The organism is Pseudomonas qingdaonensis, from assembly GCF_018398475.1.
In the GTDB taxonomy this organism is placed as follows: Bacteria; Pseudomonadota; Gammaproteobacteria; order Pseudomonadales; family Pseudomonadaceae; genus Aquipseudomonas; species Aquipseudomonas palmensis.
On record NZ_CP074676.1, the window covers coordinates 4,903,143 to 5,014,763 of the forward strand.

A 111,621-nucleotide genomic window follows, 5' to 3' on the forward strand; every position below is an offset into this window, starting at 1 on the left:
CGGCCAACCTGCCCACGCCGTTCCTGGCCGAGGCCATGCACTACGCGGCCAACCGCCAGAGCTTCAACAGCGCCATCGACACCCACCAGTACGTGCAGAAGCGCCTGGTGGACATCGCCATGGGCATGGAGCGCAACCGCTGGATGGTGTACGCCGCGCTCGACCAGCTGCTGGGCAACGACCCCCAGGCGCTGATGAGCTGCTCGATCGCCAAGCTCGGCGCCGCACAGGACTTCATCCACAGCGCCATCAGCCTGCTCAAGCTGTACGGCAGCCTGGGCTACCACGAAGGCGACATCGCCACCCTGGTCAAGGACGCGCTGGGCTTTGCCAGCGTGGGCGGCACCGAAGAGATGCACCAGAAGAACATCTTCAACCAGCTGCTGCGCCTGACCCAGGCCGGCTGACCCCGCAGCGCCCGCCCCTGCCACCTGCGCGCCCGGCCCCACCCGGCGCGCGGGCATGGCAGCGCGAGCGTGGGCGCCCTTGACCACTCCCCTTCCTGGTAGAGAACAGACCCGATGCCGATCGAATCGACTTTACTGCACGCAAGCCCTGTCGCCGCCCTGGCCCCGGTGCCCTTCGCCCAACCGTTCGATGACCACCTGGAACAGGCCGGCCTCGACGAGTTGCGCCAGCACCAATTGCTGCGCCTGCGCCAGACCCTGCTGCATGCCTATACCCATGTGGCCTGGTACCGCGAGCAGTTCCATGCACTGGACGTGCACCCCTACGACCTCAAGCACCTCGACGACCTGGCGCACTTCCCGCTGACCAGCAAGGCACAGTTGCGCGACCACTACCCCTTCGGCCTGTTTGCCGTGCCGATGGACCAGGTGCTGCGCCTGCATGCCTCCAGCGGCACCACCGGTCAGCCCACCGTGGTCGGCTACACGCGCAACGATATCGACGTGTGGGCCTCGCTGGTGGCGCGCTCGATCCGCGCTGCGGGCGGGCGGCGCGGCGACCGCATCCATATCGCCTATGGCTACGGCCTGTTCACCGGCGGCCTGGGCGCACACTACGGCGCCGAGAAACTGGGCTGCACGGTGATCCCGATGTCGGGCGGGCAGACCGCACGCCAGGTGCAGCTGCTCAAGGACTTCCAGCCGGACATCATCATGGTGACGCCGTCCTACATGCTCAACATCGCCGAAGAGATCGAACGCCAGGGCATCGACCCGCAGTCGCTGTCGCTGCGCGCCGGGATCTTCGGCGCCGAGCCGTGGGGCGGACAGATGCGCGGCGAGCTGGAACAGCGCCTGGGCATCAAGGCCCTGGACATCTACGGCCTGTCGGAAGTGATGGGCCCGGGGGTGGCCATGGAGCACCTCGACACCCAGGACGGCCCGACACTCTGGGAAGACCACTTCTACCCCGAGATCATCGACCCGGTCACCGGCGCGGTGCTGCCCGACGGGCAGTTCGGCGAACTGGTGCTGACCACCCTGAGCAAGGAAGCGCTGCCGATGGTGCGCTACCGCACCCGCGACCTCACCCGCCTGTTGCCCGGCAACGGTCGCGCCATGCGCCGCATCGACCGCATCACCGGGCGCAGCGACGACATGCTGATCATCCGCGGGGTCAACGTGTTCCCCAGCCAGATCGAGGAGCAACTGCTCAAGCTGCTGATGTTCAGCCCGGTGTACCAGCTGCATGTCAGCCGCCAGGGCAACCTCGACGTGCTGGCCGTACACGTCGAGCTGCGCCCGGAACACAGCGGCCTGAGCGCCCAGCAGCAACAGGCCGCCTGCCAGCAACTGAGCCACCAGATCAAGGTGCACGTGGGCATCAGCACCCACATCCAGCTGCACCCGTGCCACACCCTCAAGCGTTCCGAAGGCAAGGCCGGCAACGTCATCGACCTGCGCCGCCAGCCCTAGCGGCGCACCCTCTCTCAAGGATCACGAGGCTCCCCTACTCATGGACATGACCATTGGCGATTTTCTGCTGCGCCGCCTTCAGGAATTCGGCATCCGCCACCTGTTCGGCGTGCCCGGCGACTACAACCTGACCCTGCTCGAACAGGTCGAGGCGCTGCCCACGCTCGACTTCATCGGCAACTGCAACGAACTCAACGCGGCCTACGCGGCCGACGGCTACGCCCGCACCCAGGGCTTCGGTGCGGTGCTGACCACCTACGGGGTGGGCGACCTCAGTGCACTCAACGGCATCGCCGGCGCCTATGCCGAGCGGGTGCCGGTGATCATGGTGTCGGGCATGCCGCCGCTGCACGCGATCATCGACCGGGCCCTGATGCACCACACCCTGGGCGACGGCAACTACGACAACATCATGGTGACCCTGCGCCAGTTCACCGTGGCCCAGGCGCGCATCACCGTGGAAAACGCCGCCATGGAAATCGACCGCGTATTGCAGACCTGCTACCGCGAACGCCGCCCGGTGTACCTGCAACTGCCCAGCGACCTGGCCACCCTGCCGATCGAGGTGCCCGACACGCCGCTGCAACTGAGCGAGCCGCGCAGCGAGCCGGGGCAACTGCAGGCGGTGGTACGGGCGCTGGTGGCACGCCTGGATGCCGCCAGCTCGCCGGTGCTGCTGGTGGACATGGACGTGGCGCGCTTTGGCCTGGTGCCCCAGGTGCTCGAGCTGATCGAGCGCTTCGACCTGCCCTTCGCCTGCCTGCCGCCGGCCAAGGCCATGCTGCCCGAGTCGCACCCGCTGTTCCTCGGCACCTACGCCGGTGCCGGCTCCGCGCCCGGCGTGCGTGCGGCACTGGAGCAATCCGACTGCGTGATCAGCCTTGGCGCACGCTTCACCGACACCAGCACCGCGCTGTTCTCCCACAGCTTCATGGACGGCGCGCTGATCCAGCTGCACGCCTACGCGGCCTCGATCGCCAGGCAGCACTACACCGCCGTGAGCCTGGGCCAGGTGCTCCAGGCGCTGGGCCAACAGGCGCTGGCACGCGAGCGCCGCGCCCAGCGCATCCCGCCGTTCAGTGCCAGCCCGGCGTTCGCCGCGCTGTCGGGCAAGCCGCTGAGCCAGCTGCGCTTCTGGCAGCGCATCAGCCACCTGATCGAAGCCGACGACCTGGTCATCGCCGAAAGCGGTACCTCGTCGGCGGGCATCAGCGGCCTGCGCCTGCCGACCGGGGCAACCTGCATCACCCAGCCGATCTGGGGCTCGATCGGCTACACCCTGCCCGCGCTGCTGGGCAGCCTGCTGGCCGCACCGACACGCCGCCAACTGCTGTTCATCGGCGACGGCTCGTTGCAGATGACCGTGCAGGAGCTGTCGACGATTCTGGCGCACAACCTCAAGCCGGTGATCTTCCTGATCAACAACGATGGCTACACCATCGAACGGCTGATCCTGGGCGAGCATGCCAGCTACAACGACGTAAACCCCTGGCGCTATGCGCAACTGGCCAGCGTGCTGGACACCCGCGAGCGCTCGCGCAGCTTCACCGTGCACACCGAGGACCAGCTCGAAGATGCGCTGGCCCAGGCCGCACAGGCCGACACGCTGGTGTTCATCGAAGTGGTGATGGAACGCATGGACGCGCCCGAATCGCTCAAGCGCTTTGCCCGACTGTTCGCCGAGTTCGACTACGGGCTGCAACCGGCCAGCCTGCCGGCGATTGCCGGCTGAAGGCCGCGCCCGGGCGAGTCGCTCGCCCGGGCGCGGCAGGGTGCATCAGGCGATGGAACGAACCACGCCGCCATCCACGCGCAGGGCTGCGCCGGTGGTGGCGCTGGCCTGGCGCGAGGCCAGGTAGACCACCATGTTGGCGACCTCCTCGACCGTGGCCAGGCGCTTGATGACCGAGCTGGGGCGGTGCTCGGCAATGAACCGGGCCTCCAGCGTCTCGCTGTCCACCCCCTGCTCCCTGGCCATCTGGCTGAAGTAGCCGCCCACGCCTTCGGAGCGGGTCGGGCCCGGCAGCACCGCATTGACGGTCACGCCGGTACCGGCCAGGGTCTCGGCCAGCCCGCGGGAAATCGCCAGCAGAGCGGTCTTGGTGGTGCCGTAATGCACCATCTCGGTCGGGATCTGCAGCGCCGATTCACTCGACAGGAACAGCACCCGGCCCCACTCGCGCGTGGCCATGCCCTTGGCGTAATGGCGCGACAGGCGCACCGCGCTCATCACGTTGACCTCGAAGAAGCGCTGCCAGTCCTCGTCGCTGATCTCGAAGAAGCCCTTGGGCTCGAAGATGCCCAGGTTGTTGACCAGGATGTCGGTTTCCGGCTCCTTGGCAAACAGGATGTCCGCCCCCTCGGCCGTGCCCAGGTCGGCCGCGATGCCCTTGACCTTGGCCCCCGGCAACTTGCGCTGGATCTGTTCGACGGCGCGCGTGACACGGGCCTTGGTGCGCCCGTTGACTACCACCTCGGCACCGGCCTCGGCCAGCCCGTGGGCAATGGCAAAGCCGATTCCGGCGGTGGAGCCGCTGACGATCGCACGCTTGCCGTGCAAGGAAATATTCATACCTGCGTCCTTTTCTGGATGACATGTGAACCCCGGCGCGGCGCCGGCCGTGCCGGGGCACGGCCGGCGCAGGCCTCATGGGTGCTTTGACCGCTGCCCTCGATCGAGTTCAGCGCTGGCCTGGGCCGGTGGGGCAAATGACTGCCAGCCCCCACCCAGGGATTTGTACAGGCCGACCATGGCCAGCGACACCGCCGCCGAGCTTTCGACCCACTGCTCCTGGTTGGCCAGCAAAGCGCTCTGCACGGTCAGCACGTTGAGGAAGTCGACCGCGCCCTCCACGTACTGGTTGCGCGCGGTGTCCAGCGCCACCCGGCTCTGGCGCACCGCTTCGTCGAGCAGGTCGCGGCGCAGCTGGCTGGCGTTGTACAGGCGCAGTACATCGTCGATCTCGTGCCAGGCGCGCAGCACCACCTGCTGGTACTGCACAGCCGCTTCCTGCTGCTGCGCCTCGCGCAGCTTGAGCACGCCGGTCAGGCGCCCGCCTTCGAAGATCGGCAGGCTCAACTGCGGGCCGATGGCAAACCGGCGCGAACTCCAGTTGCCGAAGTCCGACAGTTGCAGCGACTGGAACCCCGCGCTGCCCGACAGGCGGATGCTCGGATAGAAGTTGGCCTTGGCCACCCCGATGCTGGCCGTGGCGGCGTGCAACTGCGCCTGCGCCTGGCGGATGTCGGGGCGCCGCTCGGCCAGTTCCGAGGGCAGGCCCATGGCGAAGCGCTGCGCGGTCTGCGGCATCGGTGCCGGTTGCAGCAGTTCGTTCTGCAGGCTGCGTGGCGGTTCGGCCAGCAGCAGGCTCAGGGCGTTGATCAGTTGCGCCTGGCGGTCCTCCAGGGTGGGCAGGCGCGCCTCGATGGACGCCACCTGCGCCTTGGCCTGGGCCACGTCGAGGTTGGTCGCCACGCCATCGTTCAGGCGCATCTGCGACAGGCGCAGGCTGTGGCGCGACACGTCGAGGTTCTCGCGGATCACCGCCAGGGTGCTCTGCACCGCACGCAGCTGGATATAGTCGTGGGCGGTCTCGGCCAGCAACGACAGCAGCACGCCCTGGCGGTCGTTTTCGGCCACCTCGACGCTGGCGTCGGCGGCCTCCACCTCACGCCGCACCCGGCCCCACAGGTCCAGTTCCCAGGCAGCGGTGAAGTCGCCCTGCCACAGGTTGAAGGCCGACTTGCCGTTCTTGCCGGACGGGTCGTTGAGGCCGTCCTCGCTGTTGCGGGCGCGGCTGTAGTTGCCGTTCAGGTCGACCGACGGGTACTGCTCGGAGGCAATGCTGCTGCGCACCGCGCGGCTCTGCATCAGCCGGGCGGTGGCCACCTGCAGGTCCAGGTTGCGTTCGACCGCGCGCTGTACCAGTGACGACAACTGCGCATCGTTGAACTGCTCCCACCAGCGCGCCTGCAGCGGTGTCGCCTCGGGCTGGCTGGGGCCGGCCTTGTCCTGCAGGGTCGGCCAGGCCGACGGCGCGGTGGAACGCGGCGCTTCGAAATCGGGGCCCAGGCTGCAGGCGCCGAGGGTCAGCGTGGCGCCCAGCAGCAAGGGCGAAGTAGCCTGTGCGAAGTTCATCGAGCGCTGACCTCGTTGCCGGCCTGGGCCCTGGCCGGGCTCTGGGTATCGATTCTGGCGATCACCGACATGCCCACGCGCAGGCGGCTGAGCAATGGCTGGTCGGCGTCGAGCACGATCTTCACCGGGATGCGCTGCACCACCTTGGTGAAGTTGCCGGTGGCGTTGTCCGGCTTGACTGCGGCAAAGGTCAGGCCGGTGGCCGGGGCCACGCTCTGCACATGGCCGCGCAGCTGTTCACCGGCAAAGGTATCCACGCTCACCAGCACTGCCTGGCCTGGCTGCACGTGGGTCAGCTGGGTTTCCTGGAAGTTGCCGACCACGTAGGCCTGCGCCAGCGGCACCACCGAGAGCAGCCGTGCGCCCGGGTTGACGTAGGCGCCCACGCGCACGGCGCGCTCGCCGACCATGCCGTCGATGGGTGCGACGATCTGCGTGTAGGACAGGTCCAGGCGGGCACGGTCCAGCGCGGCCTCGGCATGCTTGAGGCCGCCCTGGGCCGCCTCCACCTGCGCGGTGAGGATGTCCACCTGCTTGCGTGCCGCGGCCAGCGCCGCACGGGTGTTGGCCAGGCGTGCCTGGGCCTGATCGACCCGGCTGCGCGCCTGCTGGGCGTTCTGCACGGTGCCGGCGCCCTGCTCGGCCAGGCGGGTGTGACGGGTCAGTTCATGGTTGGCGAACGCCAGCGCCGCCTCGTCGGCAGCCACCGCGGCCTGGGCCTGGGCGATCAGCGAAGCCTGGCGTTCGAGGGTGGCGCGGGCGTTCTGGTACTGCGCGCGGGACATCAGCAACTGCGCATCGGCGGCAGCCAGCGCCGCCTGGAAGTCGCGGTCGTCGATCTGCGCCAGCACCTGGCCGGCCTTGACCTGCTGGTTGTCCTCGACGTGGACCGCCTTGATGAAGCCCGACACCTTGGGCGCCACCACGGTGTAGTCGGCCGTGACGTACGCATCGTTGGTGGACTGCGTGCCGCCGCTGCCGAACAGCGCGGGCAGCGCCACATAGGCCAGGCCGGCGACGACGATCACCGCCACGGCGATCAGGGTGAGTCTGGAAGTTTTACTTGAGGTCATGTCTTTCTCTCTCGACGGGACTAGGCCACTGCACGCGGCGGGTAGATCCGGGTAGGCACAAAGGGAATCAGCACGATCAGCGCCAGTGCCAGCAGCGCCATGCACAGGTAAAGGTCGGCCGAGGTCAGCACCACGGCCTGCTCATGGATGCGCCTGGCCAGCCCCGGCGCATCGCTGGCAGCCAGCGGCGAGTTGCCCAGGTTGTCCACCAGCATGTTGGAGTGGAAATGCCGGCGCACCGTGGTCAGGGCCTCCAGCACCCCGGCGGCCACCACCGAAGCCAGGCCCTTGATGGTGTTGAACCAGGCCGAAGCGAACGGGCCGTCCTGCGGGGTCATGCCGCCGGTGGCGAGCATCAGCAGCGGGATCACCGCCATCGGCTGGCCGAAGATCTGGAACAGTTGCAGCACATAGAAGTTTTCGCGCACCCACTGCGAGGTGATCTGCGTGCCGCCCAGGCACGACATGGCGAGCATGCCCAGGCCGATGGCCAGCACCCAGCGGCAGTCCACCGCGCGGATGTTGCACAGCGCCGCGGTCAGCGGCAGCGCCAGCAGTTGCGGCAGCGCCACAAGCAGCATCACCGGGCCGCTGTGCACGGGCCGATAGCCCTGGACCTGGGCCAGGTAGTTGGTGGGAATGATGATCACGGCCGACAGCACCACCAGCACCCCGCCCAGGGTGATCAGGGCGTGGGTCAGGTTGCGGTTGCGCAGCATCTGCAGCTTGAAGAACGGCAGCGGGTGCGACCATTCGTTGATCATGAACAGCACCAGCAGCACCGCCCCGCCGCCCAGCAGCCAGCAGATCAGCGGCGAGTTGAACCAGCCCATGCGGTCGCCCTGGGACAGGCCGATCACGATCGAGCAGATGGCCGGCAGCCCCAGCAACAGGCCGCGCCAGTCGAACTGCTTGAAGCGCTCCAGGCGCAACGGGTCCTGCGGCAGGCCCCAGGCCACGCAGCCCATGGCCACCAGCGAGGGCAGGATGATCTGCCAGAACGCCCACTGCCAGCCGACATACTCGGTCCACATGCCCGCCAGCGGCAGGCCCAGGCTCGGCCCGAAGGTTGCGGTCAGGGCGTAGCCGGCCAGGCCGTAGAGCTTGATGCCGGGGGGCAGAAAGCGCAGCGCCACGCTCATCAGCATCGGCGGCAGCGCGCCCCCGGCAAGGCCTTGCAGGGTGCGCAGCAGCATCAGGCTTTCGAGGTTGGGTGCAAACGGGCAGAGCAGCCCCAGTACGGCAAAGGCGCCGATGGCACACAGGGTGAAGCGGCGCAGCGAGAAGGTCACCGAGCACCAGGGCGCAAAGGCCATGGCCGACACCGAGGTGGCCGAGTACAGCGCCACCAGCCAGGCCCCTTCGTCGGCGCCGATGTGCATCCCGCCACGGATGTCGGCCAGGGCCATCTTGGTGACCATCTCGTTGAGGCCGGCGCACAGCACCGCCAGCAGCACGCCGACCAGGCCCACCACGATACGCAGGCCGAAGGCAGCCGGGGCGGCCGGTTTGGCAGGCGCCGCGGCGGGCGCCGGGGTGGCCCCCAAGGGCGCCTGGGCCGCCAGCGACGTCATGGCCGGCCCCCGCCCACAGGCGCTGAAGCACGGCAGAAAAAAGGCACACACATGGCAGGAGGACTCCGGGTAGTTAAGTACCCGGCAAGTCTATGGAGGCCAATAGATGACGAAAACTGACATATTCGCAGTTTATTGCTGCGTCAAACGCAATCCACAAAAGCCATCGATAACGCGTGCCTGCCCCGGGCTCAGGCGTAGTGCCTGGAGCAGCATTCCTTGAGGGTCTGGCGCAACCAGCGGTGGGCGGGGTCGTTGTCGAAGCGCGGGTGCCAGGCCTGCATGATGGTCACCGCCTCCAGCGCCATCGGGATGCGGAACGAGCGCAGCGGCAGGCCGAGCCGGGCCACGCTCATCAGCACGTGCTCGGGCAGCGCCAGCAGCAACTCGGAGTCGGGCAGCGAGAACATCGCCGAATGAAAGCTCGGGGTGATCAGCGCCACGCGCCGCTGCAGGCCCATGCCGGCCAGCGCCGCATCGATCGGGCCGGCGGCGCGGCCACGGCGCGACACGCTGATCTGCTCGTAGCCGGCGAAGCGCTCGGGGGTGATCTCGTCATCGAAGATCGGGTGATCGACCCGCGCCAGGCCGACGAAGGTGGTGGAGAACAGGCTCTGCACCTTGATCTCGGGGCCGAGGTTGCGCGTGGCACTGATGTACAGGTCCAGGCGCCCGTCGCGCAGTGCGGCGTCCTCGTCGCCGCCCTCGCCTTCGGGCACGAAGCGCAGCACCGTGTGCGGCGCCTGTTCGCGCATGGTTTCCAGCAGGGGCGCGGCAAAGGGCGCGATGAACACATCGTTGGCGCGCAGGTTGAAGGCCCGTTCCAGGCTCTGCAGGTCGACCTCGTCACTGGAACTGAACACCTGGTTGGCCTGCTCCACCACGCTGCGCACCTGACTGCGCAGGGCCATGGCCTTGGGCGTGGGCACCAGGCCGCGGCCGGCGCGCACCAGAATCGGGTCACCCACCGCATGGCGAATGCGCGTCAGGGTACGGCTCATGGCCGCGGGGCTCAGGTTCATCCGCCGCGCCGCGCCGACCACACTGCCTTCATCGAGCAGCGCATCCAGCGCGACCAGCAAATTCATATCTGGAAAGTGCATGGCAAGCATCCATTCATTGCTTCGTTGAGTCCGGGGCAAAGCTTAACAGTTTCCGCCGCGCTCACAGCCCCTGCATGTGGCGCAACTAGTCATTGCACGCTGCACCATTTACCGCGCCGCATGCTTTTTTCAAGAATGCTGCTCTTTGCACAGTGAGTGGACCCTGCCCCATGTACAGCGTCGTTTTGATCGCCATCGATGGCTCGCCACGCAGCCACGGCATCCTGGAAACCGTCAGCACGTTCTGCGAGCAGACCCGTCATCGCCTGCATGTGCTGCTGGCGGTCGACCGTGCCTACGCACTGCCCGAACAGGACGGCCACATCAGCCCGCAGGACGAAACCGAATACCCGGCGGCCAGCCATGAACAGCAGGTGGCCGACATGAGCATGCTGCAGGCGGTGACCCACCTGCGCGAGCGCGGCTTCCAGACCGAAGGCAACCTGGTCAATGGCGACCCGGTGTCGAGCATCGTCGCCGAGGCCAAGCGCCTGGGCAGCGACCTGATCGTGATGGGCCACCGCCACCTGTCGCGGCTGGACCGCATGTTCGACCCCTCGATCAGCAGCAAAGTCATCGACAAGGCCGGTTGCCCGGTACTGGTCGATGCGCGTCATCTCTGACGCCCCCTTGCCCTCACCCCTTGAACGAGACTACACGGATGAAACTCGATTACCTGCTGCTGGAACAGATTGACGCGGTGGCGCTGATTCGCCTCAACCGGCCGCTGTCGCTCAATGCCCTGTGCGCCGAACTGGCGGCGGAGCTGGCCGGCGTGCTTGACCGCCTGGAACAGGACCGCAGCGTGCGCGCCGTGGTGCTGACCGGCACCGACACGGTGTTCGCCGCCGGGGCCGACATCATGGCCATGCGCAACCGCAACTACATCGACGTGTACACCAGCGACTTCGTGACCGTGGACTGGGAGCGCCTGGCCAGCTTTCGCAAGCCGGTGATCGCCGCGGTGGCCGGCTACGCACTGGGCGGTGGCTGCGAGATGGCGCTGATGTGCGACTTCATCATCGCCGCCGAGAGCGCGCGCTTCGGCCAGCCGGAAATCAAGCTGGGGACCATCCCCGGTGCCGGCGGCAGCCAGCGTCTGGCGCACTTCATCGGCAAGGCCAAGGCCATGGACATGGTGCTCACCGGGCGCACCCTGGACGCCCACGAAGCCGAGCGCTGCGGCCTGGTGAGCCGGGTGGTGAGCGACGCGGCGCTGCTCAACGAAGCCTTGCGTGTCGCGGCGCGGATCGCCGGCTACTCCGGGCCGGTAGCGATGATGGCCAAGGAGGCGGTGAACGGCGCCTTCGAAACCACCTTGAGCGAAGGCGTACGCCAGGAGCGCCGGCTGTTTCATTCCACCTTCGCCATCGAAGACCAGAAGGAAGGCATGGCCGCCTTCGCCGAGAAGCGCGAGCCGCAGTTCATGCACCGCTGAACGTTCGCCATGGCAGCGGCACGCGCTCAATCGCGCGGCTTGACCACCACCGTGCAGGTGGTGCCCGCTGCCAGCAGGAAGCCTTCGGGCACCTCGTCGATGTGAATGCGCACCGGTACCCGCTGGGCCAGGCGCACCCAGTTGAAGGTGGGGTTGACGTCGGCGATCAGCTCGCGGCTTTCAGGGTTGTCGCGGTCATAGATGCCGCGCGAGATGCTCTCCACATGCCCCTTGAGCACCTCGCCGCTCATCATCTGCAGGTCGGCCTGATCGCCCACCTTCACGTGCGGCAGCTTGGTCTCCTCGAAGAAGCCGTAGACCCAGAACGAGTCCTTGTCGACCACCGCCATCTTCGGCTCACCGGTGCGCGCATAGTCGCCGCGGTGCACGTTGAGGTTGGTCACGTAGCCGTCCACCGTGGCCAGGATGCGCGTGCGCTTGAGGTCCAGCTCTGCCGCCGCCAGCTGCGCCTGGGCCTGCTGGTAGTCAGCCAGGGCCGAGTTGGCGATGTTGCTGGCGTCGTCGCGGTTCTCCCTCGAGATCACCAGGTTGTCCATGTCGGCACGCCGGTGCGCATTGACCTTGCGCATCTCCCAGGTGGCCTTGCGCGAGGCTACCAGCGCCTGCGCCTGTCTGACCGCCACCTCGTAGTGCTCGGGGTCGATCTGGATCAGCAGGTCGCCCTTCTTCACCAGCTGGTTGTCGCGCACCGGCACGTCCACCACATAGCCGGGCACGTCGGCGGCCACGTTGATGATGTCGGCGCGTACCCGCCCGTCACGGGTCCAGGGCGTGTTCATGTACTGCACCCACAATTGCCGGCCGATCGCCACGGCAGCTGCCAGTACCAGCAAGGTGGCGATCAGGCTGAAAAACTTTTTCATCGACTAGGGTCTCAACGGTAGACGGTCAGCGCCATGGCGCCAAAGAGGCAAATGAACAGGCACAGGCGCAGCAGCGCCGGGTGCCAGAAAAAACGGTAGCCGTCATGCCCGGCAATGAACCGGTCCAGCCCCCAGGCAAGCCCTGCGGCGAACAGGAACATCAAGGTCATGGTCGGCATGTACAGGCCGTGGAAGGCGATTTCACGGGGCATCGGGCAGTCCTTGCGTCGCGGGCAGGTGGGCCAGCGGCGATTGTGGGTCGAGCAGCGAGGTACGGATGAAGTGCAGGTAGCTCTGCACCCGGCGCAGGGCCGAGGTGTCGAAGTGCCGGGCGAAAGGTTCGTCGGTGGCCTGCACGCGGCTGATCGCATGGTCCACTGCCACCAGCGCACGCTCGTGGTTGCTGGCGGTGGGCTGCAGGAACAGCCGCGCCAGCGCCCGGCCCATCACGCGGATGGCCTGGCGCCAGGGCTGGGACTCGGCATAGCACGGGTGCACCGGGAGTATCGCCTGTTCCTTGCGCAGCTCGATGATCGCGTGGCCCACCTCCAGCACCACGAACATCCAGCGCAGCAGCTTGCTCTGCACCTGGGGCTGGCCCACGGCCAGGCCATAGGCCTGGTGCAGCAGGTCACGGGTGCGGCTCTCGAACGCCGAGCCCAGCCCGCGCAGGCGCCCGCTGATGGCGAACAGCACCTGGCCGCGCAGGTCCTGCTCCAGGCGACTCCACAGCCAGCGGCTGTTGGGCGGCAGGATGATCGCCCCGGCCGCCGCGCACACCAGCATGCCGATGACCATGGCGATGTAGTCGTTGACGAAGGTGTAGGGGTTGTACACGGTGAGGTTGTCGGGCACCGAGCCGGTCGAGAAGAAGATCAGCAGGCCAAGGCCATAACCGGCGTAGGCCGGGCGCGAGGCCAGGAACGCGCCCACCACGAACACCGGCGCCAGCACCATGCACAGCAGCGGGAAGCCGTCGATCCAGGGGAACACGAAGAAGGTTTCGAAGAACCCCACCAGCGCGCCGAACAGGGTGCCGCAGGCCATCTGGAACGACATGCGCTTGGGGTTGGGGGTGGCCGCCGACAGGCCCACGGTGGCCGCCGCGATCAGGGTCATCATGGCCCCGCTGGGCCACGCCGTGGCCAGCCAGAAGCTGCCCAGCACCAGCAGAATGAACGCGGCCCGCACGCCGGCGGCCAGCGACACCAGCCAGTTGGTCTGGGCCACGTAGGGTTCGTCCCATTGCTCACGGGCGTGGCTGTGCTCGGCCAGCGAGGCGTGGGTCTGGGCATAGCTGTGCAGGTCGTCGACGAAGCGGTACAGCAGTTCGTAGGCGGTGTGAAAGTCGAGCAGGTCGGCGTCGCTGGGCGCGGTGTCGAGGTAGGCGGCGCGCAGGCTGCGTACCCGCTCGGGCAGGTCGTCCTTGTAGGCGGCCAGTTGCTCGGCCAGGCGCGCGGCATCGGCGTGGGTCAGCGAGCGCCCGGCATAGCCGTCGAGCAGGTTGGCCAGGGCATCGAGGCCCGGTTCGATGGCCGTGACGATCTGCAGCGGGCCGCGCTGGCGCAGGCGCTCGAGCAGTTGGTGCAGGGCGTTGAAGCGCGTGGTGATGGCCATGAACTCGCTGTTCATGCGGCCCAGGCGGCCGTTGCGCCGGCGCATGTGCGGGTCTTCGAAGGCGGTCACGCTGCGCAGGCTTTCCAGGCCCACTGCCTCGGCGATGAAGCGCACGTTGCTGCTTTCGAAACGGTCGCGCTGGCTGTCGCCGCGCAGGCCTTCGGCGACGAAGCCGGCGAACACGCCAAAGCGCTGGTACAGGGCGTTGCGCATCGAGGCACTGGCCGACTGCGGCAGGATCGCGGCGCTGACCAGGGTCGACACCAGGATGCCCAGGGAGATCTCCAGCACCCGCCACACTGCCGCCATGAATGCCCCGTCGGGGTGCTGCAGGGCCGGCAGGCCGACCATGGCCGCGGTGTAGCCGGCCAGCACGAAGCCATAGGCGCGAAAGTTGCGGTAGCGCATCGCCCCCGCCGAGCAGATGCCCACCCAGAACGCCAGGCTGGGCAGGAACAGCTCGGTGTTCTGCGGGAAGATCGCGATCAGCGCGACCATCACCGACGAGCCGGCCAGGGTGCCGAGCAGGCGGTAGAAGCTCTTGGCGAACACGTGGCCGCTCTGCAGCTGCATCACGATGAACACGGTGATCATCGCGGTGCGCGGCTGCGGCAGCTCCAGGCGCATGGCCAGCCACAGGGTGAGAAACGCCGCGCTCAGCACCTTGAAGATGTACACCCAGGTGACGCCGTCGCTGCGCGCCCATTCGAAGAAGCCGCGACGCCATTCAAGTGATGCCAGCCAGCGAAACGGCAGGGTCATGGCGCTCATTTGTCGAACACCGCCAGGGAGCGCGGGGTGGCCGGTGCGGCCTGCTTATCCGGCGTCGGCACATCGTTGCCGGCGCCCAGCCCACCGCCCAGGGCGGTGACCAGTTCGGCATGCGCGGTCAGGCGCGCGGCCTGCACCTGCTGCTGGATCTGCTGCTGGCGAAACAGCAGGGTCTGCGCATTGAGCACGTTGAGGTAGTCGGTGAGGCCGCGCTGGAACGCGATCATGGCGATGTCGTAGGTCTTCTGCGCCGAGGCCACCGACTCGGCGGCAAAGTGCTGCTGTTCGTCCATCGAGTGGCGGCGGATCAACTGGTCGGACACCCCCTTGAGGGCCTCGACCACGGTCTGGTTGTAGCGCGCCACGGCGATGTCGTAGCCGGCCGAGGCCACGCCCAGTTGCGAGCGCAGGCGGCCACCGTCGAACACCGGCAGGCTGATGGCCGGGCCGACGTTGTAGTTGAACTTGCGCCCGGTGAGAAACTCCAGCGCACCGCCGCCGGTGGCCATGAAGCCGAGCCCGCCGACCAGGTCGACGTTGGGGAAGAAGCCGGCATGCGCCACATCGATACCGCGCGCCTGGGCCGCCACCTGCCAGCGGCTGGCAACCACGTCGGGACGCTGCCCCACCAGCTCGGCAGGCAGCGCCGACGGCAGCTTGAGCGCGGTGGCCAACGAGAGATTGGGCCGCTGCAACTGCGCACCCTCGCCCGGGCCCTTGCCGGCCAGCGCGGCCAGCTGGTTGCGCGCCAGGGCGATTTCTTCATCGAGGCTGTCGAGCTGGCGATGGGTTTCGGGCAGCGGCGTCTGCGCCTGGCTGACCTCGAAATGGGTGCCGATGCCGCCGGCCAGGCGCCGTTCGGCCAGGGCCAGGATCTGCTCCTGCTGGGCCAGCTCGGCCTTGACGATGTCGCGCTGGGCAAAGTGCAGCGACAGCTGGATGTACACCTTGACGATGTTGTTCTGCAGTTCGAGCTGCGCCTGGCGCGCCTGGGCCACGCTCATGTGGGCCATGTCCACGGCCTGCTCGCTGGCATTGCGCTCGCGGCCCCACAGGTCCAGCGCATAGCTCAGGCCCAGGGTGGCATTGTTGTCCCAGGTGTTGGCACCGGACAGCGCGCCGGGGCCATAGAACTGGTCTTCGGGCCAGTTGTGGCGCTTGAGGCTGGACTGGCCGTTGACCTGCAGTTTTTCGTCGGCCTCGATCACCCCGGCCATGGCCCTGGCTTCACGCACGCGGGCAGCGGCCATGGCCATGGTCGGGCTGCCCTGGAGCGCCAGGGCGATCCAGCGCGCCAGTTGCGGGTCGCCATAGGCTTGCCACCATTGCTGGTCGGGCCAGTGGGCATCCTGCGCGGCTGCTCGGATGGCCGCGTCGGTGGTCAGGGTATTGGCTTGCAGCGTCTTGCTTTGCGGGGCGATGCCCCAGGTTCCGATACAGCCGCTCAAGGTCAAGCTAAAGGCACAGACACTGAGCGCATTCAGCGCTCTGATGATGCGACGCGGCACAGCTGCGAGTTCCCGACTAGAAGGTGGATGACGCTAGGTGACGCAATTCTAGGGGGCCGCCGCACTGGCGATAAGCGTGCTTTACTGCGAATCTTTGTTACGAAAACCGCGATAATCCGGCTTTAGTCTGAAGACTGCTTTGGTTACTTCATGTCACAATTCTGTCGTCTTCCTTGAGAGCGCCCCATGGACACCCTGCAAAACATGCGTGCTTTCAGTTGCGTCGCGCAAGTCGGCAGTTTCACCGCCGCTGCCGTGCAACTGGATACGACCACCGCGAACGTGTCGCGGGCGGTTTCCAATCTTGAAGCGCACCTGCAAACCCGCCTGCTCAACCGCACCACCCGGCGCATCGCACTGACCGAAGCGGGCAAGCGCTACCTGATGCGCTGCGAGCAGATCCTCACCTATGTGGAGGAAGCCGAGGCCGAGGCCAGCGACGCGCATGCGCGCCCGGCCGGGCAACTGAAGGTGCACTCGATGACCGGCGTGGGCCAGCATTTCGTCATCGACGCCATCGCCCGCTACCGCGAAACGCACCCCGACGTGACCTTCGACCTGACCATGGCCAACCGCGTGCCCGACCTGCTGGACGAGGGCTACGACGTGTCCATCGTGCTCGCCAGCGAGCTGCCGGACTCGGGTTTCGTGTCGCAGCGCCTGGGCATCACCTACAGCATCGTGTGCGCCTCGCCCGAATACGTGAAGCGCCACGGCGTGGCGCACAAGCCGGCCGACCTGCTCAAGCACGCCTGCCTGCGCATGGTGAGCCCGGTGATCCCGCTGGAAAAATGGCTGTTCGACGGCCCTGAGGGCCAGGAGGTGGTGAACATCACCCAGGCGCCCTTCCAGGTGAACTCGGCCGATGCCATGAAGGCGGCGATCCGCAGCGGCATGGGCGTGGGCGTGCTGCCGATCTACTCGGCCATCGACGGCCTGCGCGACGGCAGCCTGGTACGGGTGATGCCCGAGTACCGCCTGCAGGAGCTGAACCTGTACGCGATCTACCCCTCGCGCCAGTACCTGGATGCGAAGATCAAGACCTGGGTCGAGTACCTGCGCAACTCGCTGCCGGAGATCCTCGCGGCCCACGAGGCCGACCTCAAGACCCACGAGCTGCTCATCGCCACCTGAAATCTTGCTGCACAGGGGCGGCGGAGAATGATAGCGTGCTACCCATTCTCCCCTGCCCGCAGCGAGTTCGCCGATGAAAAAGACCGTACTGGCCTTCAGCCGCATCACCGCCCCGATGGTCGAGCGTCTGCAGCAAGACTTCAACGTGATCGTGCCCAACCCCAAGCTGGGCGACATCAATGCCCAGTTCAACGAAGCGCTGCCCCAGGCCCACGGCCTGATCGGGGTGGGGCGCAAGCTGGGCGAAGCGCAATTGCACAACGCTGAGCAGTTGCAGGTGGTGTCGAGCGTGTCGGTGGGTTACGACAACTACGACCTGGCCTACTTCAACCAGCGCGGCATCGCCCTGACCAACACCCCTGACGTCCTCACCGAAAGCACCGCCGACCTCGGCTTTGCGCTGATCATGAGCGCGGCGCGGCGGGTGGCCGAGCTGGACGCCTGGACCAAGGCCGGCGAATGGAAAGCCACCGTGGGCCCGGCACACTTTGGCAGCGACGTGCATGGCAAGACGCTGGGCATCGTCGGGCTGGGCAACATTGGCGCGGCGATTGCGCGGCGTGGCCGGTTCGGCTTCAACATGCCGGTGATCTACAGCGGCAACAGCCGCAAGACCGCGCTGGAGCAGGAACTGGGCGCGCAGTACCGCAGCCTGGATCAACTGCTGGCCGAAGCCGACTTCGTGTGCCTGGTGGTGCCGCTGGGGGCCAACACCAGGCACCTGATTGGCGAGCGCGAACTGAAGCTGATGAAGCCCAGTGCGTTTCTGGTCAACGTATCGCGCGGGCCGGTGGTGGATGAGGCGGCGCTGGTGGCGGCGTTGCAGCAGGGCACGATTCGCGGTGCAGGGCTGGATGTGTACGAGAAGGAGCCGCTGAGCGAATCGCCGCTGTTCCAGCTGGCCAATGCGGTGACCTTGCCGCATGTGGGCTCGGCCACGGCCGAAACCCGCGAGGCGATGGCCAACCGTGCCATCGACAACCTGCGCGCGGCACTGCTGGGCGAGCGCCCGCGCGACCTGGTGAACCCGCAGGTGTGGAAGTAAGGCTGCCATTCGCCAGCAAGGCGGGCTCCTGCAAGGGTTACGCGGCCCTGGTAGGCGCCGGCCTTGCCGGCGAAGGCGTCACCACCCGTCCCTTCCGGAACACCAGCACATTGCCCAGCATCACCAGCACCAGCCCGCCCAGCGCCGGCGCTGTCCACTGGTACCCCTCGTAGAACGCCGACACGTTCAGCGCCACCAGCGGGAACAGCACCGTGCAGTACGCCGCACGCTCCGGCCCCATGCGCCCCACCAGCGTCAGGTACGCGGTAAAGCCGATCACCGACCCCGGGATCACCAGGTACAGCAGCGACCCCACATACCGCACATTCCATTCCATCGCGAACGGAATACCGCTGACCACGCAGTACAGCGCCAGCATTCCGGCCCCGTAGAGCATGCCCCAGGCATTGGTGGTCATCGGCCGCAAGCCGGCCTTCTGCTGCAGGCTCGAGAGCATGTTGCCCGCCGAGAAACACAGCGTACCCAGCAACGCCAGGCCCAGGCCGATCAGGGTTTCGCGGCTGGCCGCATGCCCGGCCAGCTCCGGCCAGAACAGCAGCCCCAACCCGCCCAGCCCCAGCGCCCCACCCGCCAGCACGTTGGCCGCCACCTGCTGCCCGAAGAACACCCGCGCATTGAGTGCGTTCCATAGCGTGGCGGTGGAGAACACCACCGCGATCAGGCCGCTGGGAATCCACTGGCTGGCCGTCAGAAAGCACATGAAGTTCACGCAGAACAGGCACAGCCCCTGGGCCAGGCAGATCAGGTGCCCGCGCCGGTTCATCACCTGCAAGCGCCGCCCGATCAACAGCACGGCAAACAGCACCAGCGCCGCCAGGGCAAAGCGATAGACGATGGACACCGGGATGGCCACCACCCCCAGTTGCAGTTTCAGGGCGATCCAGGTGGTGCCCCAGATCAGCACGGTCAGCAGGTACAACGACAGGTTCATGGCATGCACTCCTCACGACAGCCTGCAGTGTCCGGCGCGGGCCGCCCCGTGCGCTTGCACAAACTTGCGGTTTTTTGCTGGGCGGGGCTGTCAGGCCCGGTGGCCGCGAGTAGGATGGCCGACAGAGGTAGACCCCATGACGCCGCTGGACCAGTTGCAAGTCTTTCAAGCCATGCACGCCTCGCCCAATGCCCGCCTGGAACACAGTGCGCAGCTCGGCGACGAGCTGGTCGCAGCCCTGTGGAACAACCGCCACGACGCCCGCGACTACGAAGCGCCCAGCCACCACACGCTGTCGTGCTATATCGCCGGCGGCACCGGCACCTTTCGCCGGGATCGCCCCGCCGCCAAGGGCGGGCCCGGCAAGCTGTGCATCCTGCCGGCCGAGCACGCCTCGAACTGGGTGATCAACGGCAGCATCCGCCTGGCGCACCTGTACATCAGCCAGTCGCAGTTCGCCCTGGCCTGCACCCGCCTGCTGGACCGCGAACCGCGCGAGGTGCAACTGCACGAAGCGACCTTCATAGACGACCCGGAGCAGGCGCTGCGCTTTGGCCGGCTGATCGAGCTGAACTGGGACGAGCCCGGCGAGCGCCTGCTGACCAGCAGCCTGGCCCACGAGATTCTCGACCATGCGGTGCTCAACCAGGTGGGGCTGCGTCGGGGGCTGCGCCTGAAGGGCGGGTTGGCGACGCATCAGCGCCGGCACCTGGCCGACTACATCGAGGCGCACCTGGAGCAGGCGATCAGCCTGGGTGAGCTGGCGTTGCTGTGCAACCTGTCGCACTACCACTTTGCACGGATGTTCCGCGCAAGCTTCGGCCTGCCGCCGCACCAGTACCTGCTGGCGCGGCGCCTGGCCCGGGCACGCCAGCTGCTGCGCTGTGGCGACGGGGCGTTGGGCGAGGTGGCATTGGCGTGCGGGTTTGCCAGTGCCAGCCATTTCAGCAATCGCTTCAGGCAGGTGGTGGGGGCCACGCCGGGGGATTATCGGTTGGCCATGCGCCGCTGATCGCGGGTCAAGCCCGCTCCCACAGGGCCCCCACCGCCCTCACGGTGGGTGTTCTTCCTGTGCTCTCAGAACTCTAGCGTACTCGACAGGCTCACCTGCCGCGCATCCCCCACTGCCACGAAGTAGCGGTTCACCGCCGAGCTGTAGTAGGTCTTGTCGAACAGGTTCTTCACGTTCAGCTGAAAGCGCACCTTGTGCTCATCCAGCCGGGTTTCATAACTGGCGAACGCATCCGCCACGGTGTACGCCGGCAGGTCGAAATCGTTCTCCGCGTTGCCGGCCCGCTCGCCCACATAGCGCGCCCCGGCGCCGACCCGCAGGCGATCACCACCGAACAGGCTGCCCACGTCATACACCGCCGACAACGACCCGGTATGCCGCGCCACGTTCTGCAGGCGGTTGCCCTTGAGCTTGGGGTCCTGGGACACTTGGGCGTCGGTGAAGGCATAGCTGCCGATCAGGCTCCAGCGCTCGCTCACCTGCCCGGTGAGGTCCATCTCCAGGCCGCGCGACTTCACTTCGCCGGCGCTGCTGTACAGGGTGTCGCCGGTGGCCGTGTCGAAATTGGCCACCAGCACGTTCTGCTTGGTGATGTCGAACAACGCCACGCTGCCGGTGATCGCCCCCGGCAGGTCGAGCTTGGCGCCCAACTCCCACGACTTGCCCTCTTCGGGGGCAATCGAGGAATCCAGCACCAGGCCACCGGTCATCGGCGCGATGCTGGAGTTGGGCTTGAACGACTCGGTGTAGCTGCCATAGAACGACAGCGTGTCGTCGACCTTGTACACCAGCCCCGCACGCGGCACCCAGGCCTGGCCGCTGTTGTCGGTATTGGCCTTGAACGGCCGGCCGCGACCGGCGTACTGGTCGAACTGCTGATAGCGCGCACCGGCCACCAGAATCCAGTGCTCGTCGAGGTGGATCGAGTCCTGGAAGAACAACGAGTTGCTGCGCAGCTTGTCGGTCTGGTCGCTGTCGCTGTCGCGCACGGCGGTGCCGGGCTGGACCTGGCCGTACACCGGGTCCAGGTAATCGAAGGTGTTGCGGGCACCGCGAATCAGGTCGGCACGAAACACCTTGCGGTACTCGTCATCCACCCCCACCAGCACGTCGTGCTGCATGCCTGCCAGTTGCAGCTTGCCGTCCAGGCTGACGGTGGCGAAGCGGTCGCTGCTCAGGGCGCCACGGGTGCCGTCCAGGTTGCGCGTGAGGGTGCCCTTGGCAGGGTCAACCGCGGTGACGCGCACCTGGCTGGCATCGTAGGTTTCGCGGTTGAAGCTGTAGCCGAAGTGGAGTTTCCAGTCATCGGCAAGCTGATGGTCGACCTCCAGGCGGTACAGGTCCGAGCGCCCTTCCATGTTGTTGAAGGGCTCGTCCAGCCGACGTGTGCTGGGGATGTTCAGCGGGTGGTTGGTGCGCGGGTCGATGGCCGTGCCGCGGTCGAACGGGTACAGGAACTCGCGGTGCTCATAGGCCAGCTGCACCTGGGTGTCTTCACCGAACCAGGCCAGCGACGGCGCCACCAGCGTCTCGCGGTGGGTGCCGAAGTTGCGCCAGTAGTCTTCGTCCTCGTGGTCGAGCACCAGGCGGTAGGCGAAGTTGCTGTCGCCCAGCGCGCCGGTACTGTCGAGCCCGCCACCGCTGCCGTTCTTGCCGCTGCCATAGCTGGAACCGCGCAGGTTCACGGCGTTGTAGCGCTGCAGTTGCGGGCGCTTGCTGACCACGTTGATCACCCCGCCCGGGTCCTGGATGCCGTACAGCAGCGAGGCCGGGCCCTTGAGCACTTCGACCCGCTCGGTGCTGGCATTGAGGCTGCGCCCCTGCACCAGCGGCATGCCGTCACGCATGATCGAGCCGTCGCGGTTGTCGCCGAAGCCGCGCTTCATCACGGTGTCGGCGGTGGCGCCGAAGTTGTTGCCCTGGGTGATGCCGCTGACGTTGCTCAGCGCATCGTCGAGGTTGCGCGGCGCCTGGTCGGCGAGCACCTGGGCCGGCACCACGTTGATGGCCTGGGGGATCTCCAGGTTCGGCACCTGGCTGCGCATGATCGCGCTGGTGGCCGGCGGCTGGTAGCTGCCGACGCTGTCCTGCTGGGACGAGACCGTGGTGGGCTCGAGGTTGAGTGCACCGGCCTGGGCCAGCGGTTCAACGGTGAGGGTGCGCGCATTCACGCGGCGGTAGGTGAAGCCGCTGTTGCCCAGCAGGCGCTGCAGGGCCTGCTCGGCACTGAACGTGCCCGTCAGGGCCGGCGCGGCAAGGCCGGGCAGCTCGACGGTGTAGACCACGCTCAACCCGGTCACCCGGCTGAAGTCGTTGAGCGCCTGGGGCAAGGGTTTGCTGGGCTGGGCAAAGCGGTACACCTGCTCGACCTGCTGCGCCGCCACCGCCTGGCTCACGCCCGCCCCCAGCGGCAGCCACGCTGCCGCCCCAAGCCCGATTGAAACGCAACGCACCAACGATGATTTTGCCCTGAACTTCATGCCGTCGACCTGTGAGTGAACCTGTTTCATGCGAATGAATCGCACTTTCAATCACTACACGGTTGCCGCACGTACTTACCTCACCGGGCCGTGAAAATATTTTTCAGCGCAGCAGCGTGACCCGCCCGAGCAGGGTCTTGCGCTGGAAGCCGGCCACCGCCCCCAGGGCGTCCAGCGCCGCCAGCGGGTCGGCGGCGGGGAAGCTGCCGCTGACCTTGCGCGCCGCCAGGGCGTCGTCCAGTAGCACGATGCGCCCGGGGTAATGCCGGGCCAGGTCGTCGACCACCTGCGCCAGCGGCGCCTGGTAGTAGTTGAGCCAGCCCTGGCGCCAGGCCAGGCGGTTCTCGCTGTCCACGCCCTGCACTGCACCGGCCAGGCCCTGGGCGTACTCCACCTGCTGGCCGGCCGTGAGCACCTGCTGCGCCTGCCCCGGCGCCGGCGTGACCCCGACCTTGCCCGAGAGCACGGTAACGGTGGTGCCCTGGGGCTGGCGACGCACCTCGAACCGAGTACCCATCACCCGCACCTCGCCGCCATCGGCCTGCACGGTGAACGGCGCACCGGTATGCGTGACCTCGAAGAACACCGCGCCGCGCCGCACCTGCACGCGACGCTGCCCACCGCTGAAGTCCACGTCGATGGCGCTGTCGGCATCCAGCAGCAGGTGCGACCGGTCGGCCAGGGTCACGGCCTTGAGCTCGCCCACCGCGGCCACGTAATCGGCGCCCAGGTCATCGACCCAGTTGGCCGGGTGCCAGCCCGCCCCCATCGCCACGCCCAGCACCACGCTGGCAGCCAGTGCCAACCCGGCCACACGGGCCGGCCAACGGCGCCGAGGCCGGTCCATCGCGCGCAGGTAGGCGTCCAGTGCCGGGGCGTCTTCGGCGGCCAGGCGTGCTGCAGGCGCGGCGGTCTGCTGCCACAGCGCCTGGGCCTGGCGCCAGGCCTGCGGGTGCGCAGGGTCGGCCAGCAACCAGCGCTTGAACGCGGCGCCCTCGGCATGCGCGGGCTGCTGGTTGATCTGGCCGAGCCAGGCGAGCGCGGCCTGCTGCTGTTCGGCGGTAGGTGGGGCTGGAGCGTTCATCGCGGGGCATTCCCTGGCTTGCGGGGCACGGCAGGCTCGGCGGCGATACTCGCCTTGCAGGCCTCGAGGGCACGCATCATATGTTTTTCCACGGCGCTTTGGGACAGGCCCATGGCCCGCGCAATGTCGGCATAGGTGCGGCCATGGATACGGTTGAGCAGGAAGATCTGGCGGGTGCGCTCGGGCAGCTCGCGCAGGGCAGCCTCGATCCGACGCAGGTCGCTGCCGGCCTCCAGCGCGGCCTCGGGCTCGCTGGCATGGCTGTCTTGATGCGGCGCCAGCAGGCTGTCGTTGACCCGCTCGCGGGCGCCTTGGCTGCGCAAGTGGTCGATGGCGATATTGCCGGCGCAGCGCAGCAGGTAGGTGTCCAGCGCCTCGACCTCGACCTGCGGGCGACGCCAGAAGCGCAGGAACAGTTCCTGCACCAGGTCGGCGGCGGTGGCCCGACAGCCCACGCGGCGGCTGACCAGGCGCTCCATGCGCGCACGCTGGGCCACGAACACCTGCACGAAACGTGCGCGGCCCGGGGCGTCGTCGTGGCTGTCGAGCGGCTCGCTCATCGTTTCAGTACGGCGCCAGCAGTGCCAGCGGCGCCAGCACCAGGCTGGCCGCGGCCAGGCCCAGCAGCAGGCGCGGGGCGTAGGGAAGGACGAACACCCACGCGCACAAGCCGCCCATCACTACCGCGCTCAGCTCCACCAGGCCCATGGCCCAGCCGCTGTGACGCACCGCCAGCCCCAGTGCCACGGCGATCAGCAACCAGCCGCCCATGCGCAGGCCACGCAGGCGGCGGGGCGTGGGCTTGTGCCCCAGCAGGTCGGTGTAATGGCGCTCCATGGCCAGGCACAACGCCGCCACTGCGGCAAAGCCGAACAACGCGATGGCCAGCATCACTGCACCTCGCTTTCGATCAGCGGTGCGGCCCTGGGCGTGCGTGCCGCGCGCTTGGGCGCCAACACCTGCGGGCGCAGCATCTTGCGCGCCATCCAGGCCAGCAGCAGGCCACAGCCCAGCGCCGTGAGGTCGAACCCGGCAATCATCCAGTCGCCCTGGGCGATCGCAGGCAGCAGGCCGGTGCCGGTGGTCAGGGCGTTGAGCACCGGCAAGGCGGCGAACAGTACCGCGCCCAGCAGCAGTTGCTCGCCCCAGGCGCGGCGCCCGGGGCGCAACAGTGCGTGCAGCAGGGCCAGGCCCCAGACGGCAAAGAAGCTGTCGACCTCAAGATCGGCACGTCCTTCAAGGGCCACCGGCAACAGGCGGTTGGCCCAGAAGAACGCCGCCACGGCGAGGATCAGCCCGCTCATGCTGGCGATGTTGAGCACCTCGACCAGACGCAACTCGAAGGGCTGGGTGCCGCTCTTGGCGTGCTTGAGCTGGCGCTTGCCCAGCCACATCACCAGCCCCGTGCCGATCACGGCAGTGCCGGCCAGGCCGAACACGAAGTACAGCCAGCGCAGCGTCGGGCCGGCGAAATGGCCCATGTGCAGGCCGTACATGCCGGCGGCAATCACCAACGGTGTGCTCTGCTCGCCCGGGGCCTTGAGCGGGGTACCCTGCACGCCGTCGAACAGCCAGCCGGCGCCGCGGTTCTGGGCGATGCCCTCGTTGCTGGCACGCACCAGGCGCACCCGTGCGTTGAGGTCGCCGGGGTTCTGCACCTCGACCCAGCTGATCTCGCTGCCGGGCGCCTGCTGGCGCGCCTGGGCATACAGCTGCGCCAACGGCACCAGCGGTGCCGGGGTGCCCGCCGGCTTGACCGGCTCGTCGCGCGAAAACAGCTCGTTGTAATAGGCCTGGAGGTTGTCGCCATACATCGTGCTGATGCTGGCCGGCATCACCATGGCCATGAAGATCACCAGGCTGCTGTAGCTGATCATCAGGTGGAACGGCAGCACCAGCACGCCGATCGCGTTGTGGCCGTCGAGCCAGGAACGCTGGCCCTTGCCGGGGCGGAAGGTGAAGAACTCCTTGAAGATCTTCTTGTGGGTGATGATGCCGGTGACCAGCCCCACCAGCATCATCAGCGCGCAGAAGGTCGACAGCCAGCGGCCCCACGGGTAGGGCATCTGCAACTGGAAGTGGAAACGGTAGAAGAACTCGCCGCCGCTGCTGTCGCGCGGGTGCAGTTGATTGCCGGTGGCGGGGTCGAGGATCTTTTCGTTGAAATCGCGCCGGCCGGCGCCGGGTGCACGCCAGCCCACGCGCAGGGTCGGGTCGCGTGCTTCGGGCAACTGGATGAACCAGCTGCCGGCATCGGCGGCGTTGGTTTGCAGGTAGCGCTGCGCCAGGCTCAGGCTGGCGGTGGTGTCGAGGGTGCGGTACGGGATCTCCGGCTGGGTCCAGTGGCTGATTTCGCTCTTGAAGTACGACAGCGTGCCAGTGAGGAAGATCGCGAACAGCAGCCAGCCGAAGATCAGCCCGGCCCAGGTGTGCAGCCAGGCCATGGCCTGGCGAAAGCCTTCTTTCATGGGGTTTGCATCCAGTAGGCCAGGCCGTTGATGGCGGCCAGCGCGGCGCCGGGCAGCAGCACCCCGAGCCAGGCATGCCAGGCGCTGCGACAGGCGAAGCACCAGAGGATTGCCACCAGGTAGAACAGAAACGACAGCATCATGCCGGTGACGACCGCGTCGGCCTTGGGCATGGGCAGCAACAAGGTGATGCACACGCTGGCCATGGCCGCCAGCAGGTAACCGCCGAGCAGCGCCGCGAGGCTGCGCGAGGTCACGGCCAGGCGATAACTGAAGGGCAGCCCGGCGGCTTTGCTTTTCATGACAGCGGGTCCAGTGTGAGGAGGGGCGTAATATTAATGATTAATATTCGCAGATGCAAAGACACCGCTTCAACCGGCCCAGAAGAAGCAGATCGGTGGTATGGCCGCTTGCAGCGGGTGGCTTGAAGCCTGTGGCTTCAAATCCTACAATGCGAACAATTCTTATTCTTTTGCGCATCCCCCGGCGCCGGAGTTGTCACGGTGCCCAGTGCCCAGCCCGCCCCTGCTTCGCTCGAAGGCCTCTACAGCGCCCATCACAACTGGCTCACCGGCTGGCTGCGACAGCGCCTGGGCTGCCCGCACAGCGCCGCCGACCTGGCCCAGGACACCTTCATGCGCCTGCTGCAGGCGCGCGAAACACCAACGCTCAACGAACCTCGCGCCTTCCTCACCACGGTGGCCAAGCGCGTGCTGTTCAACCACTACCGCCGCCAGGACCTGGAACGCGCCTACTACCAGGCACTGGCCCAGCTACCCGAAGCGGTGGCGCCTTGCGAAGAACATCGCGCGATCATTCTGGAAACCCTGATCGAACTCGACCGGCTGCTCGACGGCCTGCCCGTGGTGGTCAAGCGCGCCTTCCTGATGGCCCAGGTCGACGGCCTGGGCTACGCCGACATCGCCCGGCAGCTGGGCATTTCGCTGGCCACCGTGAAGCGCCATCTGAACAAGGCGGCCATGCGCTGCTACTTCGCCCTGTGAACGCCCAGGAATTCTCGCCAAAGGTGGCAGAACAGGCGGTGCACTGGCTGATCGAACTGCAGGGCGGTGCCCTCGACAGCCGCCAGCAACTGGCCATGGAGCGCTGGCTGCAGGCCAGCGAAGAACACCGTCGCGCCTGGGAGCACATACAGCGGGTCAATCAGCGCCTGCGCGGGCTGTCTTCGCCACTGGCGCACGCCGCCCTGCAGGCGCCACGCTCGGCCAGCCGGCGGCGCGCGCTCAAGGCGCTGTTGCTGCTCGGGGTGGGCGGCGCCTGCGGGCTGGCCCTGCAGCAGCACAACCCGCTGCCGCCCCTGCTGGCCGACTACCGCAGCCCGCTGGGCCAGCGCCGCCAGATGCGCCTGGACGACGGCACGCACCTGCACCTGAACACCGCCAGCGCCGCCGACGTGCGCCTGGACCGCGAACAGCGGCTGATCCACCTGCTCGAAGGCGAACTGCTGCTCAATGTGGCCGACGACCCCCGCCCCCTGCGCGTGGTGACCGGCAACGGCCTGCTGCAGTTGTCGAGCGGGCGCTTCAACGTGCGACAGTGGGCCGACCACAGCCAGGTGGCGGTGCTGCAGGGCCGGGCGATGCTTGCCGGGCATGCGCTTGAAGCCGGGCAGCAGGCGCGTTTCGACGGGCCACGCTGGGGCGCCACCCATGCGGTGGATGCCAACACCGGCGCCTGGGTCGACGGCATGCTGGTGGCTGCGCATACGCGCCTGGGGGACTTCATCGACGATCTGGCCCGCTACCGTCGCGGCCAGCTCACGTGCGATCCGGCGGTGGCCGACCTGCTGCTGTCGGGCAGCTACCCGCTGGCCGACAGCGAACGCATCCTGGACCTGCTGGAGGTGCCGCTGCCGGTGCGCGTGCGGCGCTTCACCCGCTACTGGGTCACGGTAGAAGCCCGCGCCTGAGATTATTTTCAGAACCTTGAGCCGTTTTTTCATCTCGCGTGACAGAGAAGGCAGAACCCTTTGCCCCGACCTTCTCAAGGACCCTTTGCATGCCGCTTCGCCTAAGCCCCCTCGCCCATGCCCTGCTGCTGGGCGCCAGCCTCACCTTCGGCGCCGTTGCGCCCCTGCACGCCGCCCAGGCACGCACCTACCACATCGCCCCGATGTCGCTGGAAGACGCCCTGAACCAGTTCGGGCGTGAAAGCGGCGTGCTGATCTCGTTCGGCTCGCAGGTGACCCAGGGCGTGAAAAGCCGTGGCCTGGAAGGCGAGTATTCCACTGCACAGGGCCTGGCCGCGCTGCTTGAAGGCACCGGCCTGCAGGCCCGCGCCGAAGGCGACAACGCCTACAGCCTGCAACCGCTGGCCCCGGCCGCCGGCGCGCCGCTGGAGCTGGGCAGCTCCAGCGTGGTCGGCGACTGGCTGGGTGAAGCCACCCAGGACAACGTGTTCGAACACCCCGGCGCACGGGACGTGATCCGCCGTGAAGAGTTCGAACGCACCGGCGCCAGCAGCGCACGGGAAGTGCTCAACCGCATACCCGGGGTGAATGCGCCGGAAAACAACGGCACCGGCAGCCACGACATGGCGCTGAACTTCGGCATTCGCGGGCTCAACCCGCGCCTGGCCTCGCGCTCAACGGTGCTGATGGACGGCATTCCGGTGCCGTTTGCGCCCTATGGCCAGCCACAGCTGTCGTTCGCGCCGATCAGCCTGGGCAACATGGACGCGGTGGACGTGGTACGCGGCGGCGGCGCCGTGCGCTACGGGCCGCAGAACGTGGGCGGCATCGTCAACTTCGTGACCCGCGCGATCCCCGACGAACCCACGCTGAAGGCCGGCCTGCAGACCCAGACCAGCCCCTCCTCCAGCCACGACGGTTTCAAGAGCAGCGCCAACCTGCTGGCCGGCGGCACCGCCGACAACGGCCTGGGCGGCGCGATCCTGTATTCGGGCACCCGCGGTGGCGACTGGCGCGAGCACAGCGACACGCAGATCGACGACCTGATCCTCAAGGGCAAGCTGCAACTGGACGAGGCCAACAGCCTGCATGCCATGGCGCAGTATTACGAGGGCGAGGCGCAGATGCCCGGCGGCCTCAACGTGGCCGACTACGACGCAGACCCCTACCAGTCCACCCGCCTGCAGGACAAGTTCTGGGGCCGGCGCACGATGTTCAACGCCGGTTACGACTACAAGGAAGGCGAGCGCCAGTTCAGCGTCAACAGCTTCTTCACCAAGACCCTGCGCAGTGGCTACCTGGTGCAGAACAGGTCGATCTCGCTGTCGCCGCGCGAGTACTGGGTGCGCGGCATCGAAACCCGTTTCACCCAGGGCTTTGCGCTGGGCGACAGCCACCACGAGGTGGGCCTGGGCTACCGCTACATCAACGAGGCCGGGCACGAGCTGCGCTACATGGAGAGCGTCAGCGCCGGCCAGTTGCCGACCACCTCCAGCCCCAACGACCGCGACACCCGTGGCGGCACCGATGCCCATGCGCTGTTTCTGGATGACCGCATCGACATCGGCCAGTGGACCATCACCCCGGGTATCCGCTACGAGATGATCAAGTCGCAGCAGAGCAACAAGCTCAAGGGCCTGGAATACAAGGGCGACTACAACACCGCTTTGCCGGCGCTGAACGTGATGTACCACCTGAGCGACAGCTGGAACCTCTACGCCAACACCGAGGGTTCGTTCGGCAGCGTGCAGTACAGCCAGATGCCCAACCGCGTGAATCAGGGTGAAGTGAAGCCCGAGAAGGCCCGCACCTGGGAGCTGGGCACGCGCTACGACAACGGCAACCTGCAGGCCGAGGCCGGGCTGTTCCTGATCAATTTCGACAACCAGTACGAAAGCAACCAGACCACCGACGACGTGATCGCCCGTGGCGAAACCCGCCACCAGGGCCTGGAAACGAGCGTGAAGTACGCGCTGGACGGCCTCACGCCGGCGCTGGCCGGGTTCGATGTGTACGCCAGCTATGCCTTCGTTGACGCGACCATCCGCGAAGATGGGCCGAACAAGGGCAATCGTGTGCCGTTCTCCTCCAGGCACAAGGGCACGCTGGGGCTGGGTTACACCGATGGGCCGTGGAAGCTGAACCTGGACAGCACATACCAGAGCAACCAGTTCGCCGACAACGCCAACACCTCGGCCCAAAGCGCAGACGGCGCGGCCGGGCGCATCCCGGGCTACATGCTGTTCAGCAGCCGCGCCGGCTATGACTTCGGGCCGCAGCTGTCGAACCTGAACGTGGCGGTGGGGGTGAAGAACATCTTCAACCACCAGTACTTCACGCGCTCGTTCGACGACAACAACAAGGGCAAGTATGTGGGTGAGCCACGGACGGTCTATCTGCAGACATCGGTCGCTTTCTGATCGGTAGCGCCTGCTTCGCCGGCAAGGCCGGCTCCTACAGGAGCGCACCTTGCCGGGGGGTCGCGCATTGACTCAGGACACCCCCAGACAACCTTTCACCTGTTTAATTGCCACAAAATATTTTTCTTCTTCAAGCACTTGAAAAGTTCTGCCAACTGCCTGACCTTGTAGTCAAGAGGCGATGATTTCCACAGGCCGCAATGGCCCGCATCGTTCTCTTGCGAGCTAGCTGAATAAGGGATTGAACTATGCAAATCCAAGTCAACAGCGACAACCATATCCAAAGCAGTGCCCGTCTCGAAGAGTGGGTACGCACTACGGTAGAAAGCACGCTCGAACGCTACGAAGAAGACCTCACCCGCATCGAAGTCCACCTGCGCGATGAGAACGGCGACAAGCCAGGCCCCCACGACATGCGCTGCCAGATGGAGGCACGCCCCAAAGGCCATCAACCGATTTCCGTCAGCCACAAGGCCGATAGCCTGGAGCAGGCCATCGAAGGCGCCGCGACCAAACTCGAGCATTCCCTCGAGCACCTGTTCGGCAAACTGCGCGGCAAACGTGGTGTGACCCAGAAGGTCGCAACCGCCCCGGCAGCCGATGCCCTGCTGCAGGAAGAATTCCTGGAGAACGAGCAAGCCCTGCAGGCCCGTCAGGCCTGACAGCCAAGGCAATGAAAGAAGGCGAGCCACGGCTCGCCTTTTTTATTGACCACTCGGCACCTGCCCCGCAACGTCACCTGAACCAACCTGGCCAGGGCCCGGTCAATCAGAACATGTCTTTGCCAGGTACAGCCCCATGATCAACCCCTTCCAACAGATCAACGCTGCATTTGCCGACACCTACCGGGTCAACCTGAGTATCGAGCGGCTCGATGGCAGCATCATGCTGACCCTGTCCGACGATCAGGGCGTGGTGGCCAAGCGCCTGATCAGCCCGGCCCAGCGCAATGACCCCAAGCGCCTGGCGCGCCTGATCGAGAGCGTGCGCTTTGGCATTGCCATCGAGCAGGGCCACAGCGCCATGGAGATTCTGGCCAGCATGACCCGCGACGGTGCACGCACCCCGGGCCTGCGCGCCGCCAGCGAGCGCCGCGCGGGGGCGTGAGCCAAGGCTACTTGGCCTCTTCGATTTCCTTGCCGCTGGCGTCGATGGCCTTGGTGGAGGGGTAGCGCGACGAGGCGTAGCGCACCACCAGGATCGAGAACGACAGCAGCAGGATCCCGCCGCACACATACAGCAGGCCCACGTCGGGGGCCTTGTGGTGCGACACATCGCCGATCAGCAGGCGCGTGAGCGCGGTGATCGCCACGTACAGCAGGAAGCGGATGGGCATGTGGTTGGTCTTGAAGTAGATCCCCACCATCGCCCCCAGCTCCAGGTAGATGAACAGCAGCAGGATGTCATCGACGCTCACCCCACCCTTGCCGATCATCTCGATGAATGCCGACACCGCCGCATAGGCGGTGATGGCACCGATGCCGAACAGTGCCAGGTAATGAAAGGCCTCCACGCACAGGTTGCCCAGCGAATCCGCCGAGCCATGCAGGCCCTTGCGCACTTTTTCAGCCCATTTGATGTTCACGATGCGAATTCCTTGGAAACGACGAAGGGAGGATGCGCCACCCAGGTGACGCTTTGCCTGCATGCAGTAAAAAGGCCAGCGGCACAGCTTGAGAAGGCGACCGATTGCCGCAAGACACCCGCCACCCCACCATTGCGAGCAAATTGAGCTATAAAAATGCCACTACCCAAACGTGGTGGTTTGCCTTATGCTTTTACCTGTATAAAAACACAGTACTCGTACACATCAATTATCGAAAGGCATGTGAGGTGATGAATGGCCGTCGAAGTGGTATACCGCAGCAGCCGCGATCTGGAGCGCTTGTTCATGGATAAAGCTGAAGCAGACCGTCACGACAAGATGCTCGAGCTGGCCGAACTGCTCGCCGAGGTGCTGCAGAAGGCCGTGCCGTCGCTGAGCGAACAGCAGGTCGAGGAAGCGGGTATCTACATGGCGAAGAACCGCGATGTGTTCGCCAAGGCCTTCAAGAGCCAGCCCGACGCGTTGTCCGAGCTGCTTGCCGAGCAGCCCGCCGAGTAGGCATCAGGCGTTGTACACCAGCTTCTCGGCCAGTTGCTGGGCCACGCGGGCCGGCGAGCTCTTCTCGGCCTGGGCGTGGGCGAAGACCTCGGTCAGCCGCGTGGGGATGCGCGCCAGGTGCGCGGTGATGGTGCCAAGGTCCTGGCCCTGGTGGGTCAGCGCCACGTAGATCAGCCCGCCGGAATTGATGATGTAGTCCGGGGCATACAGAATGCCGCGGGTTTCGAGCTGGTCGGCGACCTGAAGGTGGGTCAGCTGGTTGTTCGCCGAGCCGGCCACCGCGGCACAGCGCAGCTGCATGACGCTCTGGCTGTTGAGCACCGGGCCCAGCCCGCACGGCGCGAAGATGTCGCAAGGCGTGCTGACCAGCGCTTCGCTGGCCACCGGCAGCGCATTCAACTGCTCCATGGCCAGTTGCACCCGCCCCGGGTCATGGTCGCTGACCAGCAGTACCGCCCCCGCCGCATGCAACTGCTCGGCCAGGGCAAACCCGACATTCCCCAACCCCTGCACAGCCACGCGCAACCCTTCCAGGTTGTCGGTGCCCAGGCGCGCCATCGCCGTGGCGCGGATGCCGGCGAACACGCCCATGGCCGAATGCGGCGAAGGGTCGCCGGCGGTGGTGGTACTGGTGACGTGCCGGGTGCTCTGGGCGATGCAGTCCATGTCCAGGGTCGAGGTGCCGCTATCGGTCGCGGTGATGTAGCGCCCCTCCAGGCTGTCGACGAAGCGCCCGAAGGCCTCGAACAGCGCGGCGCGGTTTTCCACATGGGGGTTGCGGATGATCACCGCCTTGCCACCGCCCAGCGGCAGGCCCGCCAGGGCAGCCTTGTAGCTCATGCCCTGGGCCAGGCGAATGGCATCGGTCATTGCGGTGTCGTCGTCCGGGTAAGGCAGATAGCGACAACCGCCCATGGCCGGGCCCAGCCGCTGGTTGTGAATGGCGATCACCGCCTTGAGGCCCGTGGCCGGGTCGACGCACAGGTGCAGTGAGTGGGTGCGCGTGCTTTGCATGAGAGCGAACATTGCCCAGCCCTCGTGAGTCAGTGCTCCCACCAGTATAGGCGGCGCGAAGGCACACGTTGCGGCACTGGACGAACGCCCCTGCCGGCGCTACAACAGAAGCTTGAGCGGAGACTGCCATGACCCCACGCCAAGCCTGCCTGGCCTGCCTGGAACGCAACCCCGCCGCCCTGTTCGAGGCGGCGCTGTGGATCGCTGCCGAACACGATGCCAGCGTGCAGCCGGCCCAGGTGCTGGGCGAATTGCAGCTCGTGCAGCAGCAGGTCAGCCAGAGCCTGCCCATGCTGCCGGTGAGCGAACTGGCGCAGCCGTTGCTGCGGGCGCTCAGCGCGGCGGGCTTCCAGCAGGACGAATATCACCCATTGCGCCCGCAGGCGGCGCTGCTGAACAAGGTGCTGCAACGTCGTCGCGGACAACCACTGGCACTGGCGATCCTCACGCTGGAGCTGGCCCGCGGGCTGTCGATACCACTGGAGGGGGTGAATTTTCCGGGGCATTTCCTGTTGCGCGTGCCGGGGGCCGATCACCTGCTGGACCCCTGCGGCGGGCGCCGGTTGTACCCGGCCGATTGTCGCGAGTTGCTCAGCCGCCAGTTCCGCCCGCAGTTGCCGTTGAGCGCCGAGCATCTGGTGACGGCCAGCGCACAGCAGATGCTGCAACGACTGTCGCGCAACCTGCGTCAGTTGCATGCGAGCAATGATGATGACCTTGCGGCGCTGAAGGATGCCGAGCGGGTGTTGTTGCTGGGCTCGGCCAGCGCCAGCGATTACCTGGCGCGGGCGACACTGTATCAGCGGCTGGATTGCCCGCAGGCAGAGCGGTTTGACCTGGAGCATGCGCTGATGCTGACGGATGACCCGATCCAGCGGTTGCGCCTGACCGAGCGGCTGAGCCACCTGCCGCCGCCGACGCCTTCGGTGCACTGAAAGCTTCGCCGGCCAGGCCGGCTCCTACACGGGCCGCGCAGCGCCTGCAGGAGCCGGCCTGGCTGGCGAATGGCCCATCAGGGGGTATCCGGCTGACGCGAAGGATGCGCCTGCACGAACGCATCATGCTCACCGGCCAGCGCCACCACCCGGCGAATCCGTGGCCAGCCCGACAGGTCCACATTGAACCGTTCGGCCGCATACACCTGCGGGATCAGGTACACATCCGCCAGCCCCGGCTCATCGCCGAAACAGAACCCCGCCTCGCCGATCATCTGCTCCACCGCCGCCAGCCCCTGGGTGATCCAGTGGCCGATCCAGGCGTTCACCTGGGTGTCGTCATGCGCCAGCTCACGCAGCTGATTGAGCACGCTGACATTGTGCAGCGGGTGGATGTCGCAACCGATCAACGCCGCCACGGCGCGCGCCTGCGCCCGCGCCACCGGCGACTGCGGCAACAGCGCAGGCTGTGGATAAACCTCCTCCAGGTACTCGATGATCGCCGGCGACTGCACCAGCAGCTCGCCCGAGTCGATACGCAGCGCCGGGATGCGCCCCTGGGGGTTCAGCCCCAGGAACTCGGCCTCGCGCTGCGCGCCCTTGAGCAGGTTGACCGGCAGCGACTGGTAATCCAGCTGCTTGAGCGCCAGCGCAATGCGCACGCGGTACGACGAGGTAGAACGGTAGTAGGTATACAGTTCCATGCTCGTACCCTCTCAATGTGCCGGCAGAATCTTGCCGCGGCACTCGCCAAAACCGATCGACGCCACGCCATCACGCTTGCAGCGCGCGCGCAGGATGATCTCGTCGCCGTCTTCAAGGAACCTGCGCACCTCGCCACTGGCCAGTTCGATCGGCACCTTGCCGCCCTCGGTAATCTCCAGCAGGCTGCCGAACTGGCCAGGCTTGGCGCCCGACAGGGTGCCCGAACCGAACAGGTCGCCTGGCTGCAACTGGCAGCCGTTGACACTGTGGTGCGCAACCATCTGCGCCACGGTCCAGTACATGCTCAGGGTGTTGCTCAGGGTCAGGCGATGCGCCGGCAGGTTCTGCTCGCGCATGCGCTCGGTCAGCAGCAGCACTTCCAGCTCGATGTCGAACGCGCCACCCGCCTGGTCACGCGGGTCGAGCAGGTACGCCAGCGGCTGCGGATCGCCTTCGGGGCGTGCCGGCTGGGCACAGCGGAACGGCTCCAGCGCCTCGGCGGTGACCACCCAGGGCGACACGGTGGAGATGAAGCTCTTGGACAGGAACGGGCCCAGCGGCTGGTATTCCCAGGCCTGGATGTCGCGGGCCGACCAGTCGTTGAGCAGGCAGTAGCCGGCAACGTGTTCGCCTGCCTGCGCTACCGGGATGGCATCGCCCATGGCATTGCCCTGGCCGATCCAGATGCCCAGCTCCAGTTCGTAGTCCAGCCGCGCGCACGGGCCGAAGCTCGGCTCGGTTTGCCCGGCGGGCAGGGTCTGGCCGTTGGGCCGACGGACATCGGTACCCGACGGGCGAATGGTCGAGGCACGGCCGTGGTAGCCGATCGGCACGTATTTGTAGTTGGGCAGCAGCGGGTTGTCGGGGCGGAACAGCTTGCCGACGTTCTTGGCGTGCTCGATGCCTACATAGAAGTCGGTGTAGTCGCCGATGCGCGCCGGCAGGTGCAACTGGCACTCGGCGGCCGGGTACAGGGCCGGCTTCAGCGCAGCCTGGTGCGGGCTGTCGGCACCCAGCAGTTCGAGCAGGCGCTCGCGCAGGGCCACGCGGGCCTCACGGCCCAGGGCGAAATAGGCGTTCAGCGCACCACCGCGGGTGGCCTGCACCGCATTGCGGGCCTGGCCGTCGAACAGCCCGGCGGCCAGCACCGCGTCGAGGTCCAGAATCGCGTCACCGATGGCCACACCGCAGCGACGCTCGTCGCTGCCACGGCTGAAGATACCCAGCGGCAGGTTCTGCAGCGGGAAATCGCTATGCCCGTTGGCGTGCTCGACCCAACTGCGGGCAATGGCGGACTGGTTCATGGTTATCTCCGATTCGGGGTGAAGGTGCTCGGCAAGGTGGCCCAGCACGTGTCGTAGTCGGCCTGCAGTTGCGGGCATTCAAGCGCATGGCGGGTCGGGCGCAGCACCTGGCTGGTCTCGAACATGAACGCCATGGTGTTGTCGATCTTGCTCGGTGCAAGGTCGGCGGCAATCGCCCTGGCGCAGGTTTCGGCGTCCGGGCCGTGGGCGCTCATGCAGCTGTGCAGCGAGGCGCCGCCGGGCAGGAAGCCTTCGGCCTTGGCGTCGTACTCGCCCTTGATCAACCCCATGAACTCGTTCATCAGGTTGCGGTGGAACCACGGTGGACGGAAGGTGTTCTCGGCCACCATCCAGCGCGGCGGGAAAATCACGAAATCGATGTTGGCCATGCCCGGTACGCTGGTGGGCGAAGTGAGCACGGTGAAGATCGACGGGTCGGGATGGTCGAAGCTGACCGTGCCGATGGTGTTGAAACGGCGCAGGTCGTATTTGTACGGCACGTTGTTGCCGTGCCAGGCCACCACGTCCAGCGGCGAGTGCTGCAGTTCGCAGCCCCACAGCTCGCCGAGGAACTTCTGTACCAGCGGCACCGGGCCCTGCTGCTCTTCGTAGTGGGCCACCGGCGCGAGGAAGTCGCGCGGGTTGGCCAGGCCGTTGCTGCCCAGCGGGCCCAGGTCCGGAATGCGCAGCGGCGCGCCGTGGTTTTCGGCAATGTAGCCACGCGCCTGACTGTCGAGCAGCTCGACGCGAAACTTCAGGCCACGGGGCAGCACGGCGATTTCCAGCGGCTCCACGTCCAGCACGCCCAGCTCGGTGACGAGGCGCAGGCGGCCCTGCTCGGGGACCAGCAGCAGTTCGCCATCGGCGTTGAAGAACACCCGCTCCATGGAACGGTTGGCGCGGTAGTTGTAGATGCTGATGCCGGCCGGCTTTTGCGCCGCCGAGTTGGCCGCCATGGCTACCCAGCCGTCGATGAAGTCGGTGGGCTCGGCCGGGATGTCCAGCGGGCTCCAGCGCAGCCGGTTGGGGGTTACCGGGCCCAGCGGGCCGCCGCTCAACTGGCGCTCGAGGCGTTCGAATGCCGGGTGCAGTGCCGATGGCCGGATACGGTACAGCCAGGTACGCCGCTGCTCGCTGCGCGCCATGGTGAATGCGGTGCCGGAAAACAGCTCGGCATACAGGCCATACGGGGCTTTTTGCGGGGAGTTCTGGCCAACCGGCAGGGCGCCGGGCAATGCCTCGCTGGCAAATTCGTTGCCGAAGCCGCTCTGGTAAGCGAGGGCGGGAGTGGAATCGACGTTCATCGAGCCTCCAGTCAGGTAGCGTTATTATTATCGTAAACTGATTACGCATAACGTAATTTGATACCTGTAACCCGTCAAGCTATAAAGACGCCCACCTGTCAACACGGACCCCTTTCCCATGAGCAAAACCAGCACCGCCGACAGCAACGGCAAACAGAAGGTCCGCTCGGCGGAGGTCGGTACCGACATTCTCAAGGCGCTGGCCCAGCTCTCGCCGGCCACCTCGCTGTCGCGCCTGGCCGAGCATGTGCAGATGCCCGCGAGCAAGGTGCATCGCTACCTGCAGGCCCTTATCGCCAGCGGCTTTGCCGAGCAGAACCCGGCCACCAACCACTACGGGCTGGGCCGTGAAGCCCTGCGCGTGGGCCTGGCCGCGCTGGGCGGGATGGACGTGCTCAAAGTGGCGGCCATGCCGTTGTCACAGCTGCGTGACGCGCTCAATGAAAGCTGCTTTATCGCGGTGTGGGGCAACCAGGGCGCAACGGTGGTGAACATCGAACCTGCGGTGCGCGCCGTGACGGTGGTGACGCAGATCGGCTCGGTGCTGCCGTTGCTCAGTTCGTCCACCGGGCTGGTGTTCGGGGCCTACCTGCCCCAGCGCGAGACCATCGAGTTGCGCGACCAGGAACTGCTTGCACTGGGCCAGGACGCCGCAGACTACGAAGCGCTGTTTGCGCAGATCCGCGCACGCGGCCTGCACCATGTGCATGGCCTGCTGATGCCGGGGGTGGATGCGCTGTCGGCACCGGTGTTCAACGCCATGGGCAACATCGCTGCCGTGCTGACCGTGGTGGGCCCTACCTCGATTTTCCATGCCGATGAACAGGGCCCGGCGGCGCAGCAGCTGCAGGCGGCGGCGCAGGCAATCAGCTGGCGCATGGGCTATGAACCACAGTGACCTGTTTTGGTGCACTGTTACCCACTTTGCAACAGTGAATGTCCGAAACGTCTATTTTTTTCGGTAGGGGGGCTGGCTATGCTGGCCGGGCTTGCAGCGAAACGCGGTTTCGCCAGGCGCTGGGCCGATGGTTTGGCGGTTAATGTCAGGTTAATCCTCTCCCCCTAGAGTAACCACCTGACACGTTGAACCCTCCCCCTTCAGGTTCACCGACGTTGATTTTGAAGCTCCTTGATCTACGTCTTGCTTGGCCGCTGCTTTTGCAGCGGCCTTTTTTATTTGTGCTGCCCGGTTCAGCCTGCGTGCCTGTGCAGATTGGCCATCATCTGCTGCAACGCCTCGAGGCTGTCCTGCGGGTGCACCGCGCCCTCGAAATCGCCGATGGCATCCCAACTTGCGGCGATGTCTTCCACGCTCATGCCCTGGCGCGGGTCGAAGCCCACCCCCAGGCTGCGTTCCCAGCGCACCTTGCCCACCCAGCCGCCACCGACCTCGTACAGCCCGCCGGTGTCCTGGCAGCGATCACTGCCCAGGTACACCACCAGCGGGCTGATCAGCTCGGGCTTGAGCTGTTCGAACACCTGCGGCGGAATCAGCCCCTCGGTCATGCGCGTGCCACCGGTGGGGGCGATGGCATTGACCAGGATGCCGTGCTTGCGCCCCTCGAGCGCCAGGGTGCGGGTCAGCCCGTACAGGCCCAGCTTGGCCATGCCGTAGTTGGCCTGGCCGAAATTGCCGTAGATGCCCGAGGTGGACGAGGTGAAGATCACCCGCCCCGCGTTCTGCTCGCGCAGGTGCGGCCAGGCGGCGCGGGTGAGCTTGTAGGCACCCTCCACATGCACGCGGTACACCTGGTCCCAGTCGCTGTCCTCCATCTTGTGAAAGGTCTTGTCCCGCAGGATGCCGGCGTTGTTGACCAGCACATCCACGCGGCCGAAGGTGTCCAGCGCCTGCTGGACGATACGCTCGCCATCGGTGACCGAGTCATGGCTGGCCACCGCCGTGCCGCCCGCCTCGCGAATCTCGGCCACCACGCGGTCGGCCGCCGATGCGCTGGCGCCTTCACCATGGGTGGAGCCTCCCAGGTCGTTGACCACCACGTGGGCACCATGACGGGCGAACAGCAGCGCATGGGCACGCCCGAGGCCCCCGCCAGCGCCGGTCACAATCACTACTTTTTCATCCAGGCGAATCGACTCGGTCATCTCGGCACTCCGTTAACTGCAAGGAATATGGCAGCCAGTGTCAGCCAGCGCCCGGCCCCGGACAATCAACCGGGCGGACGCTGAATGGCAGGCAATAAGGCAGCGGGATGATCAGGACCAGGCGACCTTGTGCGCCAGGCTTGGCAGAGGTTGCTGCCGAAATGCCAGGTAGTGGCGCAGCACCTGTACCGGTGCCTCGGTGTGCGGATAATGGCCGATGCCCTGCAGGGTCACGGTGTCGGGTTGGGGCACCAGTTCGCAGTAGCGCGCCACCACATGCGCACCCGATACCGGGTCGGCGGCGCCATTGATAAGGCGCAGCGGTACGCCTGACTGCTGCAAGGCCGCCACCCAGCGCTCGCGCCAGGTGACGCGCTCGGGTACATAGGCTGCCAGCTTGTGCAGGATGCGATTGCCGCGGTTGGAGGCGATCAGGCTCCAGCAGTCATCCAGCACGCTTTCACTGGGGCGTGTGCTGCGGCCATAGAGGTGGGTGACATTCCTGACCAGGTCGTCGCGCCCGAACGAGCGCGCCACCAGCCAGCCAAGCCGGCTGAGCAGGAGCTTGTGCACCAGCAACGCACGGTGGCACTCCGGGAACAGGCCGGCGTTGAGAAACGCGCAACTGGCCACCTGGGCCGCCCCCTCGTGGTGACGGGCCAGCAGTTCCTGGGCCACCGTGGCGCCATAGTCATGGGCCAGCAGGTGCACCGGCTCCTGAACCTGCAGGTGTTCGAGCAGGGCCTGCTGTACGTCTGCCTGTTCCAGCAGGCTGTAGGTGTGGTGCAACGGCTTGGACGAGTCACCGAAGCCGAGCATGTCGCAGGCGATCACGCGAAAGCGCTGGGCCAGGGGTTGCCACAGGTAGTGCCAGTCCCAGCTGGCGGTGGGGAAGCCGTGCAGCAGAAGCAGGGGCTCGCCCTGCCCTGCGCTCCAGTAGCGAATCGATTGCTGGCGAAACGTGAAACTGCGACCACGGGTACGCCAGACACTCAAGGGAATCTCGGCGAGGGGCATCACGCAGGTCCTGGTTCGGGGCTGCAACTTCCTGGGGGCAGCGCGTTGTCGGGCAAAGGGTTGGCGGCGGTCATTGCAATCACCTCGGCACATGGGTGTGCTCTGCTGCCGGTCAGTCTAGAGGCGCGATTCGATGGCGGGTGTTGCATTGCCAGCCAGCTTATTGGCCCACCGGGTCAGGGCAGTAAATAGTTACAGCAGGTGACGTAACAGTGGCGCCATGAACAGGTTGAAAATGCCCGTCAGCACCATTACCAGCCCCGCCACAGAGCCCTCTTCGCCGCCCACCTCATGGGCTCGGCTGACCCCGGCACCATGCGCCCCCACCCCGAACAGCGCCCCGCGTGCCAGCGGCGTGCGCAAGGGCAGGTACTTGAGCAGTACCCCGCCCATCAGGGCACCGAGCACCCCGGTGAACATCACGAACACCGCGGTGAGTTCCGGCACACCGCCCAGGTCGTGGGCCAGCGGCATGGCAAAGGGTGTGGTGATCGAGCGTGGCAGCAGCGACAGGCTCACCTGATTGTCCAGCGACAACGCATGGGCCAGGGCCCACGAACTGCCGATAGACGCCGCGCTGCCCACCAGCATGCCCAGCGACAGGGCCGGCCAGTGGCGTGCCAACAGCGCCCGCTGCTGCCAGATCGGCACCGCAAAGGCCACGGTGACCGGGCCCAGCACCGACATCAGCCAGTGGGTGTTTCGCGCATACTCGGCGTAACCGGTGTGCAATGGCACCGCCACCGCCAGCAGCACCACCGGGACCAGGATCAGCGGCGACAGCAGGTAGCGCCCGGTACGTCGGTACAGCCAGCGGCTGCCCAGGTAGGCCAGCAGAGTCAGCGCCAGCCAGAACAGCGACATCGGCTCAAGCGTCATGGCGCAGCCTCCAGCGGCACGCCCACTCCACCGTGAAGGCAGTGGCGAGCATCACCAGCAGCGTGCTTGCACCGATCACCAGCAGAATGCGCCAGCCTTCGCTGCGCAGTAGCGGGCCGTAGTCGAGCAGGCTCATCAGCGCCGGAATGAAGAACAGCAGCATCTCTGCCATCAGCAGGGTGGCGCCGGTCTGCAGGGTTGCCGGCTTGACCCGCCCGGTGGCGAACACCAGCAGCAACAGCGCCATGCCCACCACACCGCCCGGGATCGGCCAGTGCAGCCAGGCCGACAGCTGGCAACCGAGCAGGTACAGCACCAACAGCACGCCCAGTTCGGCGAGCAGACGCGAAAATTTCTTGAATGAAACGGCAGTCATCGAAGGGGTCCTCTGAGGCCTGCAGTTTAAAATCCCGCTGCCCATGCAAAAAGCGAATTGTTAGACTGGCCTCCATTCCATAATGGAATTCAGGCAATGGAATTCAAGCAACTACGCAGTTTTGTCGAAGTGGTTCATCGCGGCGGCTTCACCCAGGCCGCGCAGACCCTGCATATCAGCCAGTCGGCCGTGAGCAAGCAGGTGGCGCAGCTGGAGCACGACCTGGGCATGGCCCTGCTCGATCGCCATGGCTCGCAGTTGCACCTGACCGACGCCGGCAAGATCGTGCTGGCCCGCGGCGAGGCTATGCTGCGGCTGCGCCAGGAACTGCACAACGAACTCGACGACCTTGGCCAGCTGGCGCGGGGCGAGTTGCGCCTGGGGCTGCCGCTGCTGGGCAGCGACGCGCTGTTTGCCGGGTTGTTCGCCGAGTACCGGCGGCGCTACCCGAACATCACCGTGCAACTGCTCGAAGGCGGCAGCCTGAACGTGGAGCACGCCGTGCGCAGTGGCGAGCTGGAGTTGGGCGGCAGCCTCACGCCCACCACGCCGGGCTTCGAGTGCCAGCCCTTCTGCAACGAACCGCTGGATGCACTGCTGCCGGTAGCCCACCCACTGGCAACTGCCGGCAGCATCAACCTGGGGCAACTGGCCGACACGCCGTTTCTGCTGTACCAGCGCAGCTTCGTGCTCAATGATCGCCTGCTGGCGGCCTGCCAGGCCTATGGCTTTACCCCGAAGGAAGGCGGACGCAGCGGCCAGGCGGATTTTCTGGCGGCACTGGTGGCGGCAGGCCAGGGCGTGGTGTTGCTGCCACGGGTGGTGGCGCGGGGCCTGGAACGGCCGGGGGTGGTGCGTGTGACCTTGAGCGAGCCCAGCAACCTGCGCTGGGACATCGCCTTCATCTGGCGCCAGGGCGCCTACCTGTCACGGGCGGCGCAGGCCTGGCTGGCGCTGCTGCGCGAGCGCCCGCAACCGCTGTGATCAGCCGCGCAGCCTGGCGATGAACTCGGCCAGCCAGGGCTCGGCGTCGGTTTCGGGGGTGACGGTTTCACTGGCGTCCAGACGCAGCATCGGCTGCACTTCGTCGAGGCCCAGTTCGGCGAACAGCTCGCGCAATTGCTCGCCGCCGCCGCAGTAGGTGTCGCCATAGCAGGAGTCGCCCAGGCCGATCACCGCACCGGGCAAGCCGCGCCAGGCACCTGGCAGCACATCGCGGATCTCGCTGTACAGCGGCACCAGGTTGTCGGGCAGCTCGCCCATGCCGGTGGTGGACGTGATCGCCAGAAAGGCCTGCGGGGCAAAGCCCTGAACGTCCTGCAGGTTGGCACGGTTGGCCAGCAGGGTCTCGAAACCCGCCGCCTGGAGCAGCGAGGCGGCATGGCGTGCAACTTCCTCGGCAGTGCCGTAGACCGAGCCGGAAAGAATGGCAACTTTCATAACTAATCCCGAAGCTGAGTAAAAGCGTAGGATACTACCACCTGATGCGGGTACCGGACGCTGGCAATTGGCCCGCATGCAGATGCCGACCGCTCGGCAATCCACTAGAATCCTTCGCCTGGGTGCCCCTTTCACATTCGGTTCGACACGATGATCAACGCCAAGCTGCTGCAACGCATGATTGATGCCTCCAACGACGGGATCGTGGTAGCCGAACAGGAAGGCGACGACGACACCATCCTGATCTATGTGAACCCGGCCTTCGAACGCCTGACCGGCTACGCGGCCAACGACATTCTGTACCGCGACTGCCGCTTCCTGCAGGGCGAGCCGCGCGACGATGCGGCCCGGGCACGCATCCGCGACGCCATCCGCAGCGGCCAGCCATGCCGGGAAGTGCTGCTCAACTACCGCAAGGATGGCACGCCGTTCTGGAACGAGCTGTCGATCACCCCAGTGTTCAACGAGGCCGACCAGCTCAAGTACTTCATCGGTATCCAGAAGGACGTGAGCCGCCAGGTGGCCGCCGAGCAGCGGGTGCTGGAACTGGAGCAGGAACTGGCCCGGGCGTACGCCCTGCTCGACGCGCAGAAACCCGACGGACGGTCTTAACAAAGCCAGCGAATCGTTGTCCATCACCCACGAAGAAATGATTCCCGATTGAAATTGCCGAGTTCGCCCATGCAATCAGATGCCCTCCTGACCCAGGATGAGCTGGATTTCATTCAGACCATGCACCGTTCGCCACAGCTGAACCTGACGGACGTCACCTCCAGCCTGCGCCTTGATGGCGGCAGCGAGGTGCAGCAACTGTTGACCCGGCTGGTGGCCCAGGAGCAGGTGACCCTGCAGGCGAATTTCGAGAACCAGCAGATGAGCTTTCCACTGCAGCTGGTGGAAGACGAGTTCCATGCGGTGAGCCTGCAACTGGGCGCACCGAGCATCTATGAAGACGGGCCGATGATGCGCCCCTGGCGCCTCACGCTGGAGCCGCCGGTTGCGCTGGACGACGATCTGGGCCTGAGCACCGACCTCAAGGTGTGCGAGATGTCGTTTCGCGGTGTGCTGGTGCAGGTACCGCGCAATCGCAAGCCGCCCAAGACCTTCAACCTGTGGTTCAGCCCCGAGGCCGACGCGCCGATCAACCTGCAGGGCACCTTGCAGCGCAAGACGGCCGACGGGCTGGCAGCGTATCGGCTGAGCCAGCACCAACCCCAAGAGATCGAGCGGTTGCGCCAGTACATCCTGCGCCAGCACCGGTTGGCGCATCCCGAATTGCATCCGGATTAACACCGCAGCGAGGCTTTCGCCGGCAAGGCCGGCCCCTGCAGGGTTGCAACTACCTGTAGGAGCCGGCCTTGCCGGCGAAGGGTTTTCAGGTATCCAGGTGCTCTGCCAGGTACTGCTGCAGGCGCCGACGCATCAAACGCCCCTCACTGCCCAGGCACGCCACTTGCGAGCGCATCAGCGCATCCTGGGCCAGCTCCGCCGCCTCCCCCGCGAACAGCAACGGGCAATCCAGGCCCTGGGCCAGGCGCATCAAGCGCTTGGGCAGCTCGGCCGTCGGTGAATGGTTGGAGAACAGCACCAGTGCCTGCGGCGCCATGCGCTCGCACACCAGGCTCAGTTCCTCCAGCGGCTGCCCCACGGCCAACACCCTGATCACCACCTCGCTGCTGCCCAGCATCAGGGCCGCCACCAGCAACTCAAGCTCGCGGCAATGCCCCGGCATCGCCGCCAGCACCACGCTTACCTCCTGCTGTTCGCGGGCCAGTTGCAGGCGCTGCAAGGCCCGGGCACGCAGGAAGCCGTCGAGAAACAGCCACTCGCTCTGCGCACCGAATGCCTCGCCGGCCGCGCACAGGTCGTGCCATACCGGCATCAGGATGTCCTGGAACACCACCACCAGCGGATAGCTGGCGAAGACCTGCCCGTACACCTGCTCCAGGCGCCTCTCGTCGAATGCCTTGACGGCCTGGCGCAGCTGCACCTGCCACTGCTTCCAGTCCGCCTGGGTGCCGGGCGCCTGGGCCGAGGGGGCCTGCTGCTGGGTCGCCTGGTTGCGCGCAAGGATCTTGCCGACCTTGCTCACCGCCACGCCGCGCTCGATCCAGCCCAGAATGCTGCGCACGTCATCGATGTCGGCCTGGGAATACAGGCGGTGCCCACTTTCGGTGCGTACCGGCTGGATCAGCCCATAACGGCGCTCCCAGGCACGCAGGGTGACCGGGTTGATGCCGGTCAGGCGCGCCACTTCACGGATGGGGAAAAGCTCCTCCTGGCGGTGGGGAGCATCAGGGAGGGAAGCCGAATCAGGCTCGATCATCGCCGTAAAGACCGTGATTGCGTAGTGAAAGGCAATTCTACTCCCCTTGTACCAGCCCGCCGCAAGCACCATGCGCCGGGCAGCCGGCACATCAGCACTGACGAGTCAGCTTATTTGCGGAATAATCCTTGCTTGTTCCCACACGAACACTCGAACGCCACCCACCACCCCGGGCAGCGTTGCATGGCCGTGGCTACCCGCCGCGCCGGTTTTTACCAGGAGATACACGATGTCTACCCCTCCGGTTACCTTGATGGTGGCGCGCCGCGTTGCCGAGGGTCGCTACGAAGACCTGATCGCCTGGCTGCGCGAAGGCGAACAGCTGGCTACCGACTTTCCCGGCTACCTGGGTTCCGGCGTACTGGCCCCACCGCCCAACGACGACGAATTCCAGATCATCTTCCGCTTCGCCGACGAGAAAACCCTGCATGCCTGGGAGTTTTCCGCCTCGCGCAGCGCCTGGCTGGCCCGCGGTAACGGCCTGTTTCAGCAGCCCCACGAACACCGGGTCAGCGGCATCGACGGCTGGTTCGGCCCGGCCCTGGCACAACGTCCACCGCGCTGGAAACAGGCCGTGGCCATCTGGCTGGCGTTCTTTCCGGTGTCGCTGGCCTTCAACCTGCTGTTCGGCCACTGGCTGGGCGAACTCGGCCTGGTGCCACGGGTACTGCTGAGCACCCTGGCCCTGACCCCGCTGATGGTCTACCTGTTCATCCCGCTGTCGACCCACCTGCTGGCCAGCTGGCTGCACCCCAAGCCTGCCCCGCAGAGCGTTGCCGCGCCGCCCGTGGGCACCCGCTGACGCAGCGCCCCGGGGCGTGCAACGGCGGCGAGTTCGGGTATGCTGGGGCCTACCCAAGCGAATATCTGAAGTTGACCGCCCATTACATGAACAGCCCAATTCTTGTTACCGGGGCCAGCCAGCGAGTCGGGCTCGCGCTGGCCATCAAACTGGCGCAGGCCGGCCACACGGTCGTCAGCGCCAGCCGCAGCATCAGCGCGCAGGCGCCCCACCCGAACATCGTGCAGTTCCAGGCCGACCTGTGCCTGGAGCAGGACCGCCTGGCCCTGATCGACCACCTGCGCAGCCGCTATGACGGCCTGCGGGCGATCATCCACAACGCCTCGCTGTGGCTCGACGATGACCTGGCCAACCTGAACACCATGTTCAAGTTGCACGTGGAAGCGCCGTACCACCTGAACCTGGCACTGGGTGAGCAACTGCTCAAGCTGGACAAGTCGGACATCATCCACATCTGCGACGAAACCTCCTCGCGCGGCAGCAAGAGCCATATCGGCTATGCCGCCACCAAGGCGGCGCTGCAGAACATGGTGCTGTCGTTCGCCGAGAAGTACGCCCCCAGCGTGCGCGTCAACGCCATCCTGCCCGGCCTGCTGATCTTCAAGGAAGACGGCGACGAGCAGTACCGCCAGCAGGCGCTGAAGAAGGCCCTGCTTGAATTCGAACCCGGTGCCCAGCCGCTGATCGAGGCCGTGATGTTCCTGCTCGACAGCCAGTACAGCACCGGCAGCAACGTGGTCATCAACGGTGGCCGCCATTTGAAGAACCGCATCGCGGCCGGATGAGCCGCTGCACCGTGAAGGGAACCCCCATGGACCCGCAACAGCAACTCGAACTCGAAGCGGCGGCCTTTCGCCGCCTGGTAGCGCACCTGCGCGAGCGCACCGATGTGCAGAACATCGACCTGATGAACCTGTCCGGCTTCTGCCGCAACTGCCTGTCCAAGTGGTACAAGGCCGCCGCCGACGAGCGCCAGATCGACCTTAGCCTGGATGACGCACGCGAAGTGGTCTACGGCATGCCCTACGCCGAGTGGAAAACCCAATACCAGAAAGAAGCCAGCGCCGAACAGCAAGCGGCGTTCGCCAAAGGAAAACCCCATGACTGACCTGAACACCCTGCGCAGCCAACTCGACAGTGGCGAACATGTATTCGCCGACACGCTGGCGTTCATCGCCCAGGGCTACACCTACCAGCCACAGGCCTTCACCAATGGCGGTGTGGAAAACGCCGCCGGGCAGAACGAAGGGTCGTGCAAGACCCTGGGCCTGGCACTGCTCGAAGGCCTGAGCGACCAGCACGCGCTGCTGGCGTTCGGCGAGCACTACCGCTCGGTGCTGGCCACCCCCGAGGGCAGCGACCACGCCAATATCCGTGCGCTGATGCAGCATGGCCTGGCCGGCGTGACGTTCGCCGGCGCGCCGCTGCAACGCAAGGGCTGACGCCACACCGCTGCACAAGAACGGCCCACCTGGGCCGTTTTTCATGCCTGGGGTTCGATCACCTGCCCGGGCACCTGCGCCGGCAGTTGTGCACTGCGCAGCCAGCCCAGGGCTATGGGCCACAGCTGCGCCTGAAAGCGGCTGTGAAAGAACGCGAAATGACCGACCCCCTTGGCATCGACCTGCTGTGCGGCGATACGCAGGTGCGTGCACGCGCTGGCGGTAAAGTAGCCCAGCAGGCGCTCGATGGCCGGCACCGTACCGAACGGGTCGTCGGTCAGGCTGATCGCCAGGATACTGGCCTGCACCTGGCCAAAGCCCAACGCCCCCAGCGTGCGACCGCTGGGCCGCTGTTCATAGGTGGCGGCGGGTGTCACCCAGTCGCGCACCACGCCGGCCGGGGTGTCCTCCATCCAGCCCAGGCGCTTGCCGGGAAAGTAGCCGAACACGCGGGTCAGCAGCGGCATTGCCAGGTGCCATTTGCACAGCAGTTGCCAGCGGCTGCCCGGGGCATAGTCACGCCAGTAGGCGAACTGCGCGCCCACCGTGACCACCCGCCGGATGCTCGCCGCCGACGCCGCCAGGCCCAGCGCGCAACCGCCGAAACTGTGCCCGACCACATCGATGGGCTGCCCGGGAAACTCGCGCCGGGCGCGCTGGAGCATCGCCTCGAAATCCAGCCGGCCCCAGTCCGACCAGCTGGCCTGAAAACCCCGCAAGGCGGCAGGGCGCGATTCGCCGATGCCGCGGTAGTCGTAGGTGATCACGTCGGCGCCATGGGCGAACAGGTAGTCGGCAAAACGCGAGTAGAAACGGCAGCGCACCGAGGTGGCGGCGTTGATGATGACCACCGCCCGCGTGGGGTCCGCCGCGCCGTGGCGCCAGGTGAAGCCGCCCAGGCTGAAGCCGTCTGCCGCCTCTTCGCGAAACGGCTGGGCAACGCTGGGCGCCTGGGTGGTGAGGGGTTGATTCATCGGTGCCGGCTCCTTCAGGGCCCTTCGCAGCGCAGCATCGGCCAGCGGGTGGCCAGCCCGTGTGGGTGATGCGCGAGGCGTAGACCGTCTGTTTCTGGCTAACGTAACGCGCGGTGCGGCGCAGTACCAGCCCGGACAGGTCATTCAGCCCCAGTGGCGCAGCGACTTATCATTGTGGGTTCGACCACCGGCAGGTTGCGCGGGCACGGGCGCCGATCATCGGCGCGCCGGCCCGCGCCCGCCTCAGGCAAGCTCGGTATAGCGCGCCGCCACCTCAGCCTGGCGGATGTCCGAGATCAGGGTGTGACGGGCCGCCTGGAAGGCCGTCCAGCGGGCGTCGTCATGCAACGGCGGGATGGTCACCCCCTCGCGGCGATCAAACCCCACCAGCGCCGCATCCACCAGGTGGTCCACCTCCATCACCTGCGTCAGGGTGTTGATGTCGATGCCCGAGCGCTCCCAGATCTCGGTACGCGTGGCCGCAGGCAGCACCGCCTGCACGTATACGCCGCTGGGCGAGAGCTCCAGGCTCAGCCCCTGCGACAGGAACTGCACGAACGCCTTGGTGGCGCCATACACCGTCATGCCCAGCTCCGGTGCCAGCCCTACCACCGAGCCGATATTGACGATGGCCCCCTCCCCGGCCTGCGCCAACCGTGGCGCGATGGCATGGGCCAGGCGCGCCAGCGCGAGGGTGTTGAGCGTGATGATGCGCGTGACGCTGTCGGCGCTCTGCTCGACGAAGGCCCCCGACTGCGCCGCCCCGGCGTTGTTGATGAGGACGCCGATGCGGGCATCTTCGCGCAGGCGGGTTTCGACCCTGGCAAGGTCTTGGGCCAGGGTCAGGTCGGCCTGCAACACCTCGACGGCCACGCCGTGAGCCTGGGCCAGGCGGCTGGCCAGCCCGTCGAGGCGAGGCCTGTCGCGGGCTACCAGCACCAGGTCATGGCCACGACGGGCAAAACGCTCGGCGTAGGTAGCGCCGATACCGGAAGAAGCACCAGTGATGAGAACAGTGGCAAGGGTAGTCATGGGGTTGCGCTCTCGATGGGTGGGTAACGAGCCGCTATGATGATGACCATAATCTTAACCGTCAACGGTTTTGATGACGGTTGACATCAATGTATAGTGGGCCCCTGACTGACGGCACACGCAGCGAGGAATCTGCACATGAGGGTCACCAAGGCACAGGCGCAGGCCAATCGCGCGCACATCGTCGAGACCGCGTCCGAACTGTTTCGCGAGCGCGGCTATGACGGGGTGGGCGTGGCAGACCTGATGGCGGCGGCAGGGTTTACCCACGGCGGCTTCTACAAGCACTTCGGCTCCAAGGCCGACCTGATGGCCGAGGCTGCTGCCTGCGGGCTGGCCAAGACTGCCAGCGCCGAAGAAGCGCTGGACGTGGCGCAATTTTTCCAGCGTTACCTGTCGCGCGAACACCGCGATGCACGCAGCACCGGCTGCACCATGGCCGCCCTGTGTGGCGACGCGGCGCGCCAGCCGGCCGCAATCAAGGCGACCTTTGCCGAGGGCCTGGAGGGCCTGCTCAAGCGGGCCGAGCACGCAGGTGCCGAAAACGGCGATCAAGACCCGCACACCGCACGCGCCAGGATGATCGAGCGCTTTGCCCAGGCGGTGGGCGCGATCATGCTGTCGCGGGCCTGCCCGGACGATGCGCCATTGGCCGACGAAATCATCGAGGTGTGCCGCAAGGCCATCGTTGCCCCGCTCGCCGACTGAGGTGCCCGCCCCGCAGTTGTCTTAAAACTGCAACCTTTTGGTCATAGTATGGAAGCTGTTCCCGCTGCAGCCCTGTTGCAGCGGGCCTTTGACAAGGACTCGAAACTCAATGCGCCGTGTCGTATTCAATCAGAAAGGGGGCGTGGGCAAGACCAGCATCGCCTGCAACCTTGCCGCCGTCAGCGCCGCCGAAGGGTATCGGACGCTGCTGGTGGACCTCGACCCCCAGGCCAACACCACCCACTACCTCACCGGCCTGCTCGGCGACGCCATCCCGGCCGGCATCAGCGACTTCTTCAAGCAGACCCTCTCCAGCGCACCGGGCAGCAAGCGCGGGCGCGTGTGCATCACCCCCACCCGCTACGACAACCTCGACCTGGTGACCGCCAGCCCCGACCTGGCCGACCTGCAGCCCAAGCTGGAGAGCAAGTTCAAGATCAACAAGCTGCGCAAGCTGCTGGTTGAACTGTCCGAAGACTACGAGCGCATCTACATCGACACCCCGCCGTCGCTGAACTTCTACACCTTCAGCGCGCTGGTGGCCGCCGACCGCCTGCTGATTCCGTTCGATTGCGACAGCTTTTCGCGCCAGGCGCTGTACAGCGTGATCGAGCAGGTGGAAGAACTGCGCCAGGACCACAACGAGTCGCTGCAGGTGGAAGGCGTGGTGGCCAACCAGTTCGTCGCGCGCACCGCGCTGCACCAGAGCCTGGTGGACGAACTGCTGGCCGAGGGCCTGCCGGTGCTGCCGGTGTACCTGAGCAGCTCGGTGAAGATGCGCGAATCCCACGAGCTGTCGGTACCGCTGGTGCACATGGCACCGCGGCACAAGCTGTCGCGCGAATTCGTCGACCTGCTGGGGGCGCTGGAGCGGGCTGCCTGAGGGCTGCCCGCCGGTTGCGCCCTGGCGTCAGATCGACGCCTGGCGCATGCGATCGGACAACGCCTGCGCCGTTTCCTTGCGCTCGGAGTAGCGGTCCACCAGGTGCGCCTGGCTGTCGCGCAGCAGCAGGGTGAACTTGACCAGCTCTTCCATCACATCCACCACCCGGTCGTAATACGGCGAGGGCTTCATGCGGCCCTGCTCGTCGAACTCCATGTACGCCGTGGGCACGGACGACTGGTTGGGGATGGTGAACATGCGCATCCAGCGCCCCAGCACGCGCAGCTGATTGACCACGTTGAACGACTGCGAGCCGCCACACACCTGCATCACGGCCAGGGTCTTGCCCTGGGTGGGGCGAATGGCGCCGAGGGCCAGCGGCACCCAGTCGATCTGCGCCTTGAACACCGCCGACATCGCGCCGTGCCGTTCAGGCGAACACCACACCTGGCCTTCGGACCACAGCACCAGCTCGCGCAGTTCCTGAACCTTGGGGTGCTCCACCGGTACGTCGTCCGGCAGTGGCAGGCCGCTGGGGTCGAAGATGCGCGTCTGGGCGCCAAAATGCTGGAGCAGGCGCGCGGCCTCCTCGGTCAGCAACCGGCTGAAGGAACGCTCGCGGGTGGAGCCGTACAGCAACAGAATGCGCGGCTTTCGCTCGCCGGCCTGCAGGGCGGTAGGCAGGCCTTCGAACAGGCTCGGGTCGAGGTTGGGCAGGTCGTGGTGCATGGGGCCTCCGGGTCAGAGCGTGGCAATGCGGTCGAGTTCACGCTTGAGCGCGTGGGCATCGAGCTGGCTGAATGGCAGCGCGAAAAACGCCCGGCAGCGACGCTCGATACGCGCCAGCGCATGGTGAAAGTTCGCCTCCACCTCGTCGTCGGTGCCGGGTTGTTCGGAAGGGTCGGCCAGGCCCCAGTGGGCCTTGAGCGCCGGGCCGAAAAACACCGGGCACGCCTCGCCTGCGGCCTTGTCGCACACGGTGATGACGATATCCGGCGGGTTGGCCGCGAAGGCCTCGTTGCCCTTGCTGCTCAGGCCCGCGGTGCTGATGCCGGCCTGCTGCAGGGTCAGCAGACTGCGCGGCAACACCTGCCCCCTGGGGAAGCTGCCGGCGCTCAACGCCTCGAAGCCCGCCGGGGCGAGGTGATTGAACATCGCTTCGCAGAGGATGCTGCGACAGCTGTTGGCCGTGCACATGAACAGAACTCGCATGGTGGTGTACTCCCTTTGGCAGGCAGAATGGTCAAAGGCTCAGGCGCAGGGCCAGGGCCGAAAGCGTGATCAACAGCACCGGCACGGTCAGCAGCAGGCCGACCTTGAAGTAGTAGCCCCAGGTGATGCGCGTACCCTTGCGCGCCAGCACATGCAGCCAGAGCAATGTGGCCAGGCTGCCGATGGGAGTGATCTTGGGGCCCAGGTCGCAGCCGATGACGTTGGCGTAGACCATCGCCTCGCGCACCACACCCTGTGCTTCGCTGGCGTGGATCGAAAGCGCGCCGATCAGCACGCTGGGCAGGTTGTTCATCACCGAGGACAGCACCGCGGCAAGCAGCCCGGTGCCCAGCGATGCGCCCCACACGCCATAGGCGGCAAGACGGTCCAGCAACTGGGTGAGCAAGTCGGTAAGGCCGGCGTTTTTCAGGCCGTACACCACCAGGTACATACCCAGCGAAAACACCACGATCTGCCAGGGCGCATCGCGCAGCACGCGCCGGGTGGAGATCACATGCCCGCGCGCAGCGACAATGAACAGCACCACTGCACAGGCCGCCGCCACGGCGCTGATCGGGATGCCCAGCGGCTCGAGCAGGAACAGGCCCACCAGCAGCGCCACCAGCACGCCCCCGCCCACGCGGAAGGTGGCGCGGTCGCGGATCGCCAGCACCGGCGCCTTCAGTGCCTGTACCTCGTACACCCCCGGTATGTCGCGGCGAAAGTACAGGAACAGCACCAGCAAGGTGGCCGCCACACTCACCAGGTTCACCGGCACCATCACCGCTGCGTATTCGCCAAAGCCCAGGCCGAAGTAATCGGCCGAGACGATGTTCACCAGGTTGGAGACCACCAGCGGCAGGCTGGCGGTGTCGGCAATGAAGCCTGCGGCCATGACGAACGCCAGGGTTGCAGCCGGGGAGAAACGCAGCGCCAGCAGCATCGACATGACGATAGGGGTAAGGATCAGCGCCGCGCCGTCGTTGGCGAACAGCGCCGACACCGCAGCGCCCAGCAGCACGATGAAGGCGAACAGCCGGCGCCCGTTGCCGCGCGCCCAGCGGGCCACGTGCAGGGCTGCCCATTCGAAGAAGCCAGCCTCGTCGAGCAGCAGGCTGATGACGATGATCGCGATGAAGGTGGCGGTGGCGTTCCACACAATCGCCCACACCGTGGGGATGTCGTGCAGCGACACCGCGCCCAGCGCCAGGGCCAGCAGTGCGCCGAGGCTGGCGCTCCAGCCGACGCCCAGGCCGCGGGGTTGCCAGATGACCAGGGTCAGGGTGAGCAGAAAAACAGCGATGGCAGTCAGCATCGGGGCGCTCCTGGCTCAGCAGCAGACAGCAGCACGAACGGGGCGCCCGTCCATGTTCTGCAAGCGTGTGGTGTTGTCCTTGAGCCAGTCGGCATTGGCGCGCAGCGTCACCTGCAGCAGGTCGTGCACCCAGCCGGGCAGTTGCGGGTTGAGACGGTAGTACACCCACTGCCCCTGGCGACGGTCGAGCAGCAGGCCGCTGGTACGCAGCTGCGCCAGGTGACGGCTGATCTTGGGCTGGCTGTCGCCCAGGGCACACATCAGCTCGCACACGCACAGCTCGCCCTGCTCTGCGATCAGCAGCGCAGCGCGAGCGCGGGTTTCGTCGGCCAGGCTCTTGAACAGCTCGGGTGGGGTAATCATTGTGGACGGCCCTTACATATGGATAACCGAATATACGGATATCCATATGTTATCTGCAACCGGATTTTTCAGCGCCTGCCATCAACCTCCCCAGCGCGTCACCCGCCGTTGGGGGCCGGTTTTTCGCGCAAGGCCGTGTGGTAGATCTGCGCCGAATCGAGCACGGGCTGGGTGGCACCATGGCGGGCGATCGACAGCATTGCCTGGCCGATGACCTCGGTGCTCAGCACCTTTTCGGGCAACAGCGCACGCGCCAGGCTCAGCAGCGGGCCGGTGAGCCGGTAGAACACGCGGTACGCGCGGGTTCTGGAGGTGGCCCCATGCAACGGTTGAATCACCGCCGGGCGCAGGATGTGCACGCGCCTGAACGGCAGGCGCAGCAGGCTGTTCTCCGTCATGCCGCGCACCCGCGCCCACATCGTCGAGCTGGTTTCGCTGCTGTCGGCGCCCGCCCCGGAGACGTAGATGAAGGTGGCATGCGGGTTGAGCTCGCACACGCGCTGGGCCACCGCCAGGGTCAGGCGGTAGGTCATGTGGGTGTACTGCGCCTGGGTCATGCCCGCCGCCGAAACGCCCAGGCAGAAGAAACACGCATCCACATCGCGCAGGTCGTCGTCGAGCAGCGTGGACGGGTTATCGGCGAAGGCCGGCCTGACCACCTGCCGGAGCTTGGGGTGCTGGGCGTTCAGGCGTGAGCGCCCGATCAAGCGAACGGACTCCACATCCTGCGCCGCCAGGCATTCGCGCAGCACCCCGCTGCCGATCATGCCGGATGCACCAAAGATCACTATGTTCATGGCGTAGGCTGGCCTCGCTCAGTTTGAAGGGTGCGCCGGCTTCATGCCGACGGCCATTGCGGCGGTGCCGTGCCGAAATCGGCCGCGAGGCTGACCGGCTTCCAGCGCTGCATCGCTTCGCTGCGGGCGGCCTCTTCCACCTCGACCACATACAAGGCGTCCGACCCCAACAGTAGACGCGACGGCAGCCCTTCACGAGCGGCCAGCGCCACGATCAGCTGTGCAATGCGCTCGGGGTCGCCCACTTCGTTGCCCACGTAGGACTCGATCAAGGCCTTGAACGCGGCCATCGACGCCATGTAGTCCGGGGCCAGCTCGGTGAGCGTGCTGCGGGCCTGGTGGCCCCAGTCGGTACGCATGCCGCCGGGCTCCAGGGTGCACACCTGGATGCCGAACGGCGCGACCTCCTTGCCGACCACGTCGCTGAACCCGCCCACGGCCCATTTGGCCGCCTGATAGGCCGACAGGCCCGGGCTTGCGATGCGACCGCCGGCCGATGACACCTGAAAGATATGGCCGCGGCCCTGGGCGCGCATCACCGGAATGGCCGCACGGGTGAGGTTGACCACGCCGAACAGATTGGTCTCGACCTCGGCGCGAAAATCATCGGTGGGGATGTGCTCGAACGGCTGGATATGGCCGAAGCCCGCGTTGTTGACCAGCACATCCAGCCGGCCAAAACGGCGCACGGCCTCGCCCACGGCGTGCCTTGCCTGCTGTTCGTCGGTCACGTCCAGTTCGAACGTGGCCAGGTTGGCGCCGTACTGCGCCTGCAGCTCGACGAAGCGTGTGATGTCGCGTGCAGTGGCCAGCACCTTGGCGCCGCTGTGCAGCGCCGCCTCCAGAATGGCGCGCCCCAGGCCTCGGGACGCACCGGTAATCAACCAGACTTCAGACATGATCATTCAACCTTTTCAACGCGCCGACCGCAGCGCATGGGCAACATAAAAGAGGGGACTGCTCACTCGGGCCGAAAGCCGGCCTTGCCTTCCAGCATCACCGACTCGGCAAGCGCCTTCTGTGCCTGAATGTCCGCCAGGCTGCGGGCATAGCCGGCCTCCAGCGCCGCATAGGCATCCCCGCCGAGCACGGTGCGCAGCGGCGGCTTCTGCAGCTGGCTGAGGGTGTAGATGGCGTCGGCCATTTTCAGCGGGTCGCCCGAGGCGGTGTCTTCGCCATGCTGTTCGATCCACCCGCGCAGGTTGCCGACCGCACTGCCCTTGTAGGCGTCGAGCTGCTCGGTCCAGCGGATGTTGGCCACGAAGCCGGTCTTGATCGAGCCTGGCTCGATGATCAGGGTGTTGATGCCGAACTCGGCCAGCTCCTGCGCCACCGCTTCGGCGAAGCCTTCCAGACCGTACTTGGCCGCGTGGTACAGCGAGCCGCCCGGGTAGGCGGTGCGGCCGCCGACGCTGCTGACATGGATGAAGGTACCGCGCTGCTGTGCGCGCATCGCCGCCATGAAGGCGCGGGTGACCTGTATCGGCGCCATCAGGTTGAGCGCGATCTGCTGCTCGACTTCGGTGTCGGTCATCTCTTCCATCGCACCGATCACCGCCCCGCCCGCGTTGTTGACCACCACCTCCACATCGGGATGGCGGGCGGCAACGGCGCGTACCTGTTCGCGGTCGGTCACGTCGAGCGCTTCCACATGAAGGCGCTTTGGATACGCCTTTTGCAACGCCTGCATCGCCTCGACCCGACGCACTGCGGCGACCACGGTATGCCCCTGGGCCAGCGCCTTTTCGGTAAGGGCCAGGCCCAGGCCACCCGAAGCACCGGTAATGAACCACTTTTGAACAGCCATGAAGATACTCCTGTTACAAATTGTGAGTGATTAATCACTCAGTTAAAAGGCAAGGCTTTTACGCCGTAATGGCGCGCCACAGCATATGGAAGCCCAGCTGGCGGTGGCCGTCGGCCTCCTCCGGGGACTTCTCGATGTGTTCGATGGTGGTGGTGGCGATACTCTCGATCACGGAAGAAATGAAGCTGATCGGGGCATCGATCAGCACGCCGTCCTCTACCCCGCCCTCCATCGTCCTGGACACGGCCTGGAACGGCTGCGCGCCCAGTGCGCGGGTGTCTGCGGTCACCTGCCCCGACGCCGACAGCCGTGCCAGCACCACGCGCTCCAGGGCATTGTTCAGGCCCCAGCTGACATAGCGATTAAAGATGTACTCCATGCGCTGGCGGTAGTCGGCCTGGGCCGGGAAGTCCGACATCATGGCCGTCACCAGGCTTTGCTTGAGGTGCAGGTAGAGCTCCTGGAACAGCACCTCCTTGCTGCTGAAGTAGGTGAACAAGGTGCCGTCGGCAACCCCGGCGCGCCGCGCAATGCTCGACGTGCTGGCCATCACGCCCAGCTCGGCGACTGCCTGCATCGCAGACAACAGCAAGGCTCCACGTTTTTCGGGGCTGAGGGGACGTGCCATGGAGGGAGGTTCGCTTAAGAAGACTGAGTAATCAGTCAACTATATTCCTGACCCTTGGGCGAATGCAAGGGGCGGATGCCGCGACGGTGCCGAACGGCAAACCCCCGGCATCGCGCCGGGGGGTTGATAGCCGTTATCCGGCGCTACTCGAACAGGTTCACGATGGCATCCGACAACGTACTCCGCTGCCGCGACCACGAGCTTGTGAAGTGATAGATATCGTTGGCCTGAACGTAGTGCTTCACGAACTGGAAGTGATAGTCGGCGGCAATCTGGAACAGGTACAGATCGCTTTGGATATTAACGTAGTTGGTGCCGAAACGATGGATCTCGGTACTGATCTGGACCATGCCCTCCAGAACCGCATGGGTGTCGGGCTCCAGGTCCACATTGATTTCCGAACTTGGCTTTTCGGTAAGAATGCGCTTCCAGGCGAGCTCCGAACTCTTTCTTCCCGAGGTGCCCTTGGTAAGGTCGCAGGGGGCCTCGATGGCCTGGCGGGCTTTGCTCATTTCGTCTTTGATGCGGTCATCCAACTGCAACTTCCTGCCTGTTTTTACCTGGCAAAACAAACTGGTCAACTCGAGCCAGGCGGATTCATATTCCTTGGGGTTATCGCGCTCGACCATCTGCTTGGGGTTGGACCAACAAGGCTTGTACCTGAACTTGGCGAAACTGTAGTCGGGGAAGTGCCCGAGCCAGCCGTGGCCCAGATAACTGGTACCGCTGGGGGCCGCTTCGAAGTTGGGGTTCGCGAACGGCACGCCCTTGGTGTCGGATGATTTCAGGACTTTCCTGTTCCAGTTTTTCGACGAGCCGTCCATGTAATAGATGGCCTGTGGGCCGTAGCCCATCTTGGACCATTCCCAGGAGTCCGGGTCGTAGTCCGCATCCCAGTAGGTGTTCATCACGTTGTCGAGGCCGCAGTGGTCCTGGTGGGCCCAGGTGTCGGCGATCACATGCGCCCTGACCCCCAGCAGGATCAGCCTGAACCTGCGTAGCACGTCTGCGCGATTGTCCTTCAGCACCTCTGCCCCGCCGATGGCCAGGCTGATGATCTTCTCCAGCCGGTCGTCATCGGTGGCGCAGAGCACGGCATCTTGAACAAGCCTGCGCGAGAGTGCGCTTTGCGGCCGGTTGAGCATCTTGCCGTATTGCAGATCCTTCACCTTGCTGGCGTTGTACTTTCTGAGTATCTGCTCGCCGCCGAAGGTGTCGCGCTTGATGAACTTGGGCAGGTAGTTGGCCACTTCAGCGCCATGGGTTTCTTCTCGGCTGGGCGTACCGGCCGGGTCATTGTAGTTGCCGGGGATGAAGTGGTACGAGCACCACAGGCCATCTTCAGGCTCCCCCATAGTACCCAGCAGCCCGCCCTGGTAGGTGTAGCGAGGGTTGTCCATCTTGGCGACGACGTTGTACTTGGCAGATTTTTGGGTGTCGCTGACCAGGCTCCAGTAAGAGGCATAGGTGCTCTCGCTGAAGAAGTCGATGAAGTTGGCTGCCTTGGCAATAAGGGTTGCATCGTCCTTGTTGAAGCCGCCACACAGTGCTGAGTGGTAAGTACCGTAGAAGTGAAAATCCTGATCCATGCCGCTTTCCCCTAAACAGTTTTTGTTTAACAAAAAAAGACCGCAAGGGTTTATAGGCAGGGATACGGATAGTGTCAAATAGCCATCAGCAAGTGATAATTGTTATTTATATTAATTGCCATTGAATTGCAGGAAGAGGCTTAAGTGTGCTTTTTCGGAATTGATTAAAGGTCCGTTTGATAGGACTTTGATAAGCCGCGCCTAATCTGTGGCGCGGCATATCCAACGCTTTACAACCCTAATTTTCTCAGCCGCCCTCACCCGCCATTGAATCTTCAAGTTCAAGCAACTTGCCACACTGCTCACTGGCAAGCCGGCTGATGATCCGGATGGCCTGATGAATACCTGCTGTGTTGCGGAAGCTCAGTTGCGGGTTGTGTTCACACTCCAGCACTTCGTCATGTTGAACGAGCGCTTCGCCGAGCAATTCGAGGGTCCAGGCGTAGCGCTGGAGGATAGACAGGCGCTCAAGGTCAATCATGAGGATTTCCGCCCTGTGACTTGTAGCTGGCCTGCGTGAAGATGGAGTAGAAATGGTGCGTGGAATACGCCGCCGGCGTACCGAGGCGGAGAGCGGATGCGAGGATCCTGCTCAGAATGCGGATAGGCATGCATGAGACTCCAAGTTTGATTTTGGAGCTACCACGATCCTTCCTACGGGATTGGGTGGCAGCTGTGCATGGGGTAGGAATACCGGGAAACTTGGAACCCGGCCAGGCCGAAGCCTGCCCACGCACAGCCGCCATGACACGTCACAGCAAGCGAAAAAAAACGCCAGCCGTTGTGATGGGGGCGCCTAGTGCATGCGCCAAGTTTACCAGCAGGTTCCTACACCTGATCGCAGATTTTTCTGCGACTGGAGGAATTTATGCCTCGTGGGATCGATTCGCAAGCGCTGAGGCGGGCGGAAATTTCCTAGAATTTTGAAGGAAGGGGGATCAAAAAACTGATTTCCTACAACCTGGATGTACGGTGTCTTCTTGCGGCCAATTTACTTTCCGAACTCCAACATTAAAGAGACAAAACGAGACAGGCAGAAACAACAAAGCCCGCACTAGGCGGGCTTTTCAGGACGTTTCGTAGACAATCATATACTTCTGGAAACTGGTCTTTGGTGCGGAGACAGACGGACGGTTGTTGGCTGTGAGGGCCCGGTTTTCGCGGGGCTGGAATTTGGTGGATTTTTTGGTGTACCTCATAGGGTGTCTATAAACAAATCAGCTAGTTATGGCTATCAGTGGAATCGAATCGGGACTTGTGACGATCCAGTGAGAGCTGAGCTCGCCTTCTTCAAATGCTAGGTGAGGAACGGCAGAAAATGGCCAGAAGTGGACATGGGTGTCTACAAAAGCCATGCCCAACGCGCCCTATCTGGCATCACGGGACGGCACAAGCCTAATAACAAGACTCCCCTCCACCAATACCCCAGTGGCAACTTTCAGCGCCTGCGCTGCTCTCAAAAAAATTCAGGAATGATGCAGGTTGGACTGGCACTCGCTCAGAACTTGCGTGAGTAGCCATGGGACCGAGCATTCGCCTCATTTGCGAATGCCAGGCCCAAGACAATTTTACTTGCTCATAGCCTGGTAGTGTTCAGCATATCCACACTCCTCAAAAATCAGCCTGAGGCCGTCTTTGAATACGTCATGATCAAATTCCTTTATGTCAAAAATATTCTGGCCCAAGGAATGAGACTCTCGATTCATATACCTGTAGAACGTCGTAAATTTATCCGTCGACAAGGCTGGCTTCTGGAAAACGTTGTTAAAATCCTTCTTCTGAACAAAATTGAAAAAGTACTCGACAATATTCCGCATACAGTTCGCAATCAGCGCGGGTGGTGAGGCTTGATCTTTTATGATTGACCAGTATGATTGATAATCGTTCTGAATCTCCTCATACTTCATCGGAATCACGGAGCTTCCATTCGTATTTTTGAGGACTCTAAAGAGATGTTGAGTTTTCGCACGATTCTCCTTATTGGTATGCGTTAACTCATAGAAGAAATACAAGCTGTGAGTCAATACGAAGACTTGCTTGTAGAGATTATCGTTAATAAAGTACTTTTTAATCAATTGACCGATATTGAACACATAGAGATGAGAAAGACTGGAAATTGGGTCGTCAATTACTACGACTTTGGCTTGAGGTACCGCTTCAGCGGTCTTCTGCCCTTTGCAAAGTTCCATGAAGTATAGAAAGCTAATGACCGTTTTCTCGCCCTCGCTAAGCGAGTGAAACGCATTCGCCTGATCAATTGCCCTTGAAACTCGATAAAAATCATCCCCGTATGGCACGACAGAAAAACCATCAATGCCTATCTCTACTAACCCAGCGTTGATGTTATCAATCGATTCTTCAATATTGACCGTTTGTTTCCTAAGAGCGGCAAGATTACTATTAGCCACCGCCACATCTGAATTTATCTTAATGCCATCTTGACGGATTTCTTTTGCCTTGACACTAAGTTCAGAAGCTGACTGCGAATAAGCAGAAATTGTTTGGTCATAATCCCATCGCATCAGAGCCCAAAACCGCGAACTGATGTCATCCAGAGTCTTTTTCTTGTTCGCCAGTTTGACGTTATGGGCATCGATCAGTTCGTTCAGACCGCCGATTAATTCATTGATCGTGTTGGCGGTAGATTGTGTATCTGTGAGAGCAACCGGCGTGCTTGGACTTTTGAGCTTATTGCCGATGAGAAGAACGTTTTCGCGGATTGACGCCTTCAGAGCTTCGCATGCGATGCTCCAAGCGTCCACAAGCTCCTTGCTGGCAAGCGGAGAGTTTGAAATATCGTAAAGATTCAGGCTGGAGGTCAGCGTTTCATATCTTGTCTTGTATGACTCCAGCTGATTAACATCCAGTTCATAGGCCTCATCGAATACTTGTCTGATCGAGTCGATGACTTTTTGAGTAATCGTCTCCTGCTGACAAAACGGGCAGGCTTGAGGACCCTGATCATCTTCAATGTACCGAAGCCCTTGCTTTACCCAGTCCGAGTTTCCGGCCTTGGATATGAACTGAGCAACTGAACCCTCCTGACTACCAACGATGATCTTGGACCAGAGCGAATCCTCTTCAATTCCAAACCAGCCAGCCGAAAGTGGTGGGATTTTTGCGAACGGAGCTGCACCCTCACCCTCGATTGACGAGGCCTCGGCCTTCAAATCATCAGCCGTATAACCAGGTGCGGCCTCCGGTAACGGCAGACCAATAATATGCTGAAATAGAGGTTCCGTCTTTTTCAAACCATCCAAACAGAATTCCAGAACACGGTCACCACCTGCGAAATTAGTTTTAATTTCCCAGACTTTTTTGCTCGCCTTGGATTTTTCTTGGTCGAGTGCAGTGGAATTTTGAGTCGCAAGATCTGAGTTGGCCTGCTGAGCAGCCAGATGCTTCTCCAGCTCTTTGGTTTCAACTTCGATTTGCTGGAGTGCAACCTTGTTCTCTTTCGAGAGGGTGAAAATGCCTCTTAAATTATCCTCCTCGTAAAAGTAGTCATTCAGGAAGCTTTGGTTGTAGACCAAAATTTCACATGGCTGGCTAGTTTTCAGGCTGCATTTAGCGAACCGAGGATCAGTTTGATTGTACAAATACTCAGAGATGGTGCTCTTTCCTGCACCGTTCAGCCCATAAATCAGGGACGTTTTGTTGGTAGGTGAGAGGGTAGATTTGGATTTGTAGCTAGTAACGCCATCGATGTTCAATTCCGTGATCACAACCTGACTCCTGAGTGTTAAGTGGCTTTGCGCCATCTCTGTCGGCGACCACGAGCATAGGCGAGCACAGAAACGCCTGCCACATCGACCTTAGGCGAGTGGTATCAAAGCACTTCGGGTTACGTCGCTGAGCAGCCCAGAAACCGATGGGAAGCTTTGGCCGGCGTCTGCGGGCAGGCCTTGGCCTTGAGCGTGACGAATCACCCAAGCCCACCTCCACTGGCCACTTTCCGCACAACGGCTATGAGTATTCTGGCTGACATCCTGATCAAGTTCGTACACATCACCCCTCACCGACAAAAAAGTGGACAGGTTTATTGTCCTGCGGCTCATCGGGAGAAGGATCTGGTCACTTTCGGCGTCTACAAGCTCGGCTTGGGCAGCTTTCGAATACTGTAAATTAAGTTGCCATAACGAAAAAACCCGCCACAAGGCGGGTTTTACGGGGACTCCAAAGATTCTGGTAGCCTTCGCTGGAACCTGAATTGGTGCGGAGACAGACGGACGGTTGTTGGCCGTGAGCGCCCGGTTTCCGCGGGACTGGAATTTTGTGGTTTTTTTGACGTACCTCAAAGGGTATCTATAAAAAATCAGCTAGTTATGGCTTTCGGTGGAATCGAATCGGGAATTTCGGAGGCTTCTCCCACCCACTTTAAATGGTACGTAAGGAACGGCAGAAACCGACCCATAGCCGCCTTTCGCGACAGGCACCTAACGGCCAAAAGCAGCCCTTCGCGCAGAGCTGCTTCTTTAAAAAAGAAATCTCGCCACTCTATGTTGGTTGCGCCAGCCCCGTTAGAGCAGCCGACCACCAAGAGCCTTGGTGACCGTTATTTGTCGGGCAAGATGCACGTCATGAAGTTTAAACTATTCAAACTTGAATAGATTTTGAATGCGCGCCTTCTTCCGCTCTGTAAATATTAAGAACATTTCATTTGCGCAGAGATGAAGGTCTTTATATTTCGCGAGAACTGGTCCATCAGGTAGCTCATCCCTGTAATAAGCGTTCAGCATGCCTAAATGTTCAAAATGAAGAGTCATGTAATCATGCATCTTATGCATGAGGTTCGTATGTATAGCTTCAGCATCTGGCTTCAATGAAGCCCCCCAAAAGGGAAGCTCTGACCTAGCGGTATGAAGCTTTTTCATTGTCGAAGAGGTCGTACCAATAGCTTCGCCCAGTGCATTTATAACTTTCATTGCAGCTTCTTTGCCTGGCAAAAGCTTTGGATTTAATGGTGTTATTCCGCATATGTCAAAATGGACTTGCATTATTATATCTTCAATTTCCGCCAGTAGTGAAGCATATCGCTTAACGGAATTATACGCATCTTCCTTTATTTTTCCTGAGTGCCAGTTTGCATAGGTCGTAAATGCTAGTATCAGGCCTATAAACGCAATTACAGCCGACACTATGTCCGCCCAGTTTGGAGGCTGTATACTATTAATTTTCTCGGTCGGAGTGAAGTAGTATGCGGTAGAAACAAATAGCATGCCGAAGAAAATTATATATCTTACTACTTTCATGCTTAATCCTTGCTTTTAGGTTTTAAATGGCCGTTACTGTTCGAAAAGGTTAGTCGAGACTGGCTGCTCTCGCCTCATTGCTGCTTTTCCTAGATGCCTGCCTTCGGCCAAATGTGGGCAGCAAAGTTAGGGACGATTCAATATCAGTATCACACTTCATACGAATGCAACGCAGGAGTGTACTTAATGTGGCAGTTTGTGTTCCGCATAAGAGTAATTGCATAGATGTGTAAAAACAGGGCTCTGATTCTGCCAGAACCCTATGGAGCTACTTACTTTAACGCTGCGTTTAAGGCCTCAAACAATGCTGAAAAGCGTTGAATCACCTCTTCCTCAACGTTCTCTGGGACGTCCGATGTAAACGCCGCGGCGACGGCATAGTGATTATATCCAGGGGTCTGTCTCACCTTCACCCCTTCGCTAGCGAGGTATTTCTCGACTCGCTGGACGATTCGATCTCCTTGCGGCAAAGCAGACTCAGCTATCATTGCGCCCTTCAACTCCTTGGCAAAGGCTTTATTAAAGAACTCCAGATATGTAGGGACGTCGAGCAAATCCTCCAAATCGGAAGCTGTAGTGTTTTTGCCAATATTTGCTACGTCTCTAAACTGTGAAAAATTGAAAACTTGTTTCTTGTTCAATAGCTTTTGCTGCACCAGCGAATCAAGTTTCTGGTCAGGCCTTCCGTTGTAGTCGTGCAAGACGGCAAACTTCAACCCATTACCGTTTAGTAACGAAATGAATGTCGCCACATTGCTCAAGCCGCCTACAGGAACAATCGTGATGTTGGAGTTCAACCCTTTGCCGCCAGCGCTCTCAACAACCTTAGACATAGCTTGAAGCAGCACGAGCTCCGATACGCCTTCCACAAGAAGATTGTGCTTGGCGATAAATAGGTTTTGAGCAATATTCCACCCCAGCGCCGCTTGCAGGGGGAAAATAGTCCTCGCATCAGAACCCGAGAGATTATCTGAAATTACAGTTCCGACGTTCGGTCTGTCTTCTACGACCCTCACCTGATGGAGACGATCAGAATTAATCATGAAAGGTGAATGCGTTGTATAGATCACCTGATGGGATTTGGCCAAATGGTCAATGTAACGGAGGAAATCGGTTTGGGCCAAGGCATGCAGTGCCAGCGCAGGCTCATCGAGCAGCAGGATGAGTTGCGAGTGAGATTTGGGGGCTTTTAGCTTCAACTGATCCTGTACGCTATCAAACCAGACCAAGAAACTGAAAAACCAAATAAAGCCTCGGCTGCGCTGATCAAATGGTGTTGATACACCGCGGTGTCGTCGATTACGGATCCGAAGGTAAAGGTTAGGACCATCATTAAATGGCGCCGCATCCTTAGAGTCTTGGCGAATATCTACCTCGACTTCTAAGTCTTCGTTCTGCTTCCAAAAATTTAAGACCTGATCGGTCAGGTTGATGGAAACCGCTTCAATTTGCGCTTTCAGGTCTTCATAAGATGCAGCCCCGTCGGAGAAATCCTCCAACCGCACATCTGCCATACGTAACAGAGCCAGTACAGCCTGATGCTTAGGCTCTATCTGCTTGTGAGCATTTGTGGGATCGCTTTTGGCAGCAGCTAGGCGCGCTGCCAAATTTTTGAGATTCAGCTTACCAGGCAGCAGATCATAATCGCTAAAATAGAGAAATTTTGGGATCTTGGGGCTGAGTACTTGCCACGCTTCGTATGTACAAACTGATCCCCAACTATCCGGCTTAGCCTTCACGCGAGATTCTATTTGTGCCTGCAGTGCTTTATCAGCTTCATTGATATCGGCAACCTGCTTTAAAGCACTGTTTGCGCTGGTGAAGCTGTAAGCATTACTCAGCGCAGTTACGACGCCCGATGACAGACCTGTAGTTTCTGAAAGTTTTTTAAGAACTGCTCTATCCGATACATTGATGCCTATCGTTCTATTGCCGCTGTATTTGTGCGAGACGCTGAATTCGAACCCCCCACCAAGCGACGCCCCTAAAGCCTGATTGACCTCAGCGAGTTCGTCTTCACTTATTCTATAGACCAGCGTAACAGCCACATCGGGAGACTCTTCATGGCGCCGCTTGTAAACCGCGAGGTCTTTCCGTGGATAATCATCTGTCAGGCTGAATTCTTCATTGTCTAGCGCATCATTGGCTTTGTGAAGCGCTTTCAAGAAAACAGTCTTTCCTGCCTCGTTCATCCCCACCAACACGGTGGTTTGTGGATCAATTTCAACGTTTTGTTGTTCGTTAATCGAACGAAAGGGGCCCACTTGGGCAGATATCAACTGCATGCCGACTTTTCCTTGTTGATCACAGTTTGAAAATACGGAAGGTATGTCAAACCTAGCGACGGCGTCCATACTGTTGTCGCTCACTGCAGCGTCATCTCTTCCCTTTATCCTCCTCATTTCGATCGCGATGGATGCTGACGACCATGCAAATGGTTGTGCGGTGCCCCAAGCCTCGAATCCTCTTTCTTGAGGCCCACTATCAGGCATACGAGAAAGCACGCATTCAACCGTTCTCAGGGACGTAACGCCATTGTGTTGCTGGTGGGGGCTACGGGTATGAAGGGCTTCGAGCCTGTCTATACCCAGTCAAAACGTGTGATCCCTGCGTTGACTCAGGGTTTGGCCGGTAGCAGGACGCCGCCGGCGGATGGAAACGAGTAAGTAGCGGGCTGGGTGAAGAGGATATTTTCCCAGCTTTTAGCTACTACACCTCAATGAGTGCAACTATGTCCTCCTGGGGTATTGCTTGTCCGGTCCCTTTGAAGGTGTGGATGTGGTGGTACTCCCCGTCATCTGTAAACAGATAGTTCCAAAGTGATGCGCAATAGTCATGGATGTCGGTCGTCTTCCCTCTGAACTTGACCACGACGGGCTTCAGGTGCTCTTCGATTACACCTTTCAGATCTATAACTTTACCTCCCCCACATAGGCTGCGTGACCATAGATCCTGGATTGCCTCTGGAACACGGTAACGGATTCCGTCTCGGCTAGATCCGGCAGCTGCGAGGGTATTCCATGCCCACGGCCCAGTGCCATCAGCAGGGGACCCCTCAAGGCCGCTGCGGGTTTCCACTATGCCCTCGGCCACTCGTTTTATGAGCAACCGCTTTTCTGGGGGTACCCATTCGGCGATCTTCTCCATAAATCGCCCGACCCCATGCAATGAACCCAACAACCCTTCGTCAAACCACGAAGGACAGCCTCCATAGCTCGTGGAATGGTAGTAGCAGGCGTAAGGAATGTCATCGCGCGGGTAAGCCTTGAGCAGGTACCATACAACAAAGTGGAACTCCTGCTTCATGGTCCCATAATACGTCTGTGCGATCTCTCGCGGTTCCTCGGCTTCAAGCACTCTGGTGATTTCTTCAACTGAGACCGCGTATATCTCAGCAAGAGAGTTAATGGCGTCTTCTCTGCTGTCACAGCTCGGGATAAAGATCATTTCAGGCTCCCAGCCCTATCACTTCGAGGCCGGGAGGATATCAGGTTGGAAATTTACGTGTAAGTCAAGGCAGAGCCCTCCTCAAGGCCAGTGCGGCGGGCGGGTGGATCGTGACAATTGGACGATCGCGGCGGCCCGTAGTTGGTGATGGCGGCAAAGCGTATCGATGATCTGCCTCACCTGTTCACGGTCCTGGCCCTGAGGCACCGACTGTCGAACCCCGCTGCGTTGCATACCCAGCGCCTTGCTCGGACTGGGCAATTTCACGCACTGATCACCGCGAAGCGCCGCCATGGTCCTGTTAACACTGGATAGGCGGTTTTGTGCGGTGCTGACGGCGAGGTCACCGCGCCTAACCACGTCGCGCAGATACGCCGCATAGTCCGCCAGTACCTTCCGATCAATCTGCCGCGCATCATTGATACCCGGTCCCTGTTCGGAGCGGCACCACTTCACAAATGCCTGCCACCGATCACAGTGCGCCTTGACTGTGCCGTAGTGGCCGCAGCCGAACATGTCGTTAAGCGCCTGCGGCCCTGCGTAGCTCAATTGCCTGCCATAACCGAAATTGCGACCATCGCGTCTACCCACCAATGCCATGTCAGTCACCTCATCTTCCGATCTCCGATCCTCGCCCCACATCATCCCGCCAAGAATGCTGAGTGTTATCAGGGATCAAGGCCCCTGCGACCTGTGGGGATGTCCTCTAAACGCGGGACTGGCGGCTCCTTACGTCCGGGAGCAAGGGCATCTCATGATCTGGCCTCCTGAGCACCGTTACCGGTGGGCGGGTGGAGGCTGCATTGGCTGACGAGACCAGTGCCGCGAGATCCTGAGCCAGGTGCAAGCAGCAATGCGATGACCGGGGCATGCCTGACTGTCAGTCAGGTGCAGTCCATTCCCTGGTCTGCGGCACCATCATCTACATGGCTGTTGCTGGTGACATCGGCGTTTGTCACGCCGATTGTCACGAGGGGGAATGCCGCAAAGCCATGTGCGATCAGGGCTGCAGCAGTGGTAAACGTGCCCGTCTCTTTCCACAGAAAGAGACGGGCGCAGGTTGGCGCAATAGTCGGCCAAGCGGATAGGTTGCTGCAGGGCAGCACAGTACGGTGTAGCTGGCGCACGAGGGCCATGAGATTAGAGAGCATCCATCACCGGGGAGGTGACCGGGCGAGCTACCGGATGCGAATCGCCCTTGGGGAGAACCACCGCGGGAGCGGCTTGACCTTTAAGGTTCGGGTCACCTGGGGTGCTGTCATCGACAGCGCTTGCACGGCCAGTTCTACGCCTGTGGATAAACCCGGTCAAGGGTCGAAATTCAGCGCTAGTTGGGACGTGAAAGGCGGTTATCCACCGGTGGAATTCCGTGGTAAACCCCGGACAACGTCGTGGCTTTTAGCTTTTGAAAGTGAGGTCCATCCAAACAGGGCGGCTTTACAGCCCTGTTTGGATGGACCCGCGTGAAAGAGCAGACAGCGCCGATATTACAGGCTCACCCGCGATTGAATGCGCCATGGCCATTTGGCAAGGCGGTGACGTTGTCGCCTACCGGATGGGCAAACTCATGCGGAGTGACATGGCCCGATCTGTTGGCATCGATGTAGTTACTCCACCAAGCCATGATCAACCGACGCTGCTCCAGAAATTGAGCCTTGTGGATATACGCGGCGCGCACGCGGTTACGCTCCTGATGGCTCATCTGCCGCTCAATCGCCGCGTCCGTCCACAGCCCTGATTCGAGCAAGGCGCTACAAGCCATAGTCCTGAAACCATGCCCGCACACGTCCTTGGTGGTGTCGTACCCCATATTGCGCAGCACCTGGTTAACCGTATTCTCCGACAAGGGTTTCCAGTACCTGTGGTCACCGGGCAACACGAGTTCAGAGAAGCGATTCAAGCTGCGCAGCCGTTCAAGGATCTCGATGACTTGAGGCGACAGCGGCACTATCTGAATGTCCCCACTCATCTTGGTCCCGCGCGTGGAATAGCGGACGCCTTCAATCGGTTTTCGGGTATCGGGGATCTCCCACATCGCACGTTGCAGGTCGAATTCATCCCACCGCGCAAAGCGCAGTTCACTGGACCGCACGAATACATGCAGCGTCAGCAGCACTGCGAGCCGGGTCAGTTCGCGACCGGTGTAGTTGTCGATTCGATCCAACAGTTCAGGAAGGCGGTTTAGCGAGAGTGCAGGACGGTGCACGGTGCGCGGCGCTTGAATCGAGCCAGCCAGATCGAGCGCCGGGTTTTGAGTGATCTGCCGCGCCCGCTTCGCGCCCCGCATTATCGTGGATAGATAGTTCTGCACTCGCAGCGCGACATCCATGGTGCCGCGATCCTTGATTCGCTGGGTGACCTCAAGGAGATCATGGGTGTCGAGTTCAGCGATAGGCCGCTGGCCGATTTGTGGAAACACATGGGTACGCAACCTGCTCAGCACCGTCTTGGCGTGGCCCTCAGTCCAACGCCGAGACATTTCGACGTGCCACTCCAGGGCGACGGTTTCAAACAGAAGACTCGCCCGCTGAGCTGCGATCTTGGCCTTCTGCTTTTCTTCCATCGGATCAAGGTTGTCGAGCAACAGAGCCTTGGCCTCATCGCGCTTGGTCCTCGCGACAGCCAACGGAACAATGGGGTACTTGCCGATGATCAGCGTGCCTTCCTTGCCGTTGGGTTTGAAATACCGCAGCCGCCAAGTCTTCGAACCACTGGGTGCGACGTACAGGTACATGCTCCCGCCGTCGAACAGTTTGTAGGCCCGATCACGCGGTTTGGCCGTGCGGCATTTGAGGTCGCTGAGCGGAGTGGCTAGGCGTGGCATAGGGGTACGTTCTCCATTCAGGAAAGACGCTGTACCCCAAAAATACCCCCGGTTATTGGGGATTTTGTTGGTTCCCGACGGAGGGTCGTGGAAACGAAAAACCGGCCAAAAGGCCGGTTTAGAGGGCTTCCAAAGCATTCAGCGGAATGCAGTGGAGCTGGATGTGGTGCCGGAGACAGGAATCGAACCTGCGACCTTCGCGTTACGAGTGCGTTTTAGAGCTCATTAATTTTCGGCGCGCCCCAGTAAATACGGAGCCTCAATGTCTGGTTGAGTCCAGCGAGACAGCCCCGTATAGTCGTTTTTGCTGTCACCCTGCTGTCACAGACGCCAACCATGAAAACTAAGATCACAGCCAAAATCCTCGCGGGCATCCAGCCCCAAGAGAAACAATATCGAATCCACGACACAGCCCAGCCTGGCCTGTCGATCCGCGTGCTGCCCAGTGGCCACGCAAGCTACATGGTTAGCTGGGGTCGAAACCAAGCCGCCACCTTGGGCCGAGTGGGGATGATGACTCTCGATCAAGCAAGGACCGACGCGGCCCGCTGGCTCGCGGAAGCCCACGCTCATGGTGCCCCCCTGATAGCCACCCTGAACAAACGTCGCTCAGCACACACTCTACAGACCTACCTTGAGGAAACCTATTACCCCTGGCTAGAAACGCACCATAAGGCCCATCAAAAGACCCGCCACGTCATAGAGTACAGCTTCGTTGCTCTCATGGAGAAAGCCCTTACAGAAATCACTCAGCGAGAGCTGGAAGGTATGCGAGTTAAGTGGCTGGCGGCAGGCCTCAAGGATGCAACTGCTAATCGGAAATTGGCGGCGCTCCGCGGTGCTCTATCCAAAGCTGTCGAGTGGGGCATCATCGAGCAACATCCCATGGCCAAACTCAAACCAATGAGGCTGGACACCCGTGGACGGGTTCGATTCCTATCAGCGGAAGAAGAAAAACGCCTGCGCCAGGCCCTAGACGACCGAGAGGAGCGAATTAGGGCGGAGCGCGATAGTGCAAACAAGTGGCGCTTAGAGCGTAGGAAGGAGGAACTGCCTGACTTGAGGACTCGGGAATTTGCCGATCATCTGAAGCCGATGGTGATCATCAGCCTCAAAACAGGACTCCGTCGAGGGGAGTTATTCAACTTGACTTGGGCTGATATCGACTTCCAGCAAAAGACTCTAACGGTGGCCGGGGATGGTACGAAGTCCGACCAGACCCGGCATATTCCTTTACATGAAGAAGCCTTAAAAGCTATAAAAGCCTGGAAAGCTCAATCTAGTGGTCATTCTATAATTTTCCCAAGCCGAACCGGCGGCATCATGGACAATGTCAAAAAGTCCTGGGATAGTGTACTGAAAGCAGCAGAAATCAATTCCTTCCGCTGGCACGACCTACGCCACACATTTGCATCTAAGTTAGCAATGCAGAGCGTAGCGCTGAATACGATTAGAGATCTACTCGGGCACGCAGACCTGAAGATGACTCTTCGCTACGCTCACCTATCTCCAGACACCAAAGTAGCAGCTATAGATCTAATCTAGATGACTTACCACTTAGCTTTTTATTTTTTCTCTACCATCATCATATACTCTCTATACGAGGGGGATACCAGCTTGTTCTTGAATCGGAACTCCGCATAATCCTCTAGCGATGGCATCATATTATTGATAGCATTCAAGTCAACCTTGAAAACCCTATACTCGTCGGGATTTTTGATAACCCCCTCAGATTCGAGAAAAATATCTGTTTCACCAGAGAATGAATCTGGAGACCACAAGATGGCCTCGACAAGAAACTTATCTTTTGGGCTCAATGCTCTGTCTGCCAAAAAATACGTCCTCAGCTTTTTGAGAATTGGCTCATCAGGTATTTGAGCCAGTTTCAAGGCCTTCAGCAACGTCCAATCCTCGCCAGAAAAGCGTTCGTCGACAGCACCGTCAGCATCTGCCACGCAGCTCTCAGCAGCTTCAGCTATCAGATCTTCAAGCACCCGCGTTGACGTCTTCCCCATCGCATTCGCCAACCCTTCAAGGCAAGCCTTGGAGATTGCGCTAACGCGTAGGTGGATGGTTTCTGCTTTCTTTCTAACCGCCATGAATCTGCCCCGGACCTCCACGGATTTCAACAAGATTGCCACATCATAGACGGACACTCAACAAAAACGTGTTGACACAAATGTGGCACCACATTTACCGTGGCACCACTGAGGCGAAATTCGTCGCGTCAGGCTAAGCGGAGGCACAGAATGGATAGCAGTAGCTCCTTGAAACCGATCTCGGTTGGGGTCGATGAGGCGGCACGCCTGATCGGCGTCGCGAGATCCATGCTTTACGAAATGATCGCTCGTGGGGAGCTTAAGACCTTCAAGCTAGGTCGCCGGAGGCTCGTACAGGTGAAGACGCTGGAAGCATTTGTGAAACGCCAAGCTCAGGAAAACGGCCGGTGAGCATTCGAGTGCTGGGACAGGCAGGCTACGTTCTTGGCATTTTGGAACTCCCAAGCACCATCCTCCTATCAGACCTAGAAGTTCTTCGTCGCCTGGGGGCCCACAGGATTGAGGTAGTAGCCGTTAAAATCAGTAGCGCCAGTGATTAGCTGTGTTTCAAGAAGGCAGTCAATGGTGATTCAGCTTTGATCGCCATTGACGTTTTTCGTAGTGAAGGGAAACGGCGAGCTGTCAGGGACTAAACTCAAAATTTCTACCACTCAAAACTCACTGAGACTCAACCGCTCCTTAAAACTCTTGGGGAACTGGAGATAGGAAAACATACGCTTCCGAAACTTCGGAAAGTCAAGTTCCCCACCCTGAAGAACAAAAAATACTGCATCGTAAATAAAGTCCTTGAAAATTGACCATTCACGGGGATCCGACAGAACCACTTGCGCATGTTTCGAATTTATCAGTGGCTCATACTTCACATAGAAATACTTATTATATGTACCGCTACCCTTCACTCGCTCCAAAGCCATGTAAGCAATTACCATAGCCTTCCTAAGCTTACAAAGCATCTTCTTGCGCTTATCGCCATACTCAATAAAGCGACTCAGGCCATCCATATAAGCTATATACTTGGACTCAGTCGTAGTGGCAAATGGGTTGGCATGCATATGACGAAGATCGCTCAACTGTGTGGCAAGCGCATTATGACTGAGTTCCATAAGCGCTTCTGGATTAGCACCAGGCTTCAGGTCTAAAATCTTTTCGATCAGCTGATATTTCTTAGATTTCCGTACAGGCGCCAATTCAAGATACTGCGGAATAATGTCACCCAAAAACTTCTCGATCATTATCAGCACATCATTTGCAGCGGCATCTTTGTCAACAGCCCACTCTATTTTCAGTTTCTTATTACTGATGAACAAACCGCCACCCAGGTAGTTTTTCCCAAATTTTCTATTCTGGAAAGCCCCACCGTAGAATAGATTTTGGCAATGAAACAGCCCGACACCCTTCTTTCCTTTTACTGGAGCAATATGACATAGAGCAACCTTTCCTTTAGGTCGATTGCGCACTAACTCCATAGTTTCCAAGAAAGAGCTTAACGTATGGCCCGTCAAGACCTGAACAGTACCGGCCCTCTTACATGCACGCACAAGATATAGGACCTCATCATTTTGGCGCATGTTGGCCCTGCGTTGCAGCAACCTCTTATTTTGGGATTCTTGTTTCCTATGATAAGCCTTCCGACATTTCTGATTACAGTAGAGCTTATTGCTCCACTGCTTTGAAGTATAAGCAATCTCAGATTTACATACTCGACACAACTTAAGCATGACTACCATCCATTACAATGATAGTCATTATTTACAGTTTTGAAACTTAAGCCGTCCCCATATCCTGACTAGCTGGACTCAGAAAAATACGGGAAGAGGTATAAAAAGGATACTGACTTAAACAGGAGTAGTGATTTCAGAGTCCTGCAAAGAGTTCTGATAGCTCTATGTTGAGGGCATCGGCGAGAGTTTTGATCGCGACCAGGCTCGGGTTTGCACCGCCTGTTTCGATCCGAGACATGTACGTCCGAGCAAAGCCACACCGATCGGCGAAGCTTTCTTGCGTCATTCCGGTGGCTAGGCGAAGCTGGCGCACACGCTGACCAAACTGCTGATTTAGGGATGAGGGCATTCCCAAATGATGTGGTCATGTGCTCTAATCGTGAACACACTAATCGTGACATTGAGTGTTTTATGATCAAATTTTGACAGTGCCCTGCCTTCAAGCATTTAAGCCAGCGCGTCGTGCCTAAAGTCTCTGCCTACGACAGGAGGGTTATCGCCATAACCATTGATGTTCGGCTAGATCGAAATCTAGATAGCCACATATAAATATTTTTCATGGATAGCTAAACCTAATAGACATCAACTGTATGTTGATAAGGAAATTGATATGCTCAGGCTCTGTTTGACTCTCTACTTTACGCTGCTATGTTCATTCTCTCATGCCGCTTTACCCCCTGCCCCCTTGACCACTTCGGCGGCCCAAGAGGTGGCAAATGCGTTCAGGGACCACTATGAGGATGACTTTAAATATGACATGTCTAGAGTGGCGCAGTCCGTATTCCCGACGCCAGAACAGTCATATGTATATGCGAAATACATGAACAAAGCGTTCGCAAAAGCTGGCTATAGCTTGGACGAAACTCTATATGATTATTTCAAGTCTGGCGGGCCATCTGGTGGAACTGCTGGCAGGCCTAATATTTTATTCTCGCAAAAACTAAATCTGACTGTGTATGCTGACGCCCTCAAGAATGACGCTATTGCTAATGCATTCGTCAAGGCTAACGCTGTTTCTGAAAAAACAATATCGTATGCAAAGGATGTTGCGAAAGACCTTCCAATCACTAATGCTGATTATGTAATTAACGCAACCCCAGGATATTCGATACCGGGCACCGAGGGATACAGCCGAGAAAACGGAAGGTTCATCGGTCAAGTCAAGATAGGCACTGGCCCCTGGGATGGCTGGTTGTATTTTGAATGGGAGGCACGAAGGGGCGAACAGTACGGCATCGGAATAGTACAAGTCGCTGGAGTTGATGGTGATGAGGCTGAGATTTTAAATGCACTCAATGGAAAAAGGGTAAAAGCAGAAGGCATTTACTTTATAGCTAAAGGATTAGTTATGGGCGACCCAGATACAAGAAATATTGCCATTGACCCGCTGATTTTTGACCTAAGCCATAAAATGAGATTCAAAGTCCTCTAACAGATTTTAGTTACTCACTACAACATCCAGACGAAGGAACTTCTATGAAGGCTTTTAAATATTTTGCCATTGCTGCAATCTCAAGTATCTCCTCTCTTGCATTTGCCGAGCAGTTCACCTACTTCTCATATCAAGAAGGTGGATATGCCGGGAGAATGCTCGTTGCAAACGAACTTGCGCATGGCACTCCCGTACAGCCAATTGCCGTCCACATCCAGACTGTAGACACGAGTACCCACCACGAGTGTGATGTTTGGGCGATGGAGAGCACTGCTTCCAGAATCAAGTCGAATGGAGAGATATCCACATCGATGCGGGTGGTAGATGAAAATAAAAAAGCTACCGGTGAGACTTTTGATGTTGTGCTCGGTAAGTCAGCAGCTGTAATCACTTCATCCACGCCAAGTGAGTATTGCGGTGTTTCAGCAATGTTCTCCGGCCGCTGGGTGCGCAGTCAAGGGGAAACTGGTGGCGAAAATGAACAGCGAGAAGAGCAAGATGCGTTATGAGTCTTTGGCACTGACGAATATCGAGATCCACTCTTGAGCACCTAGCTAATTAAAGAAACTCGATCGGCCCCGTTTTGGATTTTTCAAGCGGGGCTTTTTTGCTTACGTCTTAAGATAGCGGCTGCCTGTCCACAGCTTTACCGTCATTGCGCCGCTACATTGAAATCCTCCCTAGCTCTGAGCCACATACCGCGTCATACCTTAATCATGACTACCTTCCATTAACAATGGTGGTGATTACTTATAGTTTTGAAATTCAAGCCGTCCCCATATCCTGACTAGCCGCCATGATACCAGCTAGGCAGACACCGTCGAAAATCTCCGGAATCTGGGACTTTGGTCTAAACTAGCTAAGCGATGCGCCCCCTTGGTGTAGCATTCTAAATGTGATAGATTGATGGCTAGTTGCCATCTTTTTTATAGAAACAACATTACGCAGGAAAGGTTGATTAAGTATTCATTCAAAGCAAGGAGAAGCTTTTGATCATTAAGATGTTTTACGCTAAAAAGGTCCATGGCTATCTAGATTTCGCCATACACTTTAACGAGGACATGAGCTTCCTAACCGGCGGTAATGGCTCAGGAAAAACCACAGCCCTCAAATTGATAAGTGCTCTCCTTACGCCAAACTTCCAGGAGCTCCTTTTTATCCCCTTCGAAAGAGCGTCAATAGAGGTTGTTTACAAGCAAGAGATCATACATATTCACGCTGAAACTTTCGATAATAAGGTACGTCTACAGATAAGCAATTGCCCTGAAGACCTCGTTTTGCCTCGATTCACTGAAGATGAGGAAGAATTTTATACAAACAAGCCGGGCGGTAAAGAAGAAGCCATAACAGAGATATCTAGAAAATTTGCCGACCACCCGGTAATCGTAAATATTTCAAAAATCCCGAGCCCAATATTTCTTGGTCTTGAGCGTAAAAGAGAGGATCCACCTAAAGAAGCCGGTAATTACTACTACGAGCGTGAACGAGTGCATCGCGCTAACGCTGCCAGAATAAGAGCAAGAAGACTTATAAGAGGCTCACTTGGAATCAGCCTGATGGAGACTGAGCTGCTGGTCCAAGACGCTTACCGGAGAATGCGTCGTGCTGAGGAATCTTATTCTACTCGACTACGAGATTCAATATTGCTTTCAGCGTTCCAATACACTGAATTTGACTACGAATACCCAGACATTATAAAGAATGCGTGGCTGCAAAAAGGCAGTGTTCTAAAAAGAAAACAAGAGATCAAAGAAGCTCTATCAAAGATTGGCATTACCGACAGCAGGCTAAGCTCGGAAGTAGACACATTTTTTAATAGACTGACACAGCTATTTGAACGAATCCAGAGCCAGGGCGATCACTTCAGCATTGAGCTATTGACTAACAAGGCTCAAATTGAACGCATAGCTAAAGTAGTTGAAGTAATTGACGACCATAAATCTAAAATTGATAGAGTATTCAGACCTATCAACGAGTTCCTATCGACGATTAACAGCTTCTTTAAAGACTCCAACAAAAAGCTTACTGTGGATACCGTTGGCCAGCTGGTTGTGGACCGACCGAATGGTAAAGGCTGTACTGTTGAGGGCCTATCGTCTGGTGAAAGGCAAATTCTAGTAATTTTTGCGCATGCATTCTTCAACAGACATTCGGAACACTCCAACGTATTCATCATTGATGAACCGGAACTTTCGCTGCATCTCCGCTGGCAAGAACAATTTGCGAAAACGATCTTGGAGATAAGCCCTCAAACTCAGTTTATTATGGCTACTCACTCCCCGGAGATAGTAGGAGAAAACAAACACAAAGCAGTTAAGTGCAGGTGACCTATGGAGAGAAGTGTTACTGCAAAATCCGCCAAGTCCGTATTTTTTGAAGAATTCAATGACATTGATATATTCATTGAAGACACCAGCCAAGGATACGTCAAAATTTTTGAAGAAATTCTCGGTAGAGTTTTTGAGTCAGAGTTCAGAATATCGAAAATATTCCCCTTAGGCGGAAAAACCACGGTCATTGACGAACACTCAAAGCATAGAGACAGCTTCTCTAGGCCTACCCTTTATATCGTAGATGGCGACTTGGATCTAATACATTTCGAAGCAAACTCCGAACCTGGCCTTTATCACCTGCCATACTACTGCATTGAAAATTTACTATTAGACGAAAATGGTCTTCTTGAAATACTTAACGAAGAAGACCCCATAACATTAAAAGGCACTTTAATTGAAGCCTTTGACTATGTAACCTGGCGCAAAGAAACAGTAACTCCACTAGCCGATCTATTCATTGACTATGGTATATGCTACAAAAAACATCCACCTACGGCCACTGTATCTTATGAAGTAAAAAATTTAATCTCTTCAAATTCTGGACTTCTTGACCTTGCCAAGGTCGAAGCGAGGAAGAAAGAAATCGTTGACATAATCAAAAGCACTGTAGGAGAGGAAGAGTACAACGAGCTGCGTAGATCAATCGAGTATCGAGTCATGTCAGAACACAGTGAAATCGAGAGATTTATCTCTGGTAAAGATTACCTGCTCCCTCTACTACTCTTGAGAATTCGTATGATAACTAAAACGAAAACGCCCTCACTAAATATAAAGTCCAGATTAGCAATGAAGTGCAATATTGAAAAAATTCAGGACTGCAAGCGATTTGTAGGTATGCCCGCCTGATTGATGGACCTCCTAGACCCTACCTACTTTTGAATCCTGGCTTGAAAGCCTGCTGCTTGCCGCGGTAGGCCAAGCCAGAACCATTTAGTACGATGTTATTTAGGTATGCCTAGGCTGATACGGGCAATTTGAGCCTTTATCGGCCTTTCCGCTTGATAAGTACCACCCAAAATGCAACAGTGTTAGGAAAATACCCTAACTGATACAGGTTGCACTATGTTCATCCGCGCCTACCTCCGAGCATCCACCGACGAGCAAGACGCCGGCCGCGCCCGGACCTCCCTGGAGAAGTTTGCGAGCGACCATAACAAGGTTATCGCCTGTGAGTATCTGGAGAACGCCAGCGGTGCCGCCGCGGATCGGCCGGAGCTGCTGCGCCTACTCAAGGACGCCCGCAAGGGTGACGTGCTGCTGGTCGAATCCATCGACCGCCTCTCCCGCCTCCCCGCCGATGACTGGGCCAAGCTCAAGAGTGCGATCGACGCCAAGGGTCTGCGCATCGTCGCGCTCGACCTGCCCACCAGCCATCAGGGTATGCGTGACACGCAAGGCGACGAGTTCACCGGCCGGATGTTGGCCGCGATCAATTCGATGCTGGTGGAGATGATGGCGGCGATCGCCAGGAAGGACTACGAACAACGCCGCGAACGCCAGGCCCAAGGCATTCAGAAGGCCAAAGCCGCAGGCAAATATCAAGGCCGCCCGGTGGACGAGGAATTACACAAGCGAGTGAAGGAGCTGCTTGCAGCCGGCCTAGGCATTCGTGCGACAGCTAGGCACGCAACCTGCTCAACCACGACTGTCCTGCGTATCCGAGACGCTGTATAGGGCTTCCGCTTCAGCCAAAAAAACCAGGCAAGAAGCAGTCATGTGCAGCATGTACGCGGCCAAATGCTCGGGGACTTGAGTAGGTGCGGAACCTTGCCCGTGGCCAGAAAGCTTATTCCGCCCGGTTGGCACACTACTTTCGAGCGAGCTTCTGAGCGACGTGAGTGACTGTTGCCAGTAGAGCGGAATTAGTTCGTGATCGAAAAGCACTTGGATCAGTTTGCTGGCGGTGGCATGGTCGGCGTACTCCCAGCCGCGCTTGTCACAAATCGCCTTCATCATGCTCTCAAAAGCTTTCAGACACTCGTTCAGAGCTTCCTTGGTATTACCTTGGCGATAGTGAGAGTGAGCTAGCAGAAACTCCTCTTCAGGTCCTCGATAACAGCTCTGTTGAAGCAGTCGCAACGCGGGCTTGACTACCTCCTCATGAAGAAGCTGCGAGTCCTTTCTGATGATTTCTCCAGATAGGAATTCGAAACCAACGCCGTGCTCGCGGAATCGAGTGTTTAGTTCGGCGATAGCCTCAGATGCAACCTCATCGGCGTTGCTACGTTGCAAATAGTCCCACGAGCGGGTGAGCCGGTCGATTGCCCTAAAAGCCAACTCCACAGCATCTAGAGCCTTTTCGACGTTATTCTCGGCCATGAAAAAATCGCAGAGCTCTGCGATAGGGTCATCTTGATGAGCTGCCCGAGATGTCAGGGCGAAAACCCCATATTCTCGACGGAGCATAGAGGTCATCATGGACCAGGCGTGGGGACTTTTGCCCCGCCGACGGAAATCGTCGTGATTGCCGAGCGCTTCAATCCAGATCTGTACAATCTGGGTTTTGAGAGCCGAAGGCAGGCTTATGTACTGGTAGACGTCCGGAAATTCACCGCGAGCGCGGCGTGCTCTCTTGGAGTAAAGGTCGATTACAGCCACTCGCAATCTCCTCTGACGCATGACGCGAGAGAGCTGAAAGCATCAGAAAGCCCTCATGCTGCAAGCATTTGACGGAGGACAAGACGCTCACAACTCCAGCTGAAGGCATTTCTCTTGCTGTCACCCTGCTGTCACAAAATATCAAATCAGAAGGATTAAAACGCTGAAAGCCTTGATTTATCTGGTGCCGGGGACAGGAATCGAACCTGCGACCTTCGCGTTACGAGTGCGCTGCTCTACCGACTGAGCTACACCGGCGTGGCGACAACGCTACCATTGCCGCCACGCTTTCGCAAATCACTGTTTATCAACAGCTATTGCCCACCACTCGCCTGCACCGCGGTGCACCCGGCCGGGGCCAGGTCGGCCTCGATATCGGTGCTGCACGCCCAGCCCGTGGCCGAACGGGCCCAGGTCAGGTGCTTGCCCGCCACCGGCGCCGGCGCATCCACCAGCACACATGCAAGGGTGCCCACACCGGTCGCCGCCACGCCCTGCGCACTCAAGGTGCAGTTGGCCGTAGTCGGCTGGCCGCCAAGGGCGGCGACATCGGCCACGTCCTTGCCCTGGTTGATCTGCACTTCGAAGGCGGTCTTCAATGCCGACACCTCGGCCAGCGCCGCCGTGGCCTTGGCCCGCGCCTGGTGGTTGGTGTACATGGGCATGGCGATGGTCGCCAGAATGCCGATGATCGCCACCACGATCATCAACTCGATCAATGTAATACCGCGCTGTCCCTTCATGGGCACTCCCCTCGCAAAAACTCACAAATCCCGCCACGGACACCGCCGCAGACCAGCGCGCCAGTAGGCCCGAACAGACACCTTTTGTCACCCTGCGGGTGCTTAACCCAGCACCGCGCTCGACTACTCTAGTGGCCACCGGGCGGGATTGCCCGAGCCTACCACCCTGAAGCTGTTACAGGGTTTGTGACTGTCCACCGCTGCAGGGAGGTAGCGATGAACCACAAGACAAAAACCTATGCCTGGCAAGGCATCGACCGCTCCGGCACCCACGTGAGCGGGCACAGCAGCGGGCAGAACAGTGCGCTGGTGAAGGCGCTGCTGCGCGGTCGCGGCATACGCCCTACCCAGGTGAGCCCGGCACGCCGATTTACCCTGCAACTGCCCGCCTCGCTCGGCGCCAAGGACATCACCCGCTTCAGCCGCCAGCTGGCAACGTTGTTCAAGGCCGGCGTGCCGCTGCTGCAAGGGCTGGGCATGATCGCCGAAGGCATCAACAACCCACCGCTGCGCCACCTGCTGGGCACCCTCAAAAACGATATCGCCGCCGGCTGCGGCCTGGCCGATGCGCTGCGCAGGCACCCGCGCCAGTTCGACAGCCTGTATTGCAACCTGGTGGCCGTGGGCGAGCAAACCGGCTGCCTGGACAGCCTGCTCGACCAGTTGGCAACACTGCAGGAGAAACGCCAGGCGCTACGGGCCCGGCTGAAAAAGGCCATGGCCTACCCCGCGCTGGTGCTGCTGGTGGGGTTGGGGGTGGCGGCGTTGCTGTTGCTCAAGGTGGTACCGCAGTTTCAGGCCATGTTCGCAGGCTTCGGCGCGCCGTTGCCGGCCTTTACCCAGGGTGTCATCAACCTGGCCGACTGGCTGGGGCAGTATCTGCTGTGGGTGCTTGGGGTAATGCTGGCCACGGGATTTGCCCTGCGCCGCGCCTTCGAGCGTCAGCAGGCGGTGCGTTTGTGGATGTTGCGCCAGGGGCTGCGCATGCCGGTTCTGGGCGCGGTGATGCAGCATGCGGCACTGGCTCGTTTTGCGCGCACCCTGGCCACTTCGTTCAGTGCCGGCGTACCGCTCACCGAAGCCCTGGGGCCGGTGGCCGCCGCGTGCGGCAATACGCTGTACGAGCAGGCCGTGCTGCGCCTGCGCCAGGCCATCGGCAACGGCCTGTCGATGAGCGCGGCGATGCGCAACGAGCCGCTGTTCCCGTGCCTGGCGGTACAGATGTGCGCCATTGGCGAGACATCCGGCACGCTCGACGATATGCTCGACCGGATCGCCAGCCACCACGAAACGGCCGTCGACGAATGGCTCGACAACCTGGCCAGCCTGCTGGAGCCGATGATCGTGCTGATTCTCGGGCTGGTGGTGGGCAGCCTGGTGGTCGCCATGTACCTGCCGATCTTCCAGCTGGGCGATGTGATCTGACTATGGACCTGTTCGAAACCCTGGCCCGCCAGCCGCTGGCCTACCAATGCGTCGCCCTGTTGCTTGGCCTGATTGTGGGCAGCTTCATCAATGTGCTGGTGCATCGCCTGCCGATGATGCTCGAGCGCCAATGGCGCAGCGAGGCCCGCGAAGTGCTGGAGCTGCCCAACCCGGCCGAGCCACGTTTCGACCTGATGCTGCCCCACTCCCACTGCCCGCACTGCCAGCACCGCATCCGCGCGTGGGAGAACATCCCGGTGCTGAGTTACCTGTGCCTGCGCGGGCGCTGTTCGGCCTGCAAGGCATCGATCAGCCCGCGCTACCCATTGGTGGAGCTGGCCTGCGCAGGGCTTGGCCTGTTCGCGGCCTGGCATTTCGGCTTCAGCGCCAGCGCGGCGGCGTTCATGCTGTTGAGCTGGGGCCTGCTGGCAATGAGCCTGATCGATATCGAGCATCAGTTGCTGCCCGATGTGCTGGTGCTGCCGCTGCTGTGGCTGGGCCTGATACTCAATGCCTTCGAGGTGTTCGTGCCGCTGGACCAGGCGCTGTGGGGCGCCGTGGCCGGCTACCTGAGCCTGTGGACGGTGTACTGGCTGTTCAAGCTGGTCACCGGCAAGGAGGGCATGGGCTATGGCGATTTCAAGCTGCTGGCCATGCTCGGCGCCTGGGGCGGCTGGCAGATCCTGCCGCTGACGCTGCTGCTGGCCTCGCTGGTGGGCGCGCTGCTGGGCCTGATACTGCTGCGCCTGCGCAACCAGCAGGCGAGCACGCCGATTCCGTTTGGGCCCTATCTGGCCATTGCGGGCTGGATCGCGCTGCTCTGGGGTGGTCAAATGACCACTTCCTATCTGCAATTTGCCGGACTGCAATGACCACACCCGCCTTCACACCCTGGATTCTCGGCCTCACCGGTGGCATCGGCAGTGGCAAGAGCGCCGCGGCGCAACGCTTCATCGAGCTGGGCGTGCACCTGGTGGATGCCGACCAGGCCGCACGCTGGGTGGTCGAGCCCGGGCGCCCGGCGCTGGCCAGCCTGGTGGAGCATTTCGGCCCCGGCGTGCTGCAAAGCGACGGGCAACTGGACCGCGCCGCGCTGCGCCAGCTGATCTTCAGCGACCCGGCGCAACGCCGCTGGGTGGAAGCCCTGCTGCACCCGCTGATCGGCCAGGAGATCTTCAGCTACCTGGCCAAGGCCGAGTCACCCTATGCGGTGTTCGTTTCACCGTTGATGATCGAGTCGGGCCAGTATCAGCGCACCCAGCGCCTGCTGGTGATCGACGCGCCGCAGGCCTTGCAGATCGAACGTACACTGCAGCGCGACCAGACCAGCCCCGAACAGGTGCAGGCCATTCTCAAGGCGCAGACCAGCCGCGAAGAGCGCCTGCGCCATGCCCACGACGTGATCGTCAACGACCGCGACTTGGCCTGGCTGCATTCGGAGGTCGACCGCCTGCATCACTTTTACCTGACTTTGCGTGGAGGCCAAGCATGAGCCAACCCCTGACCGTAGACTGCCCGACCTGTGGCGCCCCTGTTGAATGGAGTGCCACAAATACCTACCGGCCGTTCTGCTCCGACCGCTGCAAGCTGATCGACCTGGGTGCCTGGGCCGCTGAAGAGCACAAGATTCCGGTGGCACCGGATGCCGAAGACGAGCTGTTCTCCGGCGACTTCAACCCGCGCGAACACTAGCCGCGCGGTTCGTCGTCCTTCCACGGGGCCTGCAGGTAGCGGGTCCGGTTGAAGGTTTCCAGCCACTCGGGGCAGAACACCACCAGCGCACTGATTACCATGCCGTTGATGAAGGCCTCGGGGAAGATGATCAGCCACAGGTAGCCGATGAAGTCCGACAGCCATTCGGGCATCACGAAGATACCATCCAGCCACAGCCAGCCAAGGCTGGCCAGCAGGCACAGCAAGGTCGCCAGCGCGGCGGCGAAAAAACCCGAACAGAAGATGTACACGAACAGGTTTTTAGGCTGTGCGCGCTCCACCAGTATGGCCACCCCCTCCGTCACCAGCACCGGCAGGCCAATCAGCAGCAGGCCGTTGACGCCCATCGCCGCCAGGTCCTGACGCCCCAGCGCCACCAGCCCCACCTGCGCCACCAGGCCACCGACGATTGCCAGCGGCCAGTCCAGCAGCAGGGTCACGGCGGTCATGCCGATGAAGTGGTACGACACGCCGGTGTCGAAGTCGCGGCGTACCAGCCACAACGCGAACAGCGCGAAGATGGTGCCGAACAGCAGGTGCTGGCGCCGCCGGTCGGTGAACAGCTCGACCCACGGCGCGCGCCACACCGCCCACAGCAGCAGCGGCACGTAGCACAGCCAGCCCAGCAGCAGGCTTTGTTCCGATAACACTTGTGCGCCAATCACGGCTGTCTGCCCCTTGTGTGCATTGCGCCCGACGATGGCTCATTCTACACACCGTTCCACGGCCTGTTGCCGCCATCCACCGGGCCTGGAATGCAGCGTTGTCATGATTTGGGCGCTAAGCTTGTGCCCATGGATGACTCAGACTACCTGCGCCTGCTAACCATTCAGGCCGAACAAGCCAATGCGTTCCTGTCCAATGCCCGCAAATGGGAGCGCGAGCGTTGGGTATGCCAGCGCCTGCTGCAAGGCCTGAACATTCCCTACCGCAGCGAGGACTTCACCGCCGCCGGTCAGGAACCACCCGACGTGCTGTTTCGCGATGCCGCCTTCGAGGTGTTCTTCGTGCTCGACGAAGGGCGCCGGCTCAACGACGAATGGCGCGAAGAACTGCAGCGCCGGCGCAGCGCGTTCTCCCTCGCGCAGCTGGTAAGGCGCGAGGCCCGGCCGCGACGCATCAGTGCGCAGGAGCTGCTGCAGCGCCTGGCGCCCACCCTGCGCAAGAAGTCGCACAACTACCGCGAACGCAACCTGGACCTGGGCGAACTGGACATCATTGCCTTCGCCAGCCTCAAGCGCGAAGTGCTCGACCTCAACAGCCACTTCCCGCCGCCCACAGAATACCTGCGCCAGGGCTGGCGCTCGCTGTCGCTGGTGGGCCCGACCTTCGCCCGGGTGCTGTTCGCCCACCCCGATGCGCCGGATTTTCTGCGCGCCAACCTGGGGCGCAGCATCGTCTTCGATGTGGGGATCAGCCTGTGATCGCTGCCCCCTGCCAAAGCGGGATGGCATAAATGCGGCGCGGGTGATACAAAGCGCAATCATTCGCTGTCACGAGCGCTTCGATCCCCCAGGTAAGCCTTTGGCGACGGACTACAGTGAACACTGTAGCGTTCCCACAGTCACATGCGTCTACCTGACGAGGCCTCCATGACCAGCCGCCTGAACCCCGAAGACCAGCGACGAGTCGATGAATACCTGCGTGCCCCCCAACACCAAGTCGAGCGCAAGCCTTTCAGGCCATGGCTGCTCCTTGCTCTGGTGGTGGGCGTGACGATCAGCCTTGGCCTGTTGAGCCGCCTCCTGAGCCACCTGGTGCTATGAGCTGCCTTGCGCTCGCCCAAACCGCCCGCCCTGCGCGGCCGGCCACTCAGGACCCAACCCAGAATTCCGCAAACCTTATGAGATATCCCCATGACTCACCGTATCGTGATTGTCGGCGGCGGCGCCGGCGGCCTGGAACTGGCGACCCGCCTGGGTAAGACCCTGGGCAAGCGCGGCACCGCCGCGATTACCCTGGTCGACGCCAACCTGACCCACATCTGGAAGCCGCTGCTGCACGAAGTGGCGGCCGGTTCGCTCAATTCCTCCGAAGACGAGCTCAACTACGTGGCCCAGGCCAAGTGGAACCACTTCCAGTTCCAGCTGGGGCGCATGAGCGGCCTGGAGCGTTCGAGCAAGCAGATCCAGCTGGCCGCCACCCTCGACGAGGACGGCCGCGAGCTGCTGCCGGCGCGCACCCTGGCGTATGACACGCTGGTGATCGCGGTGGGCAGCAACACCAACGACTTCGGCACCCTGGGTGCGGCGCAGCATTGCCTGTTCCTCGACACCCGCAAGCAGGCCGAGCGCTTCCACCAGCAGTTGCTCAACCACTACCTGCGCGCCCACGCTGGCGACCTTGCCAGCGAGAAGATCAGCGTGGCGATCGTGGGTGCCGGTGCCACCGGCGTGGAGCTGGCGGCCGAGCTGCACCATGCCGCCCACGAACTGGCCGCCTATGGCCTGGACCGCATCCAGCCCAAGGACATGCAGATCACCCTGATCGAGGCCGGCCCACGGGTGTTGCCGGCGCTGCCCGAGCGCATCAGCGTGCCGGTGCACAAAACCCTGGAAAAACTCGGCGTGACGGTGCTGACCAACGCGTCGGTGAGCGAGGTCACCGCAGACTCGCTCAAGACCGCCAACGGCGAGGTGATCCACGCCAGCCTCAAGGTGTGGGCGGCCGGTATCCGCGCACCGGCGTTCCTCAAGGACATCGACGGGCTGGAAACCAACCGCATCAACCAGTTGGTGGTGCGCCCTACTCTGCAGACCACCCTGGACGATGACATCTTCGCGTTCGGCGACTGCGCCGCCTGCCCGCAGCCGGGCAGCGACCGCAATGTGCCGCCGCGCGCCCAGGCCGCCCACCAGCAGGCCTCGCTGCTGGCCAAAGGGCTCAAGGCGCGCCTGGAGGGCAAGGCGTTGCCCACCTACGCGTACCGCGACTACGGCTCGCTGGTCTCGCTGTCGCGCTTCTCGGCAGTGGGCAACCTGATGGGCAACCTCACCGGCAGTGTGATGCTCGAAGGCTGGCTGGCGCGGATGTTCTATGTGTCGCTGTACCGCATGCACCAGATGGCGCTGTATGGCACCTTCCGCACGCTGATGCTGATGCTCGGCAGCCGTATCGGCCGCGGTACCGAACCCCGCCTCAAGCTGCACTGACGGCTACCCCCGTCCGCCCCGGCGCCCTGCCGGGGCCGGATGGGCGCCAGGCCACTGGCGTGCGGTTGACCCGGAGCGAGCTGTATTTCGACGAGGCGCGGATGCGCGCACTACAGCCCCCTGCAGGAGGTACTGGGCATAGGCAGTACCGCCAGCTGGCTGCAAATGCGCTAAACCCTGCGCAAACGAAAAAGGGCACCTTTTGCAAGGTGCCCTTTTTCTGAAGATGGTCGGGGTAAGGGGATTCGAACTCCTGACATCCTGCTCCCAAAGCAGGCGCGCTACCGGACTGCGCTATACCCCGGTAAAAAAAAGACACCGATTAAGGTGCCTTTTTTAATGGCTGGACGCTAATGGCGTACCAACCTTTTAAGATTCAAACCCAGCGAACCGGATTCAAAAATGGTGGGTCGTGTAGGATTCGAACCTACGACCAATTGGTTAAAAGCCAACTGCTCTACCAACTGAGCTAACGACCCAAATATGGTCGGGGTAAGGGGATTCGAACTCCTGACATCCTGCTCCCAAAGCAGGCGCGCTACCGGACTGCGCTATACCCCGGTTTGAAATTTGGCTCCGCGACCAGGACTCGAACCTGGGACCCAATGATTAACAGTCATTTGCTCTACCGACTGAGCTATCGCGGAACTATCAATTTCAAGTACAACTTGCTGCAATTTCGAAAACTGTATCGCTACCGCTTCGAACTCTTCGACCTTGTGCATCGCTGCGTTCATGTCTCTGAGGCGCGCTATTCTACAATCTTCAAAACCCTTGTCAACCCTTAATTTGCATTCAACACACTGATTTGCAACTTTTTTTCAGATTCCCACTTCTGCCGGAAACCTGCGGGGTGACATACAGCGGGGCGCACTTTACAAGCACTCGAAGCAAAATGCAAAGAAAAAAGGCCTCGAAAATCGAGGCCTTAGCGTAACCCGCCGAAAACTCAGGCAAAGACGATCTCTTCGCCCTCCAGCTTGGCGGTGATGCTGCTGCCCGGCATGAACTGACCCGACAGAATCAGTTGCGCCAGCGGGTTCTCGATCCAGCGCTGGATCGCCCGTTTCAGCGGCCGTGCGCCATACACCGGGTCGTAACCGACCGCGATCAGCTTGTCGAGGGCCTCGGGGCTCAGCTCCAGGCTCAGCTCGCGTTCGGCCAGACGGCTGCGCAGACGCGACAGCTGGATCTGGGTGATACCGGCGATCTGGTCGCGACCCAGAGGCTCGAACACCACCACTTCGTCGATACGATTGACGAACTCGGGGCGGAAATGCGAACCCACCGCGTCCATCACCGCAGCGCGCTGCGCCTCGCGATCACCCACCAGTTCCTGGATCTGTGCCGACCCCAGGTTGGAGGTCATCACGATCACCGTGTTGCGAAAGTCCACGGTACGGCCGTGACTGTCGGTCAGGCGACCGTCTTCAAGCACTTGCAGCAACACGTTGAACACGTCCGGGTGGGCCTTCTCGACCTCGTCCAGCAGCACTACCGCATAGGGTTTGCGCCGCACGGCTTCGGTCAGGTAGCCGCCCTCTTCGTAGCCCACGTAGCCTGGCGGTGCACCAATCAGCCGCGCCACGGAATGTTTCTCCATGAACTCGGACATATCGATACGCACCATGGCCTCTTCGGTGTCGAACAGAAACTCGGCCAGCGCCTTGCACAGCTCGGTTTTACCCACACCGGTAGGGCCCAGGAACAGGAACGAACCACTTGGCCGGTTAGGGTCGGACAACCCGGCCCGCGAACGACGCACCGCGTTGGCTACGGCCACCACGGCCTCTTCCTGGCCGATCACGCGCTGGTGCAGGAGGCTTTCCATCTTCAGCAGCTTTTCGCGCTCGCCTTCGAGCATCTTGGATACCGGGATACCGGTCCACTTCGACACCACCTCGGCGATCTCTTCCTCGGTCACCTTGTTGCGCAGCAGCTGGTTTTCGGCCTTGCCATGCTGGTCGACCATCTGCAGGCTGCGCTCCAGGTCCGGGATCACCCCGTACTGCAGCTCGGCCATGCGGCTCAGGTCGCCCTTGCGGCGGGCGGTTTCCAGCTCCTGACGGGACTGCTCGATCTTTTGCTGGATCTGCGCAGAGCCCTGCACTTCGGCTTTTTCCGAGGTCCAGATCTCTTCCAGGTCGGAGTACTCACGCTCCAGCCGCACGATCTCCTCGGTCAGCTTCTCGAGGCGCTTGAGGGCCGCCTCGTCGTCTTCCTTCTTCAGCGCCTGGGATTCCACCTTCAGTTGAATCAGGCGACGCTCCAGACGGTCGAGCACCTCGGGCTTGGAGTCGATCTCCATGCGAATGCGGCTGGCCGCCTCGTCGATCAGGTCAATGGCCTTGTCGGGCAACTGACGATCGGTGATGTAGCGATGGCTGAGCTTGGCCGCGGCAATGATCGCGCCGTCGGTGATCGCCACCTTGTGGTGCACCTCGTAACGCTCCTTGAGGCCACGCAGGATGGCGATGGTGTCTTCCTCGCTCGGCTCCTCTACCAATACCTTCTGGAAACGACGCTCCAGCGCCGCATCCTTCTCGATGTACTGGCGGTACTCGTTCAGCGTGGTGGCACCGACGCAGTGCAGCTCGCCGCGCGCCAGCGCAGGCTTGAGCATGTTGCCGGCATCCATCGAGCCTTCGCCTTTACCTGCACCGACCATGGTGTGCAGCTCGTCGATGAACAGGATGATCTGGCCTTCCTGCTTGGACAGCTCGTTGAGCAGGCCTTTGAGGCGTTCTTCGAACTCGCCGCGGAACTTGGCGCCGGCAATCAGCGCGCCCATGTCCAGCGACAGCAGGCGCTTGCCCTTCAGACCATCGGGCACTTCGCCATTGATGATGCGCTGGGCCAGGCCTTCGGCGATGGCAGTCTTACCCACGCCAGGCTCACCGATGAGCACCGGGTTGTTCTTGGTACGGCGTTGCAGCACCTGGATGGTGCGACGGATCTCGTCGTCACGGCCGATCACCGGGTCGAGCTTGCCGTCTTCGGCACGCTTGGTCAGGTCGACGGTGTACTTGTCCAGGGCCTGGCGCGATTCCTCGGCGTTGGGGTCGTTCACCGCTTCGCCACCGCGCAGGTTGCTGATGGCGTTTTCAAGCGCCTTCTTGCTCACGCCCTGGCCGAGCAGCAACTTGCCGAGCTTGCTGTTCTCGTCCATGGCCGCCAGCAGCACGAGCTCACTGGAGATGAACTGGTCGCCCTTCTGCTGGGCCAGGCGGTCGGCCTGGTTGAGCAGGCGTGCCAGGTCCTGCGACATGTTGACGTCGCCGGTAGGGTTCTGGATTTTTGGCAACTGGTCGAGTTCTTTGCCCAGTTCCTTGCGCAGGCTGTTGACGTCGAAGCCCACCTGCATCAACAGGGGCTTGATCGAACCACCCTGCTGGTCGATCAGCGCCTGCAACAGGTGCGCAGGCTCGATCGCGGGGTGATCCATGCCAACCGCCAGGGACTGGGAGTCGGATAACGCCAGTTGCAGCTTGCTGGTCAAACGGTCTATTCGCATAACTTACCTTCCTTTAATGGGCAGGCCGGAGCGATGGACACACCTGATGAAGAAAAACCTGCCTGAGATACCCCTATAGATAAGGGTGATTGTGGAAGATTCAAGCGTAGCGGGCTTGATCCAGGTCAGCGAGGCGCCAGCCAGATCAGCGAAGCGAAGCGCCCGGTAACGGGGCTGCGACGGTAGGAATAGAAGCGTGGGTCGCTCACGGTGCACAGGCCGCCGCCATACACGGCAGTGATGCCACGGGCCGCCAGGCGAATGCGCGCCAGTGCATAGATGTCGGCCATGAACTTGCCGGGCTGCGCCCCCGCCACGAAGGCGCTGGCACTTTCCGGATGAACGGTCATGAAGGCTTCGCGCACTTCGCCGCCCACCTCGAACGCCTGGGGCCCGATGGCCGGGCCCAGCCATACCAGCACCTCGCTGGCCGGTACGCCCAGCGCATCGAGCGTGGCCTCCAGCACACCGCCCACCAGCCCGCGCCAGCCGGCATGGGCAGCGCCCACGCGGGTGCCGGCGCGGTCGCAGAACAGTACCGGCAGGCAGTCGGCGGTCATGGACGTGCAGGCGATGCCGGGGGTGCTGGTGCAGCTGGCGTCGGCTTCGGCAACCCGCGCCGGGTCGGCCTCGACCACATCGATGCCGTGCACCTGCTTGAGCCAGGCGGGCTGGATGCCGAACTGCGCGGTCAGGCGCCGACGGTTTTCGGCCACTGCGGCCTGGGCGTCACCGACGTGGTCGCCCAGGTTCAACGAATCGTAGGGCGCCAGGCTCACGCCGCCGCCCCGGGTGGTGACGCACGCCTTGACCCAGGCTGGCGCAGGCCAGTCGGGGGTCAGCAGGTGGTGCGTCAGCGGGCTCATCCGACGAAGGCCTCGCGGTCCTGCTTGAGCAGCGACAGCAGCCATACGAAGTCGTCCGGCAGGGACGACTCCCAGCCCATGCGCTCACCGGTCACCGGGTGATCCAGCTCCAGGAAGCGTGCGTGCAGGGCCTGGCGCGGGAAGGTCTTGAGCGCGTCGACCATGGTCACGCTGGCCGCCGGCGGGATGCGGAAGCGCCCGCCGTACACCGGGTCGCCGACCAACGGGAAGTTGACGTGGGCCATGTGCACGCGGATCTGGTGGGTACGCCCGGTTTCCAGCTTGACGCGCACGTGGGTGTGCGAGCGGAAGCGTTCGAGCACGCGATAGTGGCTGACGGCCTGCTTGCCGCCCTCCATCACCGCCATGCGCTGGCGCTGCTGGCCGTGACGACCGATCGGGGCGTTGATCTTGCCGCCCGCGGTAACCACGCCGATCACGATGCATTCATAGATGCGGCTGACGCTGCGACTTTGCAACTGGGCTACCAGCTGGGTCTGCGCCTGAATGGTCTTGGCCACCACCATCAGACCGGTGGTGTCCTTGTCGAGGCGGTGCACGATGCCGGCGCGCGGCACGTTGATGATGTCCGGCACGTGGTGCAGCAGGGCATTGAGCAGGGTGCCGTCGGCATGACCGGCAGCCGGGTGCACCACAAGCCCGGCCGGCTTGTTGATGACCAGGATGTGCTCGTCTTCGTAGACGATGTCCAGTTCGATGTCCTGCGCCACCCACTCGCCCTGGGCTTCCTGCTCGGCGTCAAGCGCCAGCAGAGCGCCGCCATGGACGATGTCGCGCGGACGCACGACGTTGCCATCGACGGTCAGTAGGCCTTCTTTGATCCAGGCGGAAAGGCGCGAGCGCGAGTGCTCGGCAAACAGTTGGGCGGCGACTTGGTCGAGGCGTTGCCCGCCCAATTCGGACGGTACCTCTGCGCGAAGTTCAATTTTCTCGGACATGCTCGAATCAGGCGGAGGCACAGCCTTTGGTTTCAGCTGCACGCTTGTGGTTAAATACGGCGTCTTTTGCCCCGAGGGTTCCAACGGGGTGCTCATCATAACAGGACGGCCTCGCCCAAGACAGCAGCCGTCATAGGGACGCAAGCCGCCATGCAAGTGAAACACCTGCTGCTGATCGCCATCCTCGGACTCACCGCTGCTTGTTCTTCGAAGGAAGTCGTCGACGAAAACCTCAGCGAAACCGAGCTGTACCAGCAGGCGCAGGCCGACCTGGACAACCACAGCTATACCAGCGCCACCTCCAAGCTCAAGGCCCTGGAGTCGCGGTACCCGTTCGGCCGCTATGCCGACCAGGCGCAGCTGGAGCTGATCTACGCGAACTACAAGAACGCCGAGCCCGAGGCTGCCAAGTCGGCGGCCGAGCGCTTTATCCGCCTGCATCCGCAGCATCCGAACGTCGACTACGCCTATTACCTCAAGGGCCTGACCTCGTTCGACCAGGACCGCGGCCTGCTGGCGCGCTTCCTGCCGCTGGACATGACCAAGCGTGACCCGGGCGCAGCGCGTGACTCGTACAACGAGTTCGCCCAGCTCACCAGCCGCTTCCCCAACAGCCGCTACGCACCGGACGCCAAGCAGCGCATGATCTACCTGCGCAACCTGCTGGCCTCCTACGAGATCCACGTGGCCGACTACTACCTGACCCGTCAGGCGTATGTTGCCGCTGCCAACCGTGGCCGCTACGTGGTGGAAAACTTCCAGGAAACCCCATCGGTCGGTGACGGCCTGGCGGTGATGACCGAAGCCTACATGCGTCTGCACCTGGACGAACTGGCAGCCACCAGCCTGGAAACCCTGAAACTCAACTACCCCGATCACCCGAGCCTGAAAGACGGCCAGTTCGTGCCGCAGCAGGACGAGGCGGACAACCGCTCGTGGCTGTCCAAGGCCACCCTGGGCCTGATCTCCAGCGCGCCGCCGCTGCCGCCAGGCCAGACCCGCGCCAACCAGGACGTGCAGAAGCAGTACCAGGACGCCAAAGACGCGATCCCGCAGGAACTGCTGCCCAAGGACGAAAATGGCGACGTGATCGAAGAAGAAAACCACGAAGCCGAAGGCAACAACGAAGACCGTTCGTGGTTCAGCTACATGACCTTTGGCGTATTCGACTGACACGCCATGCGGTGAATGAAAAAGGGAGGCCTGATGGCCTCCCTTTTTTGTTGCCAGGCCCTAAACTGGGGGCTCTTCATTCGACAAAGCTGGACACCATGGTTCGCCTAATTCTCTGGATTGCCCTGATTGCTGCTGCGTTCTGGTTGTGGCGCAAGTTCAAGGCCGGCACTGCTGCCGATACTCGCCCTACCCTCGATGACCCGCTGAAGATGGTGCGCTGTGCCCATTGCGGCGTGCACCTGCCCACCGACCGTGCCTTGCACCGGGGCCAGCTGTGGTATTGCAGCCCGGCGCATCTGGAGCAGGGGCCCAACGATACCCGCCAGGGCTGAGGGCCCCTTCGCCGGCCAGGCCGGCTTCCACATGCCTGCTGTTACAGCAGGCGCGGCCCCGGCGCGTACGGCGCCGGGTCGATGATCGGCGCACGCCCCAGCAGCAGGTCGGCGAACAACCGGCAGGACGCCGGCGCCAGCACCAGCCCGTTGCGGTAATGCCCGCAGTTCAACCACAAGCCTTCATGCCCGGGCACCTGGCCGATGTACGGCACACCTTCCGGTGAGCCTGGCCGCAACCCCGCCCAATGCCCGACCGGCGTGGCCTCGGCCAGCGCCGGCAGCAATTCGATGGCCGAGGCCTTCAGGCTCGCCAGCGCCGCTTCGGTGGGCGTCTTGTCATAGCCTGCATGCTCCAGTGTGCTGCCGACCAGAATGTGCCCGTCACGCCGTGGGATCGCGTAGCGCCCCTTGGCCAGCACCATGCTCGGCAGGAAATCCTCCGCACACTTGAACAGGATCATCTGCCCTTTCACCGGCTCCACCGGCAGTTCCAGGCCCAGCGGGCGCAGCAGGTCGCCACTCCAGGCCCCCGCCGTAAGCACCACCTGATCGGCGCGGATCGGGCCATCGACGGTTTCAACGCCGCAAATACGCTCGCCCTCGCGGCTGAACCCGGTGATTTCACAATGCTCGCGAAGGGTCACGTTCGGCAGGGCCTGCAACGCCGCCTTGAGCGACTTGACCAGACGCGGGTTGCGCACGTTCGCCACACCCGCCATGTAGATGGCCCGCTCGAAGCCCGGCCCCAGCACGGGCACCGCCGCATAGGCGCGGGCCACATCCACTGCACTCAACGGGCGCCCCTCGCGGGCCGCCCAGGCCAGCGCCTCGGCTTCATCGTCCAGGTCCAGCCAGTACAGGCCGGTGGTATGCACCTCGGGGTCTACACCGGTGCTGGCGAACAGACGCTCGCCCAGCTGCGGATAGAAGTCCTGCGACCAATGCGCCAGCGCAGTAACCGCCGGGCTGTAGCGCCACGGGTACAACGGCGACACGATCCCGCCCCCGGCCCAGGAAGACTCCTGCCCGAGCGCGCCCTTGTCGCACACCACCACCTGCTCGACATCGGCCGCCAGGTTGAACGCAGTCAGCAGGCCGATCACCCCACCGCCGACAATCACTACTTGCTTGGTCATCTATTGGTCCAGTACCCGTATGAAAGACGTCAGTTACCCCAGCAGCCCCCGTCCGCCTCGTTGCTGGCACCGGGGTTGCCGCGCACACCCTGGTGATCGAGCTCGAAGTCGCCACAGGCGTCGCCGGCCATCAGCCCGCCAGCGTGACGCCGGGCCAGCAGGCTGAAACCCTCGGCCTCGCGGCTGGCGTGCAGGCTGTAATGGCCTGTGCCGGGGGGCAACGGGGTGATCACGGCGTCGGTATCGGCATACTGGCCCGTGCGGGCGCGGTGGCGCTCCAGGTGCTGCGCACTGTCGAACAGCAGCCCCACGACCTCGCTGCGTGCGGCTCTTTTCACCGTGTCGCGGTAGCTGGGGTAGGCAATGCCCGCCAGAATGCCGACCACGGCGACGACAATCAACAGTTCGATCAGGCTCAGGCCCTGATGAGTTCGCGGCATGTTGTGCGCCCCTAGTGGATCTGCCGCCACAAGATACGTTGCGCCGGCCACGCAGCCGACACCGATGGCTGCGCCAGCACGCTCTCCAGCACCACCCGCGCCTGCTGCTGACGCCCCACGGCAGTCACCCGAAGCAGCTGCACCTCAAGGCCGTCGGGCAGCCGCGCGGGGCGCGAGCTGCGGCCCAGGTTCTGTACCAGGAAGAAGCCAGGCCCTTGCGCCTGCCAGCCCAGCCCGGAGCTTGGCCCCGCCCCGCCCTGCACACCGGCGGCGCGTACCCTGGGTGCCTCCGGCGGCGGCAGGCAGTACACGCACGGGCCCGGTGGCTCAAGCCCCGCCAGCACACGGGCCTCGGCGAGCCGCAACGTGGTTTCCGCCGCTTCGAACGCCTGCAATGCCATCACCAGGTTGCCGGCCATGCGTGCCTGCAAGGCGGCACTGTGCAGCACCGAAACACCCAGCAGGCCGCACAGCAGCATCAGCACCAGGCACACCAGCAGCGCCATGCCCCGTTGCAGCTTCATGGCAGGCGGTTACGCACGGCGGCGACCATCTGATAGGTTTGCGCGCGCACCCGTTCAGCAGGGTCGTTCAGGGTCAGGCGCAGGCGGATGCTGCGAATGCGCGAAGGGTCGGGCACCGCAGTCATCCAGGCCAGCTCACCGCCCTCGCCCGCCACGCCCAGGTCAACCTGCAGCCGGCTGACATGTTCGATCAGCACCGCGTGGCTGCCACCACTGGTGAGCAGCAGTTGCCCGTCCACCAGGCGGTACACCTGCTGACGAACGGGCAAGGCGAACTGGTGTGGCCCGGGCAAGCGCTCGCCTGCCTGCACCTGGGCGGTGCTCAGGCAGTCGGTGAGCAGCGTCCAGTTGGGCGGGCCACCGGCCTCCCCACCCTGCACGCCAACCAGGCTCAGGCTGCGCAGGGTGCCGTCAGGCTCGAGGCTGACACTGATCGGCAGGGCAAATGTCGCGGCAATGGCAGGGTCGGCAAAGCTGATCGCCTCGCGCCGCAGGCAGCCGAATGCACCGGCCATGCGGATGTCACGGGCCATGCGCTGCAGCGCAAAGCGCGCATCCTCCTGCAACTGCGCAAGTGCGCCCTGCGCCTGCCAACCCTGCAGCGCACCGATGAACAGGCGACTGCCGGCCAGCACCAGCAGCACGCCCAGGCTCAACGCGAGCAGCGCCTCGACCAGGCCGAAACCGGTGTCGCGCCTCATGGCCCCACCTGCCCCTGCACAGCAAGGCCACCGCCCTGCCAGTGCAGGTCGAGTGCGAGCCCATTGCCCGCCTGGCGCACCTGTGCCTGCGCGGACGCGCCGGCCACCTTCACCAGCTCGCGTTGCAAGGCGCTGGCCTCCCCCGCCCTCAGCCCGCCCGCAGCGCGCGCGCCTTCGAGCAGGGCCTGGGCCAGGTACAGCGCCTGGGTGGTACGCAGCGCGCCGTCGGTGCCGTGCAACGCCCGCCCTTGCAGCGCAGCCGCCGCCATTACCCCCAGTGACAGCACCAGCAGCGCCACCATCACTTCGATCAGGGTCATGCCCTGCTGCAGCCTCCTGGCCATGTTCGCCTCCTGCGAAATTTCCCCATGTGATTGCCTACCCGGCCGACTGGACGCCCAACCGAGCGGCACTGAATCTACAGAGAAGCACTTCCAGGGAGGGATGCACGATGGGGCAACAGGGCGTAACACTGATACAAATGATGTATGCGCTGGGGCTGATCGCGGCGCTGACGCAGTTAGGGCTGCCGGCCTACAGCGCCATGAGCGTGAGCCTACAGCGCGAGGCCAGCGCGCAGAACCTTGCCCAGGCCTTGCGCAGCGCCCGCAGCGAAGCCCTGCTGCGCAATCAGCGAGTCAGCCTGACGGCCCTGGAGGGCGACTGGAGCAAGGGATGGCGAATGAGCGCCGACGATGAAGGCTTGCTGCACGAGTACCGTGCCAGCGGGAAGGTTCGTGTGGTGGGCAATCAGCCGCTGGCGCGGCAGGTGCATTTCAGCGGGCTGGGGGTACCGCTGCAGGCGGGCGGTGCGTTCCAGGCCGGGACCCTGCACGTGTGCGAAAGTCCCGGAACCCGGAGCCTGCATCAGGTGGTGCTGTCACGCACCGGGCGGGTCAGCCTGCGCCACCTCGCCACCGATCAGCCGCTGTGCGCGGCCGCCGGGTCAGATCAGTGAACGCACCCTCAGCTCCTTGGGCATCGAGAACGTTACATTCTCTTCGCGACCATCGAGCTCGTCGGCACCTGTGGCGCCCCACTCCTGCAACTGCGCGATCACGCCACGCACCAGCACTTCGGGGGCGGAGGCGCCGGCGGTGATGCCGATACGCTCGACACCGTCGAACCAGCTGCGCTGCATGTCTTCTGCACCGTCGATCAGGTAGGCCGGGGTGGCCATGCGCTCGGCCAGCTCACGCAGGCGGTTGGAGTTGGAGCTGTTCGGGCTGCCCACCACCAGTACCACGTCGCACTCGTCAGCCAGTTGCTTGACCGCATCCTGGCGGTTCTGGGTGGCGTAGCAGATGTCGTCCTTGCGCGGCCCGCCAATGCTGGGGAAGCGCGTGCGCAGCGCATCGATGACGCGGCTGGTGTCGTCCATCGACAGGGTGGTCTGGGTCACGAAGGCCAGGCGTTCGGGGTCACGAACCTGCAGGTTGGCGACATCCTCTTCGTCTTCGACCAGGTAGATCGAACCGCCATTGCTGGCGTCGTATTGGCCCATGGTACCTTCGACCTCGGGGTGCCCTTCGTGGCCGATCAGGATGCATTCCTTGCCATCGCGACTGTACTTGGCCACCTCGATGTGCACCTTGGTCACCAGCGGGCAGGTCGCGTCGAAGACCTTGAGGCCGCGCCCCGCCGCTTCCTGGCGCACGGCCTGGGAAACGCCGTGGGCACTGAAGATGACGATGACGTCATTGGGCACCTGGTCGAGCTCTTCGACGAAGATCGCCCCGCGCGCGCGCAGGTCTTCGACCACGAACTTGTTGTGCACCACTTCGTGACGCACATAGATCGGCGGGCCGAACACCTCGAGGGCGCGATTGACGATTTCGATCGCCCGGTCCACGCCGGCGCAGAAGCCGCGTGGGTTGGCGAGTTTGATCTGCATGGCTGACTCCTGGCTCAAAGGGCCTTGACTGCGAGGATTTCCACCTCGAAGTTCAGGGTCTTGCCGGCCAGCGGGTGGTTGAAGTCGATGGTCACTTGCGCGTCATCGAACGCCTTCACCACGCCGGGCAACTCGGCGTTGGCCGCGTCGTTGAAAATCACCAGCAGGCCCTCGGACAACTCCATGTCCTGGAACTGCGAGCGGGGAATGATCTGCACGTTCTGCGGGTTCGGCTGACCGAAGGCATTCTCCGGTGCCACGCTGACGGTGCGCTTGTCGCCGGCCTTGAAGCCGAAGATCGCGGCTTCGAAGCCCGGCAGCAGGTTGCCGTCGCCGACCTTGAACACCGCCGGAGCTTTCTCGAAGGTGCTGTCGACAGTATCACCGTTTTCCAGGTGCAGCGCGAAGTGCAGGGTGACTTCGGTGTTCTGGCCGATACGGGTATCAGTCATGGACGGGTTCTCCGGACTTTTTGCTCTTGAACATATCCAGCGCCAGCATCACGGCGCCCACGCTGATGGCGCTGTCGGCCAGGTTGAAGGCCGGGAAGTACCAGCGGTTCTGCCAATGCACGAGGATGAAGTCGACCACGTGGCCGAGCACGATGCGGTCGTACAGGTTGCCCAGCGCACCGCCCAGCACCAGGGCCAACGCAACGGCCAGCCAGGTATCGTCGCGGCCCAGGCGCTTGAGCCACACCACCAGCACCGCACTAACCACCAGGGCGATCAGGGCGAACAGCCAGCGCTGCCAGCCGGAGCTGTCGGCCAGGAAGCTGAAGGCCGCACCGGTGTTGTAGGCCAAGGTCCAGCTGAAGTAGTCGGGGATGACCACGATCTGCTGGTACAGGCTCAGCGCACCTTCGAAGTAGTGCTTGCTGGCCTGGTCCAGGACCAGTACCAGCAGGCTCAGCCACAGCCAGGCGAGGCGCCCGAAGCGCCCCACGTTGGGGTTAGGCATAGTGACGCACCTCACCTTTGCCGCTGATGTTGTCGACACAACGACCGCAGATTTCCGGATGCTCCGGGTTCACGCCCACGTCGGCGCGGAAGTGCCAGCAACGGCCGCACTTGGCGTGACCCGACTTGACCACCTTGAGCTTGAGGCCGGCCACTTCGGTAACCACGGCATCGGCCGGGGCTTCGACGAACGGCGCCACGCTGGCTGCCGAGGTGATCAGCACGAACCGCAGTTCGTTGCCCAGCTTGTTCAGGTCGGTGCTCAGGGCCTCGTCGGCGAACAGGGTGACTTCGGCTTGCAGGTTGCCGCCGATGGCCTTGGCCGCACGCTGGTTCTCCAGCTCCTTGTTGACCGCAGCCTTGACGGCCATCACGCGGTCCCAGTAGGCGCGGTCCAGCTCGATGCCTTCCGGCAGCTCGGTCAGGCCCTGGTACCAGGTGTTGAGCATGACCGACTCGTTGCGCTCGCCCGGCAGGTACTGCCACAGCTCGTCGGCGGTGAACGCCAGGATCGGTGCGATCCAGCGCACCAGCGCTTCGCTGATGTGGTACAGCGCGGTCTGGCACGAGCGGCGCGCGACACTGTTGGCGCCGGTGGTGTACTGGCGGTCCTTGATGATGTCGAGGTAGAAGCCGCCCAGCTCCTGCACGCAGAAGTTGTGGATCTTGGAGTAGACGTTCCAGAAACGGTACTCGCCGTAGTGCTCTTCCAGCTCGCGCTGCAGCAGCAGGGTACGGTCGACCGCCCAGCGGTCCAGCGCCAGCATGTCGTCGGCCGGCAGCAGGTCGCGGGCCGGGTCGAAGCCGGACAGGTTGGAGAGCAGGAAGCGCGCGGTGTTGCGGATGCGCCGGTAGGCGTCCGCACTGCGCTGCAGGATCTGATCGGAAACCGCCATCTCGCCGGAGTAGTCGGTGGCCGATACCCACAGGCGCATGATGTCGGCACCCAGGGTGTCGTTGACCTTCTGCGGCTCGATGGTGTTGCCCAGCGACTTGGACATCTTGCGGCCGTTCTCGTCCACGGTGAAGCCGTGGGTCAGCAGCTCGCGGTACGGCGCATGGCCGTCGATGGCGCAGCCGGTGAGCAGCGAGGAGTGGAACCAGCCGCGGTGCTGGTCGGAACCTTCCAGGTACAGGTCGGCGCGCGGGCCGCTTTCGTGGCCGATGTTGTGCGAGCCACGCAGCACGTGCCAGTGGGTGGTACCGGAGTCGAACCACACGTCCAGGGTGTCGGCGATCTTGTCGTACTGGCCGGCTTCGTCACCGAGCAGTTCGGCGGCGTCCATCTTGAACCAGGCTTCGATGCCCTCGAGCTCGACGCGCTGGGCCACCTGCTCCATCAGTTCGACGGTGCGCGGGTGCAGTTCACCGGTCTGCTTGTGCAGGAAGAACGGGATCGGCACACCCCAGTTGCGCTGACGCGAGATGCACCAGTCCGGGCGGTTGGCGATCATCGAATGCAGGCGCGCCTGGCCCCAGGCCGGCACGAACTTGGTTTCTTCGATGGCGTTGAGGGCGCGCTTGCGCAGGGTTTCGCCGCTGTCAGGCTGCTTGTCCATGCCCACGAACCACTGCGCGGTGGCGCGGTAGATCAGCGGAGTCTTGTGGCGCCAGCAGTGCATGTAGCTGTGGCTGATGGTGTCGGTGAACATCAGCGCGCCGACTTCGGCGAGCTTGTCGACGATGTGCGGGTTGGCCTTCCAGATGAACTGGCCACCGAAGAATTCCAGCGAGTCGACGTACACGCCGTTGCTCTGCACCGGGGTGAGGATGTCGTCGTTGACCATGCCGTAGCGCTTGCAGGTCACGAAGTCGTCTTCACCGTAGGCCGGGGCCGAGTGGACCACGCCGGTGCCGGCGCCCAGCTCGACGTACTCGGCCAGGTAGACCGGCGACAGGCGATCGTACAGAGGGTGACGGAAGTTGATCAGCTCCAGTGCAGAGCCCGGCGCGGTGGCGATCACCGAACCTTCCAGCGAGTAGCGCTTGAGGCAGGCTTCGACCAGCTCTTCGGCCAGCACCAGCAGCTTGTCGCCGACGTCCACCAGGGCATAGCTGAACTCGGGGTGCACGTTTAGCGCCTGGTTGGCGGGGATGGTCCACGGGGTGGTGGTCCAGATCACGATGGCAGCGGGCTTGGCCAGCGACGACAGGCCGAAGGCCTGGGCCAGCAGCGCTTCGTCGGCCACGTTGAAGGCCACGTCGATGGTCTGGGACTTCTTGTCGGCGTATTCGACCTCGGCTTCGGCCAGGGCCGAACCGCAATCGAAGCACCAGTTCACGGGCTTGAGGCCCTTGAACACGAAACCGTGCTTGACCATTTCGGCCAGGGCGCGGATTTCGCCGGCTTCGTTGGCGAAGTCCATGGTCTTGTAGGGGTTGTCCCAGTCACCCAGCACGCCCAGGCGGATGAATTCCTTCTTCTGCCCTTCGATCTGCTCGGCCGCGTAGGCACGGCACAGCTCGCGGGTCTTGTCCGCGGTGAGGTGCTTGCCGTGGGTCACTTCGACCTTGTGCTCGATCGGCAGGCCATGGCAGTCCCAACCCGGCACGTACGGCGCATCGTAGCCGGCCAGGGTCTTGGACCGCGAGATCATGTCCTTGAGAATCTTGTTGAGCGCGTGACCGATGTGGATCTTGCCGTTGGCGTAGGGCGGGCCGTCGTGCAGCACGAACTTCGGACGATCCTTGCCAATTTCGCGCAGCTTCTGGTACAGGCCAATGCTGTCCCAGCGCTGCAGGATCTGCGGTTCGCGCTGTGGCAGGCCGGCCTTCATCGGGAAGGCGGTGTCCGGAAGGTTTAGCGTGGCTTTATAGTCGGTCATTTCAGGCTCTTCGTTAGCGGTTGACCGTGCCAATGGGCACGTGCGGCGGCGATATCCGCATCGATCGCCGACTTCAGCGCCTCCAGGGAGGCGAATCGCTGCTCATCGCGCAGCTTGTGGTGGAATTCCACCGTGAGACGCCGGCCATACAGATCGCCGGCAAAATCCAGGAGATGCACTTCCAGGTGGGCGCGGCCATCACCTGCAACGCTGGGGCGCACGCCGATGTTGGCGACACCCGGCCACGCCTGGCCATCGAGTTCGACGCTGACCAGGTACACCCCGGTGAGCGGTACGCGATGACGCTTGAGTTGTATGTTGGCCGTGGGCCAACCCAGCTGGCGCGCCAGCTTCTGCCCATGCAGCACCCGGCCGCGGATGCGGAACGGGCGGCCCAGCAGACGCTCGGCCACGGCAAAGTCGGCACGCGCCAGTGCTTCGCGCACCTGCGTGCTGCTGACCCGCAGGCCCTCGAGCTCCACGGTTTGCGCCGCTTCCACGGTGAAGCCGTGGCGCAGGCCGGCCTGCTGCAGGAACGTGAAGTCACCCACCCGGTCGCAGCCGAACCGGAAGTCGTCACCGACCTCCAGGTGCTGCACGCCCAGGCCGTCGACCAGGATGGTGTCGACGAATTCGGCGGCGCTGAGCTTGCACAGGCGCTGGTTGAACGCCAGGCACAGCACCCGGTCGATGCCTTCGGCGGCCAACAGGGCGACCTTGTCGTGCAGGCGGGCCAGGCGCGCAGGCGCGGTGTCCGGTGCAAAGTACTCACGCGGCTGTGGCTCGAAAATCACCACGCAGCTGGGTACGCCCAGCGCTACCGCGCGCTCACGCAAACGCGCCAGGATAGCCTGGTGACCGCGGTGAACACCGTCGAAGTTGCCGATAGTGGCAACACAGCCCCGATGCTCGGGGCGAAGGTTGTGAAGGCCTCGAACCAGCTGCATAACGCGCTTCTTGCTCATAAAGTGGTCGATTATAACCACACCCGGGCGCCGACGACAGGCAGCAGCGCGATGCCAGGGCGTCTAAAACACAAAACCGACGCCTGACCCGCGCCGGCCATCAGTGCAGCGCCTTGCGGGCGAAGTCCCGTGGACGAAAACCAAACAGGTAAAGGCAACCGAAATAGGTCACCACGCCTGCGCCAATCAGCACGCCCAGGCGCAGGAACCGCTCGAGCATGTGCCCCTGCTCCCAGGCAGGCATGTACCACATGCCGGCCACCAGCACACCGGCCATCAGCAGTACGGCCACCAGCAACTTGAGCAGGTAGGCGGTCCAGCCCGGCTGCGGCTCGAACAGGTTCTGCTGGCGCAGCTTCCAGTACAGCAGGCCGGCATTGAGGCAGGCGCCGACACTGATCGCCAGGGCCAGCCCGGCATGCTGCAGGTAGCCGATGAACACCAGGTTGAGCAGTTGCGTGGCCACCAAGGTGAAGATGGCGATCTTTACCGGTGTACGGATGTTCTGCTGGGCATAGAAGCCAGGGGCGAGCACCTTGACCAGGATGATGCCGAGCAGGCCGACCGAGTAGGCGATCAGCGCGCGCTGGGTCATGGCGGCATCGAAGGCGGTGAACTTGCCGTACTGGAACAGGGCCACCGTCAGCGGCTCGGACAGGATTGCCAGGGCAAAGGTGCAAGGCAACACCAGCAAGAAGCACAGGCGCAGGCCCCAGTCGAGGATGCGCGAATACTCGTGGCGATCCTTGCTGGCGTAGGTCTTGGCCAGGGTCGGCAGCAGGATGGTGCCCAGCGCCACGCCCAGCACCCCGGAGGGCAGCTCCATCAGGCGGTCGGCGTAGTACATCCACGACACCGAGCCGGCCACCAGAAACGAGGCGAAGATGGTGTTGATGATCAGCGAGATCTGGCTTACCGACACCCCGAGGATGGCTGGCAGCATCTGCTTGAGCACGCGCCATACCCCGGTATCGCGCAGGTTCAGGCGGGGCAGCACGAGCATGCCGATCTTTTTGAGGTGCGGCAGCTGGTACAGCAGCTGCAACAGCCCGCCGGCCAGTACCGCCCAGCCCAGGGCCATCACCGGCGGATCGAAGTACGGGGTGAGGAACAGCGCGAAGAAGATCATCGCGACGTTGAGCAGGGTCGGCACGAAGGCCGGTACCGAGAAACGGTTCCAGGTGTTGAGGATGGCGCCCGCCAGGGACGACAGCGAGATCAGCAATATATAAGGAAAGGTCACGCGCAGCAGGTCGGTGGTCAGCTCGAACTTCTCGGCGCTGTCGACGAAGCCCGGCGCGGTGACCCACACCACCCAGGGTGCGGCCAGGATCCCCAGCGCCGTGACCACCGCCAGCACCAGGGTCAGCAGGCCGGCGACATAGGCCACGAAGGTGCGGGTCGCCTCCTCGCCCTGCTGGCTTTTGTATTCGGCCAGGATCGGCACGAACGCCTGAGAAAACGCCCCCTCGGCAAAGATTCGCCGCAGCAGGTTGGGCAGCTTGAAGGCAATGAAAAAGGCGTCGGTGGCAACACCGGCGCCGAAGATGCGCGCCAGGATGGTATCGCGGACAAAGCCCAGCACGCGCGACACCATGGTGATGGAACTGACTGCAGCCAGGGACTTGAGGAGATTCATCGAAAGATTTTCATGCCATATGGATGAAGGAGAGGCCTAAACGGCATCCAAGTATGCGATACTCCGCCGCGCAAAGCAGACAGAGCAAAACTCCCGAGTTTACAGGTCATGCGCCAGAAGGGAATCATCCCCTCCAGCGAATCGACCGCTCAGCGGAACCTAACAAGCGCCCTTGACAACCGATCAACTCATCGGCATGATTCGCGGCCTATTTTGTTTGCTATTTACCAAGTCTTTCGAGGAGCTCGACGGTGGCCAACTCACCTTCCGCCAAAAAACGTGCAAAACAGGCTGAGAAGCGTCGCAGCCACAACGCCAGCCTGCGTTCCATGGTTCGCACCTACATCAAGAATGTAGTCAAGGCCATCGACGCAAAAGACGCCGAAAAAGCGCAAGCTGCTTACATCCTGGCTGTTCCAGTTATCGACCGCATGGCCGATAAAGGCATCATCCACAAGAACAAGGCTGCTCGCCATAAAGGCCGTCTGAATGGCCACATCAAGGCACTGAAGATTGCTGCAGCTGCCTAAGCGACGCTTGTTAAAAAACCGACCCTAGGGTCGGTTTTTTATTCCCTGCGATTTGATGATGGCGGGAAGACAGGGCCGCTCCCTTCGCCGACCAGGCTGACTCCTGCAGGAGACGGCCTGGTCGGCGAAGGGCTATGCCTTGCCTACTTGCCGAGCGGGATCTTCGGCGCCCATTGCAGCCATTCGTCCTCGGCCTTGTCGAACAGGGCAAAGGTCTGCTGCGGCAACGCTGCGTTGCCCATCTTGTCGCCGTCTGGCGTGGCGAAGGCAATGCCACCCTCGATCAGGGTCTCCAGCGACTCGGTACGCACCGTAGCGCCCTTGAACAGGCCGATATCGAAGCCGAAGCCACTGCTGTTCCAGAAACGGCTGCCACCGCGCACAAGCGAGGCGTAGCGTGGCTCGATCAGGATATGGATCAACACGCGATCCGCTGTCTGCCCCAGTTCGTACCCCGTGACCTTGCCCACCGGCACTTCACGGTAGGTGACCGGCACACCGACCTTGATCGACCCGCGTCGAGCAGCGCTGAGCACCACCGGCAGGCCAGCCTCGCGAGCGGTCAGGTCCGGTGGCTCGGGCAAGGCCACGAAGTTGCGCTGCGGGCCCTGATTCTTCGCCGCCGGTTGCACTTCAAGGTACTGACCGGTGACCAGCGTCTCCAGGTTGGCCGTCTTGACGATACCCAGCGCCGGCTTGACTACCCAGAACTGCGTGCCCACACGCGCAATACGCTCGGGCACCTCGGTGATCTGCGCCTTGATCGTCACCGACTGCAGGTCCTCCGCCAGGTCCACCGCTTCGACCTTGCCGACATCCAGCCCCTTGAAGCGTATGGGGGTGCCGACCTTGAGGCCGTCCGCACGGTCCACCTTGATGGTGATGCTGGTGCCCTTGCGATCCGCCGCTTCCTGGTTGGCCAGCAGGCGGAAGGTGGGGATACGACGCTTGAGCGGTACATTCTGTTTCGGCGTATCGAAGGCGATGCCACCGGCCATCAGGCTCTGCAGCGACTCGCTCTTGATCTGGATGCCCGACAGGCCGCCAGTCAGGGTAATGCCGCTGGCGTTCCAGAAACGCGTCGAACCATTGACCAGGTTGGCGTACTCGGGCTCGATGTGCACGCCAATCAGCAGGCGTTGCTGCTTCCTGGAGAACTGGTAGCTTTGCACGCTACCCACCTTTACCTGCCGATACAGGATCGGGCTGCCAACCTCGAGCGAGCCCAGGTTGTCGCTGAACAGCACAAGGTGCAGGCCGGGCGCCTTCAGATCGAGGGGCGGGGCCTTGGCCCGGGCTTCGAATTCACGCTGAGGCGAGGCGCCCTTGTCGCCGGGACGGATAGCAATGTAGTTGCCCTTTACCAACGCCTCCAGGCCGGTGATACCCGCCAGGGAGATCGACGGCTTGACCACCCAGAACTGGGTGCCTTCGACCAGGTAGTCCTCGGCCAGCGGGTCCAGGGTCAGCTCGGCCATGGCGCTGGAGAGGTCGGCATCGACCTTCAGGGCTTTCAGCGAACCTACCTGTATACCTTTGTACATGACCGGCGTACGGCCCGCCTGCAGGCCCTCGAAGTCGCTCAGCTTGACCTTGACCCGGATACCCGCCTGGGCGGCGTCGAAGTCTTCGAAAAGACGGAACGGCAGGTTCGGGTCGGTGGGCGGGCTGTCCTTGCGGTGCTCGGGGGTAGCGAATGCGATACCGCCGGCAACGATGCTGGCCAGCGACTCGCTGCGCACCTTCACGCCCGACAGGTTGGCATCGATGCTCACGCCGCTGGCGTTCCAGAAACGCGTGTGCTTGCGCACCAGGTCGGCATAGCCCGGCTCGATGAACACCTTGATCTCGACCGTACCCTGGTCGTCGGAGAGCTTGTAGCTCTTCACCCGGCCAACCTGGATCTGCTTGTAGAACACGGGGCTGTCACGGTTGAGCGACCCCAGGCGATCGGCCTTGAGGGTCAGATGCAGGCCGGGCACGCTGTCGGACATCGGCGGTGCTTCGCTCAACGCATTGAAACGCTTGCTCGGCTCGCCATCGCCCGGGCTCACGGCAATGTAGTTGCCTGATACCAGCGTCTCCAGCCCGGTGATCCCGGCCAGGCTCACGTTTGGCTTGACCAGCCAAAAGCGAGTGTTCTTGCGCAGGTGCTCCTCGGCCACCTGGTTCATCTCGATGGTGGCGATGACACCTTTGTTGCGGCCTTTGTCGTCAAGTACCAGGCTTTTGACCTTACCCACCGACATGCCCTTGTAGACCACCTCGGTCTTGTTGGCGACGATACCCTCGCCGCTCTCGAAGCGAACCTCGATGTTCACCCCCGCTTCACGGTAGGCCTGCCAGCCGAGCCACCCACCGATCACCAATGCGATCAGGGGCAGAATCCAGATGGCCGACCAGTTCGAAGCTGGGCGGGTTTTAGCCGTAGGCAAATCACTCATGGTCGTCATCCGACTCCGTGTTATCCCAAATCAGTCGGGGATCGAAAGTTACTGCAGCAAGCATTGTCAGAATCACCACACTGGCAAAGGCGACCGCCCCCAGGTTGGCTTCGACACTGGCAATCCGGCCGAAATTCACCACCGCCACCAGGATCGCGATGACGAAGATATCCAGCATCGACCAGCGGCCGATGAATTCGATGAAGCGATACATCACGATGCGCTGGCGTGCCGACAGCGGCTGGTGGCGCTGCACCGAGTACAACAGCAGGGCGATGCCCACCAGCTTGAAGGTGGGTACCAGAATACTGGCGATGAACACCACGGCCGCGATCGGCAGCATGCCGTGCTGCATCAGGGTGATGACGCCGGACATGATGGTGTCGGGGCTGCCCTGCCCCAGGGTGCTGACCGTCATGATCGGCAGCACGTTGGCCGGTATGTACAGGATGGTCGCGGTAATCAGCAGCGCCCAGGTACGGGCCAGGCTGTTGGGCCGGCGTGCATGCACCAGCGCCCCGCAGCGTGTGCAGGTCTGGCTGCTGGCGCCCGCCTCCTGGCGGTTGAGCTCATGACACTCGGTACAGATCAGTATTCCTGCGTCAATCGCCCGCATGCACATCTTCTCCCGACAAGGCTACCCAGATCTGGTGGGGGGACATCACCACTTCCAGCCAGACCTGAATCAGCAACAAACTGACAAAACACAGCAAGCCAAGCCCTAGGCTGAGTTCGGCCATATCCACCAGCTTGACGATGGCGACCAGTACGCCCATGAGGTAGACCTCAAGCATGCCCCAGTCGCGCATGTGGTGATAAAAACGGTAAAGAAGCAGGCCGTAGCTGCGGCCCCTGTTCAAGCGGATGGTCAGCAACACCACCAGCTGACACAGCAGCTTGAGCAGTGGAATGGCCATGCTGCACAGGAACACCACCACCGCCACGCCACCCATGCCGCTGTTGTACAGGCCGATCACACCGCTCCACACCGTGTCATCGGAGTTCTGGCCCAACAGATGGAGTTGCATGATCGGCAGAAAGTTCGCCGGCACGTAGAGCAGCAAGGCCGCCAGTACCAGGGCCAGGCTGCGCTCGACCACATTGTGCCGATGGGCGTACAACTCATAGCCGCAGCGCGGGCATTGCGCTTTTTCATCCGTCTTGAGCTCGGGCTTGCGCAGCAGCAGGTCGCATTCGTGGCACGCCACCAATTGATCCAGCGGCAAGCCTGCGAGTGAATCGCGATCGTCAGGGTCGGGCATAGAAGGGTTCTGAGTAAAAACGTCAGGGCCTATTCTAGTGTCGTTGCCCCAATTGTGGGAGCACAACCGCGCAGGAGCCAGCCTTGGCGCAGAACAGGCCACAAAGACAAAACCCCTACCTGCAGATGCAGATAGGGGTTTCGGAATTTAATCTTGACGATGACCTACTCTCACATGGGGAAACCCCACACTACCATCGGCGATGCATCGTTTCACTACTGAGTTCGGGATGGGATCAGGTGGTTCCAATGCTCTATGGTCGTCAAGAAATTCTGTTGCCAGAAGGTCTTGTTCAGACACTCCAGCGAATCGGGTATGTGATGTTTGTGAGTTACAAATCTTCGGCTTACTGTGTCTTCACAACACCGCAATCTGGTCGTTCGACGCAAATTGCTTGGGTGTTATATGGTCAAGCCTCACGGGCAATTAGTATTGGTTAGCTCAACGCCTCACAGCGCTTACACACCCAACCTATCAACGTCGTAGTCTTCGACGGCCCTTCAGGGAGCTCAAGGCTCCAGTGAGATCTCATCTTGAGGCAAGTTTCCCGCTTAGATGCTTTCAGCGGTTATCTCTTCCGAACATAGCTACCCGGCAATGCCACTGGCGTGACAACCGGAACACCAGAGGTTCGTCCACTCCGGTCCTCTCGTACTAGGAGCAGCCCCTCTCAAATCTCAAACGTCCACGGCAGATAGGGACCGAACTGTCTCACGACGTTCTAAACCCAGCTCGCGTACCACTTTAAATGGCGAACAGCCATACCCTTGGGACCGGCTTCAGCCCCAGGATGTGATGAGCCGACATCGAGGTGCCAAACACCGCCGTCGATATGAACTCTTGGGCGGTATCAGCCTGTTATCCCCGGAGTACCTTTTATCCGTTGAGCGATGGCCCTTCCATACAGAACCACCGGATCACTAAGACCTACTTTCGTACCTGCTCGACGTGTCTGTCTCGCAGTCAAGCGCGCTTTTGCCTTTATACTCTACGACCGATTTCCGACCGGTCTGAGCGCACCTTCGTACTCCTCCGTTACTCTTTAGGAGGAGACCGCCCCAGTCAAACTACCCACCATACACTGTCCTCGATCCGGATAACGGACCTGAGTTAGAACCTCAAAGTTGCCAGGGTGGTATTTCAAGGATGGCTCCACGCAGACTGGCGTCCACGCTTCAA

The 111,621-nt window shown here is 62.3% G+C and carries 110 protein-coding genes, 5 tRNA genes, 2 rRNA genes and 1 pseudogene (2 of these 118 running past the window's edge); 43 read left to right on the forward strand and 75 right to left on the reverse strand.

The genetic code is table 11. The features are described 5' to 3' along the window. The 3 genes from KH389_RS22340 to KH389_RS22350 form a co-directional block, all read left to right on the forward strand. Window positions 1-407: the 3' portion of an acyl-CoA dehydrogenase family protein gene (locus tag KH389_RS22340; RefSeq protein WP_078479507.1), read on the forward strand. Its footprint begins 736 nt before the window's first position; only the last 407 of its 1,143 coding nucleotides appear in the window; the start codon falls outside the window, past its left edge; its stop codon occupies window positions 405-407. A 114-nt stretch (window positions 408-521) separates the two neighbouring features. After that, window positions 522-1,883: a phenylacetate--CoA ligase PaaK gene (gene paaK / locus KH389_RS22345; RefSeq protein WP_100633482.1), complete on the forward strand. Its 1,362-nt coding sequence runs from the start codon at window positions 522-524 to the stop codon at window positions 1,881-1,883. Between the two features lie 40 nt (window positions 1,884-1,923). Next, window positions 1,924-3,615 (forward strand): alpha-keto acid decarboxylase family protein, encoded by a 1,692-nt coding sequence (locus tag KH389_RS22350; RefSeq protein ID WP_213606261.1) that lies wholly within the window; start codon window positions 1,924-1,926, stop codon window positions 3,613-3,615. Between the two features lie 45 nt (window positions 3,616-3,660). Here KH389_RS22350 and KH389_RS22355 read toward each other — a convergent pair whose 3' ends face one another. The 5 genes from KH389_RS22355 to KH389_RS22375 all read right to left on the reverse strand — a co-directional run bounded on the left by KH389_RS22355 (window position 3,661) and on the right by KH389_RS22375 (window position 9,771). Beyond that, window positions 3,661-4,455: an SDR family NAD(P)-dependent oxidoreductase gene (locus tag KH389_RS22355; RefSeq protein WP_043860986.1), complete on the reverse strand. Its 795-nt coding sequence runs from the start codon at window positions 4,453-4,455 to the stop codon at window positions 3,661-3,663. A 75-nt stretch (window positions 4,456-4,530) separates the two neighbouring features. Beyond that, window positions 4,531-6,021: an efflux transporter outer membrane subunit gene (locus KH389_RS22360; protein WP_054914860.1), complete on the reverse strand. Its 1,491-nt coding sequence runs from the start codon at window positions 6,019-6,021 to the stop codon at window positions 4,531-4,533. Then, window positions 6,018-7,094 (reverse strand): HlyD family secretion protein, encoded by a 1,077-nt coding sequence (locus KH389_RS22365; RefSeq protein ID WP_213606262.1) that lies wholly within the window; start codon window positions 7,092-7,094, stop codon window positions 6,018-6,020. Before KH389_RS22365 ends, KH389_RS22360 begins: the two co-directional genes overlap by 4 nt. Before the next feature lie 20 nt (window positions 7,095-7,114). Then, window positions 7,115-8,668 (reverse strand): MFS transporter, encoded by a 1,554-nt coding sequence (locus KH389_RS22370; RefSeq protein WP_213606264.1) that lies wholly within the window; start codon window positions 8,666-8,668, stop codon window positions 7,115-7,117. A gap of 191 nt (window positions 8,669-8,859) precedes the next feature. Beyond that, window positions 8,860-9,771: a LysR family transcriptional regulator gene (locus KH389_RS22375; protein ID WP_043860982.1), complete on the reverse strand. Its 912-nt coding sequence runs from the start codon at window positions 9,769-9,771 to the stop codon at window positions 8,860-8,862. A gap of 170 nt (window positions 9,772-9,941) precedes the next feature. On the opposite strand from KH389_RS22375, the gene KH389_RS22380 reads away from it, so the two are divergent. Together KH389_RS22380 and KH389_RS22385 are read left to right on the forward strand one after the other, a co-directional pair. After that, a complete protein-coding gene (locus KH389_RS22380; RefSeq protein ID WP_043860981.1) occupies window positions 9,942-10,394 on the forward strand; it encodes a universal stress protein in 453 nt (150 codons plus the stop codon). A gap of 38 nt (window positions 10,395-10,432) precedes the next feature. After that, window positions 10,433-11,209: an enoyl-CoA hydratase gene (locus KH389_RS22385; RefSeq protein ID WP_043860980.1), complete on the forward strand. Its 777-nt coding sequence runs from the start codon at window positions 10,433-10,435 to the stop codon at window positions 11,207-11,209. Window positions 11,210-11,235: 26 nt separating this feature from the next. Here KH389_RS22385 and KH389_RS22390 read toward each other — a convergent pair whose 3' ends face one another. Genes KH389_RS22390 through KH389_RS22405 form a run of 4 tightly spaced genes read right to left on the reverse strand, consistent with a single transcriptional unit; the run spans window position 11,236 to window position 15,989 of the window. Then, a complete protein-coding gene (locus tag KH389_RS22390) occupies window positions 11,236-12,093 on the reverse strand; it encodes an efflux RND transporter periplasmic adaptor subunit (protein ID WP_043860979.1) in 858 nt (285 codons plus the stop codon). A gap of 11 nt (window positions 12,094-12,104) precedes the next feature. After that, complete coding sequence (locus tag KH389_RS22395) at window positions 12,105-12,305, reverse strand: DUF1656 domain-containing protein (protein WP_043860978.1); 201 nt, start codon at window positions 12,303-12,305, stop codon at window positions 12,105-12,107. Next, window positions 12,295-14,481, reverse strand: a complete 2,187-nt coding sequence (locus tag KH389_RS22400; RefSeq protein ID WP_213606265.1) for an FUSC family protein — start codon at window positions 14,479-14,481, stop codon at window positions 12,295-12,297. Before KH389_RS22400 ends, KH389_RS22395 begins: the two co-directional genes overlap by 11 nt. Next, the gene (locus KH389_RS22405; protein ID WP_058540855.1) at window positions 14,478-15,989 is read right to left on the reverse strand and encodes an efflux transporter outer membrane subunit; all 1,512 of its coding nucleotides are present in this window, start codon (window positions 15,987-15,989) and stop codon (window positions 14,478-14,480) included. The genes KH389_RS22400 and KH389_RS22405 overlap by 4 nt, the downstream gene beginning before the upstream one ends. A 186-nt stretch (window positions 15,990-16,175) precedes the next feature. Here KH389_RS22405 and KH389_RS22410 point away from each other — a divergent pair, with 186 nt between their 5' ends. Continuing rightward, entirely contained in the window at window positions 16,176-17,123 is a 948-nt protein-coding gene (locus tag KH389_RS22410; protein ID WP_043860975.1) for a LysR family transcriptional regulator, read from the forward strand. Between the two features lie 73 nt (window positions 17,124-17,196). Beyond that, entirely contained in the window at window positions 17,197-18,168 is a 972-nt protein-coding gene (locus KH389_RS22415) for a 2-hydroxyacid dehydrogenase (RefSeq protein ID WP_058540854.1), read from the forward strand. A gap of 37 nt (window positions 18,169-18,205) precedes the next feature. On the opposite strand, the gene KH389_RS22420 is transcribed toward KH389_RS22415, so the two are convergent. Then, window positions 18,206-19,120, reverse strand: a complete 915-nt coding sequence (locus tag KH389_RS22420; protein ID WP_054914866.1) for a DMT family transporter — start codon at window positions 19,118-19,120, stop codon at window positions 18,206-18,208. A gap of 136 nt (window positions 19,121-19,256) precedes the next feature. Between KH389_RS22420 and KH389_RS22425 the strand changes: the two genes are divergently transcribed. Next, window positions 19,257-20,132 carry a helix-turn-helix domain-containing protein gene (locus tag KH389_RS22425; protein WP_104571958.1) on the forward strand — a complete coding sequence of 292 codons (876 nt, stop codon included), beginning with the start codon at window positions 19,257-19,259 and terminating at the stop codon, window positions 20,130-20,132. Between the two features lie 65 nt (window positions 20,133-20,197). Here KH389_RS22425 and KH389_RS22430 read toward each other — a convergent pair whose 3' ends face one another. The 6 genes from KH389_RS22430 to KH389_RS22455 form a co-directional block, all read right to left on the reverse strand. Continuing rightward, a complete protein-coding gene (locus KH389_RS22430; RefSeq protein ID WP_213606266.1) occupies window positions 20,198-22,612 on the reverse strand; it encodes a TonB-dependent siderophore receptor in 2,415 nt (804 codons plus the stop codon). Window positions 22,613-22,715: 103 nt separating this feature from the next. Beyond that, a complete protein-coding gene (locus tag KH389_RS22435; RefSeq protein ID WP_213606267.1) occupies window positions 22,716-23,696 on the reverse strand; it encodes a FecR family protein in 981 nt (326 codons plus the stop codon). Next, window positions 23,693-24,256, reverse strand: coding sequence for an RNA polymerase sigma factor (locus KH389_RS22440; protein WP_100633479.1), 564 nt, complete (start codon window positions 24,254-24,256; stop codon window positions 23,693-23,695). The genes KH389_RS22435 and KH389_RS22440 overlap by 4 nt, the downstream gene beginning before the upstream one ends. A gap of 4 nt (window positions 24,257-24,260) precedes the next feature. Then, on the reverse strand, window positions 24,261-24,587 hold the full coding sequence (locus KH389_RS22445; RefSeq protein ID WP_043859708.1) for a DUF3325 domain-containing protein: 327 nt from the start codon (window positions 24,585-24,587) through the stop codon (window positions 24,261-24,263). After that, entirely contained in the window at window positions 24,587-26,164 is a 1,578-nt protein-coding gene (locus KH389_RS22450; protein WP_088515557.1) for a PepSY-associated TM helix domain-containing protein, read from the reverse strand. Before KH389_RS22450 ends, KH389_RS22445 begins: the two co-directional genes overlap by 1 nt. After that, entirely contained in the window at window positions 26,161-26,466 is a 306-nt protein-coding gene (locus tag KH389_RS22455; RefSeq protein WP_043859706.1) for a DUF3649 domain-containing protein, read from the reverse strand. Before KH389_RS22455 ends, KH389_RS22450 begins: the two co-directional genes overlap by 4 nt. Before the next feature lie 201 nt (window positions 26,467-26,667). Between KH389_RS22455 and KH389_RS22460 the strand changes: the two genes are divergently transcribed. The 5 genes from KH389_RS22460 to KH389_RS22480 all read left to right on the forward strand — a co-directional run bounded on the left by KH389_RS22460 (window position 26,668) and on the right by KH389_RS22480 (window position 31,621). Continuing rightward, window positions 26,668-27,168, forward strand: a complete 501-nt coding sequence (locus tag KH389_RS22460; protein WP_054914873.1) for a sigma-70 family RNA polymerase sigma factor — start codon at window positions 26,668-26,670, stop codon at window positions 27,166-27,168. Then, window positions 27,165-28,094 (forward strand): FecR domain-containing protein, encoded by a 930-nt coding sequence (locus KH389_RS22465; protein ID WP_213606268.1) that lies wholly within the window; start codon window positions 27,165-27,167, stop codon window positions 28,092-28,094. The genes KH389_RS22460 and KH389_RS22465 overlap by 4 nt, the downstream gene beginning before the upstream one ends. Window positions 28,095-28,183: 89 nt before the next feature. Further along, a complete protein-coding gene (gene fecA, locus KH389_RS22470) occupies window positions 28,184-30,514 on the forward strand; it encodes a TonB-dependent Fe(3+) dicitrate receptor FecA (protein ID WP_196932563.1) in 2,331 nt (776 codons plus the stop codon). A gap of 248 nt (window positions 30,515-30,762) precedes the next feature. Then, entirely contained in the window at window positions 30,763-31,176 is a 414-nt protein-coding gene (locus tag KH389_RS22475; protein WP_043860410.1) for an HPF/RaiA family ribosome-associated protein, read from the forward strand. A 136-nt stretch (window positions 31,177-31,312) separates the two neighbouring features. Next, window positions 31,313-31,621 carry a DUF3509 domain-containing protein gene (locus KH389_RS22480; protein WP_043860411.1) on the forward strand — a complete coding sequence of 103 codons (309 nt, stop codon included), beginning with the start codon at window positions 31,313-31,315 and terminating at the stop codon, window positions 31,619-31,621. Between the two features lie 7 nt (window positions 31,622-31,628). On the opposite strand, the gene KH389_RS22485 is transcribed toward KH389_RS22480, so the two are convergent. Beyond that, the gene (locus KH389_RS22485) at window positions 31,629-32,099 is read right to left on the reverse strand and encodes a phosphate-starvation-inducible protein PsiE (protein WP_043860412.1); all 471 of its coding nucleotides are present in this window, start codon (window positions 32,097-32,099) and stop codon (window positions 31,629-31,631) included. 255 nt (window positions 32,100-32,354) lie between these two features. Between KH389_RS22485 and KH389_RS22490 the strand changes: the two genes are divergently transcribed. Next, window positions 32,355-32,618 (forward strand): YebG family protein, encoded by a 264-nt coding sequence (locus KH389_RS22490; protein ID WP_043860413.1) that lies wholly within the window; start codon window positions 32,355-32,357, stop codon window positions 32,616-32,618. Between the two features lie 3 nt (window positions 32,619-32,621). Here KH389_RS22490 and KH389_RS22495 read toward each other — a convergent pair whose 3' ends face one another. Next, a complete protein-coding gene (locus KH389_RS22495) occupies window positions 32,622-33,644 on the reverse strand; it encodes a Leu/Phe/Val dehydrogenase (protein ID WP_054914877.1) in 1,023 nt (340 codons plus the stop codon). A gap of 116 nt (window positions 33,645-33,760) precedes the next feature. On the opposite strand from KH389_RS22495, the gene KH389_RS22500 reads away from it, so the two are divergent. Further along, window positions 33,761-34,567 carry a SirB1 family protein gene (locus KH389_RS22500; RefSeq protein ID WP_213606269.1) on the forward strand — a complete coding sequence of 269 codons (807 nt, stop codon included), beginning with the start codon at window positions 33,761-33,763 and terminating at the stop codon, window positions 34,565-34,567. Between the two features lie 77 nt (window positions 34,568-34,644). Here the strand turns inward: KH389_RS22500 and maiA are convergent, their stop codons facing one another. From maiA to hmgA, 3 genes are read right to left on the reverse strand one after another with little or no spacing between them, the layout of a single operon-like run. After that, window positions 34,645-35,271 (reverse strand): maleylacetoacetate isomerase, encoded by a 627-nt coding sequence (gene maiA / locus KH389_RS22505; protein ID WP_213606270.1) that lies wholly within the window; start codon window positions 35,269-35,271, stop codon window positions 34,645-34,647. A 12-nt stretch (window positions 35,272-35,283) separates the two neighbouring features. Further along, entirely contained in the window at window positions 35,284-36,576 is a 1,293-nt protein-coding gene (fahA, locus tag KH389_RS22510) for a fumarylacetoacetase (protein WP_043860417.1), read from the reverse strand. 2 nt (window positions 36,577-36,578) lie between these two features. Then, the gene (gene hmgA / locus KH389_RS22515; protein ID WP_043860418.1) at window positions 36,579-37,880 is read right to left on the reverse strand and encodes a homogentisate 1,2-dioxygenase; all 1,302 of its coding nucleotides are present in this window, start codon (window positions 37,878-37,880) and stop codon (window positions 36,579-36,581) included. Window positions 37,881-37,998: 118 nt separating this feature from the next. Between hmgA and KH389_RS22520 the strand changes: the two genes are divergently transcribed. Beyond that, entirely contained in the window at window positions 37,999-38,778 is a 780-nt protein-coding gene (locus tag KH389_RS22520; RefSeq protein ID WP_043860419.1) for an IclR family transcriptional regulator, read from the forward strand. A 293-nt stretch (window positions 38,779-39,071) separates the two neighbouring features. Here KH389_RS22520 and KH389_RS22525 read toward each other — a convergent pair whose 3' ends face one another. From KH389_RS22525 to KH389_RS22540, 4 genes are all read right to left on the reverse strand, one after another. After that, window positions 39,072-39,983, reverse strand: coding sequence for an SDR family oxidoreductase (locus KH389_RS22525; protein ID WP_054914880.1), 912 nt, complete (start codon window positions 39,981-39,983; stop codon window positions 39,072-39,074). A gap of 111 nt (window positions 39,984-40,094) precedes the next feature. Continuing rightward, window positions 40,095-41,000 (reverse strand): alpha/beta fold hydrolase, encoded by a 906-nt coding sequence (locus KH389_RS22530; RefSeq protein ID WP_043860421.1) that lies wholly within the window; start codon window positions 40,998-41,000, stop codon window positions 40,095-40,097. Window positions 41,001-41,192: 192 nt separating this feature from the next. Beyond that, complete coding sequence (locus KH389_RS22535) at window positions 41,193-41,879, reverse strand: LrgB family protein (RefSeq protein ID WP_043860422.1); 687 nt, start codon at window positions 41,877-41,879, stop codon at window positions 41,193-41,195. Next, window positions 41,869-42,255 carry a CidA/LrgA family protein gene (locus KH389_RS22540; protein WP_043860423.1) on the reverse strand — a complete coding sequence of 129 codons (387 nt, stop codon included), beginning with the start codon at window positions 42,253-42,255 and terminating at the stop codon, window positions 41,869-41,871. The genes KH389_RS22535 and KH389_RS22540 overlap by 11 nt, the downstream gene beginning before the upstream one ends. 96 nt (window positions 42,256-42,351) lie before the next feature. On the opposite strand from KH389_RS22540, the gene KH389_RS22545 reads away from it, so the two are divergent. Next, window positions 42,352-43,239, forward strand: coding sequence for a LysR family transcriptional regulator (locus KH389_RS22545; protein ID WP_213606271.1), 888 nt, complete (start codon window positions 42,352-42,354; stop codon window positions 43,237-43,239). On the opposite strand, the gene KH389_RS22550 is transcribed toward KH389_RS22545, so the two are convergent. Next, entirely contained in the window at window positions 43,240-43,695 is a 456-nt protein-coding gene (locus KH389_RS22550; RefSeq protein WP_043860425.1) for a flavodoxin, read from the reverse strand. It lies immediately after the preceding gene. A 150-nt stretch (window positions 43,696-43,845) separates the two neighbouring features. Between KH389_RS22550 and KH389_RS22555 the strand changes: the two genes are divergently transcribed. Both KH389_RS22555 and KH389_RS22560 read left to right on the forward strand, forming a co-directional pair. Then, window positions 43,846-44,307 (forward strand): PAS domain-containing protein, encoded by a 462-nt coding sequence (locus KH389_RS22555; RefSeq protein WP_078479492.1) that lies wholly within the window; start codon window positions 43,846-43,848, stop codon window positions 44,305-44,307. 69 nt (window positions 44,308-44,376) lie between these two features. After that, window positions 44,377-44,985, forward strand: coding sequence for a hypothetical protein (locus tag KH389_RS22560; protein ID WP_196932559.1), 609 nt, complete (start codon window positions 44,377-44,379; stop codon window positions 44,983-44,985). 85 nt (window positions 44,986-45,070) lie between these two features. On the opposite strand, the gene KH389_RS22565 is transcribed toward KH389_RS22560, so the two are convergent. Then, the gene (locus KH389_RS22565; RefSeq protein WP_043860428.1) at window positions 45,071-46,021 is read right to left on the reverse strand and encodes a MerR family transcriptional regulator; all 951 of its coding nucleotides are present in this window, start codon (window positions 46,019-46,021) and stop codon (window positions 45,071-45,073) included. Between the two features lie 229 nt (window positions 46,022-46,250). Between KH389_RS22565 and KH389_RS22570 the strand changes: the two genes are divergently transcribed. The 4 genes from KH389_RS22570 to KH389_RS22585 all read left to right on the forward strand — a co-directional run bounded on the left by KH389_RS22570 (window position 46,251) and on the right by KH389_RS22585 (window position 48,265). Continuing rightward, window positions 46,251-46,823, forward strand: coding sequence for an antibiotic biosynthesis monooxygenase (locus KH389_RS22570; RefSeq protein WP_043860429.1), 573 nt, complete (start codon window positions 46,251-46,253; stop codon window positions 46,821-46,823). 86 nt (window positions 46,824-46,909) lie between these two features. After that, window positions 46,910-47,608 carry a dihydromonapterin reductase gene (gene folM / locus KH389_RS22575; RefSeq protein WP_054914885.1) on the forward strand — a complete coding sequence of 233 codons (699 nt, stop codon included), beginning with the start codon at window positions 46,910-46,912 and terminating at the stop codon, window positions 47,606-47,608. A gap of 26 nt (window positions 47,609-47,634) precedes the next feature. Continuing rightward, window positions 47,635-47,931, forward strand: coding sequence for a DUF1244 domain-containing protein (locus KH389_RS22580; protein ID WP_043860431.1), 297 nt, complete (start codon window positions 47,635-47,637; stop codon window positions 47,929-47,931). Continuing rightward, window positions 47,924-48,265 carry a HopJ type III effector protein gene (locus tag KH389_RS22585; protein WP_043860432.1) on the forward strand — a complete coding sequence of 114 codons (342 nt, stop codon included), beginning with the start codon at window positions 47,924-47,926 and terminating at the stop codon, window positions 48,263-48,265. Before KH389_RS22580 ends, KH389_RS22585 begins: the two co-directional genes overlap by 8 nt. Window positions 48,266-48,306: 41 nt before the next feature. Here the strand turns inward: KH389_RS22585 and KH389_RS22590 are convergent, their stop codons facing one another. After that, complete coding sequence (locus KH389_RS22590) at window positions 48,307-49,239, reverse strand: alpha/beta hydrolase family protein (RefSeq protein ID WP_116052245.1); 933 nt, start codon at window positions 49,237-49,239, stop codon at window positions 48,307-48,309. A 243-nt stretch (window positions 49,240-49,482) separates the two neighbouring features. After that, complete coding sequence (locus KH389_RS22595; protein WP_054914888.1) at window positions 49,483-50,271, reverse strand: SDR family NAD(P)-dependent oxidoreductase; 789 nt, start codon at window positions 50,269-50,271, stop codon at window positions 49,483-49,485. Between the two features lie 138 nt (window positions 50,272-50,409). Here KH389_RS22595 and KH389_RS22600 point away from each other — a divergent pair, with 138 nt between their 5' ends. Beyond that, window positions 50,410-50,979, forward strand: a complete 570-nt coding sequence (locus KH389_RS22600; RefSeq protein ID WP_100633463.1) for a TetR/AcrR family transcriptional regulator — start codon at window positions 50,410-50,412, stop codon at window positions 50,977-50,979. A gap of 109 nt (window positions 50,980-51,088) precedes the next feature. After that, on the forward strand, window positions 51,089-51,862 hold the full coding sequence (locus tag KH389_RS22605) for a ParA family protein (RefSeq protein WP_213606273.1): 774 nt from the start codon (window positions 51,089-51,091) through the stop codon (window positions 51,860-51,862). Window positions 51,863-51,889: 27 nt separating this feature from the next. On the opposite strand, the gene arsH is transcribed toward KH389_RS22605, so the two are convergent. From arsH to KH389_RS22685, 16 genes and pseudogenes are all read right to left on the reverse strand, one after another. Further along, on the reverse strand, window positions 51,890-52,591 hold the full coding sequence (gene arsH / locus KH389_RS22610; protein ID WP_213606275.1) for an arsenical resistance protein ArsH: 702 nt from the start codon (window positions 52,589-52,591) through the stop codon (window positions 51,890-51,892). Between the two features lie 12 nt (window positions 52,592-52,603). After that, the gene (locus KH389_RS22615) at window positions 52,604-53,074 is read right to left on the reverse strand and encodes an arsenate reductase ArsC (protein WP_043860438.1); all 471 of its coding nucleotides are present in this window, start codon (window positions 53,072-53,074) and stop codon (window positions 52,604-52,606) included. A gap of 31 nt (window positions 53,075-53,105) precedes the next feature. Continuing rightward, entirely contained in the window at window positions 53,106-54,389 is a 1,284-nt protein-coding gene (locus KH389_RS22620; protein ID WP_043860439.1) for an arsenic transporter, read from the reverse strand. 15 nt (window positions 54,390-54,404) lie between these two features. Further along, the gene (locus KH389_RS22625) at window positions 54,405-54,752 is read right to left on the reverse strand and encodes a metalloregulator ArsR/SmtB family transcription factor (protein WP_213606277.1); all 348 of its coding nucleotides are present in this window, start codon (window positions 54,750-54,752) and stop codon (window positions 54,405-54,407) included. A gap of 98 nt (window positions 54,753-54,850) precedes the next feature. Further along, complete coding sequence (locus KH389_RS22630) at window positions 54,851-55,549, reverse strand: Rossmann-fold NAD(P)-binding domain-containing protein (protein WP_123752874.1); 699 nt, start codon at window positions 55,547-55,549, stop codon at window positions 54,851-54,853. Between the two features lie 41 nt (window positions 55,550-55,590). Then, entirely contained in the window at window positions 55,591-56,448 is an 858-nt protein-coding gene (locus KH389_RS22635; protein WP_213606278.1) for an SDR family NAD(P)-dependent oxidoreductase, read from the reverse strand. 62 nt (window positions 56,449-56,510) lie between these two features. Next, window positions 56,511-57,356: an SDR family NAD(P)-dependent oxidoreductase gene (locus KH389_RS22640; RefSeq protein ID WP_213606279.1), complete on the reverse strand. Its 846-nt coding sequence runs from the start codon at window positions 57,354-57,356 to the stop codon at window positions 56,511-56,513. Window positions 57,357-57,414: 58 nt separating this feature from the next. Continuing rightward, the gene (locus KH389_RS22645) at window positions 57,415-57,984 is read right to left on the reverse strand and encodes a TetR/AcrR family transcriptional regulator (protein WP_213606280.1); all 570 of its coding nucleotides are present in this window, start codon (window positions 57,982-57,984) and stop codon (window positions 57,415-57,417) included. A gap of 143 nt (window positions 57,985-58,127) precedes the next feature. Further along, on the reverse strand, window positions 58,128-59,573 hold the full coding sequence (locus KH389_RS22650) for a DUF6765 family protein (protein ID WP_058540834.1): 1,446 nt from the start codon (window positions 59,571-59,573) through the stop codon (window positions 58,128-58,130). 247 nt (window positions 59,574-59,820) lie between these two features. Next, a complete protein-coding gene (locus tag KH389_RS22655; protein ID WP_043860445.1) occupies window positions 59,821-60,054 on the reverse strand; it encodes a hypothetical protein in 234 nt (77 codons plus the stop codon). Window positions 60,055-61,141: 1,087 nt separating this feature from the next. After that, a complete protein-coding gene (locus KH389_RS22660; protein ID WP_213606281.1) occupies window positions 61,142-63,298 on the reverse strand; it encodes an AAA family ATPase in 2,157 nt (718 codons plus the stop codon). Window positions 63,299-64,165: 867 nt separating this feature from the next. Further along, window positions 64,166-64,825, reverse strand: coding sequence for a hypothetical protein (locus tag KH389_RS22665; protein WP_213606282.1), 660 nt, complete (start codon window positions 64,823-64,825; stop codon window positions 64,166-64,168). 272 nt (window positions 64,826-65,097) lie between these two features. Then, complete coding sequence (locus KH389_RS22670; RefSeq protein ID WP_244988657.1) at window positions 65,098-67,329, reverse strand: AAA family ATPase; 2,232 nt, start codon at window positions 67,327-67,329, stop codon at window positions 65,098-65,100. A 205-nt stretch (window positions 67,330-67,534) separates the two neighbouring features. Next, window positions 67,535-68,272, reverse strand: a complete 738-nt coding sequence (locus tag KH389_RS22675; protein WP_213606284.1) for a hypothetical protein — start codon at window positions 68,270-68,272, stop codon at window positions 67,535-67,537. Between the two features lie 102 nt (window positions 68,273-68,374). After that, window positions 68,375-68,872: pseudogene (locus tag KH389_RS22680) on the reverse strand (integrase domain-containing protein); the annotation flags it as partial. An 895-nt stretch (window positions 68,873-69,767) separates the two neighbouring features. Then, window positions 69,768-71,096, reverse strand: coding sequence for a tyrosine-type recombinase/integrase (locus tag KH389_RS22685; RefSeq protein ID WP_213606286.1), 1,329 nt, complete (start codon window positions 71,094-71,096; stop codon window positions 69,768-69,770). A gap of 336 nt (window positions 71,097-71,432) precedes the next feature. On the opposite strand from KH389_RS22685, the gene KH389_RS22690 reads away from it, so the two are divergent. Continuing rightward, window positions 71,433-72,641, forward strand: a complete 1,209-nt coding sequence (locus KH389_RS22690) for a site-specific integrase (RefSeq protein ID WP_213606288.1) — start codon at window positions 71,433-71,435, stop codon at window positions 72,639-72,641. 20 nt (window positions 72,642-72,661) lie between these two features. Here the strand turns inward: KH389_RS22690 and KH389_RS22695 are convergent, their stop codons facing one another. Beyond that, window positions 72,662-73,252 carry a hypothetical protein gene (locus KH389_RS22695; RefSeq protein WP_213606289.1) on the reverse strand — a complete coding sequence of 197 codons (591 nt, stop codon included), beginning with the start codon at window positions 73,250-73,252 and terminating at the stop codon, window positions 72,662-72,664. A gap of 93 nt (window positions 73,253-73,345) precedes the next feature. On the opposite strand from KH389_RS22695, the gene KH389_RS22700 reads away from it, so the two are divergent. Beyond that, a complete protein-coding gene (locus KH389_RS22700) occupies window positions 73,346-73,546 on the forward strand; it encodes a helix-turn-helix domain-containing protein (protein WP_213606290.1) in 201 nt (66 codons plus the stop codon). 260 nt (window positions 73,547-73,806) lie between these two features. On the opposite strand, the gene KH389_RS22705 is transcribed toward KH389_RS22700, so the two are convergent. Together KH389_RS22705 and KH389_RS22710 are read right to left on the reverse strand one after the other, a co-directional pair. After that, on the reverse strand, window positions 73,807-74,724 hold the full coding sequence (locus tag KH389_RS22705; protein WP_213606291.1) for a hypothetical protein: 918 nt from the start codon (window positions 74,722-74,724) through the stop codon (window positions 73,807-73,809). A 286-nt stretch (window positions 74,725-75,010) separates the two neighbouring features. Then, window positions 75,011-75,226, reverse strand: coding sequence for a helix-turn-helix domain-containing protein (locus tag KH389_RS22710; RefSeq protein WP_213606292.1), 216 nt, complete (start codon window positions 75,224-75,226; stop codon window positions 75,011-75,013). A 261-nt stretch (window positions 75,227-75,487) separates the two neighbouring features. On the opposite strand from KH389_RS22710, the gene KH389_RS22715 reads away from it, so the two are divergent. The 5 genes from KH389_RS22715 (at window position 75,488) to KH389_RS22735 (ending at window position 80,316) form a co-directional block, all read left to right on the forward strand. Further along, window positions 75,488-76,309, forward strand: a complete 822-nt coding sequence (locus tag KH389_RS22715; RefSeq protein ID WP_213606293.1) for a hypothetical protein — start codon at window positions 75,488-75,490, stop codon at window positions 76,307-76,309. 44 nt (window positions 76,310-76,353) lie between these two features. Continuing rightward, the gene (locus KH389_RS22720; protein ID WP_213606294.1) at window positions 76,354-76,818 is read left to right on the forward strand and encodes a hypothetical protein; all 465 of its coding nucleotides are present in this window, start codon (window positions 76,354-76,356) and stop codon (window positions 76,816-76,818) included. 480 nt (window positions 76,819-77,298) lie between these two features. Beyond that, window positions 77,299-78,636, forward strand: coding sequence for an AAA family ATPase (locus KH389_RS22725; RefSeq protein WP_213606296.1), 1,338 nt, complete (start codon window positions 77,299-77,301; stop codon window positions 78,634-78,636). Window positions 78,637-78,639: 3 nt separating this feature from the next. Continuing rightward, window positions 78,640-79,488, forward strand: coding sequence for a DUF4435 domain-containing protein (locus KH389_RS22730; RefSeq protein WP_213606298.1), 849 nt, complete (start codon window positions 78,640-78,642; stop codon window positions 79,486-79,488). Window positions 79,489-79,704: 216 nt separating this feature from the next. Beyond that, window positions 79,705-80,316 carry a recombinase family protein gene (locus tag KH389_RS22735; RefSeq protein WP_213606299.1) on the forward strand — a complete coding sequence of 204 codons (612 nt, stop codon included), beginning with the start codon at window positions 79,705-79,707 and terminating at the stop codon, window positions 80,314-80,316. On the opposite strand, the gene KH389_RS22740 is transcribed toward KH389_RS22735, so the two are convergent. The 3 genes from KH389_RS22740 to KH389_RS22750 form a co-directional block, all read right to left on the reverse strand. Beyond that, a complete protein-coding gene (locus tag KH389_RS22740; protein WP_213606301.1) occupies window positions 80,278-81,240 on the reverse strand; it encodes an STM4504/CBY_0614 family protein in 963 nt (320 codons plus the stop codon). The two genes, KH389_RS22735 and KH389_RS22740, sit on opposite strands and share 39 nt — an antisense overlap. Window positions 81,241-81,422: 182 nt before the next feature. Continuing rightward, window positions 81,423-81,498 (reverse strand) — tRNA-Thr (locus tag KH389_RS22745). A gap of 56 nt (window positions 81,499-81,554) precedes the next feature. Then, window positions 81,555-81,983 carry a pilin gene (locus KH389_RS22750; protein ID WP_043860329.1) on the reverse strand — a complete coding sequence of 143 codons (429 nt, stop codon included), beginning with the start codon at window positions 81,981-81,983 and terminating at the stop codon, window positions 81,555-81,557. Window positions 81,984-82,199: 216 nt separating this feature from the next. On the opposite strand from KH389_RS22750, the gene KH389_RS22755 reads away from it, so the two are divergent. From KH389_RS22755 to yacG, 4 genes are read left to right on the forward strand one after another with little or no spacing between them, the layout of a single operon-like run. Then, a complete protein-coding gene (locus KH389_RS22755) occupies window positions 82,200-83,408 on the forward strand; it encodes a type II secretion system F family protein (protein ID WP_213606303.1) in 1,209 nt (402 codons plus the stop codon). A gap of 2 nt (window positions 83,409-83,410) precedes the next feature. Next, entirely contained in the window at window positions 83,411-84,280 is an 870-nt protein-coding gene (locus tag KH389_RS22760) for a prepilin peptidase (protein WP_213606305.1), read from the forward strand. Next, window positions 84,277-84,900, forward strand: a complete 624-nt coding sequence (coaE, locus tag KH389_RS22765; RefSeq protein WP_078479476.1) for a dephospho-CoA kinase — start codon at window positions 84,277-84,279, stop codon at window positions 84,898-84,900. The genes KH389_RS22760 and coaE overlap by 4 nt, the downstream gene beginning before the upstream one ends. Next, window positions 84,897-85,100, forward strand: coding sequence for a DNA gyrase inhibitor YacG (gene yacG, locus KH389_RS22770; protein WP_043860325.1), 204 nt, complete (start codon window positions 84,897-84,899; stop codon window positions 85,098-85,100). The genes coaE and yacG overlap by 4 nt, the downstream gene beginning before the upstream one ends. Here yacG and KH389_RS22775 read toward each other — a convergent pair. Beyond that, window positions 85,097-85,786, reverse strand: coding sequence for an energy-coupling factor ABC transporter permease (locus tag KH389_RS22775; RefSeq protein WP_043860324.1), 690 nt, complete (start codon window positions 85,784-85,786; stop codon window positions 85,097-85,099). The genes yacG and KH389_RS22775 overlap by 4 nt on opposite strands. Before the next feature lie 129 nt (window positions 85,787-85,915). On the opposite strand from KH389_RS22775, the gene KH389_RS22780 reads away from it, so the two are divergent. The 3 genes from KH389_RS22780 to KH389_RS22790 all read left to right on the forward strand — a co-directional run bounded on the left by KH389_RS22780 (window position 85,916) and on the right by KH389_RS22790 (window position 88,273). After that, on the forward strand, window positions 85,916-86,545 hold the full coding sequence (locus KH389_RS22780; protein ID WP_043860323.1) for a DUF1780 domain-containing protein: 630 nt from the start codon (window positions 85,916-85,918) through the stop codon (window positions 86,543-86,545). A 168-nt stretch (window positions 86,546-86,713) separates the two neighbouring features. Then, complete coding sequence (locus tag KH389_RS22785) at window positions 86,714-86,887, forward strand: DUF3094 family protein (protein ID WP_043860322.1); 174 nt, start codon at window positions 86,714-86,716, stop codon at window positions 86,885-86,887. Between the two features lie 90 nt (window positions 86,888-86,977). Further along, window positions 86,978-88,273 carry an NAD(P)/FAD-dependent oxidoreductase gene (locus tag KH389_RS22790; protein ID WP_043860321.1) on the forward strand — a complete coding sequence of 432 codons (1,296 nt, stop codon included), beginning with the start codon at window positions 86,978-86,980 and terminating at the stop codon, window positions 88,271-88,273. Between the two features lie 227 nt (window positions 88,274-88,500). Here KH389_RS22790 and KH389_RS22795 read toward each other — a convergent pair. From KH389_RS22795 to rluD, 7 genes are all read right to left on the reverse strand, one after another. Continuing rightward, a tRNA-Pro gene (locus KH389_RS22795) sits at window positions 88,501-88,577 on the reverse strand. Between the two features lie 99 nt (window positions 88,578-88,676). Further along, window positions 88,677-88,752 (reverse strand) — tRNA-Lys (locus KH389_RS22800). A gap of 5 nt (window positions 88,753-88,757) precedes the next feature. Then, window positions 88,758-88,834, reverse strand: a tRNA-Pro gene (locus KH389_RS22805). Between the two features lie 10 nt (window positions 88,835-88,844). Next, window positions 88,845-88,920 (reverse strand) — tRNA-Asn (locus KH389_RS22810). A gap of 302 nt (window positions 88,921-89,222) precedes the next feature. Next, a complete protein-coding gene (clpB, locus tag KH389_RS22815) occupies window positions 89,223-91,787 on the reverse strand; it encodes an ATP-dependent chaperone ClpB (RefSeq protein WP_043860320.1) in 2,565 nt (854 codons plus the stop codon). A 125-nt stretch (window positions 91,788-91,912) separates the two neighbouring features. Continuing rightward, entirely contained in the window at window positions 91,913-92,653 is a 741-nt protein-coding gene (pgeF, locus tag KH389_RS22820) for a peptidoglycan editing factor PgeF (protein ID WP_213606307.1), read from the reverse strand. Beyond that, window positions 92,650-93,612, reverse strand: coding sequence for a 23S rRNA pseudouridine(1911/1915/1917) synthase RluD (gene rluD / locus KH389_RS22825; protein WP_043860318.1), 963 nt, complete (start codon window positions 93,610-93,612; stop codon window positions 92,650-92,652). The genes pgeF and rluD overlap by 4 nt, the downstream gene beginning before the upstream one ends. 150 nt (window positions 93,613-93,762) lie before the next feature. Here rluD and KH389_RS22830 point away from each other — a divergent pair, with 150 nt between their 5' ends. Then, window positions 93,763-94,785 (forward strand): outer membrane protein assembly factor BamD, encoded by a 1,023-nt coding sequence (locus tag KH389_RS22830; protein WP_043860317.1) that lies wholly within the window; start codon window positions 93,763-93,765, stop codon window positions 94,783-94,785. A 98-nt stretch (window positions 94,786-94,883) separates the two neighbouring features. Beyond that, complete coding sequence (locus tag KH389_RS22835) at window positions 94,884-95,120, forward strand: PP0621 family protein (protein WP_043860316.1); 237 nt, start codon at window positions 94,884-94,886, stop codon at window positions 95,118-95,120. 41 nt (window positions 95,121-95,161) lie between these two features. Here the strand turns inward: KH389_RS22835 and thiO are convergent, their stop codons facing one another. From thiO to KH389_RS22860, 5 genes are read right to left on the reverse strand one after another with little or no spacing between them, the layout of a single operon-like run. After that, window positions 95,162-96,259, reverse strand: coding sequence for a glycine oxidase ThiO (gene thiO / locus KH389_RS22840; protein WP_213606309.1), 1,098 nt, complete (start codon window positions 96,257-96,259; stop codon window positions 95,162-95,164). A 29-nt stretch (window positions 96,260-96,288) separates the two neighbouring features. Continuing rightward, window positions 96,289-96,699 carry a type IV pilin protein gene (locus KH389_RS22845; protein WP_054914914.1) on the reverse strand — a complete coding sequence of 137 codons (411 nt, stop codon included), beginning with the start codon at window positions 96,697-96,699 and terminating at the stop codon, window positions 96,289-96,291. An 11-nt stretch (window positions 96,700-96,710) separates the two neighbouring features. Next, on the reverse strand, window positions 96,711-97,223 hold the full coding sequence (locus KH389_RS22850) for a pilus assembly PilX family protein (RefSeq protein WP_213606311.1): 513 nt from the start codon (window positions 97,221-97,223) through the stop codon (window positions 96,711-96,713). Beyond that, window positions 97,220-97,924, reverse strand: a complete 705-nt coding sequence (locus tag KH389_RS22855; protein ID WP_104572947.1) for a PilW family protein — start codon at window positions 97,922-97,924, stop codon at window positions 97,220-97,222. The genes KH389_RS22850 and KH389_RS22855 overlap by 4 nt, the downstream gene beginning before the upstream one ends. Beyond that, window positions 97,921-98,268, reverse strand: coding sequence for a type IV pilus modification PilV family protein (locus tag KH389_RS22860; RefSeq protein ID WP_088515584.1), 348 nt, complete (start codon window positions 98,266-98,268; stop codon window positions 97,921-97,923). Before KH389_RS22860 ends, KH389_RS22855 begins: the two co-directional genes overlap by 4 nt. A gap of 137 nt (window positions 98,269-98,405) precedes the next feature. Here KH389_RS22860 and KH389_RS22865 point away from each other — a divergent pair, with 137 nt between their 5' ends. Continuing rightward, on the forward strand, window positions 98,406-98,882 hold the full coding sequence (locus KH389_RS22865) for a GspH/FimT family pseudopilin (RefSeq protein WP_229589858.1): 477 nt from the start codon (window positions 98,406-98,408) through the stop codon (window positions 98,880-98,882). Here KH389_RS22865 and ispH read toward each other — a convergent pair. The 6 genes from ispH to murJ all read right to left on the reverse strand — a co-directional run bounded on the left by ispH (window position 98,871) and on the right by murJ (window position 106,206). Next, entirely contained in the window at window positions 98,871-99,818 is a 948-nt protein-coding gene (gene ispH / locus KH389_RS22870; protein ID WP_043860310.1) for a 4-hydroxy-3-methylbut-2-enyl diphosphate reductase, read from the reverse strand. The two genes, KH389_RS22865 and ispH, sit on opposite strands and share 12 nt — an antisense overlap. Before the next feature lie 14 nt (window positions 99,819-99,832). Further along, window positions 99,833-100,270, reverse strand: a complete 438-nt coding sequence (fkpB, locus tag KH389_RS22875) for an FKBP-type peptidyl-prolyl cis-trans isomerase (RefSeq protein ID WP_054914918.1) — start codon at window positions 100,268-100,270, stop codon at window positions 99,833-99,835. After that, complete coding sequence (lspA, locus tag KH389_RS22880) at window positions 100,263-100,778, reverse strand: signal peptidase II (protein WP_043860308.1); 516 nt, start codon at window positions 100,776-100,778, stop codon at window positions 100,263-100,265. Before lspA ends, fkpB begins: the two co-directional genes overlap by 8 nt. Continuing rightward, window positions 100,771-103,602, reverse strand: a complete 2,832-nt coding sequence (gene ileS / locus KH389_RS22885; protein ID WP_213606313.1) for an isoleucine--tRNA ligase — start codon at window positions 103,600-103,602, stop codon at window positions 100,771-100,773. Before ileS ends, lspA begins: the two co-directional genes overlap by 8 nt. Continuing rightward, complete coding sequence (gene ribF, locus KH389_RS22890; RefSeq protein ID WP_054914919.1) at window positions 103,599-104,549, reverse strand: bifunctional riboflavin kinase/FAD synthetase; 951 nt, start codon at window positions 104,547-104,549, stop codon at window positions 103,599-103,601. The genes ileS and ribF overlap by 4 nt, the downstream gene beginning before the upstream one ends. 118 nt (window positions 104,550-104,667) lie before the next feature. Then, on the reverse strand, window positions 104,668-106,206 hold the full coding sequence (murJ, locus tag KH389_RS22895; RefSeq protein WP_043860305.1) for a murein biosynthesis integral membrane protein MurJ: 1,539 nt from the start codon (window positions 106,204-106,206) through the stop codon (window positions 104,668-104,670). 251 nt (window positions 106,207-106,457) lie between these two features. Between murJ and rpsT the strand changes: the two genes are divergently transcribed. Further along, the gene (gene rpsT, locus KH389_RS22900) at window positions 106,458-106,736 is read left to right on the forward strand and encodes a 30S ribosomal protein S20 (protein WP_043860304.1); all 279 of its coding nucleotides are present in this window, start codon (window positions 106,458-106,460) and stop codon (window positions 106,734-106,736) included. Window positions 106,737-106,879: 143 nt separating this feature from the next. Here rpsT and KH389_RS22905 read toward each other — a convergent pair whose 3' ends face one another. The 5 genes from KH389_RS22905 to KH389_RS22925 form a co-directional block, all read right to left on the reverse strand. Next, window positions 106,880-109,180, reverse strand: coding sequence for a PqiB family protein (locus tag KH389_RS22905; RefSeq protein ID WP_213606315.1), 2,301 nt, complete (start codon window positions 109,178-109,180; stop codon window positions 106,880-106,882). Then, on the reverse strand, window positions 109,173-109,796 hold the full coding sequence (locus tag KH389_RS22910; protein ID WP_213606316.1) for a paraquat-inducible protein A: 624 nt from the start codon (window positions 109,794-109,796) through the stop codon (window positions 109,173-109,175). The genes KH389_RS22905 and KH389_RS22910 overlap by 8 nt, the downstream gene beginning before the upstream one ends. Further along, window positions 109,783-110,442 carry a paraquat-inducible protein A gene (locus KH389_RS22915; protein ID WP_213606318.1) on the reverse strand — a complete coding sequence of 220 codons (660 nt, stop codon included), beginning with the start codon at window positions 110,440-110,442 and terminating at the stop codon, window positions 109,783-109,785. The genes KH389_RS22910 and KH389_RS22915 overlap by 14 nt, the downstream gene beginning before the upstream one ends. Window positions 110,443-110,593: 151 nt before the next feature. After that, window positions 110,594-110,709, reverse strand: a 5S ribosomal RNA gene (gene rrf / locus KH389_RS22920). A 138-nt stretch (window positions 110,710-110,847) separates the two neighbouring features. Then, window positions 110,848-111,621, reverse strand: a 23S ribosomal RNA gene (locus tag KH389_RS22925); it runs 2,117 nt beyond the window's last position.

Excerpts from the sequence above, each read along its gene's own strand:
- paaK (WP_100633482.1), top strand. The coding sequence starts at position 522 with ATGCCGATCGAATCGACTTTACTGCACGCAAGCCCTGTCGCCGCCCTG.
- KH389_RS22350 (WP_213606261.1), top strand. The coding sequence starts at position 1,924 with ATGGACATGACCATTGGCGATTTTCTGCTGCGCCGCCTTCAGGAATTC.
- KH389_RS22355 (WP_043860986.1), bottom strand. The coding sequence starts at position 4,455 with ATGAATATTTCCTTGCACGGCAAGCGTGCGATCGTCAGCGGCTCCACC.
- KH389_RS22360 (WP_054914860.1), bottom strand. The coding sequence starts at position 6,021 with ATGAACTTCGCACAGGCTACTTCGCCCTTGCTGCTGGGCGCCACGCTG.
- KH389_RS22365 (WP_213606262.1), bottom strand. The coding sequence starts at position 7,094 with ATGACCTCAAGTAAAACTTCCAGACTCACCCTGATCGCCGTGGCGGTG.
- KH389_RS22370 (WP_213606264.1), bottom strand. The coding sequence starts at position 8,668 with ATGACGTCGCTGGCGGCCCAGGCGCCCTTGGGGGCCACCCCGGCGCCC.
- KH389_RS22375 (WP_043860982.1), bottom strand. The coding sequence starts at position 9,771 with ATGCACTTTCCAGATATGAATTTGCTGGTCGCGCTGGATGCGCTGCTC.
- KH389_RS22380 (WP_043860981.1), top strand. The coding sequence starts at position 9,942 with ATGTACAGCGTCGTTTTGATCGCCATCGATGGCTCGCCACGCAGCCAC.
- KH389_RS22385 (WP_043860980.1), top strand. The coding sequence starts at position 10,433 with ATGAAACTCGATTACCTGCTGCTGGAACAGATTGACGCGGTGGCGCTG.
- KH389_RS22390 (WP_043860979.1), bottom strand. The coding sequence starts at position 12,093 with ATGAAAAAGTTTTTCAGCCTGATCGCCACCTTGCTGGTACTGGCAGCT.
- KH389_RS22395 (WP_043860978.1), bottom strand. The coding sequence starts at position 12,305 with ATGCCCCGTGAAATCGCCTTCCACGGCCTGTACATGCCGACCATGACC.
- KH389_RS22400 (WP_213606265.1), bottom strand. The coding sequence starts at position 14,481 with ATGAGCGCCATGACCCTGCCGTTTCGCTGGCTGGCATCACTTGAATGG.
- KH389_RS22410 (WP_043860975.1), top strand. The coding sequence starts at position 16,176 with ATGGACACCCTGCAAAACATGCGTGCTTTCAGTTGCGTCGCGCAAGTC.
- KH389_RS22415 (WP_058540854.1), top strand. The coding sequence starts at position 17,197 with ATGAAAAAGACCGTACTGGCCTTCAGCCGCATCACCGCCCCGATGGTC.
- KH389_RS22420 (WP_054914866.1), bottom strand. The coding sequence starts at position 19,120 with ATGAACCTGTCGTTGTACCTGCTGACCGTGCTGATCTGGGGCACCACC.
- KH389_RS22425 (WP_104571958.1), top strand. The coding sequence starts at position 19,257 with ATGACGCCGCTGGACCAGTTGCAAGTCTTTCAAGCCATGCACGCCTCG.
- KH389_RS22430 (WP_213606266.1), bottom strand. The coding sequence starts at position 22,612 with ATGAAGTTCAGGGCAAAATCATCGTTGGTGCGTTGCGTTTCAATCGGG.
- KH389_RS22435 (WP_213606267.1), bottom strand. The coding sequence starts at position 23,696 with ATGAACGCTCCAGCCCCACCTACCGCCGAACAGCAGCAGGCCGCGCTC.
- KH389_RS22440 (WP_100633479.1), bottom strand. The coding sequence starts at position 24,256 with ATGAGCGAGCCGCTCGACAGCCACGACGACGCCCCGGGCCGCGCACGT.
- KH389_RS22445 (WP_043859708.1), bottom strand. The coding sequence starts at position 24,587 with ATGCTGGCCATCGCGTTGTTCGGCTTTGCCGCAGTGGCGGCGTTGTGC.
- KH389_RS22450 (WP_088515557.1), bottom strand. The coding sequence starts at position 26,164 with ATGAAAGAAGGCTTTCGCCAGGCCATGGCCTGGCTGCACACCTGGGCC.
- KH389_RS22455 (WP_043859706.1), bottom strand. The coding sequence starts at position 26,466 with ATGAAAAGCAAAGCCGCCGGGCTGCCCTTCAGTTATCGCCTGGCCGTG.
- fecA (WP_196932563.1), top strand. The coding sequence starts at position 28,184 with ATGCCGCTTCGCCTAAGCCCCCTCGCCCATGCCCTGCTGCTGGGCGCC.
- KH389_RS22475 (WP_043860410.1), top strand. The coding sequence starts at position 30,763 with ATGCAAATCCAAGTCAACAGCGACAACCATATCCAAAGCAGTGCCCGT.
- KH389_RS22480 (WP_043860411.1), top strand. The coding sequence starts at position 31,313 with ATGATCAACCCCTTCCAACAGATCAACGCTGCATTTGCCGACACCTAC.
- KH389_RS22490 (WP_043860413.1), top strand. The coding sequence starts at position 32,355 with ATGGCCGTCGAAGTGGTATACCGCAGCAGCCGCGATCTGGAGCGCTTG.
- KH389_RS22495 (WP_054914877.1), bottom strand. The coding sequence starts at position 33,644 with ATGTTCGCTCTCATGCAAAGCACGCGCACCCACTCACTGCACCTGTGC.
- KH389_RS22500 (WP_213606269.1), top strand. The coding sequence starts at position 33,761 with ATGACCCCACGCCAAGCCTGCCTGGCCTGCCTGGAACGCAACCCCGCC.
- maiA (WP_213606270.1), bottom strand. The coding sequence starts at position 35,271 with ATGGAACTGTATACCTACTACCGTTCTACCTCGTCGTACCGCGTGCGC.
- fahA (WP_043860417.1), bottom strand. The coding sequence starts at position 36,576 with ATGAACCAGTCCGCCATTGCCCGCAGTTGGGTCGAGCACGCCAACGGG.
- hmgA (WP_043860418.1), bottom strand. The coding sequence starts at position 37,880 with ATGAACGTCGATTCCACTCCCGCCCTCGCTTACCAGAGCGGCTTCGGC.
- KH389_RS22520 (WP_043860419.1), top strand. The coding sequence starts at position 37,999 with ATGAGCAAAACCAGCACCGCCGACAGCAACGGCAAACAGAAGGTCCGC.
- KH389_RS22525 (WP_054914880.1), bottom strand. The coding sequence starts at position 39,983 with ATGACCGAGTCGATTCGCCTGGATGAAAAAGTAGTGATTGTGACCGGC.
- KH389_RS22530 (WP_043860421.1), bottom strand. The coding sequence starts at position 41,000 with ATGCCCCTCGCCGAGATTCCCTTGAGTGTCTGGCGTACCCGTGGTCGC.
- KH389_RS22535 (WP_043860422.1), bottom strand. The coding sequence starts at position 41,879 with ATGACGCTTGAGCCGATGTCGCTGTTCTGGCTGGCGCTGACTCTGCTG.
- KH389_RS22540 (WP_043860423.1), bottom strand. The coding sequence starts at position 42,255 with ATGACTGCCGTTTCATTCAAGAAATTTTCGCGTCTGCTCGCCGAACTG.
- KH389_RS22545 (WP_213606271.1), top strand. The coding sequence starts at position 42,352 with ATGGAATTCAAGCAACTACGCAGTTTTGTCGAAGTGGTTCATCGCGGC.
- KH389_RS22550 (WP_043860425.1), bottom strand. The coding sequence starts at position 43,695 with ATGAAAGTTGCCATTCTTTCCGGCTCGGTCTACGGCACTGCCGAGGAA.
- KH389_RS22555 (WP_078479492.1), top strand. The coding sequence starts at position 43,846 with ATGATCAACGCCAAGCTGCTGCAACGCATGATTGATGCCTCCAACGAC.
- KH389_RS22560 (WP_196932559.1), top strand. The coding sequence starts at position 44,377 with ATGCAATCAGATGCCCTCCTGACCCAGGATGAGCTGGATTTCATTCAG.
- KH389_RS22565 (WP_043860428.1), bottom strand. The coding sequence starts at position 46,021 with ATGATCGAGCCTGATTCGGCTTCCCTCCCTGATGCTCCCCACCGCCAG.
- KH389_RS22570 (WP_043860429.1), top strand. The coding sequence starts at position 46,251 with ATGTCTACCCCTCCGGTTACCTTGATGGTGGCGCGCCGCGTTGCCGAG.
- folM (WP_054914885.1), top strand. The coding sequence starts at position 46,910 with ATGAACAGCCCAATTCTTGTTACCGGGGCCAGCCAGCGAGTCGGGCTC.
- KH389_RS22580 (WP_043860431.1), top strand. The coding sequence starts at position 47,635 with ATGGACCCGCAACAGCAACTCGAACTCGAAGCGGCGGCCTTTCGCCGC.
- KH389_RS22585 (WP_043860432.1), top strand. The coding sequence starts at position 47,924 with ATGACTGACCTGAACACCCTGCGCAGCCAACTCGACAGTGGCGAACAT.
- KH389_RS22590 (WP_116052245.1), bottom strand. The coding sequence starts at position 49,239 with ATGAATCAACCCCTCACCACCCAGGCGCCCAGCGTTGCCCAGCCGTTT.
- KH389_RS22595 (WP_054914888.1), bottom strand. The coding sequence starts at position 50,271 with ATGACTACCCTTGCCACTGTTCTCATCACTGGTGCTTCTTCCGGTATC.
- KH389_RS22600 (WP_100633463.1), top strand. The coding sequence starts at position 50,410 with ATGAGGGTCACCAAGGCACAGGCGCAGGCCAATCGCGCGCACATCGTC.
- KH389_RS22605 (WP_213606273.1), top strand. The coding sequence starts at position 51,089 with ATGCGCCGTGTCGTATTCAATCAGAAAGGGGGCGTGGGCAAGACCAGC.
- arsH (WP_213606275.1), bottom strand. The coding sequence starts at position 52,591 with ATGCACCACGACCTGCCCAACCTCGACCCGAGCCTGTTCGAAGGCCTG.
- KH389_RS22615 (WP_043860438.1), bottom strand. The coding sequence starts at position 53,074 with ATGCGAGTTCTGTTCATGTGCACGGCCAACAGCTGTCGCAGCATCCTC.
- KH389_RS22620 (WP_043860439.1), bottom strand. The coding sequence starts at position 54,389 with ATGCTGACTGCCATCGCTGTTTTTCTGCTCACCCTGACCCTGGTCATC.
- KH389_RS22625 (WP_213606277.1), bottom strand. The coding sequence starts at position 54,752 with ATGATTACCCCACCCGAGCTGTTCAAGAGCCTGGCCGACGAAACCCGC.
- KH389_RS22630 (WP_123752874.1), bottom strand. The coding sequence starts at position 55,549 with ATGAACATAGTGATCTTTGGTGCATCCGGCATGATCGGCAGCGGGGTG.
- KH389_RS22635 (WP_213606278.1), bottom strand. The coding sequence starts at position 56,448 with ATGTCTGAAGTCTGGTTGATTACCGGTGCGTCCCGAGGCCTGGGGCGC.
- KH389_RS22640 (WP_213606279.1), bottom strand. The coding sequence starts at position 57,356 with ATGGCTGTTCAAAAGTGGTTCATTACCGGTGCTTCGGGTGGCCTGGGC.
- KH389_RS22645 (WP_213606280.1), bottom strand. The coding sequence starts at position 57,984 with ATGGCACGTCCCCTCAGCCCCGAAAAACGTGGAGCCTTGCTGTTGTCT.
- KH389_RS22650 (WP_058540834.1), bottom strand. The coding sequence starts at position 59,573 with ATGGATCAGGATTTTCACTTCTACGGTACTTACCACTCAGCACTGTGT.
- KH389_RS22655 (WP_043860445.1), bottom strand. The coding sequence starts at position 60,054 with ATGATTGACCTTGAGCGCCTGTCTATCCTCCAGCGCTACGCCTGGACC.
- KH389_RS22665 (WP_213606282.1), bottom strand. The coding sequence starts at position 64,825 with ATGAAAGTAGTAAGATATATAATTTTCTTCGGCATGCTATTTGTTTCT.
- KH389_RS22675 (WP_213606284.1), bottom strand. The coding sequence starts at position 68,272 with ATGATCTTTATCCCGAGCTGTGACAGCAGAGAAGACGCCATTAACTCT.
- KH389_RS22685 (WP_213606286.1), bottom strand. The coding sequence starts at position 71,096 with ATGCCACGCCTAGCCACTCCGCTCAGCGACCTCAAATGCCGCACGGCC.
- KH389_RS22690 (WP_213606288.1), top strand. The coding sequence starts at position 71,433 with ATGAAAACTAAGATCACAGCCAAAATCCTCGCGGGCATCCAGCCCCAA.
- KH389_RS22700 (WP_213606290.1), top strand. The coding sequence starts at position 73,346 with ATGGATAGCAGTAGCTCCTTGAAACCGATCTCGGTTGGGGTCGATGAG.
- KH389_RS22705 (WP_213606291.1), bottom strand. The coding sequence starts at position 74,724 with ATGCGCCAAAATGATGAGGTCCTATATCTTGTGCGTGCATGTAAGAGG.
- KH389_RS22710 (WP_213606292.1), bottom strand. The coding sequence starts at position 75,226 with ATGCCCTCATCCCTAAATCAGCAGTTTGGTCAGCGTGTGCGCCAGCTT.
- KH389_RS22715 (WP_213606293.1), top strand. The coding sequence starts at position 75,488 with ATGCTCAGGCTCTGTTTGACTCTCTACTTTACGCTGCTATGTTCATTC.
- KH389_RS22720 (WP_213606294.1), top strand. The coding sequence starts at position 76,354 with ATGAAGGCTTTTAAATATTTTGCCATTGCTGCAATCTCAAGTATCTCC.
- KH389_RS22730 (WP_213606298.1), top strand. The coding sequence starts at position 78,640 with ATGGAGAGAAGTGTTACTGCAAAATCCGCCAAGTCCGTATTTTTTGAA.
- KH389_RS22735 (WP_213606299.1), top strand. The coding sequence starts at position 79,705 with ATGTTCATCCGCGCCTACCTCCGAGCATCCACCGACGAGCAAGACGCC.
- KH389_RS22750 (WP_043860329.1), bottom strand. The coding sequence starts at position 81,983 with ATGAAGGGACAGCGCGGTATTACATTGATCGAGTTGATGATCGTGGTG.
- KH389_RS22755 (WP_213606303.1), top strand. The coding sequence starts at position 82,200 with ATGAACCACAAGACAAAAACCTATGCCTGGCAAGGCATCGACCGCTCC.
- KH389_RS22760 (WP_213606305.1), top strand. The coding sequence starts at position 83,411 with ATGGACCTGTTCGAAACCCTGGCCCGCCAGCCGCTGGCCTACCAATGC.
- coaE (WP_078479476.1), top strand. The coding sequence starts at position 84,277 with ATGACCACACCCGCCTTCACACCCTGGATTCTCGGCCTCACCGGTGGC.
- yacG (WP_043860325.1), top strand. The coding sequence starts at position 84,897 with ATGAGCCAACCCCTGACCGTAGACTGCCCGACCTGTGGCGCCCCTGTT.
- KH389_RS22780 (WP_043860323.1), top strand. The coding sequence starts at position 85,916 with ATGGATGACTCAGACTACCTGCGCCTGCTAACCATTCAGGCCGAACAA.
- KH389_RS22785 (WP_043860322.1), top strand. The coding sequence starts at position 86,714 with ATGACCAGCCGCCTGAACCCCGAAGACCAGCGACGAGTCGATGAATAC.
- KH389_RS22790 (WP_043860321.1), top strand. The coding sequence starts at position 86,978 with ATGACTCACCGTATCGTGATTGTCGGCGGCGGCGCCGGCGGCCTGGAA.
- clpB (WP_043860320.1), bottom strand. The coding sequence starts at position 91,787 with ATGCGAATAGACCGTTTGACCAGCAAGCTGCAACTGGCGTTATCCGAC.
- pgeF (WP_213606307.1), bottom strand. The coding sequence starts at position 92,653 with ATGAGCCCGCTGACGCACCACCTGCTGACCCCCGACTGGCCTGCGCCA.
- rluD (WP_043860318.1), bottom strand. The coding sequence starts at position 93,612 with ATGTCCGAGAAAATTGAACTTCGCGCAGAGGTACCGTCCGAATTGGGC.
- KH389_RS22830 (WP_043860317.1), top strand. The coding sequence starts at position 93,763 with ATGCAAGTGAAACACCTGCTGCTGATCGCCATCCTCGGACTCACCGCT.
- KH389_RS22835 (WP_043860316.1), top strand. The coding sequence starts at position 94,884 with ATGGTTCGCCTAATTCTCTGGATTGCCCTGATTGCTGCTGCGTTCTGG.
- thiO (WP_213606309.1), bottom strand. The coding sequence starts at position 96,259 with ATGACCAAGCAAGTAGTGATTGTCGGCGGTGGGGTGATCGGCCTGCTG.
- KH389_RS22845 (WP_054914914.1), bottom strand. The coding sequence starts at position 96,699 with ATGCCGCGAACTCATCAGGGCCTGAGCCTGATCGAACTGTTGATTGTC.
- KH389_RS22850 (WP_213606311.1), bottom strand. The coding sequence starts at position 97,223 with ATGAAGCTGCAACGGGGCATGGCGCTGCTGGTGTGCCTGGTGCTGATG.
- KH389_RS22855 (WP_104572947.1), bottom strand. The coding sequence starts at position 97,924 with ATGAGGCGCGACACCGGTTTCGGCCTGGTCGAGGCGCTGCTCGCGTTG.
- KH389_RS22860 (WP_088515584.1), bottom strand. The coding sequence starts at position 98,268 with ATGGCCAGGAGGCTGCAGCAGGGCATGACCCTGATCGAAGTGATGGTG.
- KH389_RS22865 (WP_229589858.1), top strand. The coding sequence starts at position 98,406 with ATGATGTATGCGCTGGGGCTGATCGCGGCGCTGACGCAGTTAGGGCTG.
- ispH (WP_043860310.1), bottom strand. The coding sequence starts at position 99,818 with ATGCAGATCAAACTCGCCAACCCACGCGGCTTCTGCGCCGGCGTGGAC.
- fkpB (WP_054914918.1), bottom strand. The coding sequence starts at position 100,270 with ATGACTGATACCCGTATCGGCCAGAACACCGAAGTCACCCTGCACTTC.
- lspA (WP_043860308.1), bottom strand. The coding sequence starts at position 100,778 with ATGCCTAACCCCAACGTGGGGCGCTTCGGGCGCCTCGCCTGGCTGTGG.
- ileS (WP_213606313.1), bottom strand. The coding sequence starts at position 103,602 with ATGACCGACTATAAAGCCACGCTAAACCTTCCGGACACCGCCTTCCCG.
- ribF (WP_054914919.1), bottom strand. The coding sequence starts at position 104,549 with ATGCAGCTGGTTCGAGGCCTTCACAACCTTCGCCCCGAGCATCGGGGC.
- murJ (WP_043860305.1), bottom strand. The coding sequence starts at position 106,206 with ATGAATCTCCTCAAGTCCCTGGCTGCAGTCAGTTCCATCACCATGGTG.
- KH389_RS22905 (WP_213606315.1), bottom strand. The coding sequence starts at position 109,180 with ATGAGTGATTTGCCTACGGCTAAAACCCGCCCAGCTTCGAACTGGTCG.
- KH389_RS22910 (WP_213606316.1), bottom strand. The coding sequence starts at position 109,796 with ATGCGGGCGATTGACGCAGGAATACTGATCTGTACCGAGTGTCATGAG.
- KH389_RS22915 (WP_213606318.1), bottom strand. The coding sequence starts at position 110,442 with ATGCCCGACCCTGACGATCGCGATTCACTCGCAGGCTTGCCGCTGGAT.